At 67.6% G+C, this 110,821-nt stretch carries 116 protein-coding genes, 4 tRNA genes and 1 riboswitch (2 of these 121 only partly in view); of the genes, 68 read left to right on the top strand and 52 right to left on the bottom strand.

Translation table 11 applies throughout. From position 1 onward, the window contains the following. The 3 genes in view from EYE40_RS07080 to EYE40_RS07070 are tightly spaced (each overlapping or abutting the next) and all read right to left on the bottom strand, a layout consistent with a single transcriptional unit that may run on beyond the window. A protein-coding gene (locus tag EYE40_RS07080) for an alpha/beta fold hydrolase (RefSeq protein WP_240034744.1) crosses the window boundary here: on the bottom strand, nt 1-477 show its 5' portion. The gene continues 333 nt to the left of window position 1, outside the view; the window shows 477 of its 810 coding nt (coding positions 1-477); it begins with the start codon at nt 475-477; its stop codon lies off the left edge, out of view. Continuing rightward, nucleotides 474-950, bottom strand: coding sequence for an SRPBCC family protein (locus EYE40_RS07075; protein ID WP_130981291.1), 477 nt, complete (start codon nt 948-950; stop codon nt 474-476). The genes EYE40_RS07080 and EYE40_RS07075 overlap by 4 nt, the downstream gene beginning before the upstream one ends. Then, nucleotides 943-1,302 (bottom strand): ArsR/SmtB family transcription factor, encoded by a 360-nt coding sequence (locus EYE40_RS07070; protein WP_130981290.1) that lies wholly within the window; start codon nt 1,300-1,302, stop codon nt 943-945. Before EYE40_RS07070 ends, EYE40_RS07075 begins: the two co-directional genes overlap by 8 nt. 78 nt (nt 1,303-1,380) lie before the next feature. On the opposite strand from EYE40_RS07070, the gene EYE40_RS07065 reads away from it, so the two are divergent. Together EYE40_RS07065 and EYE40_RS07060 are read left to right on the top strand one after the other, a co-directional pair. Continuing rightward, on the top strand, nt 1,381-1,683 hold the full coding sequence (locus EYE40_RS07065) for a hypothetical protein (protein WP_130981289.1): 303 nt from the start codon (nt 1,381-1,383) through the stop codon (nt 1,681-1,683). A 36-nt stretch (nt 1,684-1,719) separates the two neighbouring features. Continuing rightward, entirely contained in the window at nt 1,720-2,526 is an 807-nt protein-coding gene (locus EYE40_RS07060) for a YidC/Oxa1 family membrane protein insertase (RefSeq protein WP_240034743.1), read from the top strand. Here EYE40_RS07060 and EYE40_RS07055 read toward each other — a convergent pair. Further along, the gene (locus EYE40_RS07055; RefSeq protein WP_130981288.1) at nt 2,523-3,005 is read right to left on the bottom strand and encodes a pyridoxamine 5'-phosphate oxidase family protein; all 483 of its coding nucleotides are present in this window, start codon (nt 3,003-3,005) and stop codon (nt 2,523-2,525) included. The genes EYE40_RS07060 and EYE40_RS07055 overlap by 4 nt on opposite strands. A gap of 136 nt (nt 3,006-3,141) precedes the next feature. Between EYE40_RS07055 and EYE40_RS07050 the strand changes: the two genes are divergently transcribed. Further along, nucleotides 3,142-3,474 carry a YciI family protein gene (locus tag EYE40_RS07050; protein WP_130981287.1) on the top strand — a complete coding sequence of 111 codons (333 nt, stop codon included), beginning with the start codon at nt 3,142-3,144 and terminating at the stop codon, nt 3,472-3,474. Between the two features lie 16 nt (nt 3,475-3,490). Here the strand turns inward: EYE40_RS07050 and EYE40_RS07045 are convergent, their stop codons facing one another. From EYE40_RS07045 to EYE40_RS07035, 3 genes are all read right to left on the bottom strand, one after another. Then, on the bottom strand, nt 3,491-3,985 hold the full coding sequence (locus EYE40_RS07045; RefSeq protein WP_130981286.1) for an FBP domain-containing protein: 495 nt from the start codon (nt 3,983-3,985) through the stop codon (nt 3,491-3,493). An 18-nt stretch (nt 3,986-4,003) separates the two neighbouring features. Next, nucleotides 4,004-4,963, bottom strand: coding sequence for a TIGR03557 family F420-dependent LLM class oxidoreductase (locus EYE40_RS07040; RefSeq protein ID WP_130981285.1), 960 nt, complete (start codon nt 4,961-4,963; stop codon nt 4,004-4,006). A gap of 100 nt (nt 4,964-5,063) precedes the next feature. Then, entirely contained in the window at nt 5,064-5,702 is a 639-nt protein-coding gene (locus EYE40_RS07035; RefSeq protein ID WP_130981284.1) for a TetR/AcrR family transcriptional regulator, read from the bottom strand. A gap of 216 nt (nt 5,703-5,918) precedes the next feature. Between EYE40_RS07035 and EYE40_RS07030 the strand changes: the two genes are divergently transcribed. Next, entirely contained in the window at nt 5,919-6,227 is a 309-nt protein-coding gene (locus EYE40_RS07030) for a DUF7882 family protein (RefSeq protein WP_130981283.1), read from the top strand. A 27-nt stretch (nt 6,228-6,254) separates the two neighbouring features. Here the strand turns inward: EYE40_RS07030 and EYE40_RS07025 are convergent, their stop codons facing one another. Further along, on the bottom strand, nt 6,255-6,584 hold the full coding sequence (locus EYE40_RS07025; protein ID WP_130981282.1) for a hypothetical protein: 330 nt from the start codon (nt 6,582-6,584) through the stop codon (nt 6,255-6,257). Nucleotides 6,585-6,700: 116 nt separating this feature from the next. Between EYE40_RS07025 and EYE40_RS07020 the strand changes: the two genes are divergently transcribed. From EYE40_RS07020 to EYE40_RS07000, 5 genes are all read left to right on the top strand, one after another. Continuing rightward, nucleotides 6,701-8,215: a DUF7059 domain-containing protein gene (locus EYE40_RS07020; RefSeq protein WP_240034742.1), complete on the top strand. Its 1,515-nt coding sequence runs from the start codon at nt 6,701-6,703 to the stop codon at nt 8,213-8,215. A gap of 65 nt (nt 8,216-8,280) precedes the next feature. Beyond that, a complete protein-coding gene (locus EYE40_RS07015; RefSeq protein WP_130981280.1) occupies nt 8,281-8,700 on the top strand; it encodes a hypothetical protein in 420 nt (139 codons plus the stop codon). Between the two features lie 253 nt (nt 8,701-8,953). Then, the gene (locus EYE40_RS07010; RefSeq protein ID WP_130981279.1) at nt 8,954-9,598 is read left to right on the top strand and encodes a M23 family metallopeptidase; all 645 of its coding nucleotides are present in this window, start codon (nt 8,954-8,956) and stop codon (nt 9,596-9,598) included. A 28-nt stretch (nt 9,599-9,626) separates the two neighbouring features. Further along, nucleotides 9,627-10,478, top strand: coding sequence for a DUF3097 domain-containing protein (locus EYE40_RS07005; protein WP_130981278.1), 852 nt, complete (start codon nt 9,627-9,629; stop codon nt 10,476-10,478). Between the two features lie 68 nt (nt 10,479-10,546). Beyond that, nucleotides 10,547-11,053, top strand: coding sequence for a PaaI family thioesterase (locus EYE40_RS07000; protein WP_130981277.1), 507 nt, complete (start codon nt 10,547-10,549; stop codon nt 11,051-11,053). Here the strand turns inward: EYE40_RS07000 and EYE40_RS06995 are convergent. From EYE40_RS06995 to glgX, 6 genes are all read right to left on the bottom strand, one after another. Beyond that, on the bottom strand, nt 11,050-11,256 hold the full coding sequence (locus EYE40_RS06995; RefSeq protein WP_130981276.1) for a hypothetical protein: 207 nt from the start codon (nt 11,254-11,256) through the stop codon (nt 11,050-11,052). The two genes, EYE40_RS07000 and EYE40_RS06995, sit on opposite strands and share 4 nt — an antisense overlap. 166 nt (nt 11,257-11,422) lie before the next feature. Further along, nucleotides 11,423-11,752: a DUF7882 family protein gene (locus EYE40_RS06990; protein WP_130981275.1), complete on the bottom strand. Its 330-nt coding sequence runs from the start codon at nt 11,750-11,752 to the stop codon at nt 11,423-11,425. Between the two features lie 98 nt (nt 11,753-11,850). Continuing rightward, on the bottom strand, nt 11,851-12,966 hold the full coding sequence (locus EYE40_RS06985) for an Rv2578c family radical SAM protein (protein ID WP_130981274.1): 1,116 nt from the start codon (nt 12,964-12,966) through the stop codon (nt 11,851-11,853). A 27-nt stretch (nt 12,967-12,993) separates the two neighbouring features. Next, nucleotides 12,994-14,649, bottom strand: a complete 1,656-nt coding sequence (treZ, locus tag EYE40_RS06980) for a malto-oligosyltrehalose trehalohydrolase (protein WP_130981273.1) — start codon at nt 14,647-14,649, stop codon at nt 12,994-12,996. Then, the gene (gene treY / locus EYE40_RS06975) at nt 14,646-16,952 is read right to left on the bottom strand and encodes a malto-oligosyltrehalose synthase (RefSeq protein ID WP_240034741.1); all 2,307 of its coding nucleotides are present in this window, start codon (nt 16,950-16,952) and stop codon (nt 14,646-14,648) included. Before treY ends, treZ begins: the two co-directional genes overlap by 4 nt. Further along, nucleotides 16,949-19,171 (bottom strand): glycogen debranching protein GlgX, encoded by a 2,223-nt coding sequence (gene glgX / locus EYE40_RS06970; RefSeq protein WP_130981272.1) that lies wholly within the window; start codon nt 19,169-19,171, stop codon nt 16,949-16,951. Before glgX ends, treY begins: the two co-directional genes overlap by 4 nt. 107 nt (nt 19,172-19,278) lie before the next feature. Here glgX and EYE40_RS06965 point away from each other — a divergent pair, with 107 nt between their 5' ends. From EYE40_RS06965 to EYE40_RS06935, 7 genes are all read left to right on the top strand, one after another. Beyond that, nucleotides 19,279-20,106 (top strand): glycosyltransferase family 2 protein, encoded by an 828-nt coding sequence (locus tag EYE40_RS06965; RefSeq protein WP_130981271.1) that lies wholly within the window; start codon nt 19,279-19,281, stop codon nt 20,104-20,106. Nucleotides 20,107-20,155: 49 nt separating this feature from the next. Further along, nucleotides 20,156-20,266, top strand: a riboswitch (TPP riboswitch). Nucleotides 20,267-20,294: 28 nt separating this feature from the next. Continuing rightward, a complete protein-coding gene (locus tag EYE40_RS06960) occupies nt 20,295-21,344 on the top strand; it encodes a thiamine ABC transporter substrate-binding protein (RefSeq protein ID WP_130981270.1) in 1,050 nt (349 codons plus the stop codon). Beyond that, nucleotides 21,308-22,987: an ABC transporter permease gene (locus EYE40_RS06955; protein WP_338029021.1), complete on the top strand. Its 1,680-nt coding sequence runs from the start codon at nt 21,308-21,310 to the stop codon at nt 22,985-22,987. The genes EYE40_RS06960 and EYE40_RS06955 overlap by 37 nt, the downstream gene beginning before the upstream one ends. Beyond that, nucleotides 22,987-23,688: an ABC transporter ATP-binding protein gene (locus EYE40_RS06950; protein ID WP_130981268.1), complete on the top strand. Its 702-nt coding sequence runs from the start codon at nt 22,987-22,989 to the stop codon at nt 23,686-23,688. The genes EYE40_RS06955 and EYE40_RS06950 overlap by 1 nt, the downstream gene beginning before the upstream one ends. Then, nucleotides 23,685-24,218, top strand: coding sequence for a nucleoside/nucleotide kinase family protein (locus EYE40_RS06945; protein ID WP_130981267.1), 534 nt, complete (start codon nt 23,685-23,687; stop codon nt 24,216-24,218). Before EYE40_RS06950 ends, EYE40_RS06945 begins: the two co-directional genes overlap by 4 nt. Next, nucleotides 24,215-25,087 carry a sulfurtransferase gene (locus tag EYE40_RS06940; RefSeq protein ID WP_161972359.1) on the top strand — a complete coding sequence of 291 codons (873 nt, stop codon included), beginning with the start codon at nt 24,215-24,217 and terminating at the stop codon, nt 25,085-25,087. The genes EYE40_RS06945 and EYE40_RS06940 overlap by 4 nt, the downstream gene beginning before the upstream one ends. Nucleotides 25,088-25,159: 72 nt before the next feature. Further along, nucleotides 25,160-25,450 (top strand): hypothetical protein, encoded by a 291-nt coding sequence (locus tag EYE40_RS06935; RefSeq protein ID WP_130981265.1) that lies wholly within the window; start codon nt 25,160-25,162, stop codon nt 25,448-25,450. A 1-nt stretch (nt 25,451) separates the two neighbouring features. On the opposite strand, the gene EYE40_RS06930 is transcribed toward EYE40_RS06935, so the two are convergent. From EYE40_RS06930 to orn, 5 genes are all read right to left on the bottom strand, one after another. After that, complete coding sequence (locus tag EYE40_RS06930) at nt 25,452-25,805, bottom strand: metallopeptidase family protein (protein WP_130981264.1); 354 nt, start codon at nt 25,803-25,805, stop codon at nt 25,452-25,454. A gap of 7 nt (nt 25,806-25,812) precedes the next feature. Then, entirely contained in the window at nt 25,813-26,364 is a 552-nt protein-coding gene (locus tag EYE40_RS06925) for a DUF2017 family protein (protein ID WP_161972358.1), read from the bottom strand. After that, the gene (gene clpS, locus EYE40_RS06920) at nt 26,361-26,657 is read right to left on the bottom strand and encodes an ATP-dependent Clp protease adapter ClpS (protein ID WP_130981263.1); all 297 of its coding nucleotides are present in this window, start codon (nt 26,655-26,657) and stop codon (nt 26,361-26,363) included. Before clpS ends, EYE40_RS06925 begins: the two co-directional genes overlap by 4 nt. A 92-nt stretch (nt 26,658-26,749) precedes the next feature. Next, a tRNA-His gene (locus EYE40_RS06915) sits at nt 26,750-26,825 on the bottom strand. Nucleotides 26,826-26,885: 60 nt separating this feature from the next. Further along, on the bottom strand, nt 26,886-27,506 hold the full coding sequence (gene orn, locus EYE40_RS06910) for an oligoribonuclease (protein WP_130981262.1): 621 nt from the start codon (nt 27,504-27,506) through the stop codon (nt 26,886-26,888). A 57-nt stretch (nt 27,507-27,563) separates the two neighbouring features. On the opposite strand from orn, the gene EYE40_RS06905 reads away from it, so the two are divergent. The 6 genes from EYE40_RS06905 (at nt 27,564) to EYE40_RS06880 (ending at nt 30,604) form a co-directional block, all read left to right on the top strand. Then, nucleotides 27,564-27,773, top strand: a complete 210-nt coding sequence (locus tag EYE40_RS06905) for an SCO4848 family membrane protein (protein ID WP_130981261.1) — start codon at nt 27,564-27,566, stop codon at nt 27,771-27,773. 10 nt (nt 27,774-27,783) lie between these two features. Further along, nucleotides 27,784-28,056 carry an oligoribonuclease gene (locus EYE40_RS06900; protein WP_130981260.1) on the top strand — a complete coding sequence of 91 codons (273 nt, stop codon included), beginning with the start codon at nt 27,784-27,786 and terminating at the stop codon, nt 28,054-28,056. Between the two features lie 28 nt (nt 28,057-28,084). Beyond that, on the top strand, nt 28,085-28,345 hold the full coding sequence (locus EYE40_RS06895) for a thioredoxin family protein (RefSeq protein ID WP_204742222.1): 261 nt from the start codon (nt 28,085-28,087) through the stop codon (nt 28,343-28,345). A gap of 25 nt (nt 28,346-28,370) precedes the next feature. Further along, nucleotides 28,371-28,443: transfer RNA gene (locus EYE40_RS06890), tRNA-Arg, on the top strand. Between the two features lie 20 nt (nt 28,444-28,463). Continuing rightward, the gene (locus EYE40_RS06885) at nt 28,464-30,212 is read left to right on the top strand and encodes an aminotransferase class V-fold PLP-dependent enzyme (protein ID WP_130981259.1); all 1,749 of its coding nucleotides are present in this window, start codon (nt 28,464-28,466) and stop codon (nt 30,210-30,212) included. Further along, complete coding sequence (locus EYE40_RS06880) at nt 30,209-30,604, top strand: BP74-related protein (protein ID WP_204742221.1); 396 nt, start codon at nt 30,209-30,211, stop codon at nt 30,602-30,604. The genes EYE40_RS06885 and EYE40_RS06880 overlap by 4 nt, the downstream gene beginning before the upstream one ends. 3 nt (nt 30,605-30,607) lie before the next feature. Here EYE40_RS06880 and EYE40_RS06875 read toward each other — a convergent pair whose 3' ends face one another. Both EYE40_RS06875 and EYE40_RS06870 read right to left on the bottom strand, forming a co-directional pair. Then, nucleotides 30,608-31,711, bottom strand: coding sequence for a hypothetical protein (locus tag EYE40_RS06875; protein ID WP_130981258.1), 1,104 nt, complete (start codon nt 31,709-31,711; stop codon nt 30,608-30,610). 110 nt (nt 31,712-31,821) lie between these two features. Then, nucleotides 31,822-32,082, bottom strand: coding sequence for a hypothetical protein (locus EYE40_RS06870; RefSeq protein ID WP_130981257.1), 261 nt, complete (start codon nt 32,080-32,082; stop codon nt 31,822-31,824). A gap of 93 nt (nt 32,083-32,175) precedes the next feature. On the opposite strand from EYE40_RS06870, the gene EYE40_RS06865 reads away from it, so the two are divergent. After that, entirely contained in the window at nt 32,176-33,375 is a 1,200-nt protein-coding gene (locus EYE40_RS06865) for a hypothetical protein (protein ID WP_130981256.1), read from the top strand. Here the strand turns inward: EYE40_RS06865 and EYE40_RS06860 are convergent. Then, entirely contained in the window at nt 33,311-34,273 is a 963-nt protein-coding gene (locus EYE40_RS06860) for a DMT family transporter (RefSeq protein WP_130981255.1), read from the bottom strand. The genes EYE40_RS06865 and EYE40_RS06860 overlap by 65 nt on opposite strands. Continuing rightward, the gene (locus EYE40_RS06855) at nt 34,274-35,281 is read right to left on the bottom strand and encodes an aldo/keto reductase (protein WP_130981254.1); all 1,008 of its coding nucleotides are present in this window, start codon (nt 35,279-35,281) and stop codon (nt 34,274-34,276) included. 50 nt (nt 35,282-35,331) lie between these two features. On the opposite strand from EYE40_RS06855, the gene msrA reads away from it, so the two are divergent. Next, nucleotides 35,332-35,859: a peptide-methionine (S)-S-oxide reductase MsrA gene (gene msrA / locus EYE40_RS06850; protein WP_130981253.1), complete on the top strand. Its 528-nt coding sequence runs from the start codon at nt 35,332-35,334 to the stop codon at nt 35,857-35,859. Here msrA and EYE40_RS06845 read toward each other — a convergent pair whose 3' ends face one another. Genes EYE40_RS06845 through EYE40_RS06830 form a run of 4 tightly spaced genes read right to left on the bottom strand, consistent with a single transcriptional unit; the run spans nt 35,860 to nt 40,529 of the window. Next, the gene (locus EYE40_RS06845) at nt 35,860-36,513 is read right to left on the bottom strand and encodes a response regulator (RefSeq protein ID WP_130981252.1); all 654 of its coding nucleotides are present in this window, start codon (nt 36,511-36,513) and stop codon (nt 35,860-35,862) included. It lies immediately after the preceding gene. After that, nucleotides 36,506-38,755: a PAS domain-containing hybrid sensor histidine kinase/response regulator gene (locus EYE40_RS06840; protein ID WP_130981251.1), complete on the bottom strand. Its 2,250-nt coding sequence runs from the start codon at nt 38,753-38,755 to the stop codon at nt 36,506-36,508. Before EYE40_RS06840 ends, EYE40_RS06845 begins: the two co-directional genes overlap by 8 nt. Beyond that, nucleotides 38,752-39,123, bottom strand: a complete 372-nt coding sequence (locus EYE40_RS06835; protein WP_130981250.1) for a response regulator — start codon at nt 39,121-39,123, stop codon at nt 38,752-38,754. The genes EYE40_RS06840 and EYE40_RS06835 overlap by 4 nt, the downstream gene beginning before the upstream one ends. An 11-nt stretch (nt 39,124-39,134) precedes the next feature. Further along, the gene (locus tag EYE40_RS06830; protein ID WP_130981249.1) at nt 39,135-40,529 is read right to left on the bottom strand and encodes a hypothetical protein; all 1,395 of its coding nucleotides are present in this window, start codon (nt 40,527-40,529) and stop codon (nt 39,135-39,137) included. A 363-nt stretch (nt 40,530-40,892) separates the two neighbouring features. Here EYE40_RS06830 and EYE40_RS06825 point away from each other — a divergent pair, with 363 nt between their 5' ends. The 8 genes from EYE40_RS06825 to EYE40_RS06790 all read left to right on the top strand — a co-directional run bounded on the left by EYE40_RS06825 (nt 40,893) and on the right by EYE40_RS06790 (nt 47,114). Then, nucleotides 40,893-41,105, top strand: coding sequence for a methyltransferase (locus EYE40_RS06825; protein WP_130981248.1), 213 nt, complete (start codon nt 40,893-40,895; stop codon nt 41,103-41,105). 177 nt (nt 41,106-41,282) lie between these two features. Continuing rightward, entirely contained in the window at nt 41,283-41,777 is a 495-nt protein-coding gene (gene ssb, locus EYE40_RS06820) for a single-stranded DNA-binding protein (RefSeq protein ID WP_130981247.1), read from the top strand. 58 nt (nt 41,778-41,835) lie between these two features. After that, the gene (locus EYE40_RS06815; protein ID WP_130981246.1) at nt 41,836-42,321 is read left to right on the top strand and encodes a DUF6993 domain-containing protein; all 486 of its coding nucleotides are present in this window, start codon (nt 41,836-41,838) and stop codon (nt 42,319-42,321) included. 47 nt (nt 42,322-42,368) lie between these two features. Further along, entirely contained in the window at nt 42,369-44,051 is a 1,683-nt protein-coding gene (ettA, locus tag EYE40_RS06810; RefSeq protein WP_130981245.1) for an energy-dependent translational throttle protein EttA, read from the top strand. Between the two features lie 8 nt (nt 44,052-44,059). Further along, nucleotides 44,060-44,599 (top strand): MOSC domain-containing protein, encoded by a 540-nt coding sequence (locus EYE40_RS06805; RefSeq protein ID WP_130981244.1) that lies wholly within the window; start codon nt 44,060-44,062, stop codon nt 44,597-44,599. A gap of 9 nt (nt 44,600-44,608) precedes the next feature. Next, entirely contained in the window at nt 44,609-45,085 is a 477-nt protein-coding gene (locus EYE40_RS06800; RefSeq protein WP_130981243.1) for an acyl-CoA thioesterase, read from the top strand. 2 nt (nt 45,086-45,087) lie between these two features. Beyond that, nucleotides 45,088-45,726, top strand: a complete 639-nt coding sequence (locus EYE40_RS06795) for an alpha/beta hydrolase (RefSeq protein WP_204742220.1) — start codon at nt 45,088-45,090, stop codon at nt 45,724-45,726. Between the two features lie 38 nt (nt 45,727-45,764). Continuing rightward, on the top strand, nt 45,765-47,114 hold the full coding sequence (locus EYE40_RS06790) for a DUF222 domain-containing protein (RefSeq protein WP_130981242.1): 1,350 nt from the start codon (nt 45,765-45,767) through the stop codon (nt 47,112-47,114). A 150-nt stretch (nt 47,115-47,264) separates the two neighbouring features. Here the strand turns inward: EYE40_RS06790 and EYE40_RS06785 are convergent, their stop codons facing one another. Both EYE40_RS06785 and EYE40_RS06780 read right to left on the bottom strand, forming a co-directional pair. Beyond that, nucleotides 47,265-48,023 (bottom strand): oxygenase MpaB family protein, encoded by a 759-nt coding sequence (locus EYE40_RS06785; protein ID WP_161972357.1) that lies wholly within the window; start codon nt 48,021-48,023, stop codon nt 47,265-47,267. A gap of 193 nt (nt 48,024-48,216) precedes the next feature. Beyond that, on the bottom strand, nt 48,217-49,086 hold the full coding sequence (locus EYE40_RS06780) for an acyl-CoA thioesterase (RefSeq protein ID WP_193554489.1): 870 nt from the start codon (nt 49,084-49,086) through the stop codon (nt 48,217-48,219). Nucleotides 49,087-49,107: 21 nt separating this feature from the next. Here EYE40_RS06780 and EYE40_RS06775 point away from each other — a divergent pair, with 21 nt between their 5' ends. Then, a complete protein-coding gene (locus tag EYE40_RS06775) occupies nt 49,108-49,830 on the top strand; it encodes a DUF8185 domain-containing protein (RefSeq protein WP_130981240.1) in 723 nt (240 codons plus the stop codon). Between the two features lie 79 nt (nt 49,831-49,909). Continuing rightward, nucleotides 49,910-51,184, top strand: a complete 1,275-nt coding sequence (locus tag EYE40_RS06770; protein WP_161972356.1) for an MFS transporter — start codon at nt 49,910-49,912, stop codon at nt 51,182-51,184. Here EYE40_RS06770 and EYE40_RS06765 read toward each other — a convergent pair. Genes EYE40_RS06765 through EYE40_RS06755 form a run of 3 tightly spaced genes read right to left on the bottom strand, consistent with a single transcriptional unit; the run spans nt 51,181 to nt 54,081 of the window. Beyond that, nucleotides 51,181-51,756, bottom strand: a complete 576-nt coding sequence (locus EYE40_RS06765; RefSeq protein ID WP_130981238.1) for a DUF2510 domain-containing protein — start codon at nt 51,754-51,756, stop codon at nt 51,181-51,183. The genes EYE40_RS06770 and EYE40_RS06765 overlap by 4 nt on opposite strands. Further along, nucleotides 51,753-52,382, bottom strand: coding sequence for a DUF2510 domain-containing protein (locus tag EYE40_RS06760; protein WP_130981237.1), 630 nt, complete (start codon nt 52,380-52,382; stop codon nt 51,753-51,755). The genes EYE40_RS06765 and EYE40_RS06760 overlap by 4 nt, the downstream gene beginning before the upstream one ends. Nucleotides 52,383-52,416: 34 nt before the next feature. After that, nucleotides 52,417-54,081 (bottom strand): FAD-binding dehydrogenase, encoded by a 1,665-nt coding sequence (locus tag EYE40_RS06755; RefSeq protein ID WP_130981236.1) that lies wholly within the window; start codon nt 54,079-54,081, stop codon nt 52,417-52,419. Nucleotides 54,082-54,291: 210 nt separating this feature from the next. On the opposite strand from EYE40_RS06755, the gene pdhA reads away from it, so the two are divergent. From pdhA to EYE40_RS06740, 3 genes are read left to right on the top strand one after another with little or no spacing between them, the layout of a single operon-like run. Further along, nucleotides 54,292-55,431, top strand: coding sequence for a pyruvate dehydrogenase (acetyl-transferring) E1 component subunit alpha (gene pdhA, locus EYE40_RS06750; protein ID WP_130981235.1), 1,140 nt, complete (start codon nt 54,292-54,294; stop codon nt 55,429-55,431). Then, entirely contained in the window at nt 55,428-56,432 is a 1,005-nt protein-coding gene (locus EYE40_RS06745) for an alpha-ketoacid dehydrogenase subunit beta (RefSeq protein WP_130981234.1), read from the top strand. Before pdhA ends, EYE40_RS06745 begins: the two co-directional genes overlap by 4 nt. Further along, nucleotides 56,429-57,712 carry a dihydrolipoamide acetyltransferase family protein gene (locus EYE40_RS06740; protein WP_130981233.1) on the top strand — a complete coding sequence of 428 codons (1,284 nt, stop codon included), beginning with the start codon at nt 56,429-56,431 and terminating at the stop codon, nt 57,710-57,712. Before EYE40_RS06745 ends, EYE40_RS06740 begins: the two co-directional genes overlap by 4 nt. A 9-nt stretch (nt 57,713-57,721) precedes the next feature. Here the strand turns inward: EYE40_RS06740 and EYE40_RS06735 are convergent, their stop codons facing one another. Further along, the gene (locus EYE40_RS06735) at nt 57,722-58,300 is read right to left on the bottom strand and encodes an SACE_7040 family transcriptional regulator (RefSeq protein WP_193554488.1); all 579 of its coding nucleotides are present in this window, start codon (nt 58,298-58,300) and stop codon (nt 57,722-57,724) included. A 99-nt stretch (nt 58,301-58,399) separates the two neighbouring features. Between EYE40_RS06735 and EYE40_RS06730 the strand changes: the two genes are divergently transcribed. From EYE40_RS06730 to EYE40_RS06695, 8 genes are read left to right on the top strand one after another with little or no spacing between them, the layout of a single operon-like run. Beyond that, complete coding sequence (locus tag EYE40_RS06730) at nt 58,400-59,983, top strand: carboxyl transferase domain-containing protein (RefSeq protein ID WP_130981231.1); 1,584 nt, start codon at nt 58,400-58,402, stop codon at nt 59,981-59,983. A 5-nt stretch (nt 59,984-59,988) separates the two neighbouring features. Next, nucleotides 59,989-61,944 carry an ATP-binding protein gene (locus tag EYE40_RS06725; protein ID WP_130981230.1) on the top strand — a complete coding sequence of 652 codons (1,956 nt, stop codon included), beginning with the start codon at nt 59,989-59,991 and terminating at the stop codon, nt 61,942-61,944. Further along, nucleotides 61,941-63,089, top strand: coding sequence for an acyl-CoA dehydrogenase family protein (locus EYE40_RS06720; RefSeq protein ID WP_130981229.1), 1,149 nt, complete (start codon nt 61,941-61,943; stop codon nt 63,087-63,089). The genes EYE40_RS06725 and EYE40_RS06720 overlap by 4 nt, the downstream gene beginning before the upstream one ends. Continuing rightward, a complete protein-coding gene (locus EYE40_RS06715) occupies nt 63,089-63,550 on the top strand; it encodes a MaoC family dehydratase (RefSeq protein ID WP_130981228.1) in 462 nt (153 codons plus the stop codon). Before EYE40_RS06720 ends, EYE40_RS06715 begins: the two co-directional genes overlap by 1 nt. Before the next feature lie 11 nt (nt 63,551-63,561). Beyond that, nucleotides 63,562-64,365: an HpcH/HpaI aldolase/citrate lyase family protein gene (locus EYE40_RS06710; RefSeq protein WP_130982819.1), complete on the top strand. Its 804-nt coding sequence runs from the start codon at nt 63,562-63,564 to the stop codon at nt 64,363-64,365. Nucleotides 64,366-64,395: 30 nt separating this feature from the next. Next, complete coding sequence (locus EYE40_RS06705; protein WP_240034840.1) at nt 64,396-65,673, top strand: serine/threonine-protein kinase; 1,278 nt, start codon at nt 64,396-64,398, stop codon at nt 65,671-65,673. Beyond that, nucleotides 65,673-66,053 carry an FIMAH domain-containing protein gene (locus EYE40_RS06700; RefSeq protein WP_420810065.1) on the top strand — a complete coding sequence of 127 codons (381 nt, stop codon included), beginning with the start codon at nt 65,673-65,675 and terminating at the stop codon, nt 66,051-66,053. The genes EYE40_RS06705 and EYE40_RS06700 overlap by 1 nt, the downstream gene beginning before the upstream one ends. A gap of 30 nt (nt 66,054-66,083) precedes the next feature. Then, a complete protein-coding gene (locus EYE40_RS06695; protein ID WP_130981225.1) occupies nt 66,084-66,827 on the top strand; it encodes a class I SAM-dependent methyltransferase in 744 nt (247 codons plus the stop codon). 267 nt (nt 66,828-67,094) lie between these two features. On the opposite strand, the gene EYE40_RS06690 is transcribed toward EYE40_RS06695, so the two are convergent. Both EYE40_RS06690 and EYE40_RS06685 read right to left on the bottom strand, forming a co-directional pair. Further along, nucleotides 67,095-68,081, bottom strand: coding sequence for an asparaginase (locus EYE40_RS06690; protein ID WP_130981224.1), 987 nt, complete (start codon nt 68,079-68,081; stop codon nt 67,095-67,097). Nucleotides 68,082-68,095: 14 nt separating this feature from the next. Further along, nucleotides 68,096-68,863, bottom strand: coding sequence for an IclR family transcriptional regulator (locus EYE40_RS06685; RefSeq protein ID WP_130981223.1), 768 nt, complete (start codon nt 68,861-68,863; stop codon nt 68,096-68,098). 72 nt (nt 68,864-68,935) lie between these two features. On the opposite strand from EYE40_RS06685, the gene hutH reads away from it, so the two are divergent. The 5 genes from hutH (at nt 68,936) to EYE40_RS06660 (ending at nt 75,099) form a co-directional block, all read left to right on the top strand. Continuing rightward, on the top strand, nt 68,936-70,465 hold the full coding sequence (gene hutH / locus EYE40_RS06680; RefSeq protein WP_130981222.1) for a histidine ammonia-lyase: 1,530 nt from the start codon (nt 68,936-68,938) through the stop codon (nt 70,463-70,465). Next, on the top strand, nt 70,462-72,144 hold the full coding sequence (gene hutU / locus EYE40_RS06675) for a urocanate hydratase (RefSeq protein WP_130981221.1): 1,683 nt from the start codon (nt 70,462-70,464) through the stop codon (nt 72,142-72,144). Before hutH ends, hutU begins: the two co-directional genes overlap by 4 nt. Further along, the gene (locus tag EYE40_RS06670) at nt 72,144-73,022 is read left to right on the top strand and encodes an arginase family protein (protein ID WP_130981220.1); all 879 of its coding nucleotides are present in this window, start codon (nt 72,144-72,146) and stop codon (nt 73,020-73,022) included. Before hutU ends, EYE40_RS06670 begins: the two co-directional genes overlap by 1 nt. Next, complete coding sequence (gene hutI / locus EYE40_RS06665) at nt 73,019-74,164, top strand: imidazolonepropionase (protein ID WP_130981219.1); 1,146 nt, start codon at nt 73,019-73,021, stop codon at nt 74,162-74,164. Before EYE40_RS06670 ends, hutI begins: the two co-directional genes overlap by 4 nt. Before the next feature lie 80 nt (nt 74,165-74,244). Beyond that, entirely contained in the window at nt 74,245-75,099 is an 855-nt protein-coding gene (locus EYE40_RS06660; protein ID WP_130981218.1) for an SDR family oxidoreductase, read from the top strand. Nucleotides 75,100-75,103: 4 nt separating this feature from the next. On the opposite strand, the gene EYE40_RS06655 is transcribed toward EYE40_RS06660, so the two are convergent. The 3 genes from EYE40_RS06655 to EYE40_RS06645 all read right to left on the bottom strand — a co-directional run bounded on the left by EYE40_RS06655 (nt 75,104) and on the right by EYE40_RS06645 (nt 77,726). Further along, nucleotides 75,104-76,183, bottom strand: coding sequence for a DUF4190 domain-containing protein (locus EYE40_RS06655; protein ID WP_130981217.1), 1,080 nt, complete (start codon nt 76,181-76,183; stop codon nt 75,104-75,106). Between the two features lie 26 nt (nt 76,184-76,209). Further along, nucleotides 76,210-76,614, bottom strand: a complete 405-nt coding sequence (locus EYE40_RS06650) for a globin (RefSeq protein ID WP_420810064.1) — start codon at nt 76,612-76,614, stop codon at nt 76,210-76,212. 68 nt (nt 76,615-76,682) lie between these two features. Next, nucleotides 76,683-77,726: a mechanosensitive ion channel family protein gene (locus tag EYE40_RS06645; RefSeq protein ID WP_130981216.1), complete on the bottom strand. Its 1,044-nt coding sequence runs from the start codon at nt 77,724-77,726 to the stop codon at nt 76,683-76,685. 52 nt (nt 77,727-77,778) lie between these two features. On the opposite strand from EYE40_RS06645, the gene EYE40_RS06640 reads away from it, so the two are divergent. Continuing rightward, nucleotides 77,779-78,207 (top strand): hypothetical protein, encoded by a 429-nt coding sequence (locus EYE40_RS06640; protein WP_130981215.1) that lies wholly within the window; start codon nt 77,779-77,781, stop codon nt 78,205-78,207. Between the two features lie 14 nt (nt 78,208-78,221). Here the strand turns inward: EYE40_RS06640 and EYE40_RS06635 are convergent, their stop codons facing one another. The 6 genes from EYE40_RS06635 to EYE40_RS06610 all read right to left on the bottom strand — a co-directional run bounded on the left by EYE40_RS06635 (nt 78,222) and on the right by EYE40_RS06610 (nt 85,390). Continuing rightward, nucleotides 78,222-78,890, bottom strand: coding sequence for a response regulator transcription factor (locus tag EYE40_RS06635; protein ID WP_130981214.1), 669 nt, complete (start codon nt 78,888-78,890; stop codon nt 78,222-78,224). Then, on the bottom strand, nt 78,887-80,179 hold the full coding sequence (locus EYE40_RS06630; protein WP_240034739.1) for a sensor histidine kinase: 1,293 nt from the start codon (nt 80,177-80,179) through the stop codon (nt 78,887-78,889). The genes EYE40_RS06635 and EYE40_RS06630 overlap by 4 nt, the downstream gene beginning before the upstream one ends. Before the next feature lie 19 nt (nt 80,180-80,198). Continuing rightward, nucleotides 80,199-81,032, bottom strand: a complete 834-nt coding sequence (locus tag EYE40_RS06625) for an ABC transporter permease (RefSeq protein WP_130981213.1) — start codon at nt 81,030-81,032, stop codon at nt 80,199-80,201. Beyond that, nucleotides 81,029-81,955 (bottom strand): ABC transporter ATP-binding protein, encoded by a 927-nt coding sequence (locus EYE40_RS06620; RefSeq protein WP_130981212.1) that lies wholly within the window; start codon nt 81,953-81,955, stop codon nt 81,029-81,031. Before EYE40_RS06620 ends, EYE40_RS06625 begins: the two co-directional genes overlap by 4 nt. A gap of 136 nt (nt 81,956-82,091) precedes the next feature. After that, nucleotides 82,092-84,632: an aminopeptidase N gene (pepN, locus tag EYE40_RS06615; RefSeq protein ID WP_130981211.1), complete on the bottom strand. Its 2,541-nt coding sequence runs from the start codon at nt 84,630-84,632 to the stop codon at nt 82,092-82,094. An 83-nt stretch (nt 84,633-84,715) separates the two neighbouring features. Beyond that, complete coding sequence (locus tag EYE40_RS06610) at nt 84,716-85,390, bottom strand: hypothetical protein (RefSeq protein ID WP_130981210.1); 675 nt, start codon at nt 85,388-85,390, stop codon at nt 84,716-84,718. Nucleotides 85,391-85,475: 85 nt separating this feature from the next. Here EYE40_RS06610 and EYE40_RS06605 point away from each other — a divergent pair, with 85 nt between their 5' ends. From EYE40_RS06605 to EYE40_RS06580, 6 genes are read left to right on the top strand one after another with little or no spacing between them, the layout of a single operon-like run. Further along, a complete protein-coding gene (locus tag EYE40_RS06605; RefSeq protein ID WP_130981209.1) occupies nt 85,476-86,894 on the top strand; it encodes an NAD(P)/FAD-dependent oxidoreductase in 1,419 nt (472 codons plus the stop codon). Beyond that, nucleotides 86,891-87,220 (top strand): cupin domain-containing protein, encoded by a 330-nt coding sequence (locus EYE40_RS06600; RefSeq protein WP_130981208.1) that lies wholly within the window; start codon nt 86,891-86,893, stop codon nt 87,218-87,220. The genes EYE40_RS06605 and EYE40_RS06600 overlap by 4 nt, the downstream gene beginning before the upstream one ends. A 31-nt stretch (nt 87,221-87,251) precedes the next feature. Next, nucleotides 87,252-87,737, top strand: coding sequence for a ribose-5-phosphate isomerase (locus tag EYE40_RS06595; protein ID WP_130981207.1), 486 nt, complete (start codon nt 87,252-87,254; stop codon nt 87,735-87,737). After that, nucleotides 87,737-88,708, top strand: a complete 972-nt coding sequence (locus tag EYE40_RS06590; protein WP_130981206.1) for an Fpg/Nei family DNA glycosylase — start codon at nt 87,737-87,739, stop codon at nt 88,706-88,708. The genes EYE40_RS06595 and EYE40_RS06590 overlap by 1 nt, the downstream gene beginning before the upstream one ends. Nucleotides 88,709-88,752: 44 nt before the next feature. Then, on the top strand, nt 88,753-89,388 hold the full coding sequence (locus tag EYE40_RS06585; protein ID WP_130981205.1) for an FMN-binding negative transcriptional regulator: 636 nt from the start codon (nt 88,753-88,755) through the stop codon (nt 89,386-89,388). Beyond that, entirely contained in the window at nt 89,375-90,778 is a 1,404-nt protein-coding gene (locus tag EYE40_RS06580) for an amidohydrolase (RefSeq protein ID WP_240034738.1), read from the top strand. Before EYE40_RS06585 ends, EYE40_RS06580 begins: the two co-directional genes overlap by 14 nt. Nucleotides 90,779-90,877: 99 nt before the next feature. Here EYE40_RS06580 and EYE40_RS06575 read toward each other — a convergent pair whose 3' ends face one another. Then, entirely contained in the window at nt 90,878-91,363 is a 486-nt protein-coding gene (locus tag EYE40_RS06575) for a Dps family protein (RefSeq protein ID WP_130981203.1), read from the bottom strand. 210 nt (nt 91,364-91,573) lie between these two features. Between EYE40_RS06575 and EYE40_RS06570 the strand changes: the two genes are divergently transcribed. Beyond that, nucleotides 91,574-92,890 carry a sensor histidine kinase gene (locus EYE40_RS06570; protein ID WP_130981202.1) on the top strand — a complete coding sequence of 439 codons (1,317 nt, stop codon included), beginning with the start codon at nt 91,574-91,576 and terminating at the stop codon, nt 92,888-92,890. Nucleotides 92,891-92,912: 22 nt separating this feature from the next. Next, nucleotides 92,913-93,566: a response regulator transcription factor gene (locus EYE40_RS06565; protein WP_130981201.1), complete on the top strand. Its 654-nt coding sequence runs from the start codon at nt 92,913-92,915 to the stop codon at nt 93,564-93,566. 4 nt (nt 93,567-93,570) lie between these two features. Here EYE40_RS06565 and EYE40_RS06560 read toward each other — a convergent pair whose 3' ends face one another. Continuing rightward, nucleotides 93,571-98,409, bottom strand: coding sequence for an SCO7613 C-terminal domain-containing membrane protein (locus EYE40_RS06560; protein WP_130981200.1), 4,839 nt, complete (start codon nt 98,407-98,409; stop codon nt 93,571-93,573). A gap of 134 nt (nt 98,410-98,543) precedes the next feature. Between EYE40_RS06560 and EYE40_RS06555 the strand changes: the two genes are divergently transcribed. Genes EYE40_RS06555 through EYE40_RS06545 form a run of 3 tightly spaced genes read left to right on the top strand, consistent with a single transcriptional unit; the run spans nt 98,544 to nt 101,586 of the window. Then, nucleotides 98,544-100,145 carry a D-alanyl-D-alanine carboxypeptidase family protein gene (locus EYE40_RS06555; protein WP_161972355.1) on the top strand — a complete coding sequence of 534 codons (1,602 nt, stop codon included), beginning with the start codon at nt 98,544-98,546 and terminating at the stop codon, nt 100,143-100,145. Further along, nucleotides 100,145-100,972 carry a phosphotransferase gene (locus tag EYE40_RS06550; protein ID WP_130981198.1) on the top strand — a complete coding sequence of 276 codons (828 nt, stop codon included), beginning with the start codon at nt 100,145-100,147 and terminating at the stop codon, nt 100,970-100,972. Before EYE40_RS06555 ends, EYE40_RS06550 begins: the two co-directional genes overlap by 1 nt. A gap of 29 nt (nt 100,973-101,001) precedes the next feature. Further along, on the top strand, nt 101,002-101,586 hold the full coding sequence (locus tag EYE40_RS06545; RefSeq protein ID WP_161972354.1) for a hypothetical protein: 585 nt from the start codon (nt 101,002-101,004) through the stop codon (nt 101,584-101,586). Here the strand turns inward: EYE40_RS06545 and EYE40_RS06540 are convergent. Continuing rightward, nucleotides 101,578-101,648, bottom strand: a tRNA-Gly gene (locus tag EYE40_RS06540). The two genes, EYE40_RS06545 and EYE40_RS06540, sit on opposite strands and share 9 nt — an antisense overlap. Nucleotides 101,649-101,845: 197 nt before the next feature. Between EYE40_RS06540 and EYE40_RS06535 the strand changes: the two genes are divergently transcribed. Then, nucleotides 101,846-101,919, top strand: a tRNA-Pro gene (locus EYE40_RS06535). A gap of 46 nt (nt 101,920-101,965) precedes the next feature. Further along, nucleotides 101,966-103,378 (top strand): trigger factor, encoded by a 1,413-nt coding sequence (tig, locus tag EYE40_RS06530; protein ID WP_130981196.1) that lies wholly within the window; start codon nt 101,966-101,968, stop codon nt 103,376-103,378. A gap of 139 nt (nt 103,379-103,517) precedes the next feature. Here tig and EYE40_RS06525 read toward each other — a convergent pair whose 3' ends face one another. After that, nucleotides 103,518-104,006 (bottom strand): tetratricopeptide repeat protein, encoded by a 489-nt coding sequence (locus tag EYE40_RS06525; protein ID WP_130981195.1) that lies wholly within the window; start codon nt 104,004-104,006, stop codon nt 103,518-103,520. A 122-nt stretch (nt 104,007-104,128) separates the two neighbouring features. Between EYE40_RS06525 and EYE40_RS06520 the strand changes: the two genes are divergently transcribed. Together EYE40_RS06520 and EYE40_RS06515 are read left to right on the top strand one after the other, a co-directional pair. Beyond that, nucleotides 104,129-104,749: an ATP-dependent Clp protease proteolytic subunit gene (locus tag EYE40_RS06520; RefSeq protein WP_130981194.1), complete on the top strand. Its 621-nt coding sequence runs from the start codon at nt 104,129-104,131 to the stop codon at nt 104,747-104,749. A 12-nt stretch (nt 104,750-104,761) separates the two neighbouring features. Beyond that, nucleotides 104,762-105,430, top strand: a complete 669-nt coding sequence (locus EYE40_RS06515) for an ATP-dependent Clp protease proteolytic subunit (RefSeq protein ID WP_130981193.1) — start codon at nt 104,762-104,764, stop codon at nt 105,428-105,430. 84 nt (nt 105,431-105,514) lie between these two features. On the opposite strand, the gene EYE40_RS06510 is transcribed toward EYE40_RS06515, so the two are convergent. Genes EYE40_RS06510 through EYE40_RS06500 form a run of 3 tightly spaced genes read right to left on the bottom strand, consistent with a single transcriptional unit; the run spans nt 105,515 to nt 107,474 of the window. Beyond that, the gene (locus EYE40_RS06510) at nt 105,515-106,126 is read right to left on the bottom strand and encodes a copper resistance CopC family protein (protein ID WP_130981192.1); all 612 of its coding nucleotides are present in this window, start codon (nt 106,124-106,126) and stop codon (nt 105,515-105,517) included. Nucleotides 106,127-106,128: 2 nt separating this feature from the next. After that, nucleotides 106,129-106,839 carry a YcnI family copper-binding membrane protein gene (locus EYE40_RS06505; protein WP_130981191.1) on the bottom strand — a complete coding sequence of 237 codons (711 nt, stop codon included), beginning with the start codon at nt 106,837-106,839 and terminating at the stop codon, nt 106,129-106,131. A gap of 47 nt (nt 106,840-106,886) precedes the next feature. Then, complete coding sequence (locus EYE40_RS06500) at nt 106,887-107,474, bottom strand: hypothetical protein (protein WP_130981190.1); 588 nt, start codon at nt 107,472-107,474, stop codon at nt 106,887-106,889. A 146-nt stretch (nt 107,475-107,620) separates the two neighbouring features. Here EYE40_RS06500 and clpX point away from each other — a divergent pair, with 146 nt between their 5' ends. Both clpX and EYE40_RS06490 read left to right on the top strand, forming a co-directional pair. Next, nucleotides 107,621-108,898 (top strand): ATP-dependent Clp protease ATP-binding subunit ClpX, encoded by a 1,278-nt coding sequence (gene clpX, locus EYE40_RS06495; protein ID WP_130981189.1) that lies wholly within the window; start codon nt 107,621-107,623, stop codon nt 108,896-108,898. Nucleotides 108,899-109,008: 110 nt separating this feature from the next. Then, complete coding sequence (locus EYE40_RS06490; RefSeq protein ID WP_240034737.1) at nt 109,009-110,193, top strand: benzoate/H(+) symporter BenE family transporter; 1,185 nt, start codon at nt 109,009-109,011, stop codon at nt 110,191-110,193. Between the two features lie 57 nt (nt 110,194-110,250). Here the strand turns inward: EYE40_RS06490 and EYE40_RS06485 are convergent, their stop codons facing one another. Next, nucleotides 110,251-110,821 carry the end of a carboxypeptidase regulatory-like domain-containing protein gene (locus EYE40_RS06485; RefSeq protein WP_130981187.1) on the bottom strand. 4,175 nt of this gene lie beyond the right edge of the window, so 571 of the gene's 4,746 nt are visible here — the last part of the coding sequence; its start codon lies beyond the right edge, outside the window — the gene reads right to left on this strand; its stop codon occupies nt 110,251-110,253.

Here is a 110,821-nt window from a genome sequence, read left to right as displayed (position 1 = left end):
GTAGCCGACCGCGCCGCCGCGATCTCCGCGGGCGAGCAGTCCGTCGAGCTGCGCGAGATAGTCGCGCGGATGGCCGTCCTTGTCGGGGCGAAGGCCGACGAACGGCGACTCGTATGCCGCGAGCTTCCGCATCGGCACACCGGAGGCCGCCGCTTCGAGAACGAGCGCGGCACCCGAGGACTGGCCCATCACGAACGGGACCTCGCCGGTCGCGTCGATGACCGCACGGAGATCCTCGATCTCGCGCTGCACGGAGTAGGGCGAGGTGTCACCACTCTCGCCGCGCCCCCTGCGGTCATAGAAGTAGACGGTGTAACCGTCCGCGAGCTCTGCCGCAACGGATCGAGCGGGACCGAACTCGCGGTAGCACATCGCGCCGTCGACGAGCACGAGTGCCGGGCCCGAGCCCGTGCGCTCGAACGCGATGCGCGTGCCGTCGGCAGACGTGACGAACTCCGTTGCGGTGATGGCGTTCACGAGGCGGCCCCGGCGAAGATCGCGTCGAGCTTGACGAAGGACTGCTCCCAGCCGGTCGCGGTCTGCTGCTTCTGCTCGTCGGTGAAGGGCCCCTGGTGCAGGGTGATGCGGGTCTTGTCGCCGTGGTCGTGAAAGGTCACGCGCAGGCGGAGCCGTTCGAGCGTGCCGAGTCCGTTGGTATCCGCGGAGTCGATGATCATCTCGAGGTACTCGGGTTCCCGAATCGTGACAAAACGGGTGTTCATCGGATACAGGTCGCCGGTGGCGTTGTCCCGCATCGCCAGGTTCCAGGAGCCTCCTTCTTCGAGCGAGATGGAGATCGTCTCGACCGGTGTCGTCGTTTCGGTGGGACCGAACCAGCTCGCGAGGTGCTCGGGCTGGGTCCAGAACTTCCACACCAGCTCACGCGGCGCGTTGAAGCTGCGGGTGATGTAGACGTCGCGATCGGTGACCTCGGGGGTGATGTCAGTCATGGCTCTCTCCTTCTTTCTCGGACGGATTCTGTTCCTGGTACTCGGCGAGGGCCTGCGCGAGGCGGTCGAAGTTCGTATTCCAGAAGCGCTTGTACTTCTCCATGTATTCGGTCGCCTCCCTGAGGGGCTCGGCTTCGAGGTGGCTGAAGCGTGCAGTCGCGACCCGGTTGCGCGAGATGAGTCCGGCGCCCTCGAGCACGCGCAGGTGTTTGGAGACGGCGGGCTGGCTCATCGCGAACGGTTCGGCGAGGTCGGCGACGTTCGCGTCGCCCTCGCTGAGGCGCTGCAGGATCGCGCGGCGGGTGGGGTCGGCGAGGGCGGCGAAAACGCCGGACAGCTGGTCGGTGGGCATCTATAACCTATCGGTTTTGGAACTTAATGGTTATGAGTGTACTCGGCGTGGAGGGGCTGTCAAGAGTAAGTTGGGAGCATGCGCACGCTGCACTCGAGACTGGTCATGCTGATGACCCTCTCGTTCGTCGCGCTCGTCATCGCGCAGGCCGGCACCGCTGAGCCCGCCACTCTTCTTGCAGCAGGTCTCGGCGCGGTGGTGCTCGCGGCCCTCGTCGCGGCACGCTACTCCTCGGCAATGGTGCGCAGCCGCGTCATCACCGTCGGCAGCCGGGCCCGCGCTCACCGCCAGTCGCTGTTCGAGACCCCCGAGCCGCAGCATCCGAACACCGTGGGTCGCGTTCGCGCGCGTGCTCCGGGACGGGACCACGCGGCCGCGTAAGACTCCCGAGTTTCCTCGAGGGCAGTCCGTGGCTAAATGGCCACCCTCTCCCTCGATCCAAGGACACTCATGGACTTCTACAGCTTTGCCCCCGTCGCCGCCGTTCTCGACCTGGCCTACGCCGGCGTGACCGCACTCATCGACTTCTTCACTCCACTTGCCGGATCCTTCGCGGCTGCTCTCGCCGTGGTCGCCCTCACCCTGATCGTGAGAACTGCGCTGATCCCTGTCGGGCGTTCGCAGGTGCGCGCCGAATTCACTCGGCGTCGCCTGGCTCCCCGCCTGCAGGCGATCTCCCGCAAGTACCGTGACAAGCCCGAACTCCTCCAGCAGAAGACCCTCGCCCTCTATAAGGAGGAGAACGCTTCGCCGTTCGCGGGCATCGGCCCGGCGCTGCTGCAGGCTCCGGTGGTGTCGATCGTCTACGGCCTGTTCATCGTGGCGAGCATCAACGGGCATCCGAACGACCTGCTCGGCCACGAGCTCTTCGGTGTGTCGCTCGGCACGTCGCTGCTCGCGCAACTGGCGGCACCCGACATCCTGCCGGGTGCGCTCGTCTTCGCCGTGCTGCTCACGGTCATCGCCGTGGTTGCGGCGGTGTCACGCATCGTGGCCTTGCGCTTCACCGCGAATCAGCCGGTGGATGCCACAGCTCCCGGCGCCGAGAGGATGAAGCTCCTCGGCGCCTGGCTCAGCTGGCTCCCGTTCCTCACGGTGCTGTTCGCCGGAGTGGTGCCGCTCGCCGCGACCCTGTACCTCACCGTGACGACCACCTGGACCCTGGTGGAACGCAGCATCCTCCGACGCGTGCTCGCGCCGAAGGATGCCGGGGTCCAGGTCTAGAGGTCGACGGCGCGATTCGTTCCCACGTCGGGCTGCTCCTTCGTGACGATGCCCTTCGCGATCTCGAAGAACCGCACCACGGCCGGCTTGTCGATCGCCCAGAACTGGGCGCTCGTGGCATCCACTCGCAGAAGAGCCAGGGTCGGGTCGTCCTTGCCGTCGGGGAACCACGCCCCGACGGCGGGCGACCACAACTGGTCGATGCGGGTGTCATTGTGTTCGACGGCGGCGGTGCCGGCAATGGAGAGGTAGCTCTTACCGTCGGTGTACGACACGTTGACCTGCGGGTCGGTCGAGACGTCTGCGGTCTTGCCGCTCGGGTCCTGGGTGAAGAACCACACGGATCCCTCGAACTCGCCGTCGAGAACGCCGAGCGGTCGGCTGTGCAGCTCGCCGCCCTCGCTCACCGTGGTCAGCACGGCGATGTGCGATCCCGAGATGATGGTGCGGATGATGTCGATGTCTTCTGATTCGCTCATGCTTCGACGCTAGGCAGGCCGGACGCCGCGCAACAGGGGGTTCAGCAGACCGGGAGGTTTGTGCGGCGCGAGTGTCGAAAACGCGTGACGCCGAACGACGACCCTGTGTACGGTTCCACTACCGAAGGAGAAAGACATGAAATTCCTGTTGTTCATCGGCACCGCCCCCGACGCCGAACCCTATGACCCCGCCCTCGACAACATCGACGAGTGGGTGACCGACAATGACTCGCGCGGAAGGCGCATTCTCGGCGATCGGCTCGCCGACGAGTCGACCATAGTGCGCAAACGCGGTGGCGAGGTGCTCGTGACCGACGGCCCGTTCGCCGAGGCCAAGGAGTGGATCGTCGGCTTCGACGTGATCGAGGCGGCGGATCGCGAAGAGGCGATAGCGGTGGCTGCGGCGCACCCCATGGCACGCAATGGCCTCGTCGCCATCCGGGAATTCTGGGGCGATCGAGAAGACTGACCTCGAACAGCCGAGGCTACGCCGTCTTCAGGATGTCGGCCGTGAATGCCGACACGCGCTCGAGCAGCCCGGCCGCGCGCGACGCCACGAGCGTCGCCGGGTCGGGCTGCAGCGGCTGCGCGGGCGGGGTGATGCGGATGATGAGGGAGCAGGCCAGGTCGTCGCAGATGTAGGTGCCGATCGAGTTGCCATTGCGACCGGATGCCCCCGCTTTCGCCGCGGAGAACATCCGCACCTGGTCAGATGGCTGGGTGGTGCGGCAGAGCGCGCACATTGCCGTGATGCCGGGGGAAAGCTGAATCTCCGAGGCGCGCAGCATGATGCCGACCGGGAGATCCCCGCTCCAGTGGACCAGGTAGCCGCGCTGAGGCGCCTGCGGGTCGCGCCAGCCGAGGTATTCGCGGCTGTCCCACATCACCTCGTGAAGCCCGGGGAGGGGCATCCGGTCGATCTCACCGCGGGTCGCGTTGACGATGCTGTCGCGGATCTGGGACTCGGAGAGCGGCTTCACCTTTCGAGAATAATCGCTCTACAGCGCGCGGAGCTTCTCGAGCAACGGTGCGGCGGCTTCGTCGAGGAAACGCTGCTGCCCTTCGTCGCCGACCTGCACGAGGGCGACGTCGGTGAAGCCCGCGTCGATGAAAGCGCGGAAACTCTCTGCGATCTTGTCGAGATCCGGGCCGCAGACGATCGCCTCGGCGACGTCCTCGGGGCGGACGAACTGGCTCGCACCCTCGAAGCCCGCCGGGGTCGGCAGGTCGGCGTTCACGGCCCAGCCGCCGCCGAACCAGCGGAACTGGTCGTGGGCCTTGGCGATGGCCGCCTCCTCGCTCGGATCCCAGCAGATCGGGATTTGCCCGATCTTGCGCGACGTTCCGCCGTGCGCCTTGTCCCACCCGTCGACGAGTTCCTTCTCGGGTGCCGTCGCGATGAGGTGGTCGCCGAGCGGTGCGAAGCGCTCGATGCTGTGCTCACCGGAGACGGCGAGGCCGATCTCGACCTCCGCCGTGTCCCAGATGCGTGCGGAGTCGACGCGGAAGTACTCGCCCTCCCAGGTGACCAACTCTCCGGTGTGCAGTTCGCGGATGATGGTCACCGCCTCCTCGAGCATGTCCTGGCGAACGGCGACGCTCGGCCAGCCCTCGCCGATAACGTGCTCGTTGAGGTTCTCGCCCGATCCGAGGCCGAGGATGAAGCGGCCCTCCGAAAGCAGCTGGAGGGTGGCCGCGCTCTGGGCGATGACGGCCGGGTGGTAGCGCATCGTCGGGCAGGTCACGAAGGTCGCGAGCTCGACGCGTTCGGTCGCCTGGGCCACGGCACCGAGGAGTGTCCAGGCGTTCGGCGCGTGACCCTGCTCCACGATCCACGGCGAGTAGTGGTCGCTCGACACCTCGAAGTCGAATCCGATCCGCTCGGCGTCCACGGCGTAGCCGACGAGTTCTCGGGGGCCGCTCTGCTCGGTCATCAGGGTGTAGCCGAATCGGGTCATGGTGCTCTCCTGTCGTTCCTTCTACCGTGCCGCGCGGGCATGGCCGGATTCCAGAGCGGAGAGCCCACCCACAGGCGACTCCCTGTTTGATGATGCGGGATTAGAGCCCGCGGTCTACCATCTCAAGCAGGCGGGCGATCGACCCGTCGATCATAGGATCGGTGAGACCGCGCAGGGGACCGTCGATGACGAGCATGCCGAGACCGTGCACGGATGCCCAGGCCAGCAACTCCGCTCCCGGACGGCGTTCTGCGGGCAGTACGCCCACCTCGACGAGTTCATCGAGGGTGACCGACAGCACCTGGAAGGGAGTGAATCCCGCATCCCCGGCCTTGGACGGATCACCCGATCGGGAGAGGTCGTCGGGCACCGTGAAGGCCGCACGGAACAGGCCCGGCTCGGTGCGGGCGAAGCTGAGGTAGCCGGTGCCTACCGCACGCAGGCGTGCGCGGGCGTCGGCGACCGCATCGCCCGAGTCGACCACGGCCGCACGTGCCGCGAACATGGCGTTCGCAACGAGTCCCTGCGCGGTCGCGGAGACCACGATGAGGAGCGCCTGGCGGTCGGCGAAGTGGCGGTAGGCGGCGTTGGGGGAGACTCCCGCACTGCGCGTCGCCTCGCGTAGCACGATGGCGTCGGGTCCGCCCGCGCGGGCCATTTCGATGCCGGCACTCACGAGCGCGCTGCGCAGGTCGCCGTGGCGATACGTATCGCGCGACTGCGCGAGTGGATCGCTCATGGAACTCCTACGCTTACGCTGAAATCTCGGGTGACCGTGCAACCGGGCTTGTGGACAGTGTACACATCATGGCGTAGGGTCCCGCACAGTGGTAATTTGCCCGTGAACAATAGTGGTCGGGGCGGTGCGCCGCCAGCCCCCTGCGGGGGAGCGCACAGAGTTGTTTAATGGGTCAGCGGGCTTGTGCCCGCGCACGTGTCGAACGGAGTGGTTGCAGTGGGAAAGCTCGTCTATGGGATCGGCTCGCTGGAGATCACCATCGAGGATCGTATCCTCGCCCACCTCCAGATAGTCATCGTCGCCAAGCTCCGTCGTGATGAGGGCTTTGTGATGTCCTGGAAGGACGACCCAGAGGTCGGCGACGGCCGCTCCAGCATCTGGCTGCACCGCGCGGTTCCCCTCTACTTCAAGTTCGATTCTCCCGACCAGCCCGAGATCAACCGCCAGTGGGTCGAGATTCTCACAATCTCCGCAAACAGCGCGGCCGGCCTGCGTCTTGTCGAGGAACCGACCGAGCAGCGCTAGTCAGAAACAGCGCCAGTCGAAACAGGACTAGTCGAAATCAGTTGTTGTCTCGATCTCGCTCTGCGCCTGCATCATCGGTCGCGGAGCCCCGATCTGAAGTGACCGCTTCGCCAGGTCGGCGACGAGTACGTCGTTCTCGAGTTCGGCGTGGTGTTCGGGTGCCGTCGAGCAGGCGAGCTGGCTCGCCGGCCCGATGAGCATGGACGCCTCGCCGGGGGTGCCGTCGTCGTGGAGGATCGGGAAGTTGACAACGTCCGACCCCTCGCTGTGCGCGAGGGCATCGGCGTAGGCGACTATGGCATCTGCGATCGCGCTTCCGGTGAGGAATGATCCGCTGGCGTAGTAGATGCGCTTCATGATTCCGAGCCTCCGAGCTTCCTTAATACGAGTGTGCCTACGGGTCCTTCGAGACAAAACCCCTTGCGGCCAACGCACAGCAATCGCCCTGCCTCGCCATGCGGTTGAATGGCGTGATGACCTCCGCGCTCTTTCCGCTGCTCCGGGATGACCTCGCTGCCGCGGCCTTCACGGTCGACGCGCTCGGCACCCTGTGGGGTGAGGATGCCGCGGCCGCCCTTCACCGCGGCCAGCGGGTCCCGGCTCGCCGAGCGCTGGCCCGGGTCGCGGGCGGAGGTCCCCTCGGCACCCTCGCGACACTCTTTGTGCTCGGCCTCGAGTCGTCCCGTGCGTCGGCGGAGGGCGCCCTGCCCCGACTCGGGGTGGAGGGCGCAGAACGGCTCGGCCTCGTGGCCCTGGAGGGCGACTCGGTGCGTCCCCTGCTCGACCTCCGGCCGTACAGCTTCGTGGACGCGAGGGGCGCGGGCGCCTGGTGGATCGCGAGCGACCTCGGCGAGCTGGCGCTGGGCGGCGCGATACCGGAGCATCACGTTCTGGGGGTGGGCGGGGCATCCACCACTCTGAGCGGACTGATGTTGAGCGAAGCGGTCGATAGCGTGCTCGACCTGGGCACGGGCTGCGGCATCCAGGCACTGCACGCCTCGCGCCACGCGCGCCGCGTCGTCGCCACCGACATCTCGCAGCGCGCCCTCGACCTGGCCGCGTTCAACGCGGCGCTCAACGACGTCTCGAACATCGAGCTGCGGCTGGGCAGCCTGTTCGAGCCGGTCGCGGGGGAGCGCTTCGACCAGATCGTCTCCAACCCGCCGTTCGTGATCACGCCGCGCACCGAGGGTGTGCCGGCCTACGAGTACCGCGACGGCGGCCTGGTCGGTGATGCGCTCGTCGAGCAGGTTGTGCGCGAGAGCGCCGACCACCTGACTCCCGGCGGCGTTGTGCAGCTGCTCGGCAATTGGGAGTACCGCAGCGGCGATGACGGACTCGAGCGTGTGCAGGGCTGGCTCGAGAACGTGTCGCTCGACGCCTGGGTGATCGAGCGGGAGACGCAGGACGCGGCGCTGTACGCCGAGACCTGGATCCGGGACGGCGGCACACGCCCCGGAACCCCCAACTTCGACCGGCTCTACGCAGCGTGGCTCGACGACTTCGAGGAGCGCGGTGTCACCGGGGTCGGATTCGGCTACCTCACGCTCCGCGCTCCGCTCGGCGGCACCGTGACCCTGCGCCGCTTCGAGCGCGTGGACGGAGCGCTCGGGCGCAACGAAGCGGGGCTGGGCGCGCACATCGCGGCGTCGCTCGCCGCCCACGACGCGCAGCTCGCGCTCTCCGACGCCGACCTCGCGAGGATTCGGCTCGTGGTCGCCGGCGACGTCACCGAGGAGCGCTACTATTGGCCCGGCGACGAGGACCCGACGGTGATGGATCTGCGCCAGGGCGGCGGCTTCGGGCGTACCGAACCGCTCGGCACAGCGCTCGCTGCCGTCGTCGGGGCGAGCGACGGAGAGCTGAGCGTAGGTGCGATCTGCGCGGCCATTGCCGAACTGCTCGGCGTCGACGAGACAGAACTGCTCGCCGAGGTGCTGCCCGAGATCCGTCGACTGCTCGTCACGGGGTTCGTCGCGGTGGCGTAGCGCTTCACACGTCCCTCCCACCATTCGCACATGGCGCGTAGAAGTGCCGGTGCGATTATCGGGGGATGCTCCGCCGACATCCCGTGCTCACCGTCGTCGGTGCTGTCTACTTCGGGATGCTCTGCTTCATGGCGCTTGGCCCGCGATCCGTGGGTACGGCGACATTCGCGGGCGGCGTAGTCCTGTTTCTCCCCATCGGACCCATCCTCATCGGACTCTTCGGACGGTCGCGCTGGATGTCCGTAATCTTGCTCGGCCTGCTCGCCAGTGTGTGGGTGCAATTGGCCTGCATCGTGTGGCGATCGGATGCCCAGCTCTCCCTCACGGAGCTCGCCTCCAACGCACTGGGAGTCGCGGCCGGTACCGCCCTCGCCGTCGCCGTTTCGAGCGTCGTTTCACGGCGAGAGCGGATTCGTCATCCCTCGTTCACACGACTTTCTCAGACAGGTGGGTCAGGGTGGACGCTAGAAAGTCCTCCCGACTGAGCCCGAATGGTGCGAGACACCCGCCATCGATGCGGCTCCCCATCCGGTCACTGAGGCCTCGCCCCACGCGGTGAGCCATGCCTCGCGCAATGACGTGCGTTCATATTCGCCAGTGTTGACATTGGCCAGAGCAGTTCCGCACGCCCATCGGTGCGAGATCTCATCGGAGTTACCTGTATTGCATACCCGTTCAACCTTCACCCCTGCACGCCCTTCCGGACGACGCTCACGCGAACCCCGTCACCTCGGATTTATGGCCGTCAGCCAGCGCTTGCTCGCGATGGGCGCTTTGACCGTCGCCGCATTCATGGCGACCATCGCTACACTGCCCGCCTCGGCCGAGATCGTTGCCGAGCAGACGGTCGTGGTGCCGACCCAGTCGTTCAGGGCTGACGAGATTCCGCAGGAGAAGATGACGGCTGCCGCCCCGGCTGCAGCAGCCCTGCGTGAAGACCTGTCGGTCAGCGCCTACTCGGTGGTGAACTACCCGCTGCCCGCCGGCACAACGATCAGCAGCGGCTTCGGCTACCGGATTCCGCCGTGCTCCGGCTGCTCGAGCTACCACAAGGGCGTCGACCTCCTTGGCGGTGCGGGCAACGGCATCCACGCGATCGCCGATGGCACGGTCACCGAGGTCAGCACCGGGTCGGGCGGACTCGGGGTCTACGTCGTCATCGACCACGTGATCGACGGCGAGCACGTGAGCAGCCTCTACGGCCACATGGCCTACGGATCGCTCAGCCTCTCCGTCGGTGACAAGGTCGTCGGCAAGCAGGTCGTCGGCCAGGTGGGCAGCACCGGCCAAAGCACCGGTCCGCACCTCTACTTCGAGATCCGACTCGGCGGTACACGCGCCATCAATCCGATGCCGTGGCTCGCCGCGCACGTCAACGCCTGATCCCACCCCTCCGGGTCATCATTGACCCATGACGTCACCCGAGGATCGCTATTCCGGGGACGTGCTCGCCGGCTTCACCCATCGGCACGTTCCCACCGTGCATCCCACCGTGCCCGCCGAGCGCGGCCTGGTCGTGGAGCTTGCCGAGAGCGGCTTCGTCGGCGCCGTCGTGCGCCTCGCCTCCGGGCTTGTCGAGCTCGAGGACCGCCACGGCAAGATCCGCACTTTCCCGCTCGGTGGAGGCTACCTCGTCGACGGCGCACCGGTGCGCCTCGTCGCGCCCGTGGCTGTCGCATCCACGGCTCCGCGTCGTACCGCCTCCGGTTCGCTCGCTGTTCGGGATGTCGCGGCACGCGTCGCCCTGCCCTCTCGCATCTTCGTGGAGGGCCGCCACGACGCCGAGCTCGTCGAGAAGGTCTGGGGTGACGACCTTCGCATCGAGGGCGTCGTCGTCGAATACCTCGAGGGCGTGGACGACCTCGAGCAGCTCGTCCGCGACTTCGGGCCCGGACCCGGGCGACGCCTCGGAGTGCTCGTCGACCATCTGGTGCCCGGCTCGAAGGAGACCCGCATTGCCGACGCTGTCGCGCGCGGCCCGTTCGGTGCGCACGTGCTCGTGGTGGGGCATCCCTATATCGACGTCTGGCAGGCCGTGAAGCCCGGGCGGCTCGGGCTGCGGGACTGGCCGGTGATCCCGCGCGGCATCGAGTGGAAGCACGGGATCTGTGAGGCGCTCGGCTGGCCGCACGAGGAGCAGGCGGACATCGCACGCGCCTGGCAGCACATCCTGAGCCGGGTCGGGTCGTTCGCGGACCTCGAGCCCGCGCTCCTCGGTCGAGTGGAACAACTCATCGACTTCGTGACAGCGCCCGCGGAATAGACCCGCGCCGCTTGGAGGGTTCCACGAGGTTGCTCGCGCCGGGGCATCCCGCCCAGCACACTGAGTGCATGACCGACGACGCAACCCGCAGCCGCACCATCACCTGGCAGGACCCGATGATCGGGGCATCGCGCGCGAAAGAGATGGCGGGCCTCGATTACCTGCAGGCCATGATCGATGGGGATGTCCCGCCGCCACCGATCATCACGTTGATGAACATGACGCTCGAGAGCGTCGGTACGGGAACGGCCACCTTCAGCTGCCTGCCGAACGAATCGCACTACAACCCGATCGGATCCGTGCACGGCGGCTTTCTCTGCACCGTGCTCGATTCCGCTGCGGGATGTGCCGTGCACACAACCCTGCCCGCCGGGGTCGGCTACACGTCCCTCGAGATCAAAGTCAGTTACCTGCGAGCGGTGAGCACCACGACCGGCACGCTGACGGTCGTCGGCCGGGTCACAAAGCCCGGATCACGCGTCGCCTTCGCCGAAGCAGTCGTCACCGATGGTGAGGGCAGGATCGTGGCGACGGCGACGAGCACACTGCTCGTGTTCCCGGTGCAGAGAAACTAGCGAGATCTGACCATCTCGACCGCACGGTCGAGGCTGAGGGACTGGCCGACTTCGACCGCGTGATGAAGGTCGGCGCCGCACAGGGCTACAAACACCGGACCGACCTTGTGGACGTAGCCGAGGGTGTCGTTGTCGGTGAGGACGCTGTACAGGTCGTCGCTGATGAGCGCGACTTCGGGTCGGACGGGAAGACTGAGTACCACCGTTGCTCCTCACGATCTGTGGGCCGCATCAGAGCGATGGGCCGGTCGAGTGCCCCATTGTGGGGTAGACAAGATCATTCAACCACTCCGCATCGTTTCAACAAACGGGTTGATCAAATATGTCGGGGATGTTACGGCCCTACTCGGTGGTCTCCCAGATTCGCGGTCAGACCTGCGACTTCGGGCGGTTCGTGTCGCCCTCGGGCTCTGGCATGAAAACGAGCCCCTGCGTGCTGTTGGCCGACTGGGTGAGCAACTCGAGCCAGTCTCGGTTCATCGAGATCGGACGGCTGCCGGAGAACCGGAAGTAGAGCGGGATGCCCTTGTCGACCCAGATCGCGCTTCGGCCGTCGCCGACGCTGACGTCGTCTTTCCAGGAGAAGAAGAATCCCTCGCCGCGACGGAGTTTTGCGCCGATCACCACCTGCAGGTGCGCCATGGCACGGTCATCGAAGATGATCTCGATGTCTGAGTCTGCGTACAGGATCTTGCCCATGTCGTACCTCTGCTGCGATGGGGACCCGTTATGAGCACAACGGGTGAAACGAGAATAGCCCCTACCGCCCACCAACTTCCAACCGACTGTGCAGACGCTCAGAACAGGGTCGGAGCCTGCATCGCGGCGACCGCGAGGGTGGGCGGCAACTCCTCGGCAATGAGGGCGGGCAGTGGCGTGCGCTCGGCGCTGTCGCCGCGGATCGCCCCGCTTGTGGCGAACCCCAGCGCCGCCGAGCGCACGCCGCCCGTCGTCGGATCTTCGGTGCCGCGCTGCAACCCGTGCGCGCGGATAAGCGGCTTCATTCGCTCCGCGAGCCAACGCCGGTAATCCTTGGGCGCGTACGAGTTCGTGCCGTAGTAGAGGTAGCTGTACTTCTCGACGAGCTCGGGATGCTCGCGCTCCAGCCACTGCATGAACCAGTCCTTCGTGCCGGGCCGCAGGTGCAGCGCGGTGTAGAGCACGGTGGTGGCGCCGGCCGCCTTCGCCTGGCGGAGTGCTTCATCCAGATGGGCCTTGCTGTCGGTGAGATAGGGGAGGATCGGCATGAGGAACACGGAACAGTCGAGACCCGCCTCGCGTGCGGCCGCGACCGTCGCGAAACGCGCCTTGGCGGTCGGGGTTCCGGGCTCGATCGACTGCTGCAGGTCGTCATCCATGATCGCAATGGACATGGCGAGGTCGACCGGCACGCGCTTGTTCGCCTCGACGAGCAGCGGCAGGTCGCGGCGCAGGAGCGTGCCCTTGGTGAGGATCGAGAGGGGAGTGGCTGATTCGGCGAGGGCGGCGATGATGCCCGGCATCAGTCGGTACCGGCCTTCGGCGCGCTGGTAGGGGTCGGTGTTCGTTCCCAGGGCGACGGGATGACGCCCCCAGCTCGGCTTGCGCAGTTCCTTCGCGAGCACCTCTGCGACGTTCACCTTGACGATGATCTCGTTGTCGAAGTCCTTGCCCGCGTCGAGGTCGAGGTAAGTGTGAGTCGCCCGGGCGAAGCAGTACACGCAGGAGTGGCTGCACCCGCGGTACGGGTTGATGTTCCAGCCGTAGGGCAGCGCCTTGCTTGCGCCGGGCACATGGTTGAGCGCGGTCTTGGCCAGAACCTCGTGGAAGGTGATGCCCGCAAACTCCGGGGTCTGCACGCTGCGCACCACGTTGCTCAGTCGCACGAGGGCGTTCGGGGACTCCGAGTTGATCGCCTGGCCGTCCCATCGCATGCGACTATTCGAACATACGTTCGAAGGTTAAGCAAGCAGCGAGATCGCCGTGCTAGCGGTTCGCAGGAGGACAGCACCCACGGGTTCGAGCACAGTGTCAGCCGTGGCGACCTGGACCCGCACGCGACCACGGTTCAGGGTGAACACGTCGCCGTTGACCTCCGCCGCGATCGTCGAGAAGCGCGGGTCGGTGAGTTCGGGATACTCCCGGCGCAGCGCGATGAGGTCGCGGTAGAGGTCGAGCAGACGGGCGTGGTCGCCATCCTCTCGCTCGTCCCACAGAAGGTGCGAGCGCTCGAAGGTCGCGGGGTCCTGCGGGTCGGGAACGACCGCCGGGTCCCAACCCATCTTCGCGAACTCGGCGATGCGTCCCTTCGCCGTGGCCTCGCCCAGCTCGGGCTCCGGGTGCGAGGTGAAGAACTGCCACGGTGTTGAGGCGCCCCACTCCTCGCCCATGAAGATCATGGGGGTGAACGGCGAGCACAGGTTCAACACCGCGGCGATCGCGAGGCGTTCGAAGCCGAGCCCGGGCGAGAGCCGGTCACCGGTTGCGCGATTGCCGATCTGGTCGTGGTCCTGGGCGAAGGTGACGAGGCGCCACGCCGGCACTTCGGCGGGGATCGGGTGACCGTGGTTCCTCTCGCGGAAACTCGAGAGGGTTCCGTTGTGGAAGAAGCCCTCTGTTGTGGTCTTGGCGAGCGCGTCGAGCTCCGCGAAATCCTCGTAGTAACCGGTTGTCTCGCCGGTGACGGCCGTGTGCACGCTGTGGTGGTAGTCGTCGCTCCACTGCGCGGTCAAGCCGTAGCCGCCGGCCTCGCGCGGCAGGATCAGCTTCGGGTCGTTGAGATCGGACTCGGCGATGAGGGATAGCGGCCGCCCGAGGTGCGCTGACAGCACGTCGACCTCTTCGGCGAGTTGCTGCAGCAGGTGCTTCGGCGAGTCATCGATGAGCGCGTGCACGGCGTCGAGGCGCAGGGCGTCAACCCGGTAGTCGCGCAGCCACATCAGCGCGTTCTCAATGATGTAGTCGCGCACGGCCGGCTCATCGAGGTTGACCGAGTCGCCCCAGGTGTTGGCGCTGCCGGTGCGCAGGTAGGGGCCGAAACGCGGCAGGTAGTTGCCGCTCGGGCCGAGGTGGTTGTAGACGACGTCCTGCACAACGCCGAGCCCGCGCTCGTGGCAGGCGTCGACGAAGCGGGCGTACGCCTCCGGTCCGCCGTACCCCTCGTGCACCGTGTACCAGAGCACACCGTCGTAACCCCAGTTGTGAGTGCCGTTGAAGCCGTTGACCGGCAGCACCTCGACGAAGTCGATGCCGAGGTCGACGAGGTGGTCGAGGCGCTCGATTGCGGAGTCGAGCGTTCCCTCGGGCGTGAAGGTTCCGATGTGCAGCTCATAGATGACGGAGCCGGCGAGTTGGCGCCCCGTCCAGCTCACGTGCTGCTCGGGGACGTCCGCCGTGGCACTCAGCCGGTGCACGCCGTCGGGCTGGCGGCGCGAGCGTGGGTCGGGCAGCGCGGTCGGATCGTCGTCGATGACGAAGCCGTAGCGGTGGTCGCCCTCCTCGAGGTCGAGGTCGCGCGAGACCCACCAGCCCGCGTCACCTGCGACGAGAGGATGCAACGCGCCATCGACCTCCACGGACACCGCCTCGGCGCTGGGCGCCCACAGCTCGAAGATCATGATGCCGACTCCTCGTGGTCCATCGGTGCAAGCAATGCGACGGGATACCGGGCAAGCAGGGTGGCGAGCGGAATACCGCCGCCTTCGTACTCGATGCCGGTCAGAACGTCGATGTGCGGGCGCCCGGGCACGGTGATGATCGTGTCGCCCCAGCCGCCGGACTTCTCCAGCCCGACCGGAAGGCGGGTGGCGACGGTCACGGCGCCGCCGCGATCGAACACGACCGCGTGACGCGCGGCGGTGCCGAGCGCTTCGAGCGGTGCGTATCGGGTGAACAGCTCCGGCCGGTCCCGGCGCAGACGTAGCGCGCGGCTCGTGACGAGCAGCTTCGCCGCCCCCGTTTCATCGATGGGCGGGTGCGCGCCCGCGTCGATGGCCTCGAGGTACAGGCGGCGGATGTCGTAATCCACAGCACGGCGGTTGTCGGGGTCGACGAGGCTCGTCTCCCAGAGCTCGCTGCCCTGGTACACGTCGGGGACTCCCGGGGCGGTGAGTTGGATGAGCTTCGCCGAGAGCGAGTTCGACCAGCCGTACGGGGCGACACGGGACACGAACTCGTTCACGAGGTCGCCGTCGAACGCGCTGTCGATGAGCGCGTGCATCCTCGTTTCGAACTCTTCGTTCGGCTCGGTCCAGTTAGTGGACATGCCCGCCTCGCGGCTGGCCTTCGTCGCGTAGTCGTGCAGGCGGTCGGCGGAGGCGGGCCACGCGCCGACGATCGACTCCCAGAGCAGGTTCTCGAGCGGGCCGTCGCCGAGCGGGGCACGCTCGCGCAGCTGGCCGAGTGTCGTCGACCACTCCTCCGGGAGTTCGGACAGCACGGTGATGCGTGCCCGGGTATCCTCGCCGCGCTTTGTGTCGTGGGTCGAGAGCGTGGTCATCGACGCAGGAAAACGCGCCTGTCGATCGAGCTGGCGGCGGTGGAACTCCTCGACGCCGATCGAGAACTCGCTCGGGTCGGCACCCACCTCGGTCAGGGAGGTCAGGCGCGTATAGCGGTAGAACGCGGTGTCCTCGACGCCCTTGGCCATCACCATGCCCGAGGTCTGCTGGAAGCGGATCGCGGCCGGCTCGGCGGGGTCGGAGAGCACAGGGATGAGCGACTCGATCGTCGCGGTGAGCTCGGGGCGCGCGCGGCAGGCGAGGTCGGCGGCCTCGTGCAGATGCTCGAGGCCCGAGGGCAGATAGCTCCGGTAGACCGGGAAGCAGGCGAGCAGCTCGGCGAGGGCGTCGGCGGTGTGCTCGGTGGTCTTGTGATTGCGCGCGATGTCGCGCTCGATGCGCAGCACCTCCGAGTGCAGGATGCCGTCCGCGATCGCGCGCTTGGTGCGACGGATCAGCGTCGCCCACTCGAGCGGCTGGGCGCGGCCGCGCAGCTCGTTGTCGATCGCGTCGAGGGCGGAGCGCCCCGCGCGATCGACGAGGATACGGTCGACGTCGGCCAGGGCGTCGTAGCCGGTGGTGCCGGCGACCGGCCAGAAGGCGGGCAGCTGCTCCTCACCCTCGAGGATCTTCTCGACCAGCACGTAGGTGTCGCCCGTCGCCGCGGCGAGGGTGTCGAGATAGCCACCCGGGTCCTGCAGGCCGTCGGGATGGTCGATCCGGAGGCCGTCCGCGATGCCCTCGCGCACCCAGCGCACGATCTGCTCGTGTGACTCGTCGAAGACCCACGGCACCTCGACGCGGATGGCGGCGAGAGTGTTGACCGCGAAGAACCGTCGATAGCTGAGTTCCGCGTCGGCGCGACGCCAGTGCACGAGCTCGTAGTGCTGGCGCGAGTGCACGGTGGCGGCATCCGCACCGTCGTCGGCGGTGCCCGGCGCGATCGGGTAGTGGTTGTCGAAGTAGTGCAGTTCGTCGCCGACGACCTCCAGCGTCTCGTCGTCACCGAGCACCGGTATACGCAGACGGGGTGCGAAGTCCCAGTCGATGTCGAAGGCCTCGGCGTAGCGGGAATCCCGGCCGTGCTTCAGCACATCCCACCACCAGGCGTTCTGGCTCGGGTCGGAGACGCCCACGTGGTTCGGAACCACGTCGATGAGCACACCGTGCCCCGCATCGTGCGCGGCCTTCGACAGCAGCTCGAGCCCCTCGGCGCCACCGCGCTCCACATCGATGGTCGAGTGGTCGACGACGTCGTAGCCGTGCGTCGATCCCTTCGTCGCCTGCAGCACGGGGGAGAGATAGACCCAGTCGATTCCGAGCCCGGTCAGGTAGTCGACGAGCTCGCTCGCGGCCTGCAGCGGGAAGTCGGCGGTCAGCTGCAGGCGATAGGTGGATGCCGGAACCCTCGCCATGCTCATTCCGCTTCCGTCTTGGCCGACAGCGAGTTGGCGGCGTTCGAGTTGGTCAGCACCTGCAGCGACGCAGCGACGGCGGTGTCGAGATCCGGCGCGGGCTCGACCCAGGCGCGCAGCACCACCGTCGATCGCGGCAGGATGTGGAGGGTGCTCTCGGCGTGCCGAGGCTCCACCGACACGGCAATCCCCGCAGTGTCGACCACGACCTCCCACGACGGCGAGAACTCTTCGGAGGGCAGCACGAAGTCGACCGGCTCGTCGTTCGCGTTGAAGAAGACGATGAAGTTGCGGTCGCTGATGCGCTCGCCGCGGGCGTCCTTTCCTCGGATGCCCTGGCCGTTGAGGAACATCCCGACGGCACGTCCGAGCGGGGTGTCCCAGTCCTCGGGCACCATGGCGTCGCCCTCGGGGCTCAGCCACACGATGTCGGAGAGCGGCTCGCCCTCGCCACGACGCACGGGGCGCCCGTCGAAGAAGCGGCTGCGACGGAAGGTCGGATGCTCCTTGCGCAGTCGCGCCACAGCGGCCACGAACTCGACGAGGGAGAGGTCGGCGTCGTCCCAGTGCACCCAGCTCAGCTCGGAGTCCTGCGCGTAGACGTTGTTGTTGCCCTGTTGCGTGCGTCCGAGTTCGTCGCCGTGCAGCAGCATCGGCACGCCCTGCGACAGGAGCAGGGTAGCGATGATGTTGCGCTGCTGGCGGGAGCGGAGCTCGAGGATGGCCGGGTCATCCGTCGGCCCTTCAACACCCAGGTTGTACGAACGGTTATGTGATTCGCCGTCGTTGTTGTTTTCACCGTTCGCGTCGTTGTGCTTCTCGTTGTACGACACGAGATCGCGCAGCGTGAAGCCGTCATGAGCCGTCACGAAGTTGATGGATGCGACGGGTCGTCTTCCCGAGTGCTCGTACAGGTCGGCGGATCCGGTCACCCGGGCGGCGAACTCGCCGAGGGTGGAGGGCTCGCCGCGCCAGAAGTCGCGCACGGTGTCGCGGTACTTGCCGTTCCACTCCGTCCACTGTGGCGGGAAGTTGCCGACCTGGTAGCCGCCAGGCCCGACGTCCCAGGGCTCGGCGATGAGCTTGACCTGCGAGACCACCGGGTCCTGCTGCACGAGCTCGAAGAAGGTGGAGAGCTTGTCGACGTCGTAGAACTCGCGGGCGAGGGTCGACGCCAGGTCGAAGCGGAAACCGTCGACGTGCATCTCGGTCACCCAGTAGCGCAGCGAGTCCATGATGAGCTGCAGCGAGTGCGGGTTGCCGGCGTTCAGCGAGTTGCCGGTGCCGGTGTAGTCCATGTAGTGCTGCTGGTCGTCATCGACGAGACGGTAGTAGGCCTTGTTGTCGATGCCGCGCATGGAGAGGGTCGGGCCGAGGTGGTTGCCCTCGGCCGTGTGGTTGTAGACCACGTCGAGGATGACCTCGATGCCGGCGGTGTGCAGCTCGCGCACCATGGCTTTGAACTCCTGCACCTGCTGGCCGAGGTCACCGTTGCCGGCGTAGTCGTTGTGCGGGGCGAAGAAGCCGATCGTGTTGTAGCCCCAATAGTTGCTGAGGCCCTTCTGCTCGAGCGTGTCGTCGTGCACGAACTGGTGCACGGGCATGAGCTCGAGGGCGGTCACGCCGAGCTTCTGCAGATGCTCGATGGTGGCGGGGTGGGCGATGCCGCCGTAGGTGCCGCGCAGGTCTTCGGGGATCGCCGGGTTCAGCTCGGTGAGCCCCTTGACGTGTGCCTCGTAGACGAACGTGTCGGGGTACGCGGTGCGAGGATGACGATCCCCGGCCCAGTCGAAGAACGGATTGATGACGACCCCGAGCATGGCGTGCGGCGCGCTGTCCTCGTCGTTGCGCTGGGTCGGGTCGTTGAAGTCGTAGGAGAACAGCGACGGGTGCCACTCGATGTGGCCGGTCGTTGCCTTGGCGTAGGGGTCGAGCAGCAGCTTGTTGGGGTTGGCCCGCTCACCGTTCGAGGGATCGTAGGGTCCGTGAACGCGGTAGCCGTAGCGCTGCCCGGGCTGCACCTGCGGCAGGAAGCCGTGCCAAACGAAGGCGTCCACCTCGGTGAGTTCGAGACGCGTCTCGGTGCCGTGATCGTCGAACAGGCAGAGCTCGACGCGCTCGGCCGCCTCACTAAACAGTGCGAAGTTGGTGCCGTTGCCGTCGTATGTTGCTCCGAGCGGGTAGGCCGATCCGGGCCAGACGTTTCCGTGTTCCGTATTCTCCATGCTCCAACGGTACTGGCCCCCATTCGGGCCGCCCGCCGAATGAGTGACATACACGTAGATGCGGGGTGAACCCTAAGAATTCGCCGGGTGCGATTAGGGTGGGCGGCATGCTCCTGCCGTTACCGACAGTATCGATCGTCATCCCCGCATGGAATGAAGAGGAGACTATCAAGGCATGTGTGCTCGCGGCGCTCGAGCAGACGGTGCCCGCGCACGAGATCATCGTCGTCGACAACCGCTCGACCGACAACACAGCCGCCATCGTCGCCGCCCTGCAGATCGCGTTTCCGGATGCCCCGCTGCTCTACGTCACCCAGAACGACGAGCAGGGGCTCGTGCCCACTCGCAACCTGGGACTCGATCGGGCCAGCGGGGACGTGATCGGTCGCATCGACGCGGACTCCGTGCTCGAGCCGACCTGGGTTGAGGAGGTGCAGCGGGCGTTCACCGATCCGCTCGTCTCCGCCGCCACCGGCCCCGTCATCTACTACGACATGCCGCTGCGCCGCTGGGGGCTCAAGGCCGACGACACCGTTCGTCGCGTGATGATCAAGCTCGCGCGGGAGTACCACTTCGTGTTCGGCAGCAACATGGCGCTTCGGGCCGAGGCGTGGAACGTCATCCGCACCGAAGTGTGCCGCGATGTCGACGACGAACTGCACGAGGACATCGACATCTCCGTGCACCTGCACGAGCACAGCCTGCGCGTGCAGTACGTCCCGACGATGGTGACCGGCATGTCCGCCCGTCGCATCGACGACTCACCGCGCGACTACTACTACTACGTGACGCGCTTTGAGCGCACCTACAAGCGCCACGGCGTGCGCAACCTCGGGGTGCGAGCGCCGATGTGGTTGTTCCTCGCGCTGTATCCCGCACTCAAGGCGGTCCGCAAGGGCCAGGAGTGGCGCGCCAACGCCGACGCCGACGCCTGACCGGGACGTGTCTGCAATTCGGGCACGTGCCCGATAGCCCGGTAGGGTTGTACATGAACACGGGAGTCCGGTGAGCCGGGCTGAGAGGAAGCTTCTCCAAGCTTCGACCGTCGAACCTGATCTGGATCATGCCAGCGCAGGGAGGCAATCTCTTACAACCCGTGCCCCTCTATGAAAGGGCACGCACAGTGCAGAAGAAATATGCAGTCATCGCGGCAATCGCCGTCATCACCCTCGCGGGATGTTCCAGCCCCGCGCCCGCGCCGGGGTCCGACCCGGCCAAGCTCGTTCTGGTCACCCACGACTCGTTCGCGCTGAGCGACGGCGTCCTCGCCGAGTTCACCGAACAGACCGGCATCGAGGTCGAGGTGCAGGCCGCGGGTGACGCGGGCGAGCTCGTGAACAAGCTCGTTCTCACCAAGGACTCCCCGCTCGGCGACGTGGTCTTCGGCATCGACAACACGTTCGCGAGCCGGGCCGTCAAGGAGGGCGTGCTCGCCGACTACGTGTCCGGCGACGTGACCCCGGCCGAGGATCCGTACCTGCTTCCCGCCGATCAGGGCGGTGCACAGCTCACCCCGATCGACAACGGCGACGTGTGCATCAATGTGGACCACGAGTGGTTCGCCGAGGCCGGCATCGCCGAACCGGTCTCCCTCGAGGATCTCACCGACCCGAAGTACAAGGACCTGCTGGTTGTGCCGGCGGCGACGTCATCCTCACCAGGTCTGGCCTTTCTGCTCGCGACGATCGCCGCCTTCGACGACGCCGGATGGCAGGACTACTGGGCCTCGCTCGTAGACAACGGTGTGAAGATCGACGCGGGCTGGAGTGACGCCTACTACGTCGACTTCTCCGGGCCGTCGAGCGAAGGGGACCGGCCGCTCGTCGTCTCCTACGCCTCGTCGCCACCGTTCGAGGTTCAGGAAGACGGCACGGTTCCGACCGGCGCCCTGCTCGACACCTGCTTCCGCCAGACCGAGTATGCGGGCGTCATCGCCGGCACCGAGTACCCGGAGGCCGCGGGCAAGCTCGTCGACTTCCTGTTCTCGACCACCGTGCAGAACGACATCCCCGAGAGCATGTACGTCTTTCCGGTGAACGCCGCCGCGACGCTGCCCGAGGGCTGGGCCGAAATCGCGAAGGTCGCCGAGAACCCCTACGTGATCTCGCCCGCGGAGATCGACGCGAACCGTGAGACATGGCTCGCCGAGTGGGCGGCCATCGCCACCCCGTGATGTCCTTGGCGCGCCGGCGACCGGGCTCCGTCCTGTGGATGGTGCTCGGCGTCGGCGTGCCCCTCGCGTTCCTCGCGGTGTTCTTCGTCTGGCCGGTGCTCGCGATCATCGGCCGCGGGCTGTTCGGCGAGGGGCCGCTGCTCGAGGTGCTCACCCGGCCACGTACGCTGCGGCTGATCGGCCTCACCCTCGCGCAGGCCGCGATCGCGTCGGTCGTCTGCGTGCTGGTCGGGCTGCCGATCGCGCACGTGCTCTACCGCCTGCGATTTCGTGGGCGGGGGCTGTTGCGCGCTCTTGTCATAGTGCCGTTCGTTCTGCCGACGGTGGTCGTTGGAGTCGCCTTCAGGACCCTGCTGCGCGAGGGCGGCCTGCTCGGGTTCCTGCAGCTCGACGGCACCTTTCCCGCGATCCTGCTGGCCCTCGTATTCTTCAACATCGCCGTTGTCGTGCGCACCGTGGGCGGCACCTGGGAAGGACTCGACTCCCGTCAGGAGGAGGCGGCCCGTGTACTCGGCGCCGGCCCCGTTCGGGTATTCCTGACCATCACAATTCCCCGCCTGTCGGGCTCTATCGTGGCGGCCGCGTCCATCGTCTTCCTGTTCTGCTCGACCGCGTTCGGGGTCGTGCTCGTGCTCGGCGGCACCCGCTTCGGCACCATCGAGACCGAGATCTGGCTGCTCACCACCCAGTTCCTCGACCTGAGAGCCGCGAGTGTGCTCTCCATCACCCAGCTCATCGTCGTGTTCGGGATGCTGCTGCTCGCCGCCCGCGCGCGAGGTCGCAGCACGGCGCAGCGTCGAGTCGCGGCTCGGCTCTCCTCCCGGCCGCCGCGTCGATCGGATGCGCTCCCCATTGCCGTCGCTGTGGTCACCGCCCTCCTGCTCGCACTGCCGATCGTGTCGCTGCTTCTTCGATCGCTCCAGACGCGCGATGGCTGGGGGCTCGGCAACTACCTCGCCCTCTCCGGAACAGGCACTCGCAACGCGCTCGTTGTGCCCGTCTGGACGGCGCTCGGCAACTCTCTCGCAGCGGCGGCACAGGCGACGGTGCTCGCGGTCGTCATCGGACTGTGCGCATCCCTGGTGCTCTCCCGCACACCGCGCAGCGCGCGTGGTCGCCGCGCCCTCGAGTGGTTCGACGGGGCACTGATGTTGCCGCTCGGCGTCTCGGCGGTAACCGTGGGATTCGGGTTCCTCATCACCCTCAACCAGCCACCGCTCGACCTGCGCTCCTCACCGATCCTTGTGCCGATCGCGCAGGCGCTCGTGGCCCTGCCGCTCGTCGTGCGCACCGTGCTTCCGATTCTGCGGGGCATCGACCCACGGTTGCGGGAGGCGGCGGCGGTGCTCGGATCGGCGCCGTGGCGGGTCATGCGGGACGTGGATCTTGCCGTCGTCGCGCGACCCGCGCTCGCGGCATCCGGACTCGCCTTCGCGGTCGCCCTCGGCGAGTTCGGCGCGACCAGCTTTCTCAGCCGACCCGACCGCCCGACGCTGCCGGTCGTGATCTTCCGGCTGATCGGACTGCCGGGCGGCGACAACTTCGGCATGGCCATCGCGGCCGCCGTCGTGCTCGCCGCGGTCACCGTGCTGGTCATCGCCCTCGTCGAACGCCTGCGCGTCGGCACGATTGGAGCCTTCTGATGTCACTCTCCGTGGAGCACGTCTCGGTCACGCTCGACCGCACCCTTGTCGTCGACGACGTCTCGCTGACCGTCGCGTCGGGGGAGGTGCTCGGGCTTCTCGGGCCATCCGGCGGTGGAAAGTCCACACTGCTGCGCGCCATCTGCGGCCTCGAGCCGCTGGGGTCGGGCTCGATCTCCTGGGACGGCGACGACCTCGCCGGCGTGCCCGTGCACGAGCGCGGCTTCGCTCTGATGTTCCAGGACGGGCAGCTGTTCACCCACCAGTCGGTCGCGCAGAACGTGGGCTATGCGCTGCGCGTGCGACGCGTGCCGGCCGAGGCGCGGGTGACCGAGTTGCTGGCGCTGGTCGGCCTGTCCGGGTTCGAGGAGCGCCGGGTCACCGAGCTCTCCGGCGGTGAACAGCAGCGGGTCGCGCTCGCCCGGTCGCTGGCCGCCTCGCCACGCCTGCTGCTTCTGGATGAACCGCTCTCTTCCCTCGACCGCGAACTGCGCACCCGGCTGGCCGCCGACCTGCGCGCGATCCTGTCCTCCACAAGCCAGACCGCGCTGTTCGTCACCCACGACCAGGACGAGGCGTTCGCGGTCGCCGACCGGGTCGCCGTGCTCATGGCCGGACGCCTCGTGCAGTTGGGCACGCCGGCCGAGCTGCGAGACGCGCCGGCCACCCCCGCCGTCGCGCGGTTCCTGGGGTTGCCGTGAGTCCCATCCTGCTCATCGACGGCCGGTCAGGATCCGGCAAGACCGAGCTCGCGACCGCCCTGCGCGACCTCACCGGCGCCCAGCTCGTGCGGATGGACGCGCTCTACCCCGGCTGGGGAGGACTCGAGGCCGGCAGCCGGGCTGTGACGTCGATGTTGACCGACGGGCGGTGGCGGGAGTGGGATTGGGCGTCATCCCGACCCGGCGACTGGCGTGAAGTCGACCTGTCGCAGCCGCTCATCGTGGAGGGGTGCGGAGCGCTGTCCCGCGCGAACCGCGAGCTCGCCGACCACGGCGTGTGGGTCACCCTCGACGACGCGACCCGCAAGCGGCGGGCTCTCGAGCGGGACGGCGAGCTGTACGCCCCGCACTGGGACCGCTGGGCGGCGCAGGAGTGGTCGTTCATCGTGCGTGAACTGCCGATCACCCTCGCCGACGAGAGCATCGACGGGCGCAACGTGATCGACGCCGTGACACGCGACGTCGAACGGTGGCGCGCCGTGCTCGACCCTGCGAGAGTGGACGGGTGACTGGTCCCTTCATCTCCGTGTCCGAACTGTCCGACGCTCTCGCCGAGCCGAACCCGCCGATCGTGTTCGACGCGAGCCTCGAGCTGCACGCTCCGGCATTCGACGGCGACTACCGCATGAATCCAGGGCGCGACCGTTGGCTGGCCGGCCACATCCCCGGCTCGCAGCACGTCGACGTCGCCACGCAGTTCAGCGACACCAACGCGCCGACGCACTATGCGCATCCCGAACCGCAGCAGATCGCGGATGAGCTCGCCCGGCTCGGCGTCTCGCGCGACAGCCAGGTGGTCATCTACGACACGACCGGTACGATGTGGGCGGCCCGCCTGTGGTACCTGCTGCGTTGGATCGGCGTCTCGGCCCGCGTGCTCGACGGCGGCTACAAGGCGTGGACCGCGGGCGGTCACACCGTCGAGACCGGGGAGCGCCCGCCCCGCCCCGCCTCGAGCCCGTGGAAGGGTGAGTCGGTTCGACGCGCCTGGGTCAGCAAGGAGGAGCTCGTCGAGCGCGCCGCGGACGACGAGCGTCCCCTCGTGTGCAGCCTGCCGGCCGGGTCCTTCACGGGTGCGGATGCCACGCGCTACGCGCGCCGAGGTCGCATCCCGAACAGCGTCAACGTCTCGAGTCGCGACCTGTTCGGCAGCAACGGCACTCTGAAGAGCCGGGTCGAGTTGATTCTCGCCTATGACGCGGCCGGGGTGGATGTGGCGGAGAACTCATCGGAGGTGCTGCTCTACTGCGGTGGTGGCATCTCCGCCTCGGCGGGTGCCCTCACGCTCGCTGCGATCGGGCAGAAGGCGGTGCGCATCTATGACGGTTCACTCGAGGAGTGGAGCGCTGACCCCGCACTGCCCCTCGTCACAGGCTAGATTTTTCAGTTTCGCTCGCTTTCCTCTTGCCGTGGCCCCCGAACGGGGGTAAACCTAGGTAAGGGGGTTGTCATGGATGAGAGTCCGAAAGACACCGGTTTTATCGTTCGCACGAGTTTTGTGGTGGCCGCTCTTGCGGTGGTCGGGGGAATGGTCGCTCTGCTCATCGGGGCACTCGGGCACAGTCGTGGCTCCGAAGGGTTCTACTCCTGGATCGGCATATCGATCTGGCTGTTGACGCCCGGCGCCTGCCTCGCGATGCTGACGCTGCTCGTGGTGCACTGGCCACGGGGTGGGCACCAGCACGGCTCCGATAGTCTGGATTCCATGCTCGAGAATACGGGGCAGGGCACCCGTCGCTGAGCTAGGCCCAGCCGAGCTCGTGCAGCTGGTCGTCGTCGAGACCGTAGAAGTGCGCGATCTCGTGCACGAGGGTGACGTGGATCTGATCCTTGAGGTCGTCGAGATCCACGGCGATGGCGAGGAGCGGTTCGCGGTACAGGATGATGCGGTCGGGCAGCTCGCCGAACCCGTACTGCCCACGCTCGGTGAGGGCGACGCCATCGTAGAGACCCAGGAGGTCGAGCGATCCGTCCTCGGGGCGGTCCTCGGTCACGAAGACGACGTTGTCGAGGTCGTCGACCATCTCGTCGGGCAGCGCGTCGAGTTCGTCGATCACGAGTTTCTCGAACTCGTTGGCGGGGATGTCGTCGATCATGTGGTTCTCACTCCTCGATCGCTCCAATCAGCGAGTCGGTGACCCAGGCGAGCCAGTCGTATACGTCCCGCAGGGCGAGCGAGTCGTCGTCATCCGCGCCCTCGTCCCCATCGGCCTCGATGCCGAGCCGAGCCGCGATCGTCAGGCGGATATCTGCGAGGGTGCGGAGCCAGGACTGTGCCTCGGCGTCATCCAGTGCCAGTTCGCCGCCACTGTTCAGAGCGGCGTCCAGGCTGGCCACGACAACACCGGCGTTGGCGACCTTACGGCTCGCGAGGCTGCGTTCGGTGAGGCGGCGAAAGTCTCCGGATGCCCCGGGCTCGGCATACGCGTTCGGAAGCAGCCGGGCGATCGCCGGGTCGTCATTGAGCGTGCTCGTGCCGCCCATGCCGACCGACTCGAACAGTGCGGCTGCATCGGGGTCGTCGAAGTGTGGAACCTCGACGAGCCCGCCGAGGAGTGCGGCGATCTGGCCGGCGAGGGAGGCGATGAGCGTGGCCTCGGGGCGGGTGAGGCTCGCGCGGATGACGCGGTCGTCGCCGCGCTCGAACGGGATCACGCGTCGACCTGCTGCAGGGTGGCCCACAGGCCGAAGTCGTGCATTGCCTCGACGTGGACTTCCATCTGCTCGCGGGATCCCGTGGCGACCACGGCTCGACCGTCGTTGTGAACCTGAAGCATGCGGCGGTCGGCTTCTTCGGCGGAGAATCCGAAGTAGCTGCGGAATACGTAGGAGACGTAGCTCATGAGGTTCACGGGGTCGTTCCAGACGAGGGTGACCCAGGGGGTGTCGAGCCGGCTGGCGGTGACGGACTCCTCGCTCAGCTCCGGCCGGTCGAGGGTCTTTGTCACGAGTCCAGCCTGTCATGTTCGGGGACAGGTGTGGGATGGGAACGCTGGCGCTAACGCAGAAACGGCCCCGCTTTCGCGGGGCCGTTTCGTGATGGGGTGAACGACGGGGCTCGAACCCGCGACATCCGGCTCCACAAGCCAGCGCTCTGCCAACTGAGCTACGCCCACCAAACGCGTTGTTCTTGCGACTGTATTTCTACCGCCACAAAAGGCAACCCAGCAATTGTATTACAGGTGCGGGGCGAACTGGTCCACAACGGCCGCCGAAATTGCCTGGGCCTCTTCGCTGGTGGGTCCGGGGTCGGCCACAAAGGCCGCCTTGCGGTAGTACTGCAGCTCGCGGATCGACTCGAGAATGTCGGCGAGGGCGCGGTGTCCGCCGTTCTTGGCGGGGGAGTTGAAGTACACGCGGGGGAACCAGCGACGCGACAGTTCTTTGATGGAGGAGACGTCGACGCTGCGGTAGTGCAGGTGGCCGTCTACTCGGGGCATAAATTTGTTCAGGAAGGCCCGGTCGGTGCCGATGGTGTTGCCGGCGAGCGGTGCGCTCTGGGGGTTGGGCACGAACTTCAGGATGTACTCGTGCACGGCGTACTCGGCGTCGGCGAGGGATACGCCGTTCGGGATCTCGGTGATGAGTCCGCTCTCGGTGTGCATGTTGCGCACGAAGTCGTTCATCGTGTCGAGCGCCGACTGGTCGGGCTTGATGACGATGGTGAAGCCGGGGTCGATGAGGTTGAGGTCGTAGTCGGTGATGACCACCGCGACCTCAACGAGTTCGTCGATCGTGAGATCGAGCCCGGTCATTTCGCAGTCGATCCACACGAGGCGATCAGCGGAGGTAGCCATTGCTGAAGTCTACCGGCGGCGTGCGACGGCGATGGTCGCGGCGCCTAGGCTGAACGGGTGGCAATCCTCCTGATTCTCAACGGCGTCTTCAACTTCGTGACTTGGCCGACGTTCTTCCGACGCGTAGCGAAGGACCCGCGTGCGAAGGACGCAAACGGCAAACCGACCGCGTTCTTTACGGTTCACCTCATCCTCTTCATCATCGGTGTGACGCTGGGGGCCGTGTCGGCGCTCGCCGGTGTGCTTTCTCTCATCGGTGTCTGGTAGAACTAGGGACATGACTGACACAGGTGTGACCATCGAACGCGGCGACGAATACATCGTCTTCTACAAGGGCGGACCCTACGACGGCCGCACCGACACCCGCATCTCCACCGATGGCAGCTGGGACTCCGAAGTCACCGTTCTCGTCGCGCTCGACGGCAAGGAGACGCAGGTCGTCTACGACACACCTGCAGCCCACAAGGTCGGCGAGCAGGTTCAGGTCACCTACACGTGGGACGCCGCCGACGGCGAGCCGCTCGAGGACCTCGACGAGCGTCGGGACTAATTAGCCCGCTCCGACGGTTGGCCCCAGCGTGAACCTGCTCTTCTTCTCCTCCTCCTTCTGCGACCCGTGCATTCAGACCCGCGGGGTGTTGAAGCAGGTGGCGACCCTTGTGCCCGCCGCGAAGATTGCTGAACTGGATGTCGCGCGCGAGACGTCCGAGGCAGAAAAAGCCGGTATCCGCTCAACTCCGACCGTCATCGTGACCTCGGCTGACGGCACCGAGGTCTTCCGTGCCGAGGGAGTCCCCACCGTCAACCAGGTGCTGGTGGCGCTCGCGAAGGCCGTATAACCAGCCTGCGGTATCGTTTAACCGCGCCTCTGTAGCTCAGTGGATAGAGCAAGAGCCTTCTAATCTCTTGGTCGCAGGTTCGATTCCTGCCAGGGGCACCCCGCGCTACCCTTGGCGCATGGATGACTGCGTGATCCCCGATCGGCCGGCGGACGTGCCGAGTTCGCCCCTGCTCGACCGCATCCGTGACTGCGTGATCGGCGACGACCAGGTCATGCCCGGTCCGTTCGGGCCCCGTCGCGTCACCTACGCCGACTACACCGCGAGCGGCCGAGCGCTGAGTTTCGTCGAGCAGTTCATTCGGGATGAGGTCCTGCCGCGGTACGCGAACACGCACTCGGAGTCGAGCGGCACCGGACTCCAGACCACCCGGCTGCGCGAGGACGCGCGCGCCATCATCCACCGCTCGGTGAACGGCGACGAGGACTCCGTCGTCATCTTCGCCGGGAGCGGGTCCACTGCGGCGATCAACAAGCTCGTGGGGATCCTCGGCATCCGCATTCCGGCGGCGCTCGACGAGAAGCACGGGTTGAGCGCGAGCATCCCCGCGAACGAACGGCCCGTCGTCTTCATCGGTCCCTACGAGCACCACTCGAATGAGCTGCCGTGGCGGGAGTCGATCGCCGACGTGGTCACGATCCACGAGAATGCCGACGGCCACATCGACGCCGTGCACCTCGCGGAGCAGCTCGAGCGCTACAGCGATCGACCGCTGCGCATCGGCTCGTTCAGCGCCGCGAGCAACGTCACCGGGATCACCACCGATACCCACGGCATCACGCGCCTGCTGCACGAGCACGGTGCCCTCGCCTTCTGGGACTTCGCGGCGTGCGCCCCGTATGTGGACATCGAGATGAATCCGCGCAGCGGCGTCCCCGCCGAACGCAAGGACGCGATCTTCATCTCTCCGCACAAGTTCATCGGCGGGCCGGGAACGCCGGGTGTGCTGGTCGTGAGCCGGGGCATCCTGACCAACACCGTGCCCGACATGGTGGGCGGCGGCACCGTCGCCTACGTCAACCCCGAGGAGCACAAGTACCTCGCCGACCCCGTGCACCGCGAGGAGGCCGGTACGCCCGCGATCATCGAGTCGATTCGCGCGGGGCTCGTCTTCCAGCTCAAGGAGGCGGTCGGGGTCGAGACGATCCAGGCCTGCGAGCGCGATTACCTCAGCCGCGCGATGCAGGCGTGGGAGTCGCACCCGTCGATCCAGGTACTGGGCAATCCCGATGCCGAGCGGCTCTCGATCGTGTCGTTTGTCATCAAGCGCCCGGGCGGTCGCTACCTGCACCACAACGTGGTGGTCGCGATCCTGAACGACCTGTTCGGCATCCAGTCGCGGGGTGGCTGCAGCTGCGCCGGCCCCTACGGACACCGCCTGCTCGGCATCGATCTCGACCGCTCCCGGGAGTTCGAGCGCGAGATCACGGGCGGCTGCGAGGGCATCAAGCCGGGCTGGATCCGCATCAACTTCAATTACTTCATCAGTGAGACGGTGTTCCGCTACATCGTTAAGGCCGTGACGCTGGTCGCTGAACACGGCGCTCGCCTCGTGCCGCACTACCGCTTCGACCACGTCTCCGGGCTGTGGCACCATCGTGACGGCACGGTCGAGCCTCCGCTGCGGCTGTCGCAGCTCGCCTATGACGAAACCGGCGCGCTGACCTGGCCCCAGCGCGATGACACGGTGGATGAAGCGGCTCTCGCCGGTTACCTGGCTGAGGCCGAGCGGCTCTTCGCCTCGCTTCCCGCTGCGTCGTCGGACACGCACGCCGCCGACCAGCTCTCGCTCGACGTGAAGGACGCGCTCGGCTCAGACTTCGAGCATCTGCGTTGGTTCGACCTGCCCGTGGAGAGTCTTCGATGAAACGCCTGCTCACACTCGCTCTGCTGCTCGTACTGACCGGCTGCGCACCCGCCGCTCCCGAGACGCCCGAGACCGTCGTCGCGACCTTCCAGGTCGTGGGCGAGACCTACAAGGTAGAGCTCGCAACGCCTGAGCTGATCGCGCATGCGCAGAAGTTGCTCGCCGGCGAGGAGGTCGCCACGATCCCGAACGGCACGGTCGTGCGCGACGAGGCGGGGGTCAATGGGCCGTGGTCGTGGCACATCGATCCGGCCACGCTCGAGTTCGCGGACATGACGATCGAGGTCTGCGACGGCCTGCCCTCCTATGTGGAGGACAGGACGGTCACGTCAGAGCAGTACTGCCCGTGGTCCGCGAAGCTGATCGCGATCGACGGACTGCCCGGCTCTTAAGCTCTAGTCTTCGCGCAGTCGGGGACGGACGAGCGGCGGTGCCGAACCGTTCGGGTCCTCGTCGATGGTCGCTTCGATTACGTCGCCGTTGGCGTCATAATGCACCTCGTTGTCGATGTGCGGCTCGAAGGTGCGGCCCGCCGGGGACGGCTCGTAGGGCGGGTTGTAGAAGGGCTCTTCTTGCGGAGCTTCATTCTGGGAACCCACGTCCTGCGATGTGTCCTCGTCCCGCTTGTCGTTCTGGGGCGTGACACTCACGGCCTCCGAGAAATCCGCCTCGGAGAACGAGTACGGCGCCGTCTCCACGGGGGAGGAATCGGTGACCGGGTGCGCATTGACCGTGGTGAACACGGGCGCGGTGCTCGGGTTCGAGCTGTCTGCCGCGAGCTGCTCAGCAGCGAGGCGATCGGCGGCCGACTGTTCGGCTGCTGCACGCTCGGCGTCGGCGCGCTCGGCTTCCGCACGCTGGGCGGCGGCCTGGTCCTCGGCGGCGAGCTCGGCGGCGGCATCCGCTCGTTCGGCGCTCGAGGTCTCGGCCGCGGACTGCTCGGAGGCCGCCTGCTCGGCTGCCCACGCGCGCTGCTTCTCCACGAGGTCGGCGTCGACGGGGGATTCCTCGTACCTGAACTGCTCGAGGTCCGCGGCGAACAGCTTGCGGGCTCGGGACGGCTTCTGCTGCCACTCGATCAGGCGGTCGCGGAACTCGAGATAGTTCTGCTCGGACTGCACGCTGAAGTCGGCGGAGTTGCTGCGGATCACGGGAAGCTGGTGCTCGGCCCAATCGGCTGCGGCGCTCGCACCGTTGGTGGGCAGCAGGCGCAGTCGAATCGTGGCGGCGTTAGCCTGGGCTTCGAGATGGTCGCGCGTGGCCGGCGGAAGGTTGCTCCACTGCGCGGAGTTGCGGGCCACCTCGACGATCGCACCGATCGCGGCAGTGCGATCGGAACGGTCTGCGCGCCCGAGGATGCGGTTGATCGCGGAGCGCGAGATCCAGACAGCGATGAGCGTGGCGATGATGATCGACAGGAACGGGAGGATCGCCGTCGAGACCACGCGCCACCCCTCGTCCGAGTAGAACCAAGTGACGAAGTCGTTCCAGATTTGCATGCACAGACGATACCCCCGAAAAGGGGGCGGGTGGCCGAGGCGCGCTGTTAGGGGGATCGTTGCCAGAAAAACCCCAAGTTGTGCGGTGCGCCCCGCACTACGTCAGAGGCTCAGGGCGTCAGAACGTTCAGGGCGTCATCCATTCTCCAGAATTCGCCGATCGAGACGAAGCGCTTCTGAAGCACCAGCATGCGCTTGGCTCGGTAGCGGTAATCGCCGCGCTCGACGAAGCGCTCGATGTAGCCGACCACCTCGCCGCTCGAGCGCGTGACGCGCCAGAGCTCGTCGTGCAGCTGGATGACGGCGACGCCGGGGCGCGCGATACGTGAAGGGGTCGAGTAGTGCGTTGTTGCGAAATCGAGAATGGTCACGGGAACTCCAGACGATCAAGCCGGCCCAACGGAAGTGATAGTTCGACATTAGAACATACCTACGACACTCGACGTCGGGGTTATGGTTGGAAGATGAACACCACGCGCACTAAGCGAGGGTTGATCATCGCCCTCGCAGCCCTTGTCTTCAGCAGCTCCGCGCTCTCTGCCTCGGCGGCAACACCACCGGTCGGCGTGTTCCCGACCTGGACGGCGACCGGGACGGGCTTCGATGCCACCTTCGCCGGTGCCTCAACAATCCCCGTTGCGCACCTCACCACCACCTCGGCCACGACCCCGACCATCGCGCAGGGTGCTTCCGCCTTCCTCGGAGCGAACACGGGATTCGGCGACCGGTTCGGCAGCTCGCGCAAGCAGCCCTACCTCACCATCTCCGCGGCGTCCGTGGTCACGCCGTCCGCCACCACTCTCACCTTCGACGCCCCGACCGTGCCCGGCTGGGGCTTTGCGCTCGGTGACGTCGACGCCGACTACGTGTCGATCCAGGCGTTCAACGGCGCGACGCCATTGACGACCGCCGAGCTCGGGTTCCAGACCCCGGGAAACTACTGCCTGAACGCCTCACCCAAGCCGACCGGCTGCTCGAACATCACGGTCACCGACGCACCCGCGTGGTGCGGAGCCCCGACGCCGGTGCCCGGGTGCGCGACGCGCCCCGTCGACACCTATCTCGGCACGGGGCTTGATACGCAGGGCGCGTACGGCTGGCTGGTGCCGACCGTTCCCGTGACGCGAGTGGTGCTGACCTATGGGGTGTTGATCGGGTTCCCGTCCTTCCAGTTGTGGCTTGCGGCAGTGTCACCCGCGGCCACGGTGACCGGCGAGGTCGTGATCGGCGGCGGCGACGATGTTCCTGTTCCCGCCGGGACATCCCTCACCCTGCTCGATAGCGCGGGCACGCCGGTCACCGACGTTCTCGACGAGCCGGTGCTCGTGCCCGTCGCCCCGGACGGCACGTTCGAGTTCGAGACGGCGTTCGGTGACTACCAGCTCGATCTCGTCGCTCCGCCGGAGGTCGTGGTCGAGCCAGGCCTGTTCCCGGTGCCGCTCGCCGCGAATGCCGACGTCGTCGACCTGGGCGACCTGCTGGCGGCTCCGCTCATTCCGGCCGCGCCCGGGGATCCCGGTGATTCGCTGGTTCCGACCGGTGTGGATGCCACGTTCCCCGCGATCCTCGCGGGGCTCGGGCTTCTCGGCGGCGGGTTCGCTATTTGGCTGGCGCGGCGTCGGGGCTCGGCAGGTCCGGCACCAGCGCCAGGTCGGCGTCGATAACCTTCCCCGATCGTGCGGTCTGGGCGAGGATGATGCCCACGAGCACCACAACCGCGCCCAGGATCTGGATGACGTTCAGGCTCTCACCCAGCCAGAGCCACGCCACAACAAACGCGAAGATGACCTCGGACGACGCCACGATGCCGGCGGCCGTTGCGCTCAGGTGCTTGAGCGCGAGGAACGACAGCAGGAACGGCAGGAACGATCCGAGCAGCACACACCACGCGAGCGGCACCCAGAGCGGCAGCAGCACGGTTTCGAGGTTGCCGCTCAGCGAGACGGATTCGGCGAGCAGCGCGGGACGCACGTTCCACCAGCCGCTGAAGAACGCCCAGAAGAGCGAGGCGAAACCCGTCGTCCAGAACGCGACGGCGAGCGGGGAGGTGGCACCGACCTGACGCTCCCCGACGAGGAAGTAGATGGTGAGCGATGCCGCGGCGATGAGGGCCATCACCACGCCGAGCCCGTTCAGGTCACTCGCCCAGATCTGGGCGACCACGGCGAGACCGAGCAGTACACACGCGATGGCGACCCATAGTCGGGGCTTGACCTTCTCCTTGAGGAACACGAACGCGATCACCGCGACGAACAGCACGGCGAGATATTCGAGCAGCAGTGCGATGCCGACCGGCAGCAGCTGGATCGCGAACGCGTAGGACGCCTGCAGCACGGCGACGCCCGTGACCCCGAGGATCGCCATGATGCCGACCTGCCGCCGGCCGATGCGGAAGGCGCTGCGGTCGACCAGGAGCAGGATGACACCTGCGATCACAGCGGTGCCGAGCACGCGGAACTGGGTGAGCTGGGTCGGGCTGATGCCCGCCTCGATCACGACCTTGGTGACGCTTCCGTTCGCGCCGAACAGCAGCGCCGCAAGCAGCGCGTAGACGTATCCCACCTAGCGCAGCTGGGTGCCGTCGACGGCGAATCGCTCGATGGCGGCGATCTCCTCGGCGGTGAGCGGCGCGGCCTTCAGTGCACCGAAGTTGTCGTCGAGCTGGGCGACGCTGGAGGCGCCGATGAGGGCCGAGGTGACCTGCGGGTGGCGCAGAACCCAGGTGAGTGCGAGCTGGGCGAGGCTCTGTCCGCGCTCTTCAGCGATCGCGGTCAGCCCGCGAACCCGCTCGAGGTAGACGTCTCCGATGGCGCCGGGCTGGAGCCAGCGTCCCTCGGACGCGCGCGATCCCTCGGGCACGGTGCCCTGGATGTAGCGATTGGTGAGCAGGCCCTGCGCGAGCGGCGAGAACACGATGCTGCCGGCACCGATCTCATCGAGCACCGGGAAGAGCCCGTTCTCGATATGACGGTCGAACATGTTGTAGCGCGGCTGGTGAATGGTCAGCGGAATGTTGTGCACCGCGAGCGCCTTCTGTGCGGCAAGAGTCTGCTCCGGGCTGTAGTTCGAGACACCCACGTAGAGCGCCTTGCCGCTCGTTACGGCGGTCGCGAGCGCGCCCATGGTCTCCTCGATGGGAGTCTCCGGGTCGGGGCGGTGGGAGTAGAAGATGTCGACGTAGTCGACGCCGAGGCGGCCGAGCGACTGGTCGAGGCTGGAGAGCAGGTTCTTGCGCGAGCCCCACTCGCCGTAGGGTCCTTCCCACATGTAGTAGCCGGCCTTCGAGGAGATGATCATCTCATCGCGGTGGGCACGGAAATCTTCGGCGAAGATGCGGCCGAAGTTGGTCTCAGCGGATCCGTCGGGCGGACCGTAGTTGTTCGCGAGGTCGAAGTGCGTAATCCCGAGGTCAAAGGCACGGCGCAGGATGGCCCTCTGGTTGTCGAGGGGCTTGTCGTGGCCGAAGTTGTTCCAGAGGCCGAGCGAGACGGCGGGGATCTTCAGGCCGCTGCGGCCGACCCTCTGGTATTCGATGGTGGCGTAACGATCGGCTGCTGCGACATAGCTCATAAGCACAGCCTATGGGGCGCCAGCGGTGCCCCTGAAACTAAGCTTCTGCAATGACCACTTTTGTTCTCGCGGGCGGTTGCTTCTGGTGCCTCGATGCCGTCTATCGCACGTTGCGCGGCGTCTCGGCCGTTGTTTCCGGCTACACCGGCGGGCTCACGGCCTTTCCCGATTACGAGTCGGTGTGCACCGGGATGACGGGTCACGCCGAAGCCGTTGCCGTCACGTTCGACCCCACGGTCATTCCGGAGGACGTCATCCTCGATGTCTTCTTCAGCCTGCACGACCCGCGGCAACTCAACCGCCAGGGCAACGACCGCGGTACCCAATATCGCTCTGCGATGTTCTATTCGGATGACGCCCAGCGGCTCCTGTTCGAGGCCGCTCGGAACCGGGCGTCTGATGCGTGGGACGGTGGCGTGGTCACGACCATTGAGACCCTTCCGCGCTGGTACGAGGCCGAGGGCTACCACCAGGACTTCTTCGCCAAGAACCCGGGTCAGGGCTACTGTATGGCCGTGGCGCTGCCGAAGGTCGTGAAGATCCGCAAGTCCTATGCGGAGTACGTGCTGTCGAGCTGACTACTTGACGGAGACCCGGCCCTGCTGCCACAACTGGACTGCGGCGACCCGTGGATTCGACCTCTCGTCGTCGGCGACTCCGAGGGATGTGTACAGCCGGGCAAGCATCGTCTCTGCGGCGCGCGTGGTGGTGCCGCGGTGTTCGGCCACAGCCCGGGTCGAGGCTCCGTGGGCGAGAAGCCGAAGCACGTCTGCCTGGGCGGCCGTGACGAGAATGGTTCCACCGGTGGTCATGCCCCGTGGAGAGGCGCCGTCATCGTCGCCCGAGATGGAGAGCATCACGGCCGAGGCGAGGTCGTCGATGCCTGCCAGCTTGGACTTCACCAAGTAGACCACGCCCGTGGGCAGGTCGGCGGCGTCGTCGACGGCGAGTTCGGGGGAGGCGTGGGAGGTGAGGACCACGATTCCGATCCAGGGGTATTCGGCGCGCACCCGCCTGAGAAGCGCAACGCCCGATTCGCCCGGGCCGAAGTTGAGGTCGCTGACGAGTGCGTGCGGTTCTGTGGAATCGACGAGCTGCCACGCCCCCTCGGTCGTGGTAGCCGTTGCCACCCCGAAGCCCTTCGCGCTGAGCCCGCCGGCGACGAGGGAGATGGTGAAGGCGTCGTCGTCGGCGACGACGACGCGTAGCTGGCGCCCCGCCTGCTCAGACATCCGTGTTCCCTTCGAGCGCCGTCGCGAGCGCCGTGAGCAGCTGCACGGTAGTGAACGGTTTGGAGAGAAAGGCGCCCAGAGGAATGCTGCCTGTGATGTCGATGCCGGCGTTCCCCGACGACATGACAACGGGGATGCGAGGGAATTCCTCGCCAAGACGCTCGACAAGAGCCGGGCCGTCCATCACCGGCATGGTGACGTCAGTCAGCACCAGCGCCACGGCGCCGCCGCGTGAGCGGATGAAGTCGAGTGCCTGTTCGCCGGAACTTGCCACGGCGCTCGTGTAGCCGAACTCCTCGAGCGTCTGGCGCGTGAGGTGCCGGATTGCCGCCTCGTCGTCTACGACGAGCACCAGTTGCCCGGCTCCGCGCTTGAGCTCGACGGGCTCGGCGCGGCTGTCGCCGGCAACGCCTTCCGACGCAGCGGACCCGGCACTCGGCAACGAGATGCGGAAGACGGATCCTTCGCCCGGAACGCTCTCCACCTCGAGGCGACCACCGTGGCTCTCAACGATGGCCGCTGATGTAGCGAGTCCAAGGCCGGTCCCATCGCCGACGGCCTTCGTGGTGAAGAACGGCTCGAAGATGCGAGCGAGGGTGTCCGGGTCAATGCCTGTGCCGGAGTCCTGCACCGTAATCACCACGTGGGCCGCAGCGGTATCGGGGTCCACGGCGTTCTGAGCGGCGATCGTCAGGATCCCACCGCGGAGCATGGCATCCCGTGCGTTGGTGGCGAGGTTGACCAGCACCTGCAGAAGCTGGGTCGGGTCGCCGGTGACCGCGTCGAGTTCGGGCGGCGTCTCCGTGACGACGGTGATGTTGCGCGGCATCACTTCTCTCGCGAAGGAGCCCACGTCGTCGACGATCCGCAGAACATCGATGCTCACCTTCTGCCCCTCGACGCCGCGGGCGAAGGAGAGTACCTGTCGGATCATCGCCGCTCCTCGTTTCACGCTCGCCTCGATGATGCCGAGGATAGCCGTGCGGTCCGGGTCGGTCTCCTCTCGCGCGAGCATCTGCACCGACATGAGCATCGGCGCGAGGATGTTGTTGAGGTCGTGCGCGATTCCGCCGGAGAGGGTTCCCAGACTCTCCATACGCTGGTCGCGCTGGCGGATGGCGTCATCCCGCTTTCGCTCGGTGATGTCCGAGTTGACCGCGAAGATGCTCTCCGGCGCGCCGGAGGCGTCGCGCACGAGGGACCAGCGGCAGTCGGCGACAAGCGTGGCGCCCGAGCGGCGGATCTGCTCGAGTTCGCCCGACCAGTGACCGTGCTCGATGGTGTGCGCCGTTGCCGCGTCGAAGGCGGCAGTGTCGGTGTAGAGGACGCCGCGAATCGACTTGCCCAGCACCTCAGCCGCTGTCCAGCCATAGATCTCCTCGGCAGCGCGGTTCCAGTACTGCACCGAGTGGTCCATGCCACGCACCAGGATCGCGTCGCGGGCGACGTCGAGAAGTGCGGCTTGCGAAACGAGTCGCTTCTCCGATTCGAGGATGTGACGGCGCGTGATCTCCTCGTCGGTGACGTCTCGCACATAGACCGCGAGCCCGTCATCGACCGGGTAGACCGTGGCCTCGAGCCATGCGTCCAGCGACACGAACCTGTCCCGCACCGTGACGGTGACCCGCTCCGCAACGGCTTTGCGGTAGGCGATGCCGAACTCCGATCCATTCATCTCGGGGAACAGGTCCCAGACGGAGTTGCCGAGCAACTCCTTCTCGGAGAGCTGGGCGATGCGTTCACCGGGCGGGTTCACCCATGTGAAGTTCCAGTCGTGATCAAAGAAGTAGACGCCGTCCGTGATGCCATTCAGCGCTGTGCTGAGCCGTTTCTCGAGCATCCGGCCTGAACGCTCGAGGCGCTCCAGCTCGTCGACGTCGCGAGCCATGCCGATCACTGCGACCACCGCGCCCTCGTGCCGGATCGGGTAGTTGGTCACGTCGGCGTGGAATGTCGATCCGTCCCGGCGTACACCCGCGGCGCGGAAGTGAGTGAGCTGTCCGCCGCACGCACGATCGAACTCGTCTGCGACGCGTGTGTCATCAGGTTCCGCGACCGTCGGACGGAAGTCGGTGCCCCGAAGCTCGTCCCACGAACAGCCCAGGCGCTTGAGCAGGGCGTCATTCGCAAAGACGAAGGTGCCGTCGGTGTCGAGCACGAAGATCGGGTCGGGGCTGCTTTCGACGAGAGCCTCGAATCCGGCGGCGCGCACGATGGACATCAAGGACTCGGACGTCGTCATCTGCTCGCCCGACGGCTGAGGAGCGAATCGACGGCATCAAGGAACAGCTCGAGCTCGATCGGCTTGGCCAGAAAGGTTATTCCGGGCGCCAGCGGCGAGCGCGAGTCCCCGCTGATCACGAGCACCTCGGGGGAGTCGTCCAGTTCGTCGATCGCCGCGAGAGTGTCAAGCAGAGACAGGCCCGGCATGTGCGCGTCGGTGATGAGCAGGTCCGCTTGATGGCGAGCCGATGCATCCACCGCAGTCGTGCCGTCGACGGCCTCGACGACCTGGATTCCCCTCTGTGAAAGGGCCCTCCGCATGACCATGCGGATGAGCGCGTCATCATCGGCGACTATCACTGTCACCCCAGCTGTGCTGTGTGTCATCACGGGTGAGTCTACGGTGCCGGTTCGACGACACCACTGGCGACCAGCGCGTCGAGGTCTCGAGAGACGGATTCCAGATGCGCGATGACCGACTCCGAGACGATGGTCGAGCGCTCGGATTGCGGTCCCGGTCGCTCCTCGGCGTGGAAGGTCAGGGCCATCACGCAAGCCGCCAGGCGACCCTGCAGCGGACCGTGCAACACGTCGGCGAGGCTGGCTCGAACGCGATCGACGCGACTCGCCATGGACTCCTCGAGTTGTCTCGCCTCGTCGACGAGCCGCACCGTTTCCCTCTCGGTATTGATGTTCGCCGATGCGAGCCCCATCGCAGTACTGATGGCGAGCGCGCTCGCCGTGACGCCCGGAAGGAGGGTTCCCGCGAGTATCCAGTCATAGGTGTCGAGCTGGCCGAAGTTGATGTAGACGAGCAGAAGCGACCCGGCTATGCCTGCGAGCAGGGTTGCGGCAACGAGGAACGCCACCGAGTGGGCTTGGCTGCGGCGGGCGATCCGCTCCTGCACCACCATCAGGCTGATCAGCACGACCGTCGTGAAGAACACGCAGAGCAGGCCCTCTGCCACGTCCGGCAGCCCCTCCGCGAGGAGGGCGTTCGGCACGATCACCGCGGTCAGGGCAATACCGGTGAGGACTCCGGAGAATACGGGTCGTTCACGCTCAAAACTCACGGCAGCGCCCAACAGTGTCGTCTCTTCGGGGGGCGCTGACGGTCCGGGGGAAGCCGCGGAGCCCTCGGCGATTATCGAGTCCGCGTCGCGGGAGATCGCGGCGATGCGGTTACCGATCGCTCGGTACATAGCCGGCTCCAGTCGCGGGCCGGCCATGGCTAGCGAGTGCGAGATATCCGAGATGGCCGGCGCGACGGCGTCCCGGATCGCGCTGACGAGGCGCGCGCTGAGCTCGCCGGTGGACTGGCGCGAGCGACGGAGAGCGTCATCCCGAAGCTCGCGGGCGGCGGTATGGGCGACGAGCAGTCCACGCCGGAAGTCGAGCTGGGCTGCCGTGTAGCCGAAGACCGGAATCCAGACCAGGCAGATGGAGATCCAGAATGTGATGCGAATCAGGAACTCGCCCTCCCCGTCGCCGAGGGCGATGCAGACGAGACCGCCGACCACGCCTCTGGCGATCCCCACAGCGATCCACATGCCAACCAGCAGTTCGATCGGGATGACGCTCCACCGCCGCCGCGCTGTAGCGACGATCGCCTGTGCGACGAGTGCCGCGCAGAGATGCTGGGCGACGGCCGATGCAATCAGCAGGGACGGGGTCGGCACCCCACGAGTGGACTCCTGCAGCAGGACGAGAAGTGATGCAGGGGGGAATAGCGCCAGCGAGCCGGACGCGGTCGAGGCCCAACGGCCACCGAGAGCATCACGGAGATCGAGCATTCTGTCACACCCCTCTTCCGCTGCGGCAACCACGGCTCGCGTCATCCACGCCGTGCTGCGAATCGTACGCGCCCACCCGGAAAAAGATTCGGCCCCACCAGTCCTAACCCGAATAGGAATGGTGGGGCCGTGAAGCGAACTGTCTTCGAAGATTCCCTAACCCCCGGGTATCCCTAGCGCCGAAGTTGCAGCCGCTGGTGTATCTGGATTCAGTGTGTCGCAGGGGACAGCCTCGCGCAAACGGTTGCAGCCTGCCATGTTCGCTGTGCGAACAGAACGGTCTACCAGTGAGAATTCCCCGCGCTACTGGCGTCGGGGCGGCGGGGGTCGTAATGTCGAAAAGTACGCGAAAGGAGCTCAACGATGAGCGACACAACACTGGAACTTCACACCTGGGTGGCCTTCGGGCCGGCGGGAGCACTCGGTTCGATCCACAGCACGAGCGAGGGCTTCGCCGTCAAACTACTGGCCGATTCGGAGTGGAGCGCACCGTTCCCCTCCCTAGAGGTGGCCAAGAGCGCGTTCTACGCGCGGCTGGTTCCCGGCTCGGACTGGCCGGAGTTCAAGGAGCACTAGCCCTCCTGTCCTTCAACGGCTCACAAACGCCGGTCGTCTCCACAGATGGAGACGGCCGGCGTTTTCGCGTTTCTCCGCGGCGCAGGATATTGCGCAGCAGGTCCCGCGGCGGCTTTCCCGGCACGAGTGCTCTCGCGGGACCTGCGCTCACCGCACTTCTACCCACAGGAGGACCCCATGACCGACACCATCACGCTCACCGGCCTCGTCGCCACCGAGCCCCGCCACCTGACCACGAGCGAGGGGCTGCCCATCGCCTCGTTCCGCCTCGCATCGACCCAGCGGCGGTACGACCGCGCCAAGCAGACCTGGCTCGACGGCGAGACCAACTGGTACACGATCACCGCGTTCCGCCAGCTCGCGAGCAACGCCACCCTGTCCATCAAGAAGGGCGAGCGGGTGATCGTCACGGGCCGCCTGCGCATCAAGGAATGGACCAATGGCGAACGCACCGGCACCACCGTCGATATCGAAGCGGAGGCGATCGGTCACGACCTCACCTGGGGCACAGCCGCCTACGTGCGCAGCGTCTCCATGGCGACTGTCACGAGCGCGCACCAGGCGTCGGAGCCGCCGGCGTCCGATGAATTCCCGGTAGGTGCGGCAGAGGATGACGCTCCCGCCGCCGCCGACGCACCCGCGGCCGAGCCGGTGGGCGCCGTGCCGTTCTAGCCGCCTAGACTTTCACCGGGGCCGCGACGGGCTCCGGGAAACCTGGGGGCGGCACGGCATGAAGCGGATCTCGACTCGCGGCATGATGGCGACGGCGATGCTGGCTGCCGTTGTGCTTTCTGCCGTGCTCGCCGGCTGCACGACCGAGCCCGAGCCGGCGCCACTGCCTCCGGTAACGTCACCATCGCCGTCCAGCTCGGCAGAGGGTACCGCCGACCCCGGGTACAACCCCGCGGGCGACGCGCGAGACAACAAGCAGTACTTCGACACGGTCAACCGCGCCGTCATCGCGCTCGACAAGACCCCGGGCGGCAAGAAGTTCATCGATAACCTCGTGAAGGCCGGATTCGTGAAGGCCGACATGCAGGTCACCGAAGACCTCACGGCGGTCGAGCTCGTGGCCGACAACATCCAGTTCTCGGTTCTGCTCGGAGGCGCCTGCCTCGTCGGACAGTACGGCAACGTCGGCTACCAGAGCGTTGTGCAGCCGGTGCTCACCTCGGGCAAGTGCATGGTGGGAAAGACCCGCGACATCGACTGGTAGCAATCGGGGCGGCGAGCGTGGGGCATCCACTTCTCTAGAATGGATGCATGGCCGAATACATTTACTCGATGGTGCGCGCCCGCAAAGCGGTCGGCGACAAGCTCATTCTCGACGACGTCACCATGTCCTTCCTTCCGGGCGCCAAGATCGGCGTCGTCGGACCCAACGGTGCCGGAAAGTCCACGATCCTCAAGATCATGGCCGGCCTCGACACCCCGAGCAACGGTGAAGCCCGTCTGAGCCCCGGCTACTCGGTCGGAATCCTCATGCAGGAGCCCGAACTCGACGAGACCAAAACCGTTCTCGAGAACGTGCAGGATGGCGTGCGCGCCATCAAGGACAAGGTCGACCGCCACTCGGCGATCGGCATGGAGATGGCCGAGCCCGACGCCGACTTCGACGCACTGCTCGCCGAGATGGGCACCCTCCAGGAAGAGATCGACGCCGCAGACGCCTGGGACCTCGACTCCCAGCTCGAGCAGGCCATGGACGCATTGCGCACGCCCCCGGGCGACTCCGCCGTCTCCAACCTCTCCGGTGGTGAGAAGCGCCGCGTCGCGCTCACGAAGCTGCTGTTGCAGAAGCCCGACCTCCTGCTGCTCGACGAGCCCACCAACCACCTTGACGCCGAATCCGTGCTCTGGCTCGAGCAGCACTTGGCCAAGTACGCGGGCGCCGTTCTCGCCGTCACTCACGACCGGTACTTCCTTGACCACGTCGCGGAATGGATCGCCGAAGTCGACCGTGGACACCTGTACCCCTACGAGGGCAACTACTCGACCTACCTCGAGAAGAAGTCGGCCCGCCTCGAGGTGCAGGGCAAGAAGGACGCCAAGCTGGCCAAGCGACTCACCTCCGAACTGGAATGGGTACGCAGCAACGCCAAGGGGCGCCAGGTCAAGTCGAAGGCACGTCTCGCCCGCTACGAGGAGATGGTCAACGAGGCCGAGAAGACCCGCGTTCTCGACTTCGAGGAGCTCGTGATCCCCGTGGGACCGCGCCTCGGAGCCCAGGTCATCGACGCCAAGAACCTCAAGAAGGGCTTCGGCGAGCGTGTGCTCATCGACGGCCTCTCCTTCACCCTGCCGCGCAACGGCATCGTCGGCGTGATCGGTCCGAACGGTGTCGGAAAGACGACCCTGTTCAAGACGATCACCGGCCTCGAGCCGCTCGACTCGGGCGACCTCAAGATCGGTGAGACGGTCGACATCTCCTACGTCGACCAGGATCGTGGCGGCATCGACCCGCAGAAGACGCTGTGGGAGGTCGTGTCCGAAGGGCAGGACTTCATCCAGGTCGGCAAGACCGAGATCCCGTCGCGAGGATACGTCAGCCAGTTCGGATTCAAGGGTCCCGACCAGCAGAAGAAGGCCGGTGTGCTCTCCGGTGGTGAGCGCAACCGCCTCAACCTCGCGCTGACGCTCAAGCAGGGCGGAAACCTCCTCCTGCTGGATGAGCCGACCAACGACCTGGACGTCGAGACACTCGGCTCGCTCGAGAACGCCCTCCTCGAATTTCCCGGCTGCGCCGTGGTGATCACTCACGATAGGTGGTTCCTCGACCGGATCGCCACGCACATCCTCTCTTATGAGGGGACCGAGGATGACCCGTCGAACTGGTACTGGTTTGAGGGCAACTTCGAGTCTTACGAGGAGAACAAGATCGAGCGCCTCGGCCCCGACGCGGCCAAGCCGCACCGCAGCGCCTACCGCAAGCTCACGCGCGACTAGGCCTCCGGATGCCCCGCGTCGTCGCCGTGAGCCGTGATGCGGCACACCGATTCTCGAAGCCCGTCGTCGATCAGATCGTGCTCGTCGCGGGGATCGGAATCGAGGGTGACGCGCACGCGGGCGAAACCGTGCAGCACCTGTCGCGCAAGCGGGTCGATCCGTCGGCGCCGAACCTGCGGCAGGTGCACGTCATCCATTCGGAGCTGTTCGAGGAGGTCGGCGAACACGGCTTTACCGTCGCGCCCGGCGACATGGGGGAGAACATCACCACAAGCGGAGTCGACCTGCTGACCCTGCCGACCGGGACCGTGCTGCAGTTCGGAGACGACGCCTCGATCGAGATCACGGGGCTGCGCAACCCCTGCTCGCAGATCAATGGATTCGAGCCCGGGCTGCTCAAGGCCGTGCTCGGCAAGGACGAGAACGGCGTCGTCGAGCGCAAAGGCGGCGTGATGTCGATTGTTCTGTCGTCGGGCGCGGTCCGTGCTGGCGACGAGATCACCGTGATGCTGCCGCCCGAACCGCGAACCCCACTCCAGCCCGTCTAGAGGACAGCCATGACCCGCCTGCACGTGCCCATCCCGCTCCGCTGGAGCGACTTCGACGCCTACGCGCACGTCAACAACGCCGAGATGCTGCGGTTGCTCGAGGAGGCGCGCATCCAGGCCTTCTGGCGGCCCGACGAGGGCACCGGACCCGGCGCGGACACCGCCATCATGGACGCCCGGCCCGGCGCCGAGGCCCTAGCCCTGATCGCGCGTCAGGAGATCGAGTATCTCGCCCCGATCCCGTACATGCGGGCTCCGATCGACATCGAGATGTGGATCGGGCGCATCGGAGGCGCGAGCCTCGAGATCTGCTACGAGCTGTACTCGCCGGTCGGTGTGGTGCCGCGTGTGCTGTTCACCCGCGCCGCGACCACCCTCGTGATGGTGACCGCGGCGACCGGCAAACCGCGCCGCATAGAGCAGAACCTGCGAGACGCCTGGTCGCCGTACATCGAAGAACCGGTGCAGTTCGCCAAGCGAGGCTGACCGTGGACATCGCCCTCATCGCGAGCCCCCTGCTGGGGAGCGCGTCGTGGGAGCCGGTGGCCGCGCTGCTGCCGGGCGCGCAGGTTGTCTCTGCCGAGACTCCACCGGCCACGGGCATCGCCTACGCGCAGCAGGTGCTCGACGCGCTGCCGGACGACCGGCAGTGGGTGCTTGTGGCGCACAGCAACGCGGGTGCGGTCATCCCGTATGTGGCATCGCGCCGTTCGGTTGCGGCCCTGGTCTTCGTCGATGCGATCCTGCCGCCGCCCGTGGGGGAGCAGCCGCTTGCGGCGCCCGGGTTCATGCCGTTTCTGGCGTCGCTCGCCTCATCGGGGGAGTTGCCGGTGTGGACGTCGTGGTGGGATTCCGTTGCTTCGCTGTTTCCCTCCGCTGCGGTTCAGTCCGCCGTCTCTGACCAACAGTTGCGGTTGCCGCTTTCGTACTTTCAGTCGACCATGGACGTGCCGGCCGGTTGGGATGCCGTGCCCTGCTTCTACGTCGCATTTGGCGACACCTACGCTTCCGAGCGGGCAGATGCCTCGGCTCGCGGCTGGGATGTGACCATCCTCGACGGGGCGCACCTGCACCAACTCGTGGATCCCGCTGCGGTCGCATCGGTGATTCGCCGGGCTTGTGGATAAGTTGCTCGAACATGTGTTCGAAGGTTCAGTATTGATGTATGAATCTTTTGGAGCAGCACGGCACGATTGTCACGGCGCTTTCTGCCGTGCCTCGGTCGTACTCTTCTGTTCTGGATGACGATCTGCTTGCCCTCGGTCGCGTCGTTGCCTCCCTTCAGAAACTTGCTTCCACGCACGCGGCGTTGATTGCCGGTGAGGTTGCGCGCCGGTCGGCTCCGGCGCTCGGGTCTTCGGGGTTGGCGCAGCGCACCGGGCATCGCACGCCGGAGGAGCTGGTGCGGGTCACGACCGGGTCGACGAAACGGGATGCGCGGACGGCCGTGCAGATCGGTGTCCTCGCCACGGACTCGACGGTGGAGCCGTGGCTCGCCCCTGTCGCCTCGGCAGTCACCGCGGGGACGCTGTCTATTGATGCGGCGGCCGCTATTCGCACCGGGCTGGGCGTTCCCACCACCGATATCACCGCCGCGGTGCTTGCCGAGGCGGCTGCCGGGCTGTGCGAGGTGGCCCCGTCCGTGGATGCCGACCGGTTGCAGCGTCTCGCCCGGGATGCGCGGGATGCGCTCGATGAGGACGGCATCGCTGACCGGGAGGCTGCCGCCCACGCGCGGCGGTCGTTGACGTTTTGGCGCACCCCCGATGGTGGTGCACAACTGCGCTGGGTCATGGATCCCGAGACCGCAGCCACCGTCGGCGACCTCTTCGATCGGGCCACCTCCCCTCGGCGTGGTGGTCCCCGGTTCGTGAACCCGACCGACGCGACCCTGGCCGAGGCGATCACCGCCGATACCCGCACAACGGAGCAACTCGCCTCAGACACCTTCGCCCACCTCCTCACCGCCGGCGCCGACACCGACTCCACCCAGCTTCTTGGGTCGGGTGGGCCTGTGGTGAAGATTCTCGTGGCCGCTGACACCCTCACCGCACGCGAGGGTCATGCCCGGATCGAAGGCTCACCGACGCCGGTGTCAGTGCAGACGGCGGAACGTTTGGCGTGCACCGGGGTCACCGTCCCGATCCTTTTCGACAGCGCCGGGCAGATCCTCGACCTCGGACGGGACCAGAGACTGTTCACCAAACGACAAAAACAGGCCCTCGCCGCCCGGGACGGTGGCTGCATGTGGCTCGGCTGCGACCGACCCGCCTGCTGGACCGAAGCCCACCACATCGACCACTGGGTAAGAGACGGAGGCACAACCGACATCGCCGACGGCATCCTGCTCTGCAAACACCACCACCTGCTGCTCCACAACAACCACTGGGAGATCCTCCGCACCGGGCCCGAATACCGGCTGGTTCCACCCCCGGACATCGACCCCGACCAGACCCCCATCCTGCTGCGCTCCAAAAGCGCCGCCCTCACCGAACTCTTAGCCAAAGCCCGATGAACGGCACCAACCTGCCCGGCAGTCACCCGGCGTATCGGCGACAGGTAACAGCGTCGCGGCGTAGGGCCGGCGGCACTCGTCTCGGTGTTGCCGGGCGACACGCTCCTGTCTGCGCCGGCGCAGCAGCTACGGTGCACGCCGACGCCGCAGCTACCTCGCGCGCAGGCGCCGCAGATAGTGACGCGACGGCCACTCCCGAAGAATGCGAGGCGCGAGACGGACGGCGACCCGGGCGACCGCCCAGGCCACGCTCGCTCGGCGTTCGCGCGCGGGTGACCACGGCAGCGCAAAGGCCGCGCGGAGATCAGGGCCGAGCAGTGAGGCGGTCAGCAGCGCGACGAACGGCAGACCCGCGCGCAGCCACGGTGGCGCGACCACCGGATGAAACAGGTCGCGCGCCACCTGGCGGGCGTCATCGCTCACCTCGAGCTCAGTCGCGAGCTTTGCGAACCACGGATCGAACTCCGCGCGGCTCGCGGGCCAATCCGCGAGGGGCACCTGCAGGCTGGTGGCGAGCGGAGCGTAGCGGGCGAGGATCGCGTCGGCTAGCGAATCGGTGCCGTCTGTATCCACAGGACCGTAGAGCTTCTCGTGCACGACAATCGCGGAGTCGTAGAGCGTCGCGGCGACCCAGAGCTGATGCGGGGGATCCGTCGCGCCCGGGATGCCCTGGTGTGCGCGGTCCACATAGCCGGCCACGCGGGTGGCCTCATCCGGAGTGCCGAGCACCACCGCGTAGACGAAGGTGAGGGTGTTGCGCAGGCGGTCCAAAGGCCGATGCGCGAAGTCGCTGTGTTGGGCGACTCCCGCGCCGACTACTGGATCCGCGACCTGAAGGAGGATCGCCCGAGCACCACCCGCGATGAGGGCACCGTTCCGCGCGAAGGTCTCGACCGGGTCTCGTCTCACGACTCCGACGATAGCCGGGAACCAAGCGCGGCTCGTCCGCCGCCAGTGCGACAACCGGCCCACACTGTCGAGCCCTGCGGATCGAGTCGCTCCGCTGCAAACCAGCAGACCAGCAGACCAGCAAACCAGCAAGCGAGCCAGCGAGCCAGCGGGCACGGCAGCCAGGCAACCGAACATTAGGCGCCCGAACAGCTCAGCCCTGCGGCACCCGCACCATACCCTCCTGGGCGACCGAGGCGACGAGAACGCCTTCGCGGGTGAATATGCGCCCCTGCGAGAGGCCGCGTCCACCGATCGCGTTCGGGGACTCCTGCACGTAGAGGAGCCAATCATCCACCCGGGCGAACCGATGGAACCACATCGCGTGGTCGAGCGACGCAGCCTTCAGGCCCGGGGTGCTCCACGCGAGACCGTGCCCGCGCATGATCGGCTCGAGGATGGAGTAGTCGCTCGCGTAGGCGAGAGCGGCACGGTGGAGGTTCGGGTCATCCGGGAGCTTCGAGAGCGTCTTGAACCAGACCGCTTGGTGCGGAACGTGCGGACCCTCCACGGCGAAGTAGATCGGCGAGGGCACGTGACGCAGGTCGAACGGACGACCCGTCGCCCAGAACGTGGCCACCGGGTGGTCGATTCCCGCCAGGACCTCGGTCGTGCTCGGCAGGGACTCGGGCGCGGGGATATCGGACGGCATCGCGACCTGGTGGTCGAGACCGTTATCCACATCCTGGAAAGAGGCGATCATCGACAGGATCGGCAGGCCGCCCTGGTACGCCTGCGTGCGCCTGGTCGCGAACGAGCGCCCGTCATGGATGCGGTCCACCGAGAAGGTGATCGGCGCATCGATATCACCCGGGCGCAGGAAGTAGCCGTGCATCGAGTGCACAAAGCGCTGCTCGTCGATGGTGCGCATCGCGGCCACGAGCGACTGCGCGAGCACCTGCCCGCCGAAGACACGACCCTGTGGCATCCACTGGCTGGGCCCCGTGAAGATGTCTTCGCTGGTGCGCGCACCCGTATCGGTCAGGTCGAGGGCGGCAAGAAGCCCGCTCACAGGGTCGCTCATGCCCTGTAGTTTAGAACGGACATGAGTAGCGCGTTCACCCTTCAGGACTCCCTTTCGCTCAGCGACCTCAGAACCTTCGTCGCGCGCGCCGGCCGAGTCGAAGACGGGTCGGTTCGACTCATCGCCACCAACGGTGTGCTTGCCGTCTACGCGGCGGTGCTCTACCCGTCCGGACTGCTCGACGAGAGCCCCACCGTGCTGGGCCTGCGCACCTTCGCGATCGTCGACGACGCCGATTCCGCGCCGACCGTCTTCGATGCCGTCGTTCCGGTCGGATCCCTGCTGGGCCGCCTCGAACGACTCGAAGGCGAGGTGCGGGATGCCGCGGCGCCCGTCACCGTCACCCTCCCCATGCAGGTGCACACCGTCACCTGGGCGGCGATCTCCCCACCGCGTGGCGGGTGGACCCCGCTCGCGCCGCTGCCGAGCGACGTGCTCGACGCGTCCGCCCGCGCCGGAATCGAGGAGATCGCCACAGCGATCCCCACCGGCACGGGGGAGCAGATCGTGCACCGCGTGCGCTCCGAGGTCTGGGCGCGACCGATCGCCGGCCACCAGCACGTTCCCGCCGGAGCGGCCTTCGCCGCCTTCGGTCTGGGCTTCCTCGCTACTCCGGCACCGAACGCTGCGCCGGACGCCGAGCCGGAGACTGTCCGCGTCTACGAGACCGGCCCCTGGACCCGCCTATCGACCAAGCGGGGTCACGTGCTCGTCAAGCGTCGCGCCTGGTCGCTCGCCCAGTGATCACAACGCACACAGCACGCCCCGCGGAGACGCGGGCGGCTCGACGGGACAGCGCGCGCGTCCCGTCCACCACCACCCCGTGACCCGCCGCGATTCGCTCGGCCGGTCCTTCCGCGGGCTCTGGTTCGCGACCGGGGCGGCGAACCTCGGCGACGGGGTTGTGCTGTTCGCACTTCCGCTGCTCGCGATCGCGGCCGGTGCGAGTGATGGACTTGTCGCCCTCGTAACGACCCTCGCCACGCTGGCCTGGCCCCTCTTCGGCATTCACGGCGGCTGGCTGGTCGACCATCTCGGGGCGCGGCGCATCCTGTTCTGGGCGAATTCGGTGAGAGGCGTGTACCTGGTCGGTCTCGCCGTCGCCATGCTGTTCGGTGAGCTCGAGTTCTGGGTGGTCGCCGTCGCTGCGGTGCTCTACGGTGTGGCCGAGGTGCTCGTCGATACGAGTCTTGTCTCCGCCGTGCCCGGCACCGTGCGGATGAGGCACCGCGGCCGAGCCAACGCGAGGATCGAAGCGACGATCACGGTATCCAACGAGTTCGCGGGCGCCCCGCTCGGCGGGCTACTCATCTCGCTCGGTCACGTCTTCGCAGTTGGTGCGGGCGGAGTGCTCTACCTGCTCGCCCTCGTCGGGATCGCCTTCGTGCGACCCGCGAGCGAGCGGCCAGGCACGGCTCCGATCCCCGTCACCGAACCCGACCGCCGCGTGCGAGCCGGCATGAGTTTCCTCTGGGCGAGCGCGACGCTGCGCTGGCTGACCCTCATCAACGCGGGCATGAATCTCGTCTGGGGCATGTTCATGTCGGTCATCGTGCTCTACGTGGTGCGTCCGGGACCGCTCGACGCGAGCGCGTTCGCCTACGGTTTCGTCTTCACCGGGATGGCGGTCGGCGGACTCCTCGCGAGCCTCGCCTACGGCTGGCTGCGCAAGCGCGTCGGCGTATCCGTGCTGCTCGGCATCGATACCATCGGCACCCTCATCCTCGTGCTTGCCCCCGCGCTCGGGGTGGATTACGTGCTGCTCCTGGTCTCCGGCGCGGTCGCCGCGGCGGGGAGCAGCGTGTGGCGCATCCTGAACTCGGGCATCCGCCAGCACCTCGTGCCGGACTACCTGCTCGGGCGGGTGTACTCGGCATCCCGGGTCATCAGCTGGGGAGCCCTGCCCATCGGTTCCGCCCTGGCCGGGCTACTGGTGACCGTGAGCGGGCTGAACAGCGTGTTCGTGGTCGCGAGCTGCATCGCGGGCGCGATGATCGTGGCATTCGTAGTGCTGGCGTTCGTGCATCCGCTCAGGAATGCGGACGGGCACAACAATGCCAACGGGCACGACGACGCCAACGCGCACGACTCGGACTAGACGCCCGGGAGGTTGTCCACCGCGTAGATGCTGGCAGCGACGACGATGCCGATGAACGCGATAAATGACAGCGCCATGTAGACGATCGCGATCCACAGGGTCGCGAAACCCTTTCCGGTGCGACGGCGGGTGACGACCGCGCGTCCGATCAGGTAGACCGGGGTCGGCAGGAACGCGAACGCCCAGTGGAACGGCTTCGGCACACCCGAGTCGCGCAGCGTGCGCCAATCGAAGTAGGCGAGGGCGACGGTGACGCCGTACAGGATCCAGCTGATGACGCCGGTGACGAGGTCGACCATGGCGAACTCACCCGTGGTCGCTCCCGACGCGGAGCTCTCGAAGTAGCCGGGGATGACGAGCGGTACCCCGCTGAGCAACGTGCGCACGGCGAGCAGTCCGACGATCGCCCAGATCCAGTTGTTGTAGGCGGGGGTGCCGACCGGTGCGGCGAGCGTCTGCGGCGCGAGCGTGTAGGGCGTCTCGTAGCTCTCTGTCCACTGCGTGCCATCCCACCAGCGACTGCGGCCGGATCCTGCGGGATCGGGGTACCAGCCCGCGATGACGGTGCTCAACTGAAGCCGTTGCTGATCGAGGTGATGAGGGCGACGGTCGAGACAACCCACACGATGACCACGATGACGCAGGCGACGACGTAACCGACGGAGACCCAGAGCGGCAGCATGCCGCTGCCGATGCGGCGCTTGAGCACGATCGAGCGACCGACGAGGTAGACGAGCGAGGAGATGAACGCGAACGCCCAGTGGAACGGCGACGCGATGCCGCGGGCCTTGAGCTCCTTGTGGTCGAAGAAGGCGAGAGCCACGGTGCCCCAGTAGGCGATGAAGCTCACCCCGAGCATCAGGAAGTAGCCGGGCGTGAAGATGGCGAACGGGTCGTTGACGGAGTACGCCGAGGCGAGCACGTAGCCCTGGAAGTCGAAGGTCACGAGGGACAGGAACGAGACGGCGAGCAGGCCGATGATGATCCAGAGCCACAGGGTGTACGGACCGCTGCCGGTGGACGTAACGGGGGCGGTGATGGTCGCGGAACCCACGGCCGCGGGGCTCGCATCGACGGGCGCCGAGGGGTCGTGATAGTGCTCGGTCCAGGCCGTGCCATCCCACCAGCGGCTCTTCGGGGCTCCGGAGGGATCGGGGTACCAGCCCTCCGGGGTGGTGGGTGTTCCATCGATGCTCATGGTGCTGCTCCCTCGCTAGTGGTCCGAGGAAAGCTTAGTTGAGCGTCGTATCGCCCAGCCCCGCGACAGCCCGACCCGCCTGACGACCGCTGAAGATGCAGCCGCCGAGGAACGTGCCCTCGAGCGAGCGGTATCCATGCACGCCGCCACCTCCGAAGCCGCTCGCTTCGCCGGCCGCGTACAGTCCGGGAATGGGCGAGCCCGTGGCATCCAGAGCCTGTCCGGAAAGGTTCGTCTCGATGCCGCCGAGGCTCTTGCGGGTGAGCACGTGCAGCTTCACCGCGATGAGCGGGCCGGCCGACGGGTCCTCGAGCTTGTGCGGGGGAGCGACGCGAATGAGCTTGTCGCCCCGGTAGTGCCGCGCCTGTCGAATCGCGTTGATCTGCGAGTCCTTGGAGAAGTCGTTGTCGAGCTCGCGGTCGCGCCCCTCGACCTCGAGCCGCACCCGCGCGAAGTCGATTTCGACGTCGGGGCTGAGCGCCCGCATGCCTTCGAAGAGCTTCTCGAGCGTGTCGGCCACCACGAAGTCAGCACCCTTCGCCTTGAACGCCTCGACCGGCTCGGTCGCGCCCTTGCCGAGCCGCTGGCGCAGCAGCTCGCGCACGCTCTTGCCGGTCAGATCGGGGTTCTGCTCGCTGCCCGAGAGCGCGAACTCCTTCTCGATGATCTTCTGGGTGAGGATGAACCAGGAGTGGTCGTGCCCCGTCGTGCGCAGGTGCTCGAGCGTGCCGAGCGTGTCGAATCCGGGGAACAGCGGAACGGGCAGGCGCGTGCCGGTCGCGTCCAGCCACAGGCTCGAGGGACCAGGCAGGATGCGAATGCCGTGGCTCGCCCACACCGGGTCGAAGTTGGTGATGCCCTCGACGTAGTGCCACATTCGATCGCCGTTGATGAGGTTCGCCCCGGCCTGCTCGGAGATGCCGAGCATCCGTCCGTCGACGTGCGCGGGCACACCGCTCAGCATGTGCTTCGGCGGCTCGCCCATGCGCGCCGGCCACTGCTTGCGCACCTGCTCGTGGTTGCCGCCGATACCGCCGCTGGTCACGATGACCGCGCCGGCCTCGAGTTCGAAGTCTCCCGTCATCTCGCGGTTGCTGGCCGCACCGCGCCCCGCGTTATCAGGGGCGAGGATGGCGCCGCGCGCTCCCACCACGGCGCCTCCGCGCGTCACGAGTCCGTCGACGCGGTGCCGGAACTTCAGGGTCACGAGGCCCCTCTCAACCCCCTCGCGCACGATGCGCTCGAAGGGCGCGACCACGCCGGGACCGGTGCCCCAGGTGATGTGGAAGCGGGGCACGGAGTTGCCGTGCCCGTTCGCGCCGTAGCCGCCGCGCTCCGCCCAGCCGACGACGGGGAAGAAGCTCACGCCCCTCTCACGAAGCCACGACCGCTTCTCGGTGGCCGCGAACTGCAGGTAGGCCTCCGCCCACTGGCGCGGCCAGTTGTCCTCGGGGCGGTCGAAGCCGGCCGACCCGAACCAGTCCTGCCGGGCCAGTTCGAACGAGTCTTTGATGCCCATCCGCCGCTGCTCGGGGGAGTCGATGAGGAACAGCCCGCCGAACGACCACCACGCTTGCCCGCCGAAGCTCGCCTCGGGCTCCTGCTCGAGCACGGTGACCCGCTTGCCGGCGGCCACGAGCTCCGCTGTGGCGACGAGCCCGGAGAGTCCCGCTCCGATGACTATGGCGTCTGAGGTCATCCGTAACTCCTTCGTCCTGAATGGTGCTCCGATAGTAGTGGGTCGAGTGACCCACTCACGCAAATGCTTGCTTCTGGGTGATGCGCTCGGTAGCGTCGCCAGTATCCGGGCAACGTCGCCCGGTCGACCAGAGGCTACAAACCGAGGTCGTCGATCACCCCTCGCTGCGTGTGCAACCCACCCGGGCGAGGACGGATCAAGGAGACACCGATGCGCGAAACCGTATCCGCTGACAACGAGCTCGCTGAACTTCTCGGCCCCGACTGGGTGCCGGTTCAGTTGCTGACACCGGATGGGGACCGAGTCGCCCATCCCGACTACGACCCCTGGATCGCCGACCTGACCGACGACGACCTCGTAGCCCTCTACGAAGACCTCGTCGTCGTGCGCCGCATCGACACCGAGGCGACAGCCCTGCAGCGCCAAGGCGAGTTGGGCCTGTGGCCGCCGCTGCTCGGTCAGGAGGCCGCCCAGATCGGCTCGGCCCGTGCCCTTCGGGATGACGACTTTGTCTTCACCAGCTACCGCGAGAACGCCGTCGCCTACTGCCGCGGAGTCGAGATCGCCGAGCTGATGCCGGTCTGGCGAGGCACCGCCCTCTCCGGCTGGAATCCGTTCGACGTGGGTATGGCCACCCCCGCCGTGATCATCGGCGCGCAGGCGCTGCACGCCACCGGCTACGCGCTCGGCTGCCAGAAGGACGGCGTCGACTCGGTCGCGATCGCCTACTTCGGCGACGGGGCGACCAGCCAGGGCGACGTCAACGAGGCGATGATCTTCGCCGCGAGCTTCCACGCCCCGGTGATCTTCTTCTGCCAGAACAACCAGTGGGCGATCTCCGAGCCGGTCGGGCTGCAGGCGGCCCGTCCGATCGCGGGGCGCGCTCCGGCCTTCGGCATCCCCTCGATGCGCGTGGACGGCAACGACGTGCTTGCCGTGATGGCGGCGACTCGCATCGCCCTCGACCGCGCCCGCAATGGCGGCGGCCCGATGTTTATCGAGGCTGTGACGTACCGCATGGGGCCGCACACGACGTCGGATGATCCGGGTCGGTATGAGAACCCCGCTGAGAAGGCCGAGTGGGCCGCGAAGGATCCGGTGGATCGACTCGAGCGGCTGCTCGCGGCAGCCGGGCTGCTGACCGACGGGGTGCGGGAGCGCGTTGCATCCCGGGCTGCTGCGGTCGCCGCAGAACTGCGTGCGGGATGCCTCGGGCTCGCGGATCCCGAACCGCTCACCGTCTTCGATTACGTGTACGCCACGGGTGACCCGGAGCTCGAGCGACAGCGCAGCCAGTACTCGGCGTACCTGCGTTTATTCGACGCAGGCCAGTTCGGGGATGCGTCATGACGACCCTGACTCTTGCCAAGGCGCTCGGACTCGGCCTGCGCCGTGCCCTCGAGGACGACCCGCGCGTCGTGATCATGGGGGAGGACGTCGGCACGCTCGGCGGGGTGTTCCGCGTCACGGACGGGCTGCAGGCCGACTTCGGCGCGGACCGGGTCATGGACATGCCGCTCGCGGAGTCGGGGATCATCGGCACGGCGGTAGGGCTCGCGTTCCGCGGGTATCGGCCGGTGTGCGAGATTCAGTTCGACGGATTCATTTACCCCGGCTTCGACCAGATCGTGGCGCAGGTCGCGAAGCTGCACTACCGCACGGCGGGGAACGTGCGGATGCCGATCACCATTCGTGTGCCCTTCGGTGGCGGCATCGGGGCGGTCGAACACCACTCGGAGTCGCCCGAGGCCTACTTCACCCACACCTCGGGGCTGCGCGTCGTCGCCTGCTCGAACCCGCAGGACGGCTACTCGATGCTGCGGCAGGCGATCGCGTCGGATGACCCCGTGCTGTTCTTCGAGCCGAAGCGGCGCTACTGGGTGAAAGGCGAAGTGGACGAGACGCTCGACCTGCCGCTACACGCCGCCCGCGTAGTCTTGCCCGGCACCGACGTGACCCTCGTGACCTACGGACCGCTGGTATCGACCGCACTGGATGCCGCGGCCGCAGCCCTCGCCGATGGAATCTCGATCGAGGTCATCGACCTGCGCTCGCTGTCCCCGGTCGACTTCGCGACCGTCGAGGCCTCGGTGCGGCGCACCGGCCGACTCGTCATCACGCATGAGGCTGCCCAGTTCGGCGGTGTCGGTGCCGAGCTTGCCGCAGTCATCACCGAGCGCTGCTTCGAGCACCTCGAGGCGGCGCCCGCCCGGGTGACCGGCTTCGATACGCCGTATCCGGCGGCGAAGCTCGAGGAGCACTTCCTGCCCGACCTCGACCGGATCCTCGACGCCGTCGACCGCGTGCTGGGCCGCCAGAATTCACTGACGGGATGGGTGGCAAGCGCATGAGCGTCCGCGACTTCAAACTGCCCGACCTCGGGGAGGGACTCACCGAATCCGAGCTCGTCGGCTGGCGGGTTGCGGTCGGCGACCCGATCGAGCTCAACCAGGTGATCGCCGAGGTGGAGACGGCCAAGGCACTCGTCGAGCTGCCGTCTCCGTTCGCGGGGGTTGTGGCGCGACTATACGGGGAGCCCGGCGAGACGATCCAGGTGGGGGCGCCGCTGATGTCGGTCGAGGTGGAGTCTGTCGAGGAGGCTGCGGAGCCGGCCCGGGCGGAGCGCACACCTGTTCTCGTTGGCTATGGGCCGACCGTCGGGGATGGGTCTGCGCCGAAGCGGAAGGCACGTGGTGGAGTTGCGGACGGTGCCGGCGCCGACTCGGCCGTGGTCTCCACGCGATCGACCGGCTCTGCCGGGGAGACACCACGTTCCACGCCGCCGGTGCGCAAGCTGGCCGCGAGCCTCGGCGTCGATCTCGCGTCCGTTGTCGGCAGCGGCAGCGACGGCCTGATCACGCGGGGGGATGTGGAGCGCGCGGCATCCGGCGCCACTGTCTCTGAGCCAGCTCGCCCTTCAACAAGCTCGGGGACCGACCGGCGCACCCCCATCTCCGGCGTGCGCAAGCTGACCGCCGAGGCGATGGTCGCGAGTGCGTTCACCGCCCCGCACGTGACGGTGTTCCTCGACGTGGATGTCACGCGCAGCGTGCGGCTCGTCGAGAGGCTACGCGAGACTCCTGAATTCTCAGAACGCCGGCTGAACCTGCTGGTGATCGTGGCGCGCGCCGTCACGCTGGCGCTCGGCAACCACCCTTCGCTGAATGCGCGATGGGATGCCGCAGCTCACGAGATCGTCGAACTCGGGTCGATCACCCTCGGCATCGCGGCCGCAACGCCGCGCGGACTGATGGTGCCCAACCTCAAGCGGACGGAGCAGCTCCGGCTCCCCGAACTCGCCGACGCGCTCGCCGGTCTCGTCGCGACGGCCCGAGCCGGGCGCACGAGCCCCGCGGATCTCACCGGCGGCAGCTTCACCATCTCCAACGTGGGGGTGTTCGGCGTGGACGCCGGAACCCCGATCCTCAACCCGGGGGAGGCGGGCATCCTCGCCCTCGGCGCGGTGCGCAAGCGGCCGTGGGAGCACCGGGGCAAGGTGAAGCTCCGCGACGTGATGACCCTCAGCTTGTCGTTCGACCACCGGGTCGTCGACGGGGAGCAGGGATCCCGCTTCCTGGCCGAGGTCGGTGCGATCCTCGAGGAGCCGGGGACGGCGCTCGCGAGGATCTAACTCGCCGCGCTAACTGCTCAGCGCCGCGAGCGCCATCGCCGTGAGCAGCGCGCGCACCGAGGGGCGAGCCGCGCTTCGGGCACTGTGCGGCGTCGAATTGATGAGGCCGAAGGTCGCGCGCGCGCGGATGCGCAGGTCGGTACGGGGAACACCCGGGTGCAGCTCCGCGAGCACGTCCACCCAGGCGTCGATATACGTGCGCTGCAGGCGTCGCACGGCCTCGTTGTCGTCCTCGGTGAGGCTCGCGAGGTCGCGATCCTGCACCACGATGACGTCGGGATTGGAGAGCGCGAACTCCACGTGGAAGGCTACGAGCTCCTCGAGCGCCGTCCGCGCATCCGGTGCCGAGTTGATCACGCGCCGCCCACCCTCGACGAGCCCCTCGCTGACCTCGATGAGCAGTGCGGCCAGCACAGCCTGCTTGCCAGCGAAGTGCCGATAGACGGCCGGTCCGCTCACGCCGGCGGCCGCGCCGAGATCCTCGAGAGAGACTCGGGGAAACCCGCGCTCGGCGTAGAGGCGCGCCGCGGCATCCAGCAACGACTGCCGACGATCTGCCTTGGCGAGGCTGCGGGCCGTGGGTTCCATGACCACAGTCTAGACATTCCGGTTAACCGCGACTAACCTGAATCCCAGTTAGTCACCACTAACCCACCTGCAGCAGGCCACAAGCCGGGAGCACAGTCGATGAAGACTCTGAGTACAACGCGCGGTGCGACGTTCGAGAGAAACGACGCAGACCAGCGGATGCTCGTGTCCGAGCTGCGCGAGAGACTCGCCCGCACCGCACTCGGGGGCACCGCGGCCTCCCGCGAGCGTCACGTTGCGCGCGGCAAACTGCTCCCGCGGGAACGCATCGACGAGTTGCTGGACGACGGCAGCCCGTTCCTCGAGATCGCCCCGCTCGCCGCCAACGGGCTCTACGGCGACGAGGTTCCCGCTGCGGGCGTCATCGCCGGAATCGGTCTGGTGCACGGCCGCCACGTACTCGTGATCTCGAACGATGCGACCACCAAGGGCGGCACCTACTTTCCGCTCACGGTGAAGAAGCACCTGCGCGCACAGGAGATCGCCTTCGAGAACCGCCTGCCGTGCATCTACCTCGTCGACTCCGGCGGCGCGTTCCTGCCGCGGCAGGACGAGGTCTTCGCCGATCGGGACCACTTCGGCCGCATCTTCTTCAACCAGGCGCGCATGTCGGCGGCGGGGATCCCGCAGATCGCGTCCGTGATGGGCTCCTGCACGGCGGGCGGCGCCTACGTTCCGGCAATGAGTGACGAAACGATCATCGTGCGCGGACGGGGCACGATCTTCCTCGGCGGGCCACCGCTGGTGAAGGCCGCGATCGGCGAGATCGTGACCGCCGAGGAGCTGGGCGGCGGCGAGGTGCACGCACGGGTGTCCGGGGTGACCGACCACCTGGCCGAGAACGACCGCCATGCGCTGCAGCTGGTGCGGGACATCGTGGAGACGCTGCCGAAGGCGATAGAGGCGCCGTGGAGCGTCATCCCGAGTCGTGAACCGCTGGCCGATGAGGGCGAGCTCTACGGGGTCGTGCCGACGGACGTGCAGGAGGCGTACGACGTGCGCGAGGTGATCGCGCGGCTGGTCGACGCGAGCGAATTCCACGAGTTCAAGAAGGAGTACGGCGCGACCCTCGTCACCGGCTTCGCGCGGCTGCACGGGCACCCGATCGGTATCGTCGCGAACAACGGCGTGCTGTTCAGCGAGTCGGCCACCAAGGGCGCGCACTTCATCGAACTGTGCGACCAGCGGGGGATTCCGCTGGTCTTCCTGCAGAACATCTCCGGTTTTATGGTCGGGCGCGACTATGAGGCCGGCGGCATCGCCAAGCACGGCGCCAAGATGGTGACCGCCGTGGCGACCACGCGCGTGCCCAAGCTCACCGTCGTGATCGGCGGCTCGTTCGGTGCCGGCAACTACTCGATGTGCGGCCGCGCATACTCGCCGCGCTTCCTCTGGATGTGGCCGGCCGCCCGCATCTCGGTCATGGGCGGACCGCAGGCGGCGTCGGTGCTGAGCACGGTCAAGCAGGGCGCCAGCGAGTGGACCGTTGACGAGAAGACCGCATTCGAAGCGCCCATCCGCGAGCAGTTCGAGACCCAGGGCAACCCGTACTACTCGACCGCCCGTCTCTGGGACGACGGCATCATCGACCCCGCCGACACCCGCACGGTGCTCGGGCTCGCCCTTGACGTGTGCGCGGGAGCGCCGCTCCCCGAGCCGGGCTTCGGCCTGTTCCGGATGTGACGGGAATGTTCGAATCCGTACTCGTCGCCAACCGGGGCGAGATTGCCGGCCGGGTGATCCGCACGTTGCGCTCGCTCGGTATCCGCTCGGTCGCGGTATACACCGACGCCGACCGCGGGGCGCGCCATGTCGCGCTCGCCGACGCGGCCGTGCGCATCCTGAGCTACCTCGACATCCCCGCAGTGATCGCCGCGGCGGCCGGCGTCCAGGCCATCCACCCCGGCTACGGCTTCCTCAGCGAGAACGTCGAGTTCGCCCGAGCCTGCGCCGACGCCGGGCTCGTTTTCATCGGTCCGGATGTCACGGCTCTCGACCTCATGGCCGACAAGATCCGCGCCAAGAAGCACGTCTCGGCGCTCGGTGTTCCCGTGATCCCGGGCATCGCCGAGCCCGGCATGGGTGACGCGACTCTTGCGGAAGCGGCGAACGACGTCGGCTTCCCCCTCCTCGTCAAGCCCTCGGCGGGCGGAGGCGGCAAGGGCATGGAGGTGGTGCGCGCGGCGGACGAGTTGCCCGACGCGCTGGCCACGGCCCGACGCGTGGCGGCCGCGGCCTTCGGCGACGACACCCTGTTCCTCGAACGACTCGTCGAGCGTCCGCGTCACATCGAGGTGCAGGTGCTTGCCGATGCGCACGGCACCACCCTGCATGTGGGTGAACGGGAGTGTTCTCTGCAGCGCCGGCACCAGAAGGTCGTCGAGGAGGCGCCGAGCCCGCTGCTTGACGCGGCCACCCGCGCGCGCATCGGCGAGGCGGCCTGCGAGGTCGCCCGGTCCGTCGACTACACCGGAGCCGGAACCGTCGAGTTCCTCGTCTCCGCGAACGACCCGACCGAGTTCTTCTTTATGGAGATGAACACCCGACTGCAGGTCGAGCACCCGGTCACCGAACTGGTCACCGGTATCGACCTCGTCGAATGGCAGCTGCGCATCGCCGCAGGCGAGCCGCTGTCGTTCGCGCAGGATGACGTCACAGTCACCGGCCATGCCGTCGAGGCGCGCGTCTACGCGGAGAATCCCGGGCGCGGCTTCCTGCCGACGACCGGCACCATACTGTCCCTTCGTGAGCCCGCTGACGTTCGGGTCGACAGCGGTCTTGCGGAGGGGCTCACCATCGGCGGCTCCTACGACCCGATGCTGTCCAAGGTCATCGCCCACGGCCCGGATCGGGCCACGGCGCTCGCGCGGTTGTCTGCGGCGCTCGGTGACACGGTGATCCTCGGGCTGCACAACAACCTCGAGTTCCTGCGCGACCTGGTCGACGCGCCCGAGGTGCGTGCGGGCGACCTGGACACCGGGCTGATTGAGCGCTTGCTGCCGGCGATCCCGGCGCGAACCCCCGATGACGACATGTTCGCCGCTGCCGCCCTGTGGCTGCACGCGCAGCGGGCGTCGACCGGGCCGTGGAAGAGCCCGAGCGGCTGGCGGCTGGGAGTGGCGAGGCCGACGCGCTACGTGCTGTCCGCGGTTTCGGGAGAGAACGTGGAGGTGCTTCTCACCGGGACGGCCGAGGATGCGCAGGTCGCGATCGGAGCGCGGACCATGAGCGGCGGCATCCGGAACAGCAGCATCGAGCTGGACGGCGTGACCACCACCCCGACCATCGTGCGCGACGGCGACAGCCTGTGGATCAGCGGCGCACGATTCAGTGCCGAACTGCGCATCGTCGGTCGCGAACAGCGACTTGCCGAGCAACTCGCGGCGATGACCCGCGAGCCCGGCGCGGTCAGTCCCGACGTGCGGGTTCCGATGCCCGGCACGGTCGTTGCGGTCGGTGTCTCCGACGGGGACACCGTCGAGGTCGGCCAGGTTCTCATCACCGTCGAGGCGATGAAGATGGAGCACAAACTGCTCGCCCCCGTAGCCGGGACAGTCACCCTGTCCCTGCGCGTAGGCGACCTCGTCACACTCGACCAGGTCGTCGCACAGATCACTACCCCACACCAGGAGGAGCACGAATGAGCCACGAACTCAGCCCCGCGGAACAGGCCCTCAGCGACGAGGTGCGTGAGTTCGCCGACACGGTCGTCGCGCCGGCCGCGTACGAGTACGACACGAAGCGCGAGCTTCCGTACGACATCATCGCGACGATGGGGGAGATGGGGCTGTTCGGCCTGCCCTTCCCCGAGCAGTACAGCGGACAGGGGCGCAGCTACTTCGAACTCGGGCTCGCCATCGAGCAGCTCAGCCGCGTCGACCAGTCGATCGGCGTGACCCTCGAGGCGGGCGTCGGGCTGGGTGCGATGCCGATCTTCCGACGCGGTACCGAAGCGCAGAAGGACGAGTGGATGCCCGTGCTCGCGTCGGGCAAGGCGCTTGCCGGCTTCGGACTCACCGAAGCCGACGCGGGATCCGATGCCGCGGGCACGAAGACGACCGCGGAACTGGTGGATGGCGAGTGGGTGATCAACGGCTCGAAGCAGTTCATCACCAACTCGGGCACGCAGATCACACGGCTGGTGACGGTGACCGCGGTGACCGGCACGAGGGACAACGGGCGGCCCGAGCTCAGCGCGATCCTCGTCCCGAGCGGCACCCCCGGTTTCACCGTCGAGCCCGCTTATGACAAGGTCGGTTGGCACACCTCCGACACCCATCCGTTGACCTTCGAGAATGTGCGGGTTCCCGAGGCGAACCTGCTCGGTGAGCGGGGTCGCGGCTTTGCGAACTTCATCGAAACGCTCGACGAGGGCCGGGTCGCCTTCGCCGCACTCTGCACGGGTGCCGCGCAGGGCTGTCTCGAGGAGGCCATCCGATACGCGAAGACCCGCAACGTGTTCGGCAAGGCCATTGGCGAGAACCAGCACATCGCGTTCACGATCGCGCGGATGCAGGCGAAGGTGCACGCCGCACGCCTGGCCTGGTACGACGCTGCACGGCGGATCGATGCCGGCGTCCCTTTCAAAATGGAGGCCAGCATGGCGAAACTCCTCGGCAGTGAGGCCGCGATGGATAACGCTCGCGCCGCTTCGCAGATCTTCGGTGGCTACGGGTTCATGAATGAGAACCCCGTGGCGCGGCACTACCGCGACTCGAAGATTCTCGAGGTGGGTGAGGGCACCACCGAGGTGCAGCTCATGGTGATCTCGCGAGAGCTGGGCTTCTGATGGATATCGAACAGCGCGGCCTCTGGTTCGAGGAGTTCGACCTCGACGCCCGCTACCTGCATCGCCCCGGTCGCACGGTGACCGAGGCCGACAACACGCTGTTCACGACCATGACGATGAACACGCAGGCTCTGCACCTGGACGCGGCATGGTCGGAGAAGCAGGAGTTCGGCCAGCGGCTCGTGAACTCGATGTTCACCCTGTCGACGATCGTCGGCGCCTCGGTCGCCCAGCTCACGCAGGGCACGATCGTCGCGAATCTCGGGTTCGGCTCGGTGGTCTTCCCGCATCCGCTGTTTGCGGGAAACACTCTCTACTCGGAGACCCGCGTGCTCGAGAAGCGGCTCTCCGCGTCCCGCCCCGGGCAGGGGATCGTCACCCTCGAGCACACCGGACGCAACCAGGACGGCACGGTCGTCGCGGTCGCGGTGCGCACGACCCTGGTGCGGTGCGCCCCGTGAGCAGCTTCGAGATGGGGCCGTCGCTGCTGTTCTGCCCGGCAGATCGGCCCGACCGGTTTGAGAAGGCGGCCGCGCGAGCCGACGCCGTCATCCTCGACCTCGAGGATGCCGTCGCCCCCGAACACAAAGGCGCCGCTCGCGATGCGCTGACCGGGTCGTCTCTCGACCCGGTGCGGACCATCGTTAGGCTCAACGCGTTCGACTCGGGTTTCTTCGCCGACGATCTCGTGGCCCTCGCGCACACTCCGTATCGCACGGTGATGGTGGCGAAGAGCGAGAGTGCCGAGCAGCTCTCGGGCCTCGATCGGTTCTCCGTGATCGCTCTCTGCGAGACGGCGACCGGCGTGCTGGCCGCCCCCTCGATCGCGGCCCTGCCGCAGGTCGTGGCGCTGATGTGGGGCGCCGAGGACCTTGTCGCCTCCCTCGGGGGAACGTCATCCCGATTCGCCGACGGCACGTATCGCGACATCGCTAGGCACGCGCGCAGTTCGGTACTGCTCGCGGCCGGCGCCTCGGGCAAGGCAGCGATCGATGCCGTGCACGTCGACATCGCCGACCTCGAGGGGCTGGACGCCGAAGCCCGGGATGCAGCGGCCTCGGGTTTTGCGGCGAGTGCCGTCATCCACCCCTCGCAGGTCGAGACGGTTCGCGCGGCGTTTCGGCCGACGGACGCCGAGCTGGACGCGGCTCGGCGCATCGTGGAGGCCGCGGCGTCGAACGGTGGGGTGTTCCGCCTCGACGGACGGATGGTGGACGGCCCCGTGGTCCGGCATGCGGAGCGGGTGCTCGCGCGGGTTCGGCCTACGATGGACTGAGTACCCGACGGAGGAGGACCCGTGGCTGGCATGGCGATCGGCAGCCTTTTCGGTGACCGCTATCGCGTCGAGTCGCTCATCGGTGTGGGCGGTATGGCTTCCGTGTATCGCGCACGGGACGAGTCGCTCGGCAGGCTGGTCGCGCTCAAGGTACTCTCCGGCGACGGCACGGCCGCGGACACTGCGGGTGCCCAGCGCCAGCGCAATGAGGTGCGCCTGCTCGCGAGCCTCAGCCACTCGTCCCTCGTGACCCTGTTCGACGCCGCACCTCTCGCGAGCGACACGGATGACGAGGAGCACCTGTGCCTCGTCATGGAGCTCGTTGATGGATCCAACCTGGGCGAGCGGATCGCAGCCGGGCCCGTTTCTTCGGCCGACGCGGCGCACCTGACCGCGGACCTTGCGGAGGGGCTCCACGTGGTGCACCAGAACGGTATCGTTCACCGCGACATCAAACCCGCGAACGTGCTGCTCGCCGATTCGGCGCTGCCGGACCGGGAGTTCCGCGCCAAGCTCGCCGACTTCGGCATCGCGTCACTCGTCGACTCGACGGGCATCACCGCGACCGGCACGATCATCGGCACCGCGGCCTTCCTCAGCCCGGAGCAGGCGCTCGGCCGCACGATCACCCCCGCCACGGACGTCTACTCGCTGGGGCTTGTGGTGCTCGAGGCGCTGACCGGGCGTCGCGAGTTCGCCGGCTCCATGGCCGAGTCGGTATCGGCGCGGCTCGGTCGTGACCCGGAGATCCCTGCGGTGCTCGGCGCGGACTGGGTCGCGCTCCTCACCGCGATGACGTCCCGCGAGCCCACCGACCGGCCCACCGCCCTCGACGTCTCGGTGGCAGCCCGGGGGATCGCCGCAGGCGCCCCGGTCGCCGTGCCGACGCTGGTAGCGACGGCCGTGCTGGACCGGCCGACGGAGGCACTGAACCGGCCGACGGAAGCTCTTGCGCGGCAGACGCAGTCCTTCGATCACTCGACGCAGTCAGTCGACCAGCCGACCCGTGTGCTCGAGGCCGACGCGGGAAAAGCAGCGCTGCAGCAGACCGAGGTGCTCGCCGCCCCCGCGACCCGCGTGCTCCCTGCGTCGACCCCGACCCCGACCCCGACCCCGACCCCGACCCGCCGCCCGCGCCGAGCCCTGTGGGCGATACTCGCCGCGGTTCTGCTGCTCGTGCTGACGGCGATCGTCATCCCGCGTCTGATGCCAGCTACCGAGGCGCCACAGACCACCCGCGAGCTGCCGGTCAACGAGGGGGAGCTCGGCACCTCCCTGCAGCGCTTGCTCGAGAGCGTGACCCCGTGATGCGCGCCGCCCTCGTGCTCGCCGCGGTCCTGGCCCTTGCCGGGTGTGCGTCGGCCGAGTCCACCGAGCTGGACGCCTCGGCCGCCGACCAGCTGCAGACCTCCGTCGTCGAGGTGGCGACCCTCGCTGCCGACGGCAACGTGACGGGCGCGATCGAGCAACTCGACGCCCTGCAGACGACTCTGGATGACGCTGTGGCCGCCAACGACGTATCCGAGGAGCGTGCCGCGACCATCCAGGCCGCGATCGACGCGGTGCGCGCCGATCTCGAGGCGCTCATCCCGGAGCCCGAACCGACGCCGACGCCGACCGTGACCAACGAGAAGCCGGGTAAGGGCACCGAGAAGCCGGGCAAGCCCGAGAAGCCGGGTAAGCCCTAGCGCTGCCCACGCCTTGGATTCACTAAAAAGATGGAACCATCGCACTTCTACACGGGCATCGTTGCCGAACTGTATGGCGCACTCAAGTCGAGTGCGCAGTCCTGGGAGCCATACGCCGCCTTCATCGACCAGTCGGGTCAACCCGCGCTCGAGCTGGGTTGCGGGGATGGTGAGCCGATGCTCGAACTGCTGCGCCGTGGATACGAGGTCCACGGGGTGGACTCGTCAAAGGACATGCTCTCTCGTCTGCGCTCGTTCGCCCGCGAAGGCGGACTGGATGCGACCGTGTTCTGCCAGCGGATGGAGCAACTCGACCTGCCGTTCTCCTATCGCTCGATCTTCCTTGCCGGCCCAACCATCACGCTGCTCCCGGATGACGAGACGGTGCTGGCGTCCCTCGAACGGATTCGCGCACATCTCGCTGAGGGCGGCAGCACACTCGTTCCCCTGTTCGTTCCCCGCGGCACACCGCCCGGCGACATGGGCGCAATCAACGAGACGATCGACGCCGATGGTGCCGAGCTCCGAGTGACGACCGTCAGCCAGATCCGGGATGAGGTCTCTCGCACGCAGACCACACTCCTGCGCTACGAGAAGACCGCCGACGGAGTCAGATCGGCCGACGACCGTGAGTGGCTCATCCACTGGCACACTCCCGAGTCGTTCGAAGAGCTTGCCGTGCGGGCGGGCCTGCGCGTGACGGGATTCGATGTGCAGGACGGCACACCCGGCGAGCCGGGTTCCGAGTGGACGGTCACGCTCAGCGGCGTGTGAAATCCATCACCGAGCTGCGGCGGAAAGTCTTTCCGCCGTCAAAGCGTCGCGCAGCGTGCGGTTGAGGATATGCCACTCGCCATAGACGAACCCGAAGTCAGTGCTCATGCGCGCGCTATCGTCCGCCCCGAGACGACGGTTTGTTGTTCCCACATGCAGGACCGTTTTCCGCCAGTTCCCGGATGTACGGGGACGGTTCCGACGCCGCAACCGCTTCCATCCTGCATTTGGGAACGAAGTACTGGGCGGAAGGGCGGCCGGGTGGGGTCAGTACCTGAGGAAGATGCGCTGCAGCTCGCTGGGATCGCGGGTGACGGTGAGGGCGAGCGCGCCGAGCAGGGCGGCGCGCTGGGGATTCTGGTCGTCGACGGTGATCCAGGAGTTCGCGGCATCCGCACTCGCACCGATCGTCGTCACCTGGCCGCTGCCGGTGCGCGTCGCGCGGATCAGCAGCGCGCCCGTCGCGGCCAGCGCGTCGATCAGGCGAGAGGCGACGGTGCCATTGCCGAAGCCGGCGTGCACGATGACGTCGTATCCGGCGAGTCCCTCGATGAAGCGCGCGTCGAGGCCAGAATGCGCGTAGACAACGGCCGACGTCGGCAGTGACTCGATGCCCGCGAGGGAGAACTCCGACGCGAGCGTGTGCGGCCGCGACACCGAGCGGTAGAACACGGGAACGCCCGCGATCACTGCCCCGAGCGGCCCGTGCGGCGACTCGAACGAGGAGACGCGCAGGCTCGACGACTTGGTCACGTCGCGCGCCGTGTGGATCTCGTCGTTCATCACCACGAGCACCCCCTGCCCGGCGGCCGCAGGGGACGCGGCGACGGTGACCGCGCCGAACACGTTCATGGGTCCGTCCGCGCTGAGCGCCGTAGCGGGCCGCATCGATCCGACGACGACGATGGGCTTGGCCGAGCGCACGGTCAGGTGCAGAAAGTAGGCGGTCTCCTCGAGTGTGTCCGTGCCGTGCGTGATGACCACTCCGTCCACGGCGTCCTCGGCGAGAATCGAGGTGACCCGCCGGGCGAGTCCGAGCAGCAGCTCGCCGGTGAGGTCAGAGGAGTCGATCTGCGCGAACTGCTCCCCGTCGACCCGCGCGATCGCGTGAAGTTCGGGTAGCTGCGCGAGCAGGTCGTCGACCCCGGTTGCTCCGGCACGGTAGCCGGTGGTGTCGGTGCTGGATGCCGCGGCCCCCGCAATCGTGCCACCCATCGCCACCATGCGGATGTTGGGCAGCGCGGCGCGGGTCATGCGGTAAAGCCTAGCTATGCCTTCCCCCGGATCCTCCGCGAGAGCGCCTCGGCCGCGTTGCGGGTGGCCCGGCCGAGCGCCCTCCACTCGCGGTCGTCGATCGCCGCGCCCCGGAACGTGAGCCCCACGGCCGCCGCCGGATACCCGTTATGGTCGAGCACCGCCGCCGCGACCGACGCGTACTCGAGGGTGATGTCGCCGTCCTCTACCGCCCAGCCGCGGTCGCGCGTGTCGGCGAGCAGCGAGCCGAGGGCGGCGAGAGTGGTGGGACCGGGGCCGCTGCGGGTGACGAGGGCCGTTGCATCCGGATAGATGGCATCGACCTGGGCGGCGGGCAGCGCCGCCAGCATCGCGCGACCGGTGGCGGTGAGGTGGGCGGGCAGGCGCACGCCGATGCTCGTGACCACGGCAGGCGCGCGGGAGGCGGCGACTTTCGACGCGTAGACGACATCCGAGTGGTTGAGCAGCCCGAGGTGCGCCACGACCTGTAGCCCGGTCTCCGCGACGAGCCGCTCGAGCACGGGCTGGGCGAGCCGGCCGAGCGAGGCCGACCCGAGCACCGATGACCCGAGCTCCGCGAGCAGCGGACTGAGCGCGTAGGCCTGGTTCTCCGGAGAGTGGACGAGGAAGCCCTCATCCTGCAGTACCCGCAACAGATGATAGGTCGTCGATCGCGGCAGTCCGAGGTCCCGGGCAACGGTCGAGGCGCGAACCGGCCCGCCATGGCTCGCGAGGTACTTGATCACCTGCAGGGTCTGGCGCGCGGCGGGTACCTGGGTCATGGCCGTCCGTTCATCTGGTATCCCAGACAGAATAGCGGTGATGGGAGCCTTCGAACCGCTCTAATTACAGTCATGACAATCGTGACGATCGGAACCGGGGCGCTGACCTTCGAACAGGTGGTCGCCGTCGCGCGACAGGACGCCCACATCGAACTCGGTGCCGAGTCGAAGCAGGAGATGGCCCGAAGCCGCGCGGTGATCGAGGCGATGGCCAACGACAGCCGCCCGCACTACGGCGTCTCGACCGGGTTCGGCGCGCTCGCGAGCAAGCAGATCCCGGTCGCCCTGCGCGCCCAGCTGCAGGTGTCGCTCATCCGCAGCCACGCGGCCGGCTCCGGCCCAGAGGTCGAGCGCGAGGTTGTGCGCGCCCTGATGCTGCTGCGTCTCTCCACTCTCGCCACGGGGCGCACCGGCGTGCGACCGGTCGTCGCCGAAACCTACGCCGCGATCCTCAACGCCGGAATCACGCCGGTCGTGGGCGAGTACGGCAGCCTCGGCTGTTCGGGTGACCTCGCCCCGCTCGCCCACTGCGCGCTGGCCGCGCTCGGCGAGGGCGAGGTGCGGGTGAACGGCATCCTCACACCGGCCGGTGAAGCGCTCGCAAACGCCGGCATCACGCCGCTCGTGCTCGAGGAGAAAGAGGGCCTCGCCCTCATCAACGGCACAGACGGCATGCTCGGGATGCTCGTGCTCGCGCTCACGGACCTGCAGGCCCTCGTGGCCACAGCGGATCTCGCGGCCGCGATGAGTGTTGAGGGACTCACCGGAACCGACGCCGTGTTCGCCGCCGACCTGCACGCGCTGCGCCCGCATCCGGGCCAGGCCACGAGTGCTGCGAACATGCGGAGCATCCTCAAAGAGTCGCCCATGCTCAGCCACCCGACCGAGTTCACCCGCGTTCAGGATGCCTACTCGCTGCGCTGCGCACCCCAGGTGCACGGAGCCGTGCGCGACACGATGTCCCACGCGACGATGGTGGCCGAGCGGGAGCTGGCCAGCGCGATCGACAACCCCGTGGTCACGATCGACGGCCGGGTCGAGTCGAACGGAAACTTCCACGGCGCACCGGTCGGCTACGTGCTCGACTTCCTCGCGATCGCGGTCGCCGACCTCGCGAGCATCAGCGAGCGCCGCACCGACCGCTTCCTCGACGCGAGCCGAAACCACGGGCTGAACCCGTTCCTCGCCGACGACCCCGGCGTCGACTCCGGTCACATGATCGCGCAGTACACCCAGGCCGGCATCGTGAGCGAACTCAAGCGCCTCGCAGTGCCGGCGAGCGTCGACTCGATCCCGTCGAGCGCGATGCAGGAGGATCACGTGTCGATGGGATGGCATGCGGCACGCAAGCTGCGAAAGTCCATCGATGGGCTGTCGCGCGTCGTCGCGATCGAGCTTCTCACCGCGGCGCGAGCGATGGACATGCGGGCGCCCGTGGTGCCTGGAGCCGTGGCATCCGGAGTCGTCGCAGCCCTCAGAACCCGGGTCGAGGGACCCGGCACCGACCGCTACCTCGCGGCGGAGATCGCGATCGCCCACGAACTCGTCGTCGACGGCACCCTATTGGCAGCAGCACGCAACGCAGGAGGAGAAATCTCATGAGTGGTCCCCGACCCGTCCGCGCCCACCGTGGCACAGAACTGCACACCCTCGGCTGGCAGCAGGAGGCCGTGCTGCGCATGCTGCAGAACAACCTCGATCCGGAGGTCGCGGAGCACCCCGACGAGCTCGTCGTCTACGGCGGTACCGGCAAGGCGGCCCGCAACTGGGAGAGCTTCGACGCGATCGTGCGCTCGCTCGAGACGCTGAAGGACGACGAGACCCTGCTCGTGCAATCCGGCAAACCGGTGGGGATCATGCAGACCCACGAGTGGGCGCCCCGGGTGCTCATCGCGAACTCCAACCTGGTCGGCGACTGGGCCAACTGGGACGAGTTCCGCCGCCTGGAGAAGAAGGGCCTCACGATGTACGGCCAGATGACGGCCGGTTCGTGGATCTACATCGGCACCCAGGGCATCCTGCAGGGCACCTACGAGACCTTCGCGGCCGTCGCGAACGGGCGCGGCGGAACCCTCGCCGGCACGATCACCCTGACCGGCGGGCTTGGCGGGATGGGTGGCGCGCAGCCGCTCGCCGTCACCATGAATGACGGTGTTGCCATTTGTGTGGATGTCGACGCCTCGCGCATCCAGCGCCGCCTCGAGCACCGCTATCTCGACGTGATCGCTGCATCCGTCGATGAGGCACTGGAACTGGCGTACACGGCGCGCGACGGGAAACAGCCCCTCTCGATCGGCCTGCTCGGTAATGCCGCCTCCGTCTTCCCGGAGTTGCTGGCGATGAACGCACAGATCGATATCGTCACCGACCAGACGAGCGCGCACGACCCGCTCGCCTACCTGCCGGTGGAGTACAGCTTCGAGGAATGGGCGGCAGCGCGCGAGGAGCCCGGCTTCATCGAGGCATCCCGTCGCTCAATGGCGAAGCAGGTGGAGGCGATGGTCGGCTTCCAGAAGGCGGGTGCCGAGGTCTTCGACTACGGCAACAACATCCGCACCGAGGCGCTGACCGCGGGCTACGCGGATGCCTTCGCGTTCCCGGGCTTCGTTCCCGCCTACATTCGCCCGCTGTTCTCGGAGGGCAAGGGACCGTTCCGCTGGGCGGCGCTCAGCGGCGACCCGGTAGACATCGCGGCGACCGACCGTGCGATCCTCGAGCTGTTCCCCGACAACATACAGCTCGCCAAGTGGATCCGCATGGCGGGGGAGCGTGTGCACTTCCAGGGGCTGCCGGCCCGCATCTGCTGGCTCGGCTGCGGCGAGCGTCACCTCGCGGGGCTCAGGTTCAACGAGATGGTCGCCTCGGGCGAGCTCAGCGCGCCCATCGTGATCGGTCGCGATCACCTCGACTCGGGGTCCGTCGCCTCGCCCTACCGAGAGACGGAGGCCATGAAGGACGGCTCCGACGCGATCGCCGACTGGCCGCTGCTCAACGCCCTCGTCAACACGGCTTCCGGCGCGACCTGGGTGTCGATCCACCACGGCGGCGGGGTCGGCATCGGCCGCTCCATCCACGCCGGCCAGGTGACGGTCGCCGACGGCACCGAGCTCGCCGCGCAGAAGCTCGCCCGGGTGCTCTCCAACGACCCGGCGATGGGCGTGATCCGCCACGCGGACGCGGGATACGACGAGGCGATCGAGGTGGCTTCTCGGTTGGGCGTTCGCATCCCGATGACCGAGGGGCCGGGGCAGGACAGCCCCATTCACGACAGGGTCAGCTGATGCCGCTCTCCGTAGACCCGCACTGGCCCCGCTCCGGCGACTGGCCGGCACCGACCGGTGACCCCGTCGACCTCGCCCTCGTCGGTCTGCCCACCTTCCGCACCTCGCTGTCGGCGACGGGTGCCGACAAGACACCCACCGCGGTTCGGGACGCCCTGCGCTACTACAGCGAATTCGCCCGCACCCCGCTCGCCCTGCGGTTCGCCGATTTCGGCGACGCGACAGCCCCCGACGGTTTCGAAGAGGATGCCACGGCCCTCGTCGCCCACGCCGCCGCCGTATCCCGGCTCGTCGTGGCGCTCGGCGGGGACAATGCCGCAACCGTGCCGGCGGCCCTGGGCACCTGGGGATCCCGGCTGGACACCGCCGGGCTCGTCACGCTCGACGCCCACCACGACCTGCGCGACGGCGTGAGCAACGGGTCCCCGGTTCGCCGTCTGATCGAACTCGGGCTCGCAGGCACCCGCGTGGTGCAGGTCGGCATCGCCGATTTCGCCAATTCGGCGCACTACGCGGCGCGCGCCGCCGACTACGGGATCACCGTGATCCATCGTGATGAGCTGCACCGCCGCCCCATGGCGGATGTAGTGGCCGAGGCGCTCGAGATCGCGGGCTCCGCCGGTGGACCCGTCCACGTGGACCTCGACGTGGACGTCTGCGATCGCTCCGTCGCTCCGGGCTGCCCCGCTTCGGTTCCGGGCGGTATCGCCGCCCACGAGTTGCGGGCTGCCGCGCGGGCTGCGGGAGCGCACCCGAGTGTCGAGTCGATCGACCTCACCGAAGTGGATGCCACCGCCGACACCCCCGACCAGCGCACCATCCGCCTCGTCGCACTCTGTGTGCTCGAGGCAGCGGCCGGGCTAGGCTCGCGCCCATGACCACGACACTCATCGACGACATCGGACTGCTGGTCACCAACGATCCACAGGTGGGCGAGCTCACGGCAGAGCTGCGCAACGCCGCGGTGGTCGTCGAGGACGGCATGATCGCGTGGATCGGCGACTCGAGCACAGCGCCAGCCGCAGACGAACACATCAACGCTGCGGGGCGCTGCGTCATCCCGGGCTTCGTCGACAGCCACAGTCACCTCGTTTTCGCCGGCGACCGGACGGACGAGTTCGAGGCGCGGATGAAGGGCGAGAGGTACGCGGCGGGCGGCATCCGGCGCACGGTCGGGCTGACCCGCGCCGCGACCGACGAGCAGCTGCTCGCCAACGCCACCGCACTCGTCGCCGAGATGCGTGCGCAGGGAACGACCACCGTGGAGATCAAGAGCGGCTACGGGCTCACCGTCGTCGACGAGACCCGCGCCCTGCGCCTCGCCCGCGAGCTCACCGAGGAGACCACTTTCCTCGGAGCGCACGTCGTGCCGGCCGAGTACGCCGACCGCCCCGACGACTACGTCGCCCTCGTCACCGGCGAGATGCTCGATGCCGTCGCGCCGTATGCGAAGTGGATCGACGTCTTCTGCGAGACCGGCGCGTTCGACCTGGACCAGGCGCGCGAGATCCTCGAAGCGGGCATGGCACACGGCCTCGGCGCGCGGATGCATGCCGGGCAACTCGGTGAATCCGCCGCCGTGCGTCTCGCGGTTGAGCTCGGCGCGGCATCCGTCGACCACTGCACCTTTCTCAGCGACGCCGACGTCGACGCCCTCGCGGGTTCGGAGACCGTCGCGACCCTGCTGCCCGGCGTCGAGTTCTCGACCCGTCAGCCGTACCCGAACGCGCGCCGCCTGCTCGATGCGGGCGCGCGAGTCGCGATCGCGACCGACTGCAATCCGGGCTCGAGCTTCACGTCGTCCATGCCGTTCTGCATTGCCGTCGCCGTACGCGATCTCGGGATGTCCCCCGCCGAGGCCCTCCACAGCGCAACCGCGGGCGGCGCGCGTGCGCTCCGTCGTGACGATATCGGGGTGCTGCGGGTCGGCGCCCGCGCGGATCTGGTGCTACTCGACGCCCCCTCCTATGTTCACCTCGCCTACCGTCCGGGTGTGCCGCTGATCCACCGGGTGATGTAACGCGGGAATTCGGTGACACGTCACCGAGTTGTTCCCGGAGTACCTGACAGACCCGAGTACCCGACAGAACAGGAACCCCCATGACCATCCTCGTTACCGGCGCCTCCGGCCACCTCGGCCGCCTCGCCATCGAAGCCCTCCTCGAGCGCGGCATCGCCGCCGACACGATCGTCGCGGGGGCGCGCCGGCCCGAGGTTCTCGCTGAACTGGCGGCACGCGGCATCCACACCGTCGAATTGGACTACACAAAGCCGGACACGATCGCCGCCGCGCTCGACGGCGTCGACCACCTTCTGCTGGTCTCGTCGAGCGTGCCCGGCAGCCGTGTCGCCGAGCACACGAACGTGATCGAGGCCGCGAAGGCCGCAGGCGTCGAGCACATCGTCTACACGAGCGCGACGGACGCGCGCGAGTCGGCGCTGATTTTGGCCCCAGAGCACAAGGCCACTGAGGAGGCCATCGAGGCGTCCGGCATCCCGGCCACGATCCTGCGCAACGGCTGGTACTCCGAGAACTACACCCGCGTCTACGAGACGGCGGTGCAGACCGGCGAGGTGGTCGCGAGCGTGGGCGATGGACGTGTGTCGAGTGCGAGCCGCAAGGACTACGCCGAGGCCGCTGCCGTCGTGCTGAGCGAGCCCGGCCACATTGGCAGGGTCTACGAACTCTCCGGCGACACCGCGTGGGACTTCGCGGAGCTTGCGGCGACCATCGCGCGTATCGCCGGCACTCCCGTCGTCTATCGACCGCTCACCGCCGACGAGCACAGCGCAGAACTGGCTACGGCGGGCCTCGACGCCGGCACGATCGGCTTCATCGTCGGGCTCGACCAGAACATCCGCGACGGTGTGCTCGGACAAACCCCCGGTGACCTGGCGCGACTCATCGGCCGCCCGACGACACCGCTCGTCGAGGGCCTCGCCGCCGCCGTCTAGTCGGTTACTTCCACTGCCACGAGTCGAGGATGGCGTCGATGATCGCATCGCCGTTGTCCTCGACCGTGGTGACGGAGACGAGGAAGAACTGCACGTCGCCGTTCGCTGTCGGGTAGGCGCTGGGCGAGTACGAGACGATCGCCGCGCGGGTGACCGTGTCGGCCGAGTCGCTGTCGAAGCGGCTGAGGTTGGCGGGCTCTCCCCCCAGGCGCACGGGTTCGCGCAGGCTGGTCACGGTTCCGAAGTCGGGAAAGTAGTTCTCTTCCAGGTACTCGACTGCTCCGTCGACGGAACCGTCGGTGCTCCACGACTCGGTGGTCTCCGCGCGGATCGGTTCGACATAGACGGAACCGTAGATCGCCCCGACACCGGTGTTCACGAACTCGCCGTTCTCCAGCTCGCCCCACAGCTCGAGCTGGGTCGCGCACAGCGCGGCGTCATCGGTGGAGATGTTGTTGAGATAGCTGGACGGCCCGTCGAAGGTGAAGCACGGGGTCTCCACGGGCAAGAGGGTGAGTTCGCCGCCCGCCTGCTCGTCGCCGGGTACTTCGAACTGGCTGTCATCGGGGCCGAACGGGGGCGCCGACTCTGCCTGCGGGATGATGACGAACCACACGACGATGATCAGGATGTTGGTCAGCAGCGCGAGGATCGCCAGCGAGAGTCCGGTGATGCTCAGCCCCTTGCCACCCGGCTTGCGCAACGCAAGACTGCCGAGCACGATACCCGCGATCGCGAATACCGCACCCACGAAGGGCACGAGACCGAAGAGGAATGCGAGGATTCCGATCACGAGGGCGAGAATGGCGAGCACTCCTGCCCCCGGTTTGGCCGGGGAATAGGCCTGGTACGGGCTCGGCGCGGCCGGTCCGGGGGAGTACGGTCCTGGAGCGGAAGGACCGGTCGCATACGGATTCGCCGCGGGCGGTGCGTACGCGCCGGCGGGAGGGCCGGCTGGCGGGGCAACGGGTGGGGTGACGGGCGGCACGGCCGCATCCGGAACTGCAGCATCGGGAGCGCCGGAATCGGGCGTCGGCGGAACGGGAGGAACGGGCGGCACGCCGTCGTTGGTGTCGTCAGTCATGGCGAGTTCTCTTCCGTTGTTAGTGACTATTCGTCGAAGGTGTTAACCATCGCATGAGCGGCACGCTCGAGGTACCCCCACATGGTCGTGTCGTGCAGCGGGGAGAGCTCGAGGCTGTCGAGGGCCACGCGCATGTGGGCGAGCCAGCGATCGCGGGCATCGGGGTTGACCGTGAACGGAAAGTGTCGCTGGCGCAGTCGCGGGTGGCCGCGTTCCTCGCTGTAGGTGCCGGGGCCGCCCCAGTACTGTTCGAGAAAGCCGGTCAGTCGCTGGATGGCGCCCTCGAGGTCGGGCTGCTCCGGGTACATCGGCAGTAGCACCGGGTCGGTGGCGACGCCCTCGTAGAACTTGCGCACGAGCTTCTCGAAGGTGGGTCGGCCGCCGACCTGCTCCCAGAAGTTGCCCTGCACCGACTCCCCGCCCTGGCTCACACGCAGGGTCACCGGGTTCGGCGAGTTGTCCTTGACGGGAACGTTGTTGGGCACGATCTTCGGGTCGGTCACTTCGTATCCTTCGGGGGTAGCTGGATCGACCGCGGTTCCGTGGGGCGCTTGCCCGCACGCTTCGGCAGCTCGGTCGACACCGGAATCTGCGCGGTCTTCGGCGGGCGTGCGCCCTTGACGGACGCCGCTCCCTCGAAGCCGCTCAGAACGATGCTGTTGAGCGCCGGAAGCCGCACGCCCATCTCGTCGAGGCCGCGCTTGAGGCGAGCGCGCAGCTCGCGGGCGACGTCGTCCTTGTTGTTCGGGCGGGTCTTGATCACCAGGCGGATGACGACGGCCTCCGCCGAGATCGACTCGATGCCCCAGATCTCCGGCTTCTCGAGGATGCGCGAGCGCCACTTGGCGTCGGTGGAGAGACCCTGTGCGGTGGCGAGGATGCGCTCCTGCACCGCCTCGACGTCGGATTCGTAGGGCACCGCGAGGTCGATGATGACGCGCGACCAGCCCTGCGACATGTTGCCGACGCGCAGAATCTCGCCGTTGCGCACGAACCAGAGGGTTCCGTTGACGTCGCGCACCTGCGTGATGCGGATGCCGACCGCCTCGACCACACCCGTCGCGGGACCGAGGTCGACGACGTCTCCGACGCCGAGCTGGTCTTCGACGACCATAAACAACCCGTTGAGGATGTCCTTAATGATGTTCTGCGCGCCGAATCCGAGTCCGGCGCCGAGAGCACCGGTCATGAGTGCGAAGGCTCCGGTCGCCTCAGGCAGCACCTTGCCGATGATGGCCACGATGGCCACCACGACGACCGCCGTGGTCACGACGTTACTGAGCACGGTGCCGAGCGAGCGAGTGCGCTGCACGACCCGTACCGCGGCGAGCGGGGAGGAGAAGAGCGCTTGGGTGTCGTCGACATTCTGTTTCTTCTTGACGCCCGAGACAACGCGGTTGACGACGCGGCGGATCGCGAACTGCAGCACGATCCGTACGATCACGGCGACAATGATGATGATGAGCACCGTCAGCGGGGTCTCGAAAGCCTCGAAGAAGGCGACGAAGCCCTTCATGTAGGCCGGCCAGGTGAAGGTTTCCATATCCTGCCAATTCTAGCGAGGGGCCCGCGTCGCGACCTGAAAGGATGGGTGCATGAGTTCGCGCAGCGTCATCCTCTCGATTGCTGCTGTCGCACTTCTCACGGGCTGCGCAGCCGTGCCGAGCGAGGCCGAGGCGAGTGCGCACCTCGCCGAGCAGCTCGATTCGGTCGAGCAACTGGTCGGCGGCGAGTGGTCGGCATCGGCGCTCGGCTCGCGCGAGTGCAGCCACACCCTGACCTTGCGCGGTACCCAGGCCGGCGAGTACCGCTTCACGCAGGAGCCGGTCGACGGCGACGAGAAGTTCGAGCTTGTGCTCGAGGCCTGGACCGACCTCGGCTACGAGCCCCGCGAGCTTCCCAAACCTGCGACGAACCCGATCCGCACCCTCGAGGCGACGACTCCGGATGGCACTGCGCTCACCTTCAGCGCGACGGACGGGTCCCTCACCCTCGAGGGCCTCGGAGCCTGCTCCGCCAACTAGCGAAGCGGGCTGGATCAGCCGACGAGGCCGTGCTCGAACGCGAAGATGACCGCCTGCACACGGTCACGCAGCTCGAGTTTCATCAAAACCCGCCCGACGTGCGTCTTGACGGTCGACTCGCTGAGCACAAAGCGCTCCCCGATCTCGCCGTTGCTGAGCCCCTCGCCGATCGCCAGCAGGATCTCGTGCTCGCGCGGTGTGAGCGTCTCGAGCGGTCCGCCCTGCGGTGCGGGCATCCGCGCGCCGAACAGGTCGAGCATGCGCCGGGTGACGCGGGGCGAGATCGCCGCCTCGCCTGCCGCAACCGCCCGCACCGCCGCGAGCAGCTCGGTCGGTCGAGTGTCCTTGAGCAGGAATCCGCTCGCCCCCGCGCGCAGCCCGCCGAAGGCGTACTCGTCCAGGTCGAAGGTGGTGAGGATCAGCACGCGCGTGCCCGGCGACAGGCGCAGGATCTCGGCCGTCGCCGCGATGCCGTCGAGCCCGGGCATCCGCACGTCCATAAGCACCACGTCCGGCTTCTGCGCTGAGGCGATACGCACTGCCTCCGCACCATCGGCGGCTTCGGCGATCACCTCGATGCCGGGCTCGGCATCGAGCAGCATCCGGAAGCCCATGCGCACGAGCGTCTGGTCGTCGACGATGAGAACCCGGATGTCCCGCGCCCCCGCTTCGCTCTGACTCATGCGTCTCCGCTCCTGTCGTGATTGAGGGTGGCGGCGAGGCGCCAGCCGCGGGTCGGGCAGGGTGCGCTCTCGAGCGTGCCGCCGTACACGGCCACCCGTTCGCGCATGCCGACGGTGCCGTGCCCGCCAGTGCCGATGGGCTCCGTGGAGGGTGCGCCGTCATCCGTGACGACGATCGACGTCGAGCCGCGTCGGAACCGCACGTCGACCTCGACGTCCGCCGGGCCGAGCGCGTGTTTGAGCACGTTCGTGAGTGACTCCTGCACGATGCGGTACACGGCGAGCTGCAGGGCGGGATCCCCTGGCTCCTGTCCGCGGGAGACGAATCGCACCGGGAGTCCGGCAGTGCGGAAGCCTTCGACGAGTTCGTGCAGGTCGACGACGCCGGGCTGGGGTGCGAGTTCCGCCACCTCGTTCTCGTTCAGAACGCCGAGCATCCGGCGCATGTCGGTCAGGGCGGATCGTCCCGTCTCGGCGACCCGGCGCATCCCGTCACGAGCGCGCTCCGCATCCTCGGGCGCGATCGCGGCGGAGCCTTCGGCCAGCGTGACCATCACGGTGAGGCTGTGCGAGACGATGTCGTGCATCTCCCGGGCGATACGGCTGCGCTCGTCGAGGGCGGCGAGTCGAGCGAGCTGTTCGCGTTCACGTTCCAACCGGGCGGCCCGGTCGATCAGGGCGGTCACGTAACGCCTGCGGTTGCCGATGTTGATGGCGACCAGCACAACGATCAGCAGGAAGACCGCGGCAGGCACGCCGCCGTCGAGCGTCATCCCGACGATGCCGGTGTCCGTGTTGTCGGTCGGCGACGACAGGAGGTACGCGATCGTGGAGATCGGCACTGAGGCGGCGTAGGCGATCCAGGCGGCACGCGCCGACCGGTAGATGGCGAGTCCGTAGACGGCGATCGGGATGAGCGCGAGGTCGGAGAAGCCGATGAGCGGAGCCGCCGCAAGTGTGCCCGCCCACGCGGCGAAGACGGGAATCCATGGCCGGGAGCGACGGAACAGCAGCGCTCCGGCGGCGATGGTCAGCACCACGAGCCCGGCGATGACCATGGGGATCGGCTTGGGCGTCACCTCAGAGCGAGGGACCGCAGCGGTGAGCAGGGTCAGTCCGATCGCCCCGAGCCAGTACCCGATCGCAATGAGTGAGTCGGTGAGGCGCGGGTGCCGGGCCCAGAACCTGCGGATCACACCGGGCGTGCGCGGCATGCGCAGGTCGGCCTCGGACAAACGGGTTCCCTCGTCCGGCGCTGGCCAGTCGAGGGAACCCGGGGGTGAAGTCACGTTGGAACGCTACACGCTGCTAGACGTCGCGGCGCTTGAGAAGCACGGCCCCGATAGCCAGCGGCACAGCCGCCCACAACCCGACGGTGAGCGCCGACTCCCACAGCGCCAGTCCGTCGGCGCTCGGCAGGATCATGGCCTCGCCGGCATTGACGAGCAGGTACGGGATGAGGTTCGCCGCCCACTCGGCCTGCGTGACGCTCGCGAACACCATGAGGATGGTCGGCAGCAGGAGCAGCACACCGAGCGCCGCGGCGATGCCACCCGCACTCGAGCGCAGGATCGTGCCGAGGCCGAGCGCGAACAGGGACACCGCGGCGAGATACAGCGAGGCGAGCAGCACGCCCGTGACGACCTCGCCGGTGATCTCCGGGTGCACGCCGTTCGAGGCCAGCACGAAGAAGGCGAGAGCGCCGGACGCGACCGAGCTGATGAGCCCCACCACGAAGGTCGACACGAAGAGCACAACGGCCTTCGCGGCAAGGGCGCCGAGGCGCTTCGGCACGGCCGTGAACGTCGAGCGGGCCATGCCGGTCGTGTACTCGCCGCTGATGACCAGCACACCGAGCACCGCGACGACGAGCACGCCGAACGTGGTGCCGAAGGTCGCGGCCTGCAGCAGGGTGCGCTCGGGGGAGTCAATCAGGGGTCCGAAGTCGCTGTTTCCGAGGGTGCTCGAGAGCAGGAACGCCATCCCGAGCGACACGATGACCACGATCGCGTACGACCAGATGGTCGAGCGCAGGGAGCGCAGTTTGATCCATTCAGACCGGATGACGCCCGGCGCGCTCAGGCCTGAGCCCGAACTGGTTCGGGCGGGCACGGGCGGGGCGGTGATGGTTGCGGTGCTCATCGAGCTACCTCCTGGGTGAGGGCGCCGGTCGAGTATTCGACGTCGTCGCGGGTGAGTTCCATGTAGGCCTCTTCGAGGGAGGCGTTGCCGGGAGTGAGCTCGTGCAGCACGATGCCTGCACGGGCGGCGGTCTCGCCGACCTGCGCAGCGCTCAGGCCGGTGATGGTCAGCTGGTCGCTCTCGGCGGACGCGACGGTCACGTCGGGAGCGGCGAGCGCCTGGGCGAGGGCTGCGGCCTGCGGGCTGCGCAGGCGCACCGAGGTGCCGGATGCCGCGGCGAGGATGTCCTTCATCGGGGCGTCCGCGATGATCGAGCCACGGCCGAGCACGATGAGGTGATCGGCGGTGACAGCCATCTCGCTCATGAGGTGCGAGGAGAGGAACACGGTGCGTCCCTCGGCGGCGAGCGACCTGACCAGGGTGCGCACCCACAGCACGCCGTCCGGGTCGAGCCCATTGACCGGTTCGTCGAGGATGAGTGTCGCCGGATCCCCGAGCAGCGCTGCCGCGATTCCGAGGCGCTGGCCCATGCCGAGCGAGAAGCCGCCGACGCGTTTGCCGGCGACGGACTCGAGTCCGGTCATCCCGATCACTTCACGCACGCGCGCCTTGCCGATGCCGTGGGTCGCGCCCATGGCGAGCAGGTGGTTGTAGGCGGAGCGACCCGTGTGCACGGCCTTCGCGTCGAGCAGGGCGCCGACCTCGCGGAGCGGTGCGGTGTGCTCGGCGTAGCGCTTGCCGTTGACGAGCACGCTGCCCGCGCTCGGCCGGTCGAGGCCGACGACCATACGCATGGTCGTCGATTTGCCGGCGCCGTTCGGGCCGAGGAAGCCGGTCACCTGCCCCGGCTGAACGGTGAAACTGATGTCGTTCACGGCGGTCTTGGCGCCGTAACGCTTGCTGAGTCCTTCTGCGGTGATCATGCTTCAAGGCTAGAAAAAGGGATGCCCCGCCCCATCGACCCGCGGCACCATCTTCTGCGCCCTCGCGTCGTACTCGGGTACCACAAGAGCCCGGCACCAGAGTGGTGCCGGGCTCTCAATGACTCGGGATGTACCGCTAGCTCGCGTCCTTCGCCTGGGCACGCAGCGCGCGCTCGACACCTGCGAGGTTCTCCGTCACGAGGCGACGCAGGGCCGGGGTCTCGGGGTTGGCGTCGAGCCATGCGCGGGTCGCGTCCACGAGTGCCTGAGAGGCGAGCGGCGCGGGATAGAGCCCCACGATGAGCGTCTCGGCGATGTGGTAGCTGCGGTTCTTCCAGATAGTGGTGAGGCTCGAGAAGTACTTCTCGACGACCGCCTCGAGCGACACGGGGTCGTTCGTGTGCTGGAACCCCATCGCGGTCTGGCGCACGATAGTGTTCGGCTGCTCGTCGGAGTCCACGAGCAGCGCGAACGCGGCGAGCTTGGCCTCCTCGGTCGGGGCCGTCGCGCGGGCACGGGCGGCCGCCTGTGCACCGTTGGCGGTGTTGTCCTTCGCGAGTGCCGCGTCGATCTCGGCGCTACCGGCAGCGCCGTTCAACACGAGACCCTCGAGCAGCTCCCACGACAGGTCGGTGTCGATCTCGAGTCCCTCGAGCGCGGAGCTGCCGTTGAGCAGTCCCTGCAGCGCCTCCACGTGCGCGGGCGTCGAGGCCAGGTTCGCGAAGAACTTCACGAACTGGAACTGCGCGTCCGATCCGGCTTCAGCGCCCTGGGCGAGGGCCCAAAGCGAGTCGCCGACGTGCTCGATGGTGGCGGCTCGCTCGGCGGGGTCCACGTAGGCCCGGGCCACCGTTCCGAGCTGCGTGAGGGTCGTGCGAATGGTCGTCGACTCGGTCTCGGTCGCGATATTACCGAGCACGAGGCGCACGTAGTCGGCGGGCTTGGTCTCGGCGTCGCGCGTCGAGTCCCAGACCGAGCCCCACACGATGGCACGGGCGAGCGGATTCTCGATGTCCTTGAGGTGCTCGATGGCGACCGCGAGGGACTCCTCGTCGAGACGCACCTTTGCGTAGGCGAGGTCGTCGTCGTTGATCAGCACGAGCGCGGGCTTCTCGAGTCCGATGAGCTCGTTGACCGCGGTGCTCTCTCCGTCGACGTCGATCTCGACGCGGTGCTTGCGCACGAGCTGCCCATCCTCAAGCGCATAGAAACCGATCGCGAGGCGATGCGGGCGGATCGTCGGGTAGTCCACGGCCGCGGTCTGAACGACGTCGAACGACTTGATCGTGCCGTCGGGCGTGGTGACGATCTCGGGGCGCAGAGTGTTCACGCCAGCGGTCTCGAGCCAGAGCTTCGACCACTCGCCGAGCTGGCGTCCACTCGTGATCTCGAGTTCGCGCAGCAGGTCGCTCAGCTCGGTGTTACCGTACGCGTGCTTCTTGAAGTACGCGGCGACACCGGCGAAGAACGCGTCGATGCCCACCCAGGCGACGAGTTGCTTGAGCACCGAACCGCCCTTGGCGTAGGTGATGCCGTCGAAGTTGACCTGCACGTCTTCGAGGTCGTTGATGGTCGCGACGACGGGGTGGGTCGAGGGCAGCTGGTCCTGGCGGTAGGCCCAGCTCTTCTCCATGGCCTGGAACGTGGTCCACGCCTCGGTCCACTCGGTGGCCTCTGCGGTCGCGATGGTCGACGCCCACTCGGCGAACGACTCGTTCAGCCACAGGTCGTTCCACCACTTCATGGTGACGAGGTCGCCGAACCACATGTGCGCGAGCTCGTGCAGGATCGTGACGACGCGACGCTCCTTGATGGCGTCGGTCACCTTCGAGCGGAACACGTAGGTCTCAGTGAAGGTGATCGCGCCGGCGTTCTCCATCGCGCCCGCGTTGAACTCGGGCACGAACAGCTGGTCGTACTTCTCGAACGGGTAGGCGTAGTCGAACTTCGCCTCGTAGTACTCGAAGCCCTGGCGGGTCTTCTCGAAGATGTAGTCGGAGTCGAGGAACTGGCTGAGCGACTTGCGAGCGAACAGTCCGAGCGGGATGACGCGGCCGTCGCTCGACGTGAGCTGGTCGCGCACAACCGCGTACGGTCCCATGATGAGCGCCGTGACGTAGCTCGACAGGATCGGGGTGGGCGCGAACGTCCAGGTACCGTTTTCGCCGTTCACGACGGGCTCCGGCGTCGTCTGGTTGCTCACGACCTCCCACGCTGCGGGCGCGGTGACCGTGAACTGGAACGTGGCCTTGAGGTCGGGCTGCTCGAACACGGCGAAGACGCGACGCGAGTCGGGCACCTCGAACTGCGTGTACAGGTACACCTCGTTGTCGACCGGGTCGACGAATCGGTGAAGTCCCTCGCCCGAGTTCGTGTACTCGGCGTCGGCGACGACCTCGAGCACGTTCTCCTCGGCCAGGTCGTCGAGCTGGATGCGAACTCCGTCACTCACGCTCGCCGCGTCGAGTGCGGTGCCGTTGAGGGTGACCGAGTGCACGGTGCGGGTGAGCGCATCGATGAACGTCGACGCCCCGGCTTTCGCCGTGAACCGCACCGTGGTGCTGCTGCGGAAGATCTCCGGCCCCGTCGTGAGGTCGAGATCGATCTCGTAGCTCTGCACGTCGACGAGCGCTGCGCGCTCCTGGGCTTCGACTCTAGTCAGGTTCTCTCCGGGCACGCGGCACTCCTTTGTTGGGGCTTTGACTGGGCGCTGCCGTGATCGACGACGGCACAGCAATCAACTGTAGTTGGACTCCCGCGTCAGGCGACGAACACGGCGCGGTTGCCGACTTCGTACACGACCGGCGCCCGCAGCAGCGCAATTGTCTCCTCGATGGCGTCGGCGAGCAGCTGGCGCAGCACGGCGTCGGGGTCGGTGATGCACGCCTCGGCGATACCGGTGACCGCGAGGCCGAGCAGCAGGTCGAAGGACCTCGCGTCCAGGCCGCCGATCGAGCCGCCCACGTCGGCGGTGAACTCTCGAGCCCACTTCTCCGCGCCCGGCGCCGATTCGAGAGCCGAGCGGATGTCGCGGCGCAACCGCACCCCGACCGCTCCTTCGGCGCTCGCCGCGCCCATCTCGCACCGCACGAGTCCAGCAGCGAGGGCGCGCTGTCGACTCTCCGCCGCGATGGGAAGGGCTGCGGTGGCCGCGAGGGTGCAGACAATCAGCGCGATGCGTGGGTCGCCTCCGTTCAGGCCCACGACCGAGGGGATCATCGGCGCGAGTGCCGACCGCCCGGCATCGGTCGTTGTGTCGTTCACCGCGCGCGCGAGGGAGGCAAGGGCGGGGTGTGTGCAGGTCGGGTGGTCGCTCCAGCGTTCGCCGGCGAGGTACGACGCGAACTCCATGAAGCAGGCACCGCCGCGGGCGGATCGATGGCGTCCGCGGCTCAGAACGGGCACGGAATCGGGAACGGGGGAGAAATGGCGCATGGCGGCCTCCACTGGACAGTTCGTTCACCTCATTGTGCGCTTCTCTCCGCCTGAGGGCCAGACTACAAATCGGTACGCTTGCGGCATGGCATCCACGGTTTTCGACCGCTCACATCCCAACCCCGCACTCATCACGTCCGCACTCGCGTCCAGCGAGCTCGCGCCCTTCTGGATGGAGAGCCTCGACATCCCGAACTGGCCACGCCTCGAGAGCGAGGAGAAGTTCGACCTCGTGGTCGTCGGCGGCGGGTACACCGGGCTGTGGACGGCGCTGCTCGCCAAAGAGCGCGACCCGGATCTGCGGGTGGCGATCCTCGAGGCGAACACGGTGGGCTGGGCGGCATCCGGTCGCAACGGCGGCTTCTGCGAGGCGAGCCTCACCCACGGTGAGAACAACGGGCAGCGGCGCTGGCCGAAGGAACTCGAGACCCTCGACCGCATGGGGTTGGAAAACCTCGACGAGATCGAGGCGACCGTCGCGAAGCGCGGCTGGAAGGTCGACTTCGAGCGAACCGGAACCCTCTCGGTCGCGACCGAGAAGTATCAGGTGCGGGAGCTGGAGTCGTCGACGAGCGACGTGGATCTCTACCTCGACGAGGCGGCCGTGCGCGCGCAGGTCAACTCGCCGACCTACCTTGCGGGGCTGTGGAGCACGCGGGCCACGGCGATGATCCACCCGGGCAAGCTCGTCGCCGAGCTCGCGAAGGCCTGTGCAGAGGCCGGCGTCGAAATCTTCGAGCACTCGCCCGTGCGCGGAATCGACACCCGCACCGAGGGCACAACGGTCGTCGTCGAGACCCGGCACGGTTCGGCCTGGGCGTCGAAGGTGGCGCTCGCGACGAACGCGTTCCCGTCGATCCTCAAGCGCTACAAGCTGCACACCGTGCCGGTCTACGACTACGTGCTGATGACGGAGCCGCTCACCGCCGAGCAGCTCGCGAGCATCGGCTGGGAGGGCCGGCAGGGCATTGCCGATCTCGCCAATCAGTTCCACTACTACCGGCTGACCGCCGACAACCGCATCCTCTGGGGTGGTTACGACGCGATCTACCACTACGGCGGCGACATCAAGCCCGAGTACGAGGACCGCCCGGCGAGCTACGAGAAGCTCGCCAACCACTTCTTCACGACCTTCCCGCAGCTCGAGGGCGTGCGCTTCAGCCACCGCTGGGGCGGCGTGATCGACACTTCGACCCGCTTCACCGCCTTCTTCGGCCTCGCCCGGCAGGGTCGCGTCGCCTACGCCGCCGGCTACACCGGGCTGGGCGTCGCGGCGACCCGCTTCGCCGCGAATGTCATGCTCGACCGGCTCGGTGGCCTCGACACCGAGCGCACGTCCCTCGAGATGGTGCGCAGGGTTCCGCCGCCCTTCCCGCCCGAGCCTGCCGCGTTCCTCGGCGTACAGGCCACCCGCGCCGCCCTCAATGCGGCCGACCACAACCGCGGCAAGCGCAACCTGCTTCTCAAGACGCTGAATGCCGCGGGCCTCGGTTTCGACTCGTGATCGACCTCGTGGCGGCGCAGGCCGTCTCCCTCGCTCACGACCCCGTGCCCGCCGAGCAGGTTGTTGCGGGGGAGCCCTCGACCGGTTCGGTTGCCCTCGGAACGCTGGCCGACGCCGAGTACGGCGTCTGGGAGATGACTCCGGGCGCGATGAGCGACGTCGAGGAGGACGAGCTCTTTGTTGTGCTCTTCGGGGTCGCGACCGTGGCTTTCGCGGATGGTGCGTTCTGGACCCTCGGCCCCGGATCCACCGGCCGTCTGGATGCCGGCTCCCGCACCGTCTGGACGGTCACCGAGACTCTGCGCAAGGTCTACGTCACGGGCTGATCGCGTCAGCGGTCGTCCCTAGACTGGGATCATGCGCATCCACATCGCGACCGACCACGCTGGCCTCGAGTTCAGCCAGGATCTGCAAGCGCACCTCACCGCGCAGGGACACCAGGTCATCGACCACGGTCCCTCCAGCTACGACCCGCTCGACGACTACCCGAGCTTCTGCATCAATGCCGCCAGTGCGACTGTGCGCGACCAGGAGGCGGGCGTCGAGGCACTCGGACTCGTGTTCGGCGGCTCCGGCAACGGTGAGCAGATCGCCGCGAACAAAGTGACCGGCGCGCGTGCGGCCCTCGTCTGGAACGTTTCTACCGCCGAACTCGCGCGCGACCACAACAATGCCAACGTCATCTCCATCGGTGCTCGCCAGCACTCGGTCGACGAGGTGAAGCTGTTCGTCGACACCTTCATCAGCACCCCGTTCACCGGCGAGGAGCGCCACGTGCGACGCATCGCGCAGCTGGCCGAGTACGAGACGACCGGGGCCATCGCGGGGCAGCAGGTCGACTAATGCCCGAAGGTCACTCCGTCCATCGCATCGCGCGACAGTTCCAGTCGCACTTCGTTGGCAAGACGGTTCACGCTTCCTCGCCGCAGGGCCGGTTCGCGGGCGGCGCGAAGGAGATCGACGGACTCGAGATGACCGACGCCAAGGCGGTCGGCAAGCAGATGTTCCTCGAGTTCGATCACCGCATCTGGCTCAAGGTTCACCTCGGCATGTACGGCGCGTGGGATTTCGCCGGCGACCTGACCGCGGACGCAACCACGGCATCCGCGAATGGACGCATGGGCCAGACGAACCAGCGCGGCACGGTCCTGTCCGATGATGCCGAGGCCTCCAACACCAGCATCGGCGCACCCCGCACGACCCGGCTGCGCATGGCCGAGCAAGAGAAGGTCGGCGAGCCCACGCCCTTCCCGCCCGAGCCGGTGGGTGCCGTTCGGGTGCGTCTGCTGACGGATGCCACGAGCGCCGACCTGCGCGGACCGACAGCGTGTGAGGTGCTGCAGCCCGAAGAGGTCGCGGCGACTATTGCGAAGCTCGGTCCCGATCCGCTTGTGGATGGTGGCAGGAAGGGTGAGCAGCGCTTCGTAGACCGGGTGCGCTCGAAGCCCACCCCCATCGGTCTGCTGCTCATGGACCAGACCGTGGTCGCCGGCATCGGCAACGTCTACCGCGCGGAGCTGCTCTTCCGCGCGCGGCTCGACCCGCACAAGCCCGGCAGGGATGTGCCCGAGGAGCTCGTGCGCGCCCTCTGGAAGGACTGGACGAAGCTGCTGAAACTCGGCGTCAAGCTCGGCCAGATGATGACCATGGACGGCCTCAGCAAAAAGAAGTACGAGGCGGCGCTGGCCCGCCGCGACGACCGGCACTGGGTCTACCACCGCGAGGGCAAACCCTGCCGTGTCTGCGGCACCCCGATCGTGATGGAGATGGCGGCAGGTCGCAAGCTGTACTACTGCCCGACCGATCAGACGTAGGCGACGCGACGTAGGGGTTTCCCGGCTCATGCCATGCTGGAGCCATGCGCCACACACCCACCTACGTGCTCACCGACGTCGACGAGGTCAAGCGCCTCATCCGCGAGAACGCGTGGGCCACGATCGTCTCCTACACACCCGACGGGCTCGTCGCCTCGCACTATCCGTTTGTGCTCGAAGAGGACGCCGAGGGCATCAGCCTGGTCAGCCACGTCGGCCGACCCGACGAGAAGCTGCACGGTCTCGGCGAGCGCGAGGTGCTGGTCATCATCCAGGGACCGCACGGCTACATCTCGCCCGGTTGGTACGAGGGCGTCTCCTTCATCCCGACCTGGAACCACGTCACGGCGCACCTCTACGGCACCCCCGAAATCCTCAGCGACGAGGAAAACTTTCGCGTACTCGACGACCTGGTCGATCATTTCGAGAAGAGGATGCCCGACCCCGTGTCCCTCGACATCGACGAGACCTACGCCCGCCGTATCGCCAAGGGCACCGTGGGCATCCGCCTGCGCGTGACGCGGTTCGATGCCCGCCTCAAGCTCAGTCAGGACAAGCCTGCGCACGTGATGGAGACCGTGCTCGGCGCGCTCGAGTCCGACGGCCCCTACAACTCGAAGCCGCTCGCCGCCGAGATGCGCCGCGCGCAGGAACGAAAGACTGACAGTGCAGCTGACTAACGTCGTCTCAGCCGGTCGCCCGGTGGATCTCACCATCGAGGACAGCATCATCACCGCGATCGAGCCGTCGTCCGGCACGGGGGAGTACTTCGTCTCGCCGGGACTCTGGGACAACCACGTGCACTTCAGCCAGTGGGCGCTGGTGCAGCAGCGACTCGATGTCTCGGCGGCGACTTCGGCGCGCCAGGCGGTCGACATGGTGCGGGCGGGGCTCGAACGTTCCGACATCGCGTCCCCGTTCATCGCATTCGGGTTCCGCGACGGGCTGTGGCCGGACGCACCAACCGTCGAGCTGCTCGACGAGGTCTCGGTGAGCCATCCGATCGTCCTGGTGAGCGGTGACCTGCATGCGGTCTGGCTCAACACCCCGGCTCTTGCACAGTACGGGCACGCGGGGCATCCGACCGGGCTGCTTCGGGAGGACCCGGCGTTCGAGGTCACGCGCCGCATCGACACGGTGGACCCGCTGCTGCTGGACCGGTGGGTGGACGCGGCCGCGCGGCACGCGGCATCCCGAGGCGTGGTCGGAGTGACCGAACTCGAGATGGACTGGAACCTCGACACCTGGCAGCGCCGCATCGACGGCGGGATCGACTCGCTGCGGGTCGAGTTCGGCATCTACACGCCGCATCTCGACCGCGCCGTCGAACTCGGAATGCGCTCGGGTCAGCGCATCAACGACCTGCTCACCGTCGGGTACTACAAGGTGCTCACCGACGGCTCGCTCAACACGCGCACCGCCTACTGCTTCGACGACTACCCGGGCACACCGGGGGAGCACGGCATGCTCACCATGCCCACCGATCAGCTCATGCCGCACCTGCGCAAGGCCGTCGCCGCCGGGATCGTGCCGACCGTGCACGCCATCGGCGACCACGCGGTGTCGCTCGTGCTCGATGCGTTTGAAAAACTCGGGTCGGGCGGACGCATGGAGCACGCGCAACTCGTGGGCCAGGCCGACTTCGCGCGATTCGCCGCGCTCGGGGTCATCGCGAGTGTGCAGCCCGACCACATGCTCGATGACCGGGATGTCGCGGACCGTTATTGGGCCGGACGCACCGACCGCACCTTCGCGTTCAGGAGTCTGCTCGACGCCGGGGCTCAGCTCGCGCTCGGCTCGGACGCGCCCGTGTCACCGCTGGATCCGTGGGTCACGGCGGCGGCCGCAGTCGGTCGCACGAGGGGTGGGCGGGAGCCGTGGCATCCCGAACAGCGCATCAGCACCGCCGAGGCCCTCGCCGCGTCGACGCGCAACACGGTCGAGGTCGGGCAGGTCGCTGACCTGATCCTGACGGAGAGTGACCCTTTGCTGGCGGATGACGCCCAGCTGCGCGAGTTCACCGTCGCGGCTACGCTGCTCGGCGGGCGTCTCACGCACGACGCCCGTTAACGCACAACGCTGATTGAGTAGGCGCTCCAGCGCCGTATCGAAATCCGGTTTCGATACAGCCGCGGGCGGCTTACTCAACCAGCGTTGAGGTGATTTCTTCTAGCCAGCGAGGTGCGCGAAGAGGAACCAGCGGTCCTTCTCGAGGCCGCGAGCGATCTCGATGGCGACGTCCTGCGAGGCGGGGTCGAGCGGGCCGAGCTCGTCGATCGCGGCGCGAACCGTGACCAGCGTGGCGTCGATCGACGCGATGACCTGCGCGATGACCTTGTCGGACTGCTGGAACCCTGCCTCGAGCGGCGGGTTGGTGGCCTTGGCGCCGACGGTCTGGATGCGCACGTCGAGCGGAAGGCCGAGGGCGACAACACGCTCGGCGGCGGTGTCTGCGTAGTCGTGGGCGTGGTCGACGACCGAGTCGAGCAGTTCGTGCACGGCCTGGAAGTTCGCTCCGCGAACGTGCCAGTGCGCCTGCTTGCCGTCAACCGCGAGAGCGGTGAGATCGATGACGACGGGGCCGAGGAACTGGGCGACGCCGGATACGACGTCTGCACTCATGGAGCTCTGGGGAACAATCTTGGTGTCAGTCATTGTGTGACTCCTTCTTTCGTCGAGTACAACGCTACTCAGGGCCCGATATTCCGCAAGGAAGCTGAGGCAACGCTAACGAAGGCCCACCTAACGATGAACAGCCCAGGGGGGATAACCCCCGTGCGCTTCCGTGCGGCTGCCGGATGTGCCGCAGCCCCGGGAATGGCGACGCTGGTTCTGTACCTTTCCACGAGAGAATGAGCAGACACCATGAACCCCGCACCGAATACCACCGCGCTGAATAGCTACGGCAGCATGTGGCGCCGCGTACCGAAGGAGCTCGGCTACCTGCTTCTCGGATACCCGCTCGCTCTCGCCGCGTTCATCACCACCATCACCCTGGTCTCCACCGGCCTCGGCACGATCGTCACCTTCTTCATCGGCGTGGTGCTGTTCATTGGCGCGCTGTATGTCGCACGCGGTTTCGGCACGCTCGACCTGAAGCTCCTCGAGTGGACCGGCCAGCCGCAGATCGAGCGCCCCGAGTGGGGCCAGACGAAGCCCGGTTTCTGGGGATGGCTTGGCTCGATGTTCGGCAACGGCCACTATTGGTTGTACCTGCTGCACTCGATGGTGGTGAACTTCATCCTCGCCCTGCTGACCTGGACAATCACCATCGTCTGGGTCTCGGTGATCGCGAACGGGGTCAGTTACTGGTTCTGGGGACGTTTCACCTCACGCGGCGACGACAACTGGACGATCTCGGAATGGCTGTTCAACGCCTCCAACCTCTCGCCCGAAGCCCTGCTCGTCTGGGACAGCATCTTCTACTTCCTGCTCGCGGTGGTCTTCGCCGCGGTGCTGCCGTTCGTGAGCCGCGGGCTCACGTCGTTCCACCACCTCGTCGCTCGCGGCCTCCTCGGTGCTTTCAAGTCGGATGCGCTGCGTCGCCAGGTCGGAAGTCTCGCCGCCGCCGGCGTCGCGGCTTCCTCCGCCGAAGGCCACTCGCTGCGTCGCCTCGAGCGCGACATCCACGACGGACCGCAGCAGCGGCTCGTGCGCCTGCAGATGGACCTTGCCGCCGCCGAGCGCCAGTTGGATGCCGAGCCGGAGAAGGCGCGCGTGCTCATCGCCGAGGCGATGGAGCAGTCCCGCGAGGCCCTCGAAGAACTCCGTGCACTGTCGCGCGGTTTCGCGCCGCCGATCCTGCTCGACCGCGGTCTCGTCGCGGCCCTCGAGTCCGCTGCCGTGCGCAGCGCCGTGCCGACCACAATCGTCAGTGAGCTGCCCGAGGGTACATCCCTGCCGCAGGAGATCGAACGCAACGCCTACTTCGTGGCCAGTGAGGCCCTCGCGAACGCGAGCAAGCACTCGGGTGCGACGGCTGTCGTCGCGACGGTGGCTCTGGATGCGTCCGGCGCCCTGCTCGTGGAGGTCAGCGACAACGGTTCGGGGGGAGCGGTCTCCGTGGAGGGGCACGGCCTCGCCGGGCTCGAGCAGCGCCTCCTGGGTCTCGGCGGAACACTCGCGGTCGACAGCCCTGTGGGTGGCCCGACGGTCATCGCGGCGCGCATCCCGCTGGGTTAGCCCGCGCCCCTAGTCTGGGTGCATGACGACACCAGCCCTTCGTGTAGCCGTTGCCGACGATTCGGTGCTGCTGCGCGAGGGGCTTGTGCGCGTGCTCGTCGAGGCGGGAGTCGAGGTCATCGGTTCCTTCGGTGATGCGGATGCCCTGCTGGCCGAACTCGAATCGTTGAAGCCCGACCTGCTCGTGCTCGACGTGCGCATGCCGCCCACGTTCAAGGACGAGGGGGTGCGCGCCGCGATCCGCGCCCGCGAGCTGCAGCCCGGTGTGGGCATCCTGTTGCTCTCGCAGTACGTGGAGGTCGCCTACGCGCAGGAGCTGCTGTCGTCGGGTGAGGGAGGGATCGGCTACCTGCTCAAGGATCGCGTCGCCTCGCTCGCCGAGCTCGAGGATGCCATCTCCCGCATCGCCGGCGGCGGCACCGTGCTCGACCCCGAGGTCGTCGCCCAGCTGCTCGGCCGCCGCCACGACCCGCTGGCCCGCCTCACTCCGCGCGAATTCGAGGTGCTGGGGCTGATGGGGGAGGGACGCACGAACGCCGCCATCGCCGCCGCGCTCGTGATCGGCACGGGTGCCGTGGAGAAGAACGTGACGGCGATCTTTCAGAAGCTCGGCCTCGACGACTCCGGCAGCGACCATCGCCGCGTCCTCGCGGTGCTGGCCTGGTTGCAGCGCTAAGCCTTTACCGCAGGTCCGCTACCTTCCGCAGCGTCGTCCGAGCCGTGTTGAGGCTCTTCTCGAACCGTGCGGCGAGCACCACGAGCAGCGTGCCGCCGACGGTGCCGACGACGATCCAGACCAGCCAGCTGTTCTGCTCGTAGAGCTCGCGCAGCAGCGGTGAGAAGGTCGCCACAACGTGCACGATCGTCACCACGCTCGCCACGAGGAACGGCGCCTGCAGCTTGCGCACCAGTCCGATGACGATGATCACGATGCCGACCACCGCGAGTCCGATCGCTCGCCAGAGCGGCCGATCCTCGAAGCTCGCGAGGAGTGACGGCACCATGAGCACGAGCATGCCGGGGCCGAGGTGCGGCCAGCTGCGTGCCTCGCTGTTGCGTGCGAGGTGGATGGCCCCACCCACCAGCAGCGCGACGGCCACCGGCAGGCTCGAGTACTCCACCTCGTCGACCGCGCCCACGAGCAGGGCGAATGCTGCGGCGATCGCGGAGAAGCCGAGCCCGACCCACGACACTGTGCGCGTGAACGGGGAGCTGTCGATGACCACAGAAAGCACGTGCACCGCGGCGAACACAATCACCAGGCCGAGCGCCCGCGGCAGGGATTCGGGTGAGCCATCGAGCGCCGTGATCTCGAACAGGAAGCCCATGGTGAGGGCGACGATGCCGAGACCTTCGGCGAGGCGCTCCCGCGTGCGCCGGGTCTCGTTATCGCGCGGGACGCTCTGGCCGACGGCGCCGAGCAGCAGCACGAGGAGCCCGACGGCGAGCCAGGCATCGAGTGTCGCATCCGGAAGCCCCGGTGTTGAGGAGATGAACCACGAGCGGCCGATGGTGACGACGAGCACGCCGAGCGCACCGGCGATGCTCGCGACGTCGAGGTAGGGGCGCAGCGCGGCGCGGCCGGGCAGGAAGCTGCCGGCGAGCAGGAGTGTGACCGACACCGCGCCGACGATGACCGCACGCTCGACCGGGCCGGTTGCGGCGTTGAGCCCGACCGGGAGGATGGCAACGAGGAGTCCGCCGAGGGCGATGAGGGGCGCGGCGTCCCGTTCGGCTCGCAGGCGGTGTGCCCGCCAGACGAAGAGTGCGATGAGCAGCAGGGCGCCGGCGAGGGGCAGCACGTACGGTTCGACGTCGCGCACCTCGCTGCCTGCCAGTCGCCACCACAGTCCGCCGACGGCGAGGCCGAGTGCGACCCAGCCGAGGTGCTTGCGCGGGGAGGCCGCGCCGAACAACCCGTCGGGAGAGATCGCGAGCAGCAGCGCGGTGACGGCCGCGATCTCGAGCACCACCCAGGCGGTGTCGACCGGGCCGAGCACGGTCAGGAAGGGCGCGAGTCCGGCGGGAACCGCGAAGCCGATCTCACGCTGCACGCGGCCGAGGGCGGGGCGGCCGACGAGGGTGACGACGAGAGCGGCCGCGGAGGTGGCGAAAGCGACGATCACGAGGGTCGCGGCGAGCTCGATGGGGTCCAGCGTTCCCCGGAGGGACGCGACACTCATGATTGCGGCACCCGCGACGGCGGTCCAGCCGAGAACGGATCGCAACGGTCCGCGGTTAACTGCGCCGGCGATCACGTTCACAAGAGCGCACAGCACGATGACGCCGAGCACCCGGACCTGGGCAAGGTCGCCCCCGTCGAGCGCAGTCGCCTCGAACAGCACGAGCGTCGCGAGGCCGACGGTTGCGAGCGCCTGTCCGACGGTTGCGCGAACACCCGAGGTCTCCTCGGCGCGATGTCGAGCCTGCCCGAACGCCGCAACCAGCAGCAGCACGAACGCGCCACCGAGCCAGGCATCGAAGCGCGGGTCGGGGGTCTCCGTAGCGACGACGAGGGCCGCAGCACGTGCGACAGCGACGGTCAGCACCCCCGCGGCGCCCGCAGCGGCGGCGACGTCGAGGTAGCGGCGCAGCGGCAGGACGGCGGTCAGCCAGCTTCCGCCGACGAGGAGCACGGCGCTCGAGCCGCCCACCACGAGCGGACGCACGAGGTCACCCGTGCCGCCGGTCACGGCGAGGGGGAGGATTGCTACCAGCAGGCCACCGAGGGCGATGAGCGGTGCGGCGGCGCTGCTGTGCTTCACCCGCCAGCCGAGGAGCGCAACGAGCAGCAGCGCGCCGGCGAGGGGCAGGACGTAGGGCTCGAGAGCGGTGACGTCATCCTCACCGAGGCGCCACCAGAGTCCGGCGGTACCGAGCGCCAGCGCGAGCCAGCCGAGGAAGCGGCGGGGCGACGCCGAGGCGAACAGCCCGTCCCGGTCGATGGCGAGCAGCAGCGTCGCAACGCCCGCAATCACGAGGCTGAGCCACGTGGTGGTGGTGACGGGCGCCAGCAGTGCAAGCACGCCGACGATGGCGACGCCCAGATCCATGGCGTCGCGCGGCACAGCCGAGGGCCGCACCAGGGAAACAGCAAGCGCGCCTGCAGCGACCACCGCAACGGCGATCACCGGGGACAGGTTCGCGAGGGGTGCGCTGTCGATAACGCGCGCGAGCTGGGAGACCGCGAAGAATACGGCGGCGGCGAGGCTGGCGGATGCCACGATCCGCTCGGTCGCCAGTGCGGTGTCGCGACGCACAACAAGCCACAGCAGAAGAGCGAGCACGAGACCCGCGGTGACCAGCATGCCCGTGAGCGGCTCGAGCAGGATCGTTCCGGCCGGCGCCAGGAACCACAGCCAGGCCGCGGTGAAGAGGGAGACGGGCAGGCTCATCAGGAAGAGCACACGACGGTCGATCGTCGAGAGCACCCGGGGAAGCGCCGCGGCGATGACGAACAGCGCCAGAGCGAACATGCCGCCGAAGCGCACGGCGTTGTCCGCGTTGTCGCTAGCCGAGTCGCCGGGTGTGTACTGCTGCGCGAGCCCCACAGCGCCCACGTACCCGAGCAGCACGGCCGCAGCGAGCAGTCCGGCCCGCGACGCGACAGCCGTGAATGCCCAGCGCGCACCGATCAGCAGCAGGATGGTGATCGCGGACCCCGCGAGCCACGAGTCGAGACTTGCCCACGACGCGAGGTAGCCGAGCGCCGTCGCGACGAGCCCGCCGACCGCGACCACCGAGCGGATCGACTGCGGCAGCCGCTTTCGGAAAGCAATAAGAGCCGCCAGGCCGAGCGCTCCGATGAGCAGCCAGCCGCCGACCACAAGCCACTCGGTGGCCAGCAGCGGCACCGCGGCAACGGCCACGCCCGCGACAGAGATGGTCACCAGCAGGCGCCGTGCGAGCAGGCGACGGGATGCCGCGGAGAACACGATCACGAGGGCGACGACGATCCCGAGCGCAGCGACAGCAGCGCCCGATCGCGTCGACACCTCGACGAGGGATTCACCGAGCTCGAGCTTCCACGCGAACCGAACGACACCGTTGAACGCCGCGCTCGCCACGAGCCAGGCCGCGAAGCTTAGGGGGACGAGGGCCGTGACACCCGCGATAATCGCGGCTCCGAGTTCGGCGATACGGAGGGCGCGGATGCTCGGCGCGTGAGCGAGCCCGCGCCACGCCGTGTCGAGCAGCAGCACGGTGAGGGCCGCGGCGACGGGCGGCACGATCATCCCGAACTCGGGCGTCGGGTCGTGCAGCAGGGTGGCGCTCGCCGCAGACGCGGTGCTGAGACCGGCAAGGGCGGCGAAGGCGAGGCCGAAGTCACGCACGGGGCGGATCTCGACCGCTCGACCGCGCACGGCGAGGGCGACGTGTGCGAACGACAGCACCCCGACACCCAGCACGGCGAGGCTGGCCACAAAGAAGGATCTGCTGTCGGTGAAGAACGCGGGCAGCAGGCCGCCCGCGAGGGCGAGGAACGCAACGCTGAGGGCGATGAGTCGTTCGGGTGTGCCGCGGCGTTCCGGGCTGGATGACGTCTCGGCGCGCCGCGCAAACGGATGCAGCAGCCCGACCGTGGCGGCAGCCATCAGCGCGAGGTAGGCGCGCGCCGGCGTTTCGAGGTTCTCGCCGAGGCCGTAAACGAGCACGCCCGCGCCGATGCCGAGGGCGCTGAAGCCCGCGACGCTCGGTACACGCAGGCCCGACAGGCGGTGCCAAAGCACGAAGCCGAGGGCGGAGAGCAGGAGGGTGGTTCCCCAGTAGACCTGTGGCTGGGCGCTCTCCGCGCCGAAGAGGTTGTTGGCGCGGACCGCGAAGGCGTCGAGGTAGACCAGCACCACTGCGAAGACGGCGATGCCCTCCGCGGTCGCGGCGTAGCCCCGACGGCGCAGCAGTGAGGCGATCGTGAAGGTTGCCACGGTGATCGCCGCGATGATGGCGCTCCGCCACTCGATGCCGTAGTTCACGAACGCGTAGATGAGGAACGAGACCGCGGCGAGCGAGAGCAGCGAGATGCCAGCGATCAGCACGAGCACCTGGATGCTGGAGCGCGATCGGGCCGGCGACGGTGCGGCGGGCCCGGCGACGGGGGGAGTGACCGGCGGGGGGAGGACGGGCGAGATAGGCGGGATGGGTGCCGCAAACACCGGCACCGGCTGCGATAACACAGGCTGCGCCACAACCGCGGGTGCAGCCACCTGGGCAGCGGCAGCGCGCTCAATGCGCTCTTCCCGCTCGGCTGCGACCTTCGCGGCACGCGCGGCGGACGTCTCGAAGCGGATGCGCCCGATGATGTTCAGTCGCTCGTCAAGCGCGGCGACGGCCTCGGAGGAAACCGTCGCGAGCTGCGCCGCGGCGGGATGCCCGAGGTCGAGCGAGCAGTAGTCGCACACGGTGCTCGTGAGCAGGTGGAAGCAGGCCGGGCATTGCGCGCGATTGCTGAGATCGGCCGGAGTGCGCGGGAACAGCACGTGCCCTGCGTACGCGGCGAAGTTCTCGGTTGGTTCGGTCATTCATTCCCCCTGAACGGACGTCCCTCAGGGTAGCGGTCGAACGAGGATTGCTCCGCGATTGTCCACGGATGTCGCGGGACGGCGGCGGACGGCCGGAGCTAAACTGTGCCCACTCGGTCACAAAGGATCCCGCCATGCTCCGCTCGTCCCGCCGCGCTCTGCCGCTCGCGCTCGCCGTTGTTCTCGGACTGCTCGTCGCGGGAGTCGCACCGGCGAGTGCCGCACCGGCCGCACCGGCGGCCCTCGCTGCCCGCACCGTCGACCGGGTGGGCGGCGCCGACGTCTACAGTGTCGCCATCGCTGCGTCGAAACTGGCGAACCCCGTGGACGGAACGGGCATCACCGCCGTCGTGACCTCGGGCACCAGCTTTCTCACCGGGGTCGTCGCGGGTGCCGCGGCCGCGAATCTCGATGGGCAGCTTCTCCTCACGGCGCCGACCGCCCTCGGTGCTGCAACGGCAGCAGAACTCGAACGCCTCGCCCCGCAACGGATCATCGTCGTCGGCAATAGCACCGTGGTCAACGCCGCGGTAGAGACCCGGTTGCGGGCGATCCAGCCCAACCTGGTGCGCATCGGAGCCGCCGACCTCTACGCCACATCGATCCTGCTCGCGCAGTTCGCTGACGCGAGTTCCGTGGTCATCGCGGGCGGGGCGACCAGTCCGGCGACCCTGAGTGCGGCGGTGCTGGCGGGGTCGCAGGGTGCGCCTCTCGTACTCGTGCGCCCCTCGGACACCGCGGTTCGGGCCGACCTTTCGGGCCTCTTCACCACGGCAGGCACATCCCGAGTCACCGTCATCGGCGAATCCGCGGCGGTGTCCGCCTCCTTCGCGAACGCGGTCACGAAACGCGGTATCGCGGTGACCCGCGTGCGGGGAACCAGTTACGCCAAGTTATCCGCGGCCATCGCCGCTCGTTTCTCCGCACCCGGGCGCGCATTCGTGATGTCCAACACGGGATATGCCCTTGCCGTCGGGTCGATCCCGCTGGCGGCCGCGTCGGGGGCCCCGGTCATCTACTCGACAGCACACTGCGCTTCACCCCAGCTGATCGCGTTCGCGAGCGCCGCGCCCGTCGCTCGGATCACCCTGCTGGGACCGGTGACGAAGCTGCATAACGCGGTCGGCACCCTGCTCGCCTGCCAGAGCCTCACGAAGGCTTCGAGCTATTGGGTTGTGGCGAACAAGAAGAACAAGCTCAACCCGGTGAGTTACGTGCCCGCCGACCTGAGGCTGCCGGCCGTGAAGCGCACTGGCTCGCACCTGCTGCGCAAGGCAGCGGCGACATCGCTCGAAAAGATGAACGCCGGGTCGGTTGCCGCGGGCGCGGGTCGCGTCGGGCTCGCCAGCGGCTACCGGTCGTACCCGACCCAGAAGGCGCTGTACGCCCGGTACGTGCGCACCATGGGCCAGAAGTGGGCGGACTCACAGTCCGCACGCGCGGGCCACAGCGAACACCAGACCGGTCTCGCGGCCGACGTCGTCGCGTGCAGCGCATCAGCCTGCGGCTCGATCTATACCTTCGCCGACTCGAAGCAGGGAACGTGGGTGAAGGCCAACGCGTGGCGGTACGGCTTTATAGTGCGTTACGAGAAGGGCTACACGAACGTTACGGGCTACGCGTCTGAGCCGTGGCACCTGCGCTACATCGGAGCCGCCGCTGCAGCCGATTACAAGCAGGGCGGGTTCCATACCCTTGAGACGTATTTCGCGTATCGCGCCGCACCCGGCTACTGATGCTCTACCGCGAACGGGGAGACCTCACCGAGCATCCTCTCGAGGGCGGTGACGTCACCGAGGGCCTGGTGCGCATCGGAGAAACTGTCCGTCGGCCGAGCGCCGTCACCTCCGAACCAGTGCGCAGACTGCTCGAGGGCCTCGCCGAACTCGGCTTCGCGGGCGCGCCTCGCCATCTTGGGGTGGATGCCGCCGACCGCCACGTGCTCGACTTCGTCTCGGGAGAGGTCGCGACCCGTCCCTGGCCGGCCTGGCTCGGCGATGAGGACAGGCTCGCGAGCGTCGCCCGGCTGGTGCGCGCCTACGATGACGCGGCGCTCGAGATCGGCCTGCCCGAGTGGTCGAGCGCCATGCTTCGGGATGACCCTCCCGGCACCCCGCCCACGATCGCGGGGGAGCCTCAGTTCATCGGCCACGTCGACATCACTCCCGAGAATGTGGTGTTCCGTGACGACGCGGCGTTCTCCCTCATCGACTTCGACCTGGCGCGGCCGGCGACCCGTGCCGAGGAGGTCGTCAACATGCTGCTCTGGTGGGCACCCTGGGTGCCGGTCGAGGATCGCGAGTACATGGTGGAGGGCGTCGATCCGTTCCACCGCGCGGGGGTGATCGTCGACGCGTACGGGCTATCGGACGCGGAGCGGGCGAGCCTGGTGCCGTTATCCCGAAATCTGGCCGACCGCTCGTGGCACCTCATGAAGCACCGTGCCGAGACCCTCGGCGGGGGCTGGGCGCGCATGTGGGGCGAGGGTGTGGGCGACCGCATCCTGCGCCGGCAGCGCTGGCTGGCACAGAACGAGGCTGCGCTGCGCGAGGCCGTGCGGTGAAGGGCTTCTGGGAACCTATTGCGACGGCGATGAGCAGGTCGCCCCGGCAGGCGACCACCTGCATCGTCTTCAGCGTTCCGGAGAATCGTCTCTCGGCGATGGATGTCGCCATCGGGCCGGCCGTGCCGCTTCCGGGGCGCACGACCTCGATCGTCTCGGTTCACGCCCAGCAAGGTGGCGAATCAGCGGAGAACATGCGAGACCTGTTCGTTGTACTGGGAGGGTCGCCACTCGAGCGGGATGAGGCTCTCGAACGCTTCGCTGAAGTAGGCGACGGACTGCTCTATCGTTGCTCGGCCACGTTTCTGAACCTCATGGTTGAGGAGGAAGCCGCAACTCTGCGGGTGCTCCACGAAGAGCAGGCAGGAGGCGAGAGCGAAACCCCGCGCTGGTTGGCGAGGCGGAATGCGCTGGATGAAGCGTGGCTGGCGGGGAGCTCGTGGCATCCCGATCAGGTGAGCACCGGCAACAAGCTGTTCAGGCTGGGTCTGGCGCGGATGGCCCACGAGAAAGGCCAGGCGCTCTACTGCTGGTACGGCCCGAGCGTGCCCGAATACGTGATCGAGAGCGGCACGGGGCCGTATCCCGGAAGCAGTAAAAAACGGAGGGGATGACGGGAATCGAACCCGCATCATTAGTTTGGAAGACTAAGGCTTTACCACTAAGCTACATCCCCGCAGATGGGCGGAAACGTCCGCCCGACTACGAATAGTTACTGTACCCGACGCGAGCCTGTTTGCCCGAATCGACACCGCTCCGCTCTCAGCGATATGGCTTCTCGTACAGCTAATCCCACCGTTTCAGTCAGCTAGACTTGCCGAGGCCAAATTTCGGATGCCCAGCAGCCGACGCCACTAGCAGTCCACAGCATCACGGGGCGTAGCTCAGCTTGGTAGAGCGCTCGGTTTGGGACCGAGAGGTCGCAGGTTCGAATCCTGTCGCCCCGACTGCAACAACCAGATACCGTTCAGAACAACCTCAGGAGATCACCCCATGGTGAAGACCACGGTCGAGAAGCTCAGCCCCACCCGCGTCAAGCTCAGCATTGCCATCACGCCGGAAGAGCTGAAGCCGAGCATCACGCACGCCTACGAGCACATCGGCTCGCAGGTCAACATCCCCGGCTTCCGCAAGGGCAAGATCCCGCCGCAGCTCATCGACCAGCGTGTCGGTCGCGAAGAGGTTCTGAACCACGCCGTCAACGACGGCCTGGACAAGTTCTACAAAGAGGCAGTGCGCGACGAGAAGATCCGCACCCTCGGTCGCCCCGAGGCCGACGTGCTCGAGCTTCCCAGCGTCAAGGACTTCAGCGGCGACCTGCTGATCGCAGTCGAGGTGGATGTCCGCCCCGACTTCGACCTCCCCGAGTACGAGGGCCTGAAGCTGACCGTCGAGGCGATCGAGGTCAGCGCCGACGACGTCAAGGACGAGCTCGACCAGCTGCGCTCGCGCTTCGGCACGCTTGTCACCGTCGACCGCCCGGCCAAGAAGGGCGACTTCGCCCAGCTCGACCTGGTCGCGATGATCGGTGGCGACGAGGTCGACACCGCCAACAGCATTTCCTACGAGGTCGGCTCCGGTGAGCTCATCGAGGGCATCGACGAGGCGCTCGACTCGCTCTCCGCGGGCGAGACCACCACGTTCGAGTCCGAGCTGCTCGGTGGCGACAACGCCGGCGAGAAGGCGGAGATCACCGTTTCGCTGCTCGCCGTCAAGGAGCGCGAGCTTCCCGAGGCCGACGACGACTTCGCCCAGATCTCCAGCCAGTTCGACACCATCAAGGAACTGAAGGCAGACCTCAAGGAGCAGATCGCGAAGTCGAAGGTCTTCGGCCAGGGTGCCGAGGCACGCGACCAGATCGTCGACGAGCTGCTCAAGTCGGTCGACATCCCCGTTCCTGCGAAGCTGGTCGAGGACGAGGTGCACCGTCACCTCGAGGGTGAGAACCGCCTTGAAGATGACGTTCACCGCGCTGAGGTCACCGAATCCAGCGAGAAGACCTTCCGCAGCCAGATCCTGCTCGACTCGATCGCCGAGAAGGAGGAGATCAAGGTGAGCCAGAACGAGCTCACCCAGTACCTCATCCAGGGTGCGGCGCAGTACGGCATGGAGCCCGGCGAGTTCATCCAGGCCCTCGACAAGAACGGCCAGATCCCGGCCATGATCGGTGAGGTCGCCCGTTCCAAGGCGCTCGCAGTCGTTCTCGGCAAGGCGAAGATCGTCGACTCGAAGGGCGCCGCAGTCGACGTCTCCGAGTTCACTGCAGGCTTCGACAACGCCGACGACGACTCCGACGAGGCCATCGCGGCCGACCACGAGCAGGATGGCGGCCACGAGCACGGCGGCGCCAAGGACAGCCACGGCCGTTCTGCGAACCACGAGCACTACGGTCACGACCACAAGTAGCTCGCGCTTTTAGGAAAGGCCCGTCACCTTCGAGGTGGCGGGCCCTTTCTGCATCCCTCGACGCCGCGAATGGCCAGAGATCGACCTTCGTTGGCCGCGGAGCAGCACTCTTTGGCCATTCTGCGCAGAAACCCCGCGACTAACTGCGCACCGAGCGCTGGTAGATAGGCAGGTAGTCGGCAAGGGCCATCAGGGCTACGGATGCCGCTTCCCGCTCGCTCCCGCGACTCGCGAGTGCCAGCGCGAGGAATGCCGCGGCGGGTCCCGTCCACTGGTCGGCGGGGTGAGCGACCAGCAGCCGCTCGAGGAGGGCGACGCTCTCGTCCACCTTGCCCAGGTTGCGGATGGTCGACGCCAGCTGGATCGTCGCACGCACCTCGCGGGTCTCATCGAGACCGAGTTCGAGGGCGCGGCGGTAGAGCGGCTCGGCCTCGGTCTCGAGTCCCGTGGAGTCGCGCACACAGGCCGCCTCGAACACGGCCACCGCGTCGTCGGCACCGCGTTCAGCGACCAGCGCATCGATGGCTGCTATGAGGTCGCGGTCGGCAAGGTCATCCGCAGTCGCCCACACGGCTTCGACCCGCTGCTGCCAGTCGTCGGTTTGCGGGGCGCCCCAGTCGTTGCTCATGTACCCAGTTGAACACGCGCAGTCTGCCGAGGGCGAACACGCCGGATTCGCGGGAGCGCCTCCGATAGATTCATAACCAAGCAATAACGCAGAACCCAATTACAAACAAATGGAGCGCGACAATGGCCCAACCGGCATTGGTCTCAAGCATCTTCGACCAACTCCTCAAGGACCGCATCATCTGGCTTGGCTCAGAGGTGCGTGACGACAACGCCAACGAGATTTGCGCGAAGATCCTTCTTCTCGCGGCGGAAGACCCCAAGAAGGACATCTACCTCTACATCAACTCGCCCGGTGGCTCCATCACGGCGGGCATGGCGATCTACGACACGATGAAGTTCGTACCGAACGACATCGTCACCGTCGGTATCGGCATGGCGGCCTCGATGGGCCAGTTCCTGCTCTCGAGCGGAACCAAGGGCAAGCGCTACATCACGCCGAACGCGCGCGTGCTGCTGCACCAGCCGTCGGGTGGCTTCGGTGGTACCTCCGCCGACATCCAGACCCAGGCCTTCGTCATCCTCGACATGAAGAAGCGCATGGCAGAGCTCACGGCCGAGCAGACCGGCAAGTCGGTCGAGCAGGTCCTCATCGACAATGACCGCGACAACTGGTTCGACGCGAAGGGTGCTCTCGAGTACGGCTTCGTCGACCACCTCCGCGAGTTCGCCTCCGACGTCGTCGGCGGCGGCGGCACCGACGAGTCAGTCTCCGACGACCCCGACGTCGCGGCGAAGAACTAAGGGAAGCAGATCATGGACAACTTCAACCTTCCCGGCTCCGGCATGGCTCGCCCCACGCCCGACGCACGGTACATCCTCCCCACCTTCGAGGAGCGCACCGCCTACGGCTACAAGCGCCAGGACCCGTACGCCAAGCTGTTCGAGGACCGCATCGTGTTCCTCGGCGTGCAGATCGATGACGCGTCGGCGGATGACGTTATGGCCCAGCTCCTCGTTCTCGAGAGCCAGGACCCCGACCGCGACATCGTGATGTACATCAACTCGCCCGGTGGATCCTTCACCGCGATGACGGCCATCTACGACACGATGCAGTACATCCGTCCGCAGATCCAGACGGTTGTGCTCGGCCAGGCGGCCTCCGCTGCCGCCGTGCTGATGGCTGCCGGCTCGCCCGGCAAGCGTCTCGCCCTGCCGAACGCGCGCATCCTCATCCACCAGCCCTCGACGGGTGATGCGGGCCGCGGCCAGGCATCGGACATCGAGATCCAGGCGGCGGAGATCCTGCGCATGCGCGGCTGGCTCGAGTCGACCCTGTCGCACCACTCGAACCGCACGCCCGAGCAGGTCAATAAGGACATCGACCGCGACAAGATCCTGAGCGCGGCCGAGGCCCTCGAGTACGGTCTCATCGACCAGGTGCTCGAGACCCGCAAGAACGTTCCTGCGGCCATCGGCCAGTAACTCGCACCACAGAAAAGGGCCGTTCCCCTCGGGGAACGGCCTTTTTGTGTGCTTGCTCTGTGTGACAGCGCTGTTACGCCACAGCTACTTCTTTCGCGGCCGGATCAGCAGCAGCGTGACACCCACGGCAACGAGCACCGCGAGCACTGTGCCGCCGATCCAGAAGAGGGATGACGTATCCACGCCCGCCTCCCCCTGCTGCTCGGGAGCGGCGGTGGGGGTTCTCGTGCCTGAATCTCCTGCCGAGTCCTCGCCGCAGACGGGAGGAGCGGACGAGCCCTCGCTCGCTGTCACGTCGCCGCTGGGCGCCCAGGTGAAGTCGAACTCGTCGCTCACCGGGTGACCGTCGGCCGACACGACCTGCCAGATGAACGTGTAGTCGCCCGGTTCGCCGATGGCGGCAGGCATGGACAACGTTGCGTCGGAGATGGTGAGGCAGCCGTCACCGTAGTAGCGCCCGGCGTCATCCAAGATCTGCAGTCCGAAAGCCGTGCCGTCGCCGACCAGGTCGAGGAGCTGGTCGCTCGTGGTGACCGAGAATTCTTCGGGCAGCTCGGTCAGCGTTTCGCCGTCCTGCGGAGTGGAGGACACGAGGCTGTTGTGTGCCTGTGCCGGGGCGGCGAGCCCCAGCACAGGCAGCACGGCAACCAGTGCACCGACCGTCGCGAGGGCGGCGAGCCTGGATACGGTGGACATGCCTACGCGGCTAGCTTGCGACGAGCGGTCACCGCGAGCACGATGCCCACGGCGCCGACGACGAGAGCGCCGATTGCGAGGATGCGGGCGAGAACGTCGTCCCCCGAAGCGGATGCATCGGACTCGTCGGCCGCGCCGTGCTCTTCTTCTTCAGCCGCTGCGCCGCCATGGTGATCGGCCGGGGCTGCATCGTTGATGTACAACACAGGGGCGGGGTGCTCAGCGTCCTCGCCGTCCTCACTCCAGCTCACGACCTCGCCGTCGCTGTAGGTCTGCTCTGCGGAGAGCTTGACCGAGCCGGTGTCGGGCACCGGTCCGAGTGAGAGCGGGAAGATCGCGAGCTGTCCGGCCTCGATACCGGAGCCGGCGTCGGCGGTCCAGACGACGCTCGTCACGGCCTCGGTGATCTCGGACTCGCCGACCTTGACCGGCTCGGGCAAGGTCTCGCGCACAAGCTCGGTCGTCCAGCCGGCGACGGGCACGTAGCGCACGCTCGAGAACGGAGTATCGGTCGGCAGGCTGACCTCGACCTTGACGGTTGACTCCGTCTCCGACTCGTTCGGAACCTTGACGTTGACGACGATGTAGGCACCGGGATCGGCGGCTCCGGGGTCGATGCTGACGTGGGCGCTGGCGGCAAGCGGGGCAGCGAGGGCGAGCATGGTGCCGGCGCCCACTGCGATGACGGCGCGCGACAGGGTGGATTTCTTCATGGTTTTCCTTCAATGGTTGTACTGCAGAGGTAAGGGATGTCGAGGCGCTACGCGAGAGCCGGGGGACCCCTGTGCTGCAGTGAACCGGTCAGAAAAAGGAAAAGCCGCGGGGCGCGGACGGACAGCTCGATGCGGGCGGGGCGGGGGACGAGGATCGGCACGCGGGTGATCCCGGCCAGGATCGTGACGAGGAAGCGGGCGAGAGTCGCCCGCATGCCCCAGAATGCCGCCTCACCGCGGCGCAGCACCACGATGGTGGCGATCGCCGCGAAGGCGTGGGCGAGGTACATCCAGACACTGGTGTGATGCACGGGGGAGGAGGCGACGTCGAAGACCATGCTGCCCGCGTGATTGTGGCCACCACTGGAGAGAACGGTACCGGTCGCCCCACCGAGTGTCGCGAACAGCAGGTGGAAACCAACCTGGCTGGCCCCGACGGCGAGGCCCGTACGCAGCAGCGACAGCGAGCGTCCGGTGAGTGCAACACAGACCAGCACCGAGAAGGCGAGTGCGAGAGCGAGCGAGACGAGGTTCGGTGTGCCACCGCCGGCGAGGGTGTGGCTGGCTGCGGCGATGAGGGTCGCGAAGAGTGCGGCGACCCAGCCACGGGCAAATCGTGCCCATCTGGTCGACATCGTCACCCCCAGCTCGAGAATTGGTGTTGCCTGACAAGACTAGTTCGGAACGGCACGCCGAATGGATTCCCCACAGGGTGCGAGCGTGTGTCCGTGCCACAGGTTAGGCTCGGATTCACCATTCGGCACGCACGAGGAGGAACAGCATGGCTCGCATCGGGGAATCCGCCGACCTGCTCAAATGCTCCTTCTGTGGCAAAAGCCAGAAGCAGGTGCAGCAGCTCATCGCCGGTCCGGGCGTCTATATCTGCGACGAGTGCGTCGAACTGTGCAACGAGATCATCGAAGAGCGCCTCGCCGAAGCTGGTGAAGAGACCTCGAGCGAGTTCGATCTTCCGAAGCCGCGCGAGATCTACGCGTTCCTCGAGGAGTACGTCATCGGCCAGGAGGCCGCCAAGAAGGCCCTCTCCGTCGCCGTCTACAACCACTACAAGCGCGTGCGCGCCCGTAACACCATCACTTCGGTCGATGCGGTGATGGATGACGTCGAGATCGCCAAGTCGAACATCCTGCTCATCGGTCCCACCGGTTGTGGCAAGACCTACCTTGCGCAGACCCTCGCAAAGCGCCTCAATGTTCCGTTCGCCGTCGCGGATGCAACTGCTCTCACCGAGGCCGGGTATGTTGGCGAAGACGTCGAGAACATCCTGCTCAAGCTGATCCAGGCCGCGGACTACGACGTCAAGCGGGCCGAGACCGGCATCATCTACATCGACGAGATCGACAAGATCGCCCGCAAGGCCGAGAACCCGTCGATCACCCGCGACGTCTCCGGTGAGGGTGTGCAGCAGGCGCTGCTCAAGATCCTCGAGGGCACGGTCGCCTCCGTTCCGCCGCAGGGTGGTCGCAAGCACCCGCACCAGGAATTCATCCAGGTCGACACCACGAACGTGCTTTTCATCGTCGCCGGTGCCTTCGCCGGCCTCGAGGAGATCATCTCCAACCGCGCAGGCAAGAAGGGCATCGGCTTCGGAGCGCCGCTGCACTCCAAGGGCGACGACGTGAACCTCTTCGGCGAGGTCCTTCCCGAAGACCTGCACAAGTTCGGACTCATCCCCGAGTTCATCGGTCGCCTCCCCGTCGTCACCACCGTTACCCAGCTCGACCAGGTCGCGCTCATGGACATCCTCACGCAGCCGAAGAACGCGCTCGTGCGCCAGTACCAGCGCATGTTCGAGCTCGACGGGGTGGAGCTCGAGTTCGAGCACGACGCCCTCGAGTCGATCGCCGATCTCGCCGTGCTGCGCAAGACCGGCGCCCGCGGCCTGCGCGCGATCCTCGAAGAGGTGCTCGGACCGATCATGTTCGACGTGCCCTCCGATGACGACGTCGCCCGCGTGATCGTGACTCGCGCCGCCGTGCTCGAGAACGCCGCGCCCACCATCGTGCCGCGTGAGGCGCCGCGCGTGGAGAAGTCCGCGTAACCTCCCCGCTTCCGCGGCTTTAGTTCCTTTTGCGCGGCCGGAGCGTGTCACAACGTCCGTGAGCACGGCATGCCGCCAATATGATGTTTGGAACAACGAAAGGCGAGCCCATGCTTCAGCCCATCCTCGCCGGCTTCGTCGCGGCCATCTCCGGCTTCGCGTCGTCCTTCGCGCTCGTGATCGCGGCCCTCGTCGCGGTCGGCGCGACGGAGGCCCAGGCCGAGTCTGGACTGCTCGCCCTGTGCCTCGCGATCGCCGTCGTCAGCACGGTCGGGGCGCTCTGGCTGCGCATCCCGTTGGCCATCGCGTGGTCGACCCCGGGTGCGGCGGTGCTGCTGGCCGCCGCCGGAAGCGGCATCACCTTCTCCGACGCAGTCGGGGCCTTCATCGTGAGCGGCGTGCTTATCGCGCTGTGCGGCCTGTGGCCCGCCCTCGGCCGGGCCATCACGAGCATTCCGAAGCCGCTTGCGAGCGCGATGCTCGCCGGGGTGCTCTTCCCGATCTGCACCGCGCCGTTCCTCGCCATCGCCGATCCGGACCTCGCGCTGTACGCACTGCCGATCCTTGTGGTCTGGCTTGTACTGTTCCGCCTCGCTCCGCGCTGGGCCGTGCCTGCCGCGATGGTCGTCGCAGTGATCTCGATCGTCGTCTACGCGGGAACGGACTGGCTCACCGCTGCCGACATCGCTCCGCAGCTCGCGGTTGTCGCGCCGACCTTCAACCCGGCCATCATCCTCAGCCTGGGCCTGCCGCTGTTCATCGTCACCATGGCCGGCCAGAACGTGCCCGGCTTCACCGTGCTGTCGGCCAACGGGTACCCGCCGCCGCCCCGCTTCGCGCTCGTCGGCACCGGGCTGGGTTCCGCGGCCGGTGCCGTGTTCGGCGCGCACTCGATCAACCTCGGCGCCATCACGGCGGCGATCATGTCGGGGGAGGAGTCGCATCCCGACAGGGCCAAGCGCTGGGTAGCCACCCTCACCAACGGGTTGCTGTACATCCCGCTCGGGTTGGCATCGGGTGTCGCCGTCGCGCTCGTGAGCGCCGCGCCGAGCATCCTCATCACCGCCGTCGCCGGACTCGCCGTGATCGGCGCCCTCATCTCGAGCATGGTCAACGCCCTCGAGGATGCGAAGCATCGCGTCGCCGCGATCGTCACGTTCCTCGTCGTCGCGTCGGGTATCGCGATCTACAACATCGGATCGGCCTTCTGGGGCCTCCTCATCGGCGGCGTGGTTATGGCGTGGTTGGGGTGGACGCGCCGCTCCCGAACAGACGCGGCCAGCGACGCCGACTAGCGCCAGGAAACCAGACAGCCCGAGCCCATGGTGACGTGAGCCCGGGCCATCCCGCCCCTATTTGATCGTGATCGGGTTGCTGTTCGCCTCTCCGTCATTCCACCCGGGACGGCTCGCGACGATCCGCAGGTAGACCTCGTCTCCCGTGACCGTGCCGTCGCTCGCGAGGGGCGTGTAGCTCTTCGCCGTCGCCCCGGGGATGGCGACCGAGTTGCCCGCGATATAGCGGAACCACTGGTAGGTCTCGGTCGTGGGCGCGGTCCACTTGACGGTGTTCGACGTGAGCGGCGAGCCCAGCGCTCCGGTGCCGGAGATCTCCAGATAGGAATTCCAGACGATGTAGTCACCGCTCGTGTGCACGATGCTGACCGCGGCCGAGGTCGCACTGCCGGTCGAGTAATTGGCGCGTTTCGCCCTGACCACCACGCTGAGCTCCGCGCCATTGTCGGCGCCCTGCACCGTGTAGTGCTTGCCGGTGGCGCCGGGGATCGGCGCTCCCGACCGCAACCACTGGTAGCCGAAGACCAGGCCGGACATGTTCCACGTTCCGGCGGACACCGTGATCTTCTCGTCAACCGCGTAGTGGCTGTAGCTGTACTCGCCGCTGATCTTCGGCAGGGTGAGCGCC

The sequence above is a fragment of the Glaciihabitans arcticus genome (assembly GCF_004310685.1).
In the GTDB taxonomy this organism is placed as follows: Bacteria; Actinomycetota; Actinomycetes; order Actinomycetales; family Microbacteriaceae; genus Conyzicola; species Conyzicola arctica.
Note: the sequence above shows the minus strand (reverse complement) of the source record. Positions and strands in the feature narration are given on the sequence as shown.

Coding starts and splice junctions, on each gene's coding strand:
- hutH (WP_130981222.1), top strand. CDS start 68,936: ATGACAATCGTGACGATCGGAACCGGGGCGCTGACCTTCGAACAGGTG.
- EYE40_RS06780 (WP_193554489.1), bottom strand. CDS start 49,086: ATGAGCGACCCTGTGAGCGGGCTTCTTGCCGCCCTCGACCTGACCGAT.
- hutU (WP_130981221.1), top strand. CDS start 70,462: ATGAGTGGTCCCCGACCCGTCCGCGCCCACCGTGGCACAGAACTGCAC.
- EYE40_RS06805 (WP_130981244.1), top strand. CDS start 44,060: ATGCCCCGCGTCGTCGCCGTGAGCCGTGATGCGGCACACCGATTCTCG.
- EYE40_RS06510 (WP_130981192.1), bottom strand. CDS start 106,126: ATGTCCACCGTATCCAGGCTCGCCGCCCTCGCGACGGTCGGTGCACTG.
- EYE40_RS06775 (WP_130981240.1), top strand. CDS start 49,108: ATGAGTAGCGCGTTCACCCTTCAGGACTCCCTTTCGCTCAGCGACCTC.
- EYE40_RS06545 (WP_161972354.1), top strand. CDS start 101,002: ATGAGCAGGTCGCCCCGGCAGGCGACCACCTGCATCGTCTTCAGCGTT.
- EYE40_RS06565 (WP_130981201.1), top strand. CDS start 92,913: ATGACGACACCAGCCCTTCGTGTAGCCGTTGCCGACGATTCGGTGCTG.
- EYE40_RS07000 (WP_130981277.1), top strand. CDS start 10,547: ATGACCGACGACGCAACCCGCAGCCGCACCATCACCTGGCAGGACCCG.
- tig (WP_130981196.1), top strand. CDS start 101,966: ATGGTGAAGACCACGGTCGAGAAGCTCAGCCCCACCCGCGTCAAGCTC.
- EYE40_RS06760 (WP_130981237.1), bottom strand. CDS start 52,382: ATGAGCATCGATGGAACACCCACCACCCCGGAGGGCTGGTACCCCGAT.
- EYE40_RS06715 (WP_130981228.1), top strand. CDS start 63,089: ATGGATATCGAACAGCGCGGCCTCTGGTTCGAGGAGTTCGACCTCGAC.
- treY (WP_240034741.1), bottom strand. CDS start 16,952: ATGAGCATGGCGAGGGTTCCGGCATCCACCTATCGCCTGCAGCTGACC.
- EYE40_RS06855 (WP_130981254.1), bottom strand. CDS start 35,281: ATGAGCTATGTCGCAGCAGCCGATCGTTACGCCACCATCGAATACCAG.
- EYE40_RS06610 (WP_130981210.1), bottom strand. CDS start 85,390: ATGCGCCATTTCTCCCCCGTTCCCGATTCCGTGCCCGTTCTGAGCCGC.
- EYE40_RS06815 (WP_130981246.1), top strand. CDS start 41,836: ATGAAGCGGATCTCGACTCGCGGCATGATGGCGACGGCGATGCTGGCT.
- EYE40_RS06640 (WP_130981215.1), top strand. CDS start 77,779: ATGAGTTCGCGCAGCGTCATCCTCTCGATTGCTGCTGTCGCACTTCTC.
- EYE40_RS06735 (WP_193554488.1), bottom strand. CDS start 58,300: ATGGAACCCACGGCCCGCAGCCTCGCCAAGGCAGATCGTCGGCAGTCG.
- clpX (WP_130981189.1), top strand. CDS start 107,621: ATGGCTCGCATCGGGGAATCCGCCGACCTGCTCAAATGCTCCTTCTGT.
- EYE40_RS06620 (WP_130981212.1), bottom strand. CDS start 81,955: ATGATCACCGCAGAAGGACTCAGCAAGCGTTACGGCGCCAAGACCGCC.
- EYE40_RS07025 (WP_130981282.1), bottom strand. CDS start 6,584: ATGAAGCGCATCTACTACGCCAGCGGATCATTCCTCACCGGAAGCGCG.
- EYE40_RS06570 (WP_130981202.1), top strand. CDS start 91,574: ATGAACCCCGCACCGAATACCACCGCGCTGAATAGCTACGGCAGCATG.
- EYE40_RS06490 (WP_240034737.1), top strand. CDS start 109,009: ATGCTTCAGCCCATCCTCGCCGGCTTCGTCGCGGCCATCTCCGGCTTC.
- EYE40_RS06990 (WP_130981275.1), bottom strand. CDS start 11,752: ATGGGCAAGATCCTGTACGCAGACTCAGACATCGAGATCATCTTCGAT.
- EYE40_RS06695 (WP_130981225.1), top strand. CDS start 66,084: ATGGAACCATCGCACTTCTACACGGGCATCGTTGCCGAACTGTATGGC.
- EYE40_RS06690 (WP_130981224.1), bottom strand. CDS start 68,081: ATGACCCGCGCCGCGCTGCCCAACATCCGCATGGTGGCGATGGGTGGC.
- EYE40_RS06825 (WP_130981248.1), top strand. CDS start 40,893: ATGAGCGACACAACACTGGAACTTCACACCTGGGTGGCCTTCGGGCCG.
- EYE40_RS06660 (WP_130981218.1), top strand. CDS start 74,245: ATGACCATCCTCGTTACCGGCGCCTCCGGCCACCTCGGCCGCCTCGCC.
- EYE40_RS07065 (WP_130981289.1), top strand. CDS start 1,381: ATGCGCACGCTGCACTCGAGACTGGTCATGCTGATGACCCTCTCGTTC.
- EYE40_RS06635 (WP_130981214.1), bottom strand. CDS start 78,890: ATGAGTCAGAGCGAAGCGGGGGCGCGGGACATCCGGGTTCTCATCGTC.
- EYE40_RS06515 (WP_130981193.1), top strand. CDS start 104,762: ATGGACAACTTCAACCTTCCCGGCTCCGGCATGGCTCGCCCCACGCCC.
- EYE40_RS06590 (WP_130981206.1), top strand. CDS start 87,737: ATGCCCGAAGGTCACTCCGTCCATCGCATCGCGCGACAGTTCCAGTCG.
- EYE40_RS06645 (WP_130981216.1), bottom strand. CDS start 77,726: ATGGAAACCTTCACCTGGCCGGCCTACATGAAGGGCTTCGTCGCCTTC.
- EYE40_RS06655 (WP_130981217.1), bottom strand. CDS start 76,183: ATGACTGACGACACCAACGACGGCGTGCCGCCCGTTCCTCCCGTTCCG.
- EYE40_RS06725 (WP_130981230.1), top strand. CDS start 59,989: ATGTTCGAATCCGTACTCGTCGCCAACCGGGGCGAGATTGCCGGCCGG.
- EYE40_RS06525 (WP_130981195.1), bottom strand. CDS start 104,006: ATGAGCAACGACTGGGGCGCCCCGCAAACCGACGACTGGCAGCAGCGG.
- EYE40_RS06720 (WP_130981229.1), top strand. CDS start 61,941: ATGAGCCACGAACTCAGCCCCGCGGAACAGGCCCTCAGCGACGAGGTG.
- EYE40_RS06705 (WP_240034840.1), top strand. CDS start 64,396: ATGGCGATCGGCAGCCTTTTCGGTGACCGCTATCGCGTCGAGTCGCTC.
- EYE40_RS06700 (WP_420810065.1), top strand. CDS start 65,673: ATGCGCGCCGCCCTCGTGCTCGCCGCGGTCCTGGCCCTTGCCGGGTGT.
- EYE40_RS06935 (WP_130981265.1), top strand. CDS start 25,160: ATGGATGAGAGTCCGAAAGACACCGGTTTTATCGTTCGCACGAGTTTT.
- EYE40_RS06985 (WP_130981274.1), bottom strand. CDS start 12,966: ATGCGATGGGACGGCCAGGCGATCAACTCGGAGTCCCCGAACGCCCTC.
- EYE40_RS06800 (WP_130981243.1), top strand. CDS start 44,609: ATGACCCGCCTGCACGTGCCCATCCCGCTCCGCTGGAGCGACTTCGAC.
- EYE40_RS07020 (WP_240034742.1), top strand. CDS start 6,701: ATGACCTCCGCGCTCTTTCCGCTGCTCCGGGATGACCTCGCTGCCGCG.
- EYE40_RS06835 (WP_130981250.1), bottom strand. CDS start 39,123: ATGACACACAGCACAGCTGGGGTGACAGTGATAGTCGCCGATGATGAC.
- EYE40_RS06865 (WP_130981256.1), top strand. CDS start 32,176: ATGAACACCACGCGCACTAAGCGAGGGTTGATCATCGCCCTCGCAGCC.
- EYE40_RS06730 (WP_130981231.1), top strand. CDS start 58,400: ATGAAGACTCTGAGTACAACGCGCGGTGCGACGTTCGAGAGAAACGAC.
- EYE40_RS06625 (WP_130981213.1), bottom strand. CDS start 81,032: ATGAGCACCGCAACCATCACCGCCCCGCCCGTGCCCGCCCGAACCAGT.
- EYE40_RS06745 (WP_130981234.1), top strand. CDS start 55,428: ATGACGACCCTGACTCTTGCCAAGGCGCTCGGACTCGGCCTGCGCCGT.
- EYE40_RS06595 (WP_130981207.1), top strand. CDS start 87,252: ATGCGCATCCACATCGCGACCGACCACGCTGGCCTCGAGTTCAGCCAG.
- EYE40_RS07040 (WP_130981285.1), bottom strand. CDS start 4,963: ATGACCCGATTCGGCTACACCCTGATGACCGAGCAGAGCGGCCCCCGA.
- EYE40_RS06830 (WP_130981249.1), bottom strand. CDS start 40,529: ATGCTCGATCTCCGTGATGCTCTCGGTGGCCGTTGGGCCTCGACCGCG.
- EYE40_RS06845 (WP_130981252.1), bottom strand. CDS start 36,513: ATGTCTGAGCAGGCGGGGCGCCAGCTACGCGTCGTCGTCGCCGACGAC.
- EYE40_RS06500 (WP_130981190.1), bottom strand. CDS start 107,474: ATGTCGACCAGATGGGCACGATTTGCCCGTGGCTGGGTCGCCGCACTC.
- EYE40_RS07060 (WP_240034743.1), top strand. CDS start 1,720: ATGGCCACCCTCTCCCTCGATCCAAGGACACTCATGGACTTCTACAGC.
- EYE40_RS07055 (WP_130981288.1), bottom strand. CDS start 3,005: ATGAGCGAATCAGAAGACATCGACATCATCCGCACCATCATCTCGGGA.
- pdhA (WP_130981235.1), top strand. CDS start 54,292: ATGCGCGAAACCGTATCCGCTGACAACGAGCTCGCTGAACTTCTCGGC.
- EYE40_RS06520 (WP_130981194.1), top strand. CDS start 104,129: ATGGCCCAACCGGCATTGGTCTCAAGCATCTTCGACCAACTCCTCAAG.
- ettA (WP_130981245.1), top strand. CDS start 42,369: ATGGCCGAATACATTTACTCGATGGTGCGCGCCCGCAAAGCGGTCGGC.
- EYE40_RS06605 (WP_130981209.1), top strand. CDS start 85,476: ATGGCATCCACGGTTTTCGACCGCTCACATCCCAACCCCGCACTCATC.
- EYE40_RS06575 (WP_130981203.1), bottom strand. CDS start 91,363: ATGACTGACACCAAGATTGTTCCCCAGAGCTCCATGAGTGCAGACGTC.
- EYE40_RS07050 (WP_130981287.1), top strand. CDS start 3,142: ATGAAATTCCTGTTGTTCATCGGCACCGCCCCCGACGCCGAACCCTAT.
- EYE40_RS06950 (WP_130981268.1), top strand. CDS start 22,987: ATGTCACTCTCCGTGGAGCACGTCTCGGTCACGCTCGACCGCACCCTT.
- EYE40_RS06555 (WP_161972355.1), top strand. CDS start 98,544: ATGCTCCGCTCGTCCCGCCGCGCTCTGCCGCTCGCGCTCGCCGTTGTT.
- EYE40_RS06585 (WP_130981205.1), top strand. CDS start 88,753: ATGCGCCACACACCCACCTACGTGCTCACCGACGTCGACGAGGTCAAG.
- EYE40_RS06900 (WP_130981260.1), top strand. CDS start 27,784: ATGACTGACACAGGTGTGACCATCGAACGCGGCGACGAATACATCGTC.
- EYE40_RS06965 (WP_130981271.1), top strand. CDS start 19,279: ATGCTCCTGCCGTTACCGACAGTATCGATCGTCATCCCCGCATGGAAT.
- EYE40_RS06685 (WP_130981223.1), bottom strand. CDS start 68,863: ATGACCCAGGTACCCGCCGCGCGCCAGACCCTGCAGGTGATCAAGTAC.
- EYE40_RS07015 (WP_130981280.1), top strand. CDS start 8,281: ATGCTCCGCCGACATCCCGTGCTCACCGTCGTCGGTGCTGTCTACTTC.
- treZ (WP_130981273.1), bottom strand. CDS start 14,649: ATGATCTTCGAGCTGTGGGCGCCCAGCGCCGAGGCGGTGTCCGTGGAG.
- EYE40_RS07070 (WP_130981290.1), bottom strand. CDS start 1,302: ATGCCCACCGACCAGCTGTCCGGCGTTTTCGCCGCCCTCGCCGACCCC.
- EYE40_RS06505 (WP_130981191.1), bottom strand. CDS start 106,839: ATGAAGAAATCCACCCTGTCGCGCGCCGTCATCGCAGTGGGCGCCGGC.
- EYE40_RS06840 (WP_130981251.1), bottom strand. CDS start 38,755: ATGACGACGTCCGAGTCCTTGATGTCCATCGTGCGCGCCGCCGGATTC.
- EYE40_RS06560 (WP_130981200.1), bottom strand. CDS start 98,409: ATGACCGAACCAACCGAGAACTTCGCCGCGTACGCAGGGCACGTGCTG.
- ssb (WP_130981247.1), top strand. CDS start 41,283: ATGACCGACACCATCACGCTCACCGGCCTCGTCGCCACCGAGCCCCGC.
- EYE40_RS06710 (WP_130982819.1), top strand. CDS start 63,562: ATGGGGCCGTCGCTGCTGTTCTGCCCGGCAGATCGGCCCGACCGGTTT.
- EYE40_RS07035 (WP_130981284.1), bottom strand. CDS start 5,702: ATGAGCGATCCACTCGCGCAGTCGCGCGATACGTATCGCCACGGCGAC.
- EYE40_RS06875 (WP_130981258.1), bottom strand. CDS start 31,711: ATGCAAATCTGGAACGACTTCGTCACTTGGTTCTACTCGGACGAGGGG.
- EYE40_RS06930 (WP_130981264.1), bottom strand. CDS start 25,805: ATGATCGACGACATCCCCGCCAACGAGTTCGAGAAACTCGTGATCGAC.
- EYE40_RS07005 (WP_130981278.1), top strand. CDS start 9,627: ATGACGTCACCCGAGGATCGCTATTCCGGGGACGTGCTCGCCGGCTTC.
- EYE40_RS06740 (WP_130981233.1), top strand. CDS start 56,429: ATGAGCGTCCGCGACTTCAAACTGCCCGACCTCGGGGAGGGACTCACC.
- orn (WP_130981262.1), bottom strand. CDS start 27,506: ATGGCTACCTCCGCTGATCGCCTCGTGTGGATCGACTGCGAAATGACC.
- glgX (WP_130981272.1), bottom strand. CDS start 19,171: ATGGAGAATACGGAACACGGAAACGTCTGGCCCGGATCGGCCTACCCG.
- EYE40_RS06955 (WP_338029021.1), top strand. CDS start 21,308: ATGGCTCGCCGAGTGGGCGGCCATCGCCACCCCGTGATGTCCTTGGCG.
- EYE40_RS06880 (WP_204742221.1), top strand. CDS start 30,209: ATGAAACGCCTGCTCACACTCGCTCTGCTGCTCGTACTGACCGGCTGC.
- msrA (WP_130981253.1), top strand. CDS start 35,332: ATGACCACTTTTGTTCTCGCGGGCGGTTGCTTCTGGTGCCTCGATGCC.
- EYE40_RS06885 (WP_130981259.1), top strand. CDS start 28,464: ATGGATGACTGCGTGATCCCCGATCGGCCGGCGGACGTGCCGAGTTCG.
- EYE40_RS06670 (WP_130981220.1), top strand. CDS start 72,144: ATGCCGCTCTCCGTAGACCCGCACTGGCCCCGCTCCGGCGACTGGCCG.
- EYE40_RS07075 (WP_130981291.1), bottom strand. CDS start 950: ATGACTGACATCACCCCCGAGGTCACCGATCGCGACGTCTACATCACC.
- EYE40_RS06755 (WP_130981236.1), bottom strand. CDS start 54,081: ATGACCTCAGACGCCATAGTCATCGGAGCGGGACTCTCCGGGCTCGTC.
- EYE40_RS06790 (WP_130981242.1), top strand. CDS start 45,765: ATGAATCTTTTGGAGCAGCACGGCACGATTGTCACGGCGCTTTCTGCC.
- EYE40_RS07010 (WP_130981279.1), top strand. CDS start 8,954: ATGGCCGTCAGCCAGCGCTTGCTCGCGATGGGCGCTTTGACCGTCGCC.
- hutI (WP_130981219.1), top strand. CDS start 73,019: ATGACCACGACACTCATCGACGACATCGGACTGCTGGTCACCAACGAT.
- EYE40_RS06550 (WP_130981198.1), top strand. CDS start 100,145: ATGCTCTACCGCGAACGGGGAGACCTCACCGAGCATCCTCTCGAGGGC.